This is a genomic window from Thalassotalea sp. PLHSN55 (assembly GCF_052030545.1).
Classification (GTDB): domain Bacteria; phylum Pseudomonadota; class Gammaproteobacteria; order Enterobacterales; family Alteromonadaceae; genus CANMXU01.
Genome location: NZ_JBPDIH010000003.1, coordinates 1 through 115,343, shown reverse-complemented (window position 1 = coordinate 115,343; position 115,343 = coordinate 1). Strand labels below are relative to the sequence as shown.

89 protein-coding genes (1 of these 89 running past the window's edge) are annotated in these 115,343 nt (G+C 38.9%); 56 read left to right on the top strand and 33 right to left on the bottom strand.

Annotated features, from left to right (window positions below; genetic code table 11):
• From ACRRSQ_RS06390 to ACRRSQ_RS06360, 7 genes are all read left to right on the top strand, one after another.
• On the top strand, nucleotides 1-386 hold the final stretch of the coding sequence (locus tag ACRRSQ_RS06390; protein ID WP_440874879.1) for a hypothetical protein. It extends 694 nt beyond the left edge of the window; only the last 386 of its 1,080 coding nucleotides appear in the window; the start codon falls outside the window, past its left edge; it ends in the stop codon at nucleotides 384-386.
• A 277-nt stretch (nucleotides 387-663) separates the two neighbouring features.
• The gene (locus ACRRSQ_RS06385; RefSeq protein ID WP_440874878.1) at nucleotides 664-5,160 is read left to right on the top strand and encodes an amino acid adenylation domain-containing protein; all 4,497 of its coding nucleotides are present in this window, start codon (nucleotides 664-666) and stop codon (nucleotides 5,158-5,160) included.
• A 339-nt stretch (nucleotides 5,161-5,499) separates the two neighbouring features.
• Nucleotides 5,500-6,933: an oligosaccharide flippase family protein gene (locus tag ACRRSQ_RS06380; protein WP_440874877.1), complete on the top strand. Its 1,434-nt coding sequence runs from the start codon at nucleotides 5,500-5,502 to the stop codon at nucleotides 6,931-6,933.
• Nucleotides 6,934-6,948: 15 nt separating this feature from the next.
• On the top strand, nucleotides 6,949-7,581 hold the full coding sequence (locus tag ACRRSQ_RS06375; protein ID WP_440874876.1) for a sulfotransferase family 2 domain-containing protein: 633 nt from the start codon (nucleotides 6,949-6,951) through the stop codon (nucleotides 7,579-7,581).
• An 11-nt stretch (nucleotides 7,582-7,592) separates the two neighbouring features.
• Nucleotides 7,593-8,762 (top strand): glycosyltransferase family 4 protein, encoded by a 1,170-nt coding sequence (locus ACRRSQ_RS06370; protein WP_440874875.1) that lies wholly within the window; start codon nucleotides 7,593-7,595, stop codon nucleotides 8,760-8,762.
• Between the two features lie 10 nt (nucleotides 8,763-8,772).
• Nucleotides 8,773-9,549 carry a Stf0 family sulfotransferase gene (locus ACRRSQ_RS06365; protein ID WP_440874874.1) on the top strand — a complete coding sequence of 259 codons (777 nt, stop codon included), beginning with the start codon at nucleotides 8,773-8,775 and terminating at the stop codon, nucleotides 9,547-9,549.
• A 79-nt stretch (nucleotides 9,550-9,628) separates the two neighbouring features.
• Nucleotides 9,629-11,311: a GMC oxidoreductase gene (locus ACRRSQ_RS06360; protein ID WP_440874873.1), complete on the top strand. Its 1,683-nt coding sequence runs from the start codon at nucleotides 9,629-9,631 to the stop codon at nucleotides 11,309-11,311.
• Between the two features lie 107 nt (nucleotides 11,312-11,418).
• Here ACRRSQ_RS06360 and ACRRSQ_RS06355 read toward each other — a convergent pair whose 3' ends face one another.
• The 3 genes from ACRRSQ_RS06355 to ACRRSQ_RS06345 all read right to left on the bottom strand — a co-directional run bounded on the left by ACRRSQ_RS06355 (nucleotide 11,419) and on the right by ACRRSQ_RS06345 (nucleotide 14,734).
• Nucleotides 11,419-12,519 carry a Gfo/Idh/MocA family protein gene (locus ACRRSQ_RS06355; protein ID WP_440874872.1) on the bottom strand — a complete coding sequence of 367 codons (1,101 nt, stop codon included), beginning with the start codon at nucleotides 12,517-12,519 and terminating at the stop codon, nucleotides 11,419-11,421.
• 95 nt (nucleotides 12,520-12,614) lie between these two features.
• Nucleotides 12,615-13,553, bottom strand: a complete 939-nt coding sequence (locus ACRRSQ_RS06350) for a glycosyltransferase (RefSeq protein WP_440874871.1) — start codon at nucleotides 13,551-13,553, stop codon at nucleotides 12,615-12,617.
• Between the two features lie 65 nt (nucleotides 13,554-13,618).
• Complete coding sequence (locus tag ACRRSQ_RS06345) at nucleotides 13,619-14,734, bottom strand: hypothetical protein (protein WP_440874870.1); 1,116 nt, start codon at nucleotides 14,732-14,734, stop codon at nucleotides 13,619-13,621.
• Between the two features lie 195 nt (nucleotides 14,735-14,929).
• On the opposite strand from ACRRSQ_RS06345, the gene ACRRSQ_RS06340 reads away from it, so the two are divergent.
• Entirely contained in the window at nucleotides 14,930-15,850 is a 921-nt protein-coding gene (locus ACRRSQ_RS06340) for an endonuclease/exonuclease/phosphatase family protein (RefSeq protein WP_440874869.1), read from the top strand.
• Between the two features lie 23 nt (nucleotides 15,851-15,873).
• Here ACRRSQ_RS06340 and ACRRSQ_RS06335 read toward each other — a convergent pair whose 3' ends face one another.
• The 5 genes from ACRRSQ_RS06335 to xrt form a co-directional block, all read right to left on the bottom strand.
• A complete protein-coding gene (locus tag ACRRSQ_RS06335; RefSeq protein ID WP_440874868.1) occupies nucleotides 15,874-17,007 on the bottom strand; it encodes an acyltransferase family protein in 1,134 nt (377 codons plus the stop codon).
• A 49-nt stretch (nucleotides 17,008-17,056) separates the two neighbouring features.
• A complete protein-coding gene (locus ACRRSQ_RS06330) occupies nucleotides 17,057-18,358 on the bottom strand; it encodes an O-antigen ligase family protein (protein ID WP_440874867.1) in 1,302 nt (433 codons plus the stop codon).
• A gap of 5 nt (nucleotides 18,359-18,363) precedes the next feature.
• Nucleotides 18,364-19,500, bottom strand: coding sequence for a GNAT family N-acetyltransferase (locus tag ACRRSQ_RS06325; RefSeq protein WP_440874866.1), 1,137 nt, complete (start codon nucleotides 19,498-19,500; stop codon nucleotides 18,364-18,366).
• 16 nt (nucleotides 19,501-19,516) lie between these two features.
• A complete protein-coding gene (locus tag ACRRSQ_RS06320) occupies nucleotides 19,517-20,539 on the bottom strand; it encodes a right-handed parallel beta-helix repeat-containing protein (RefSeq protein ID WP_440874865.1) in 1,023 nt (340 codons plus the stop codon).
• Between the two features lie 227 nt (nucleotides 20,540-20,766).
• Nucleotides 20,767-22,209 (bottom strand): exosortase, encoded by a 1,443-nt coding sequence (xrt, locus tag ACRRSQ_RS06315; protein ID WP_440874864.1) that lies wholly within the window; start codon nucleotides 22,207-22,209, stop codon nucleotides 20,767-20,769.
• Nucleotides 22,210-22,637: 428 nt separating this feature from the next.
• On the opposite strand from xrt, the gene prsT (ACRRSQ_RS06310) reads away from it, so the two are divergent.
• The 3 genes from prsT (ACRRSQ_RS06310) (at nucleotide 22,638) to ACRRSQ_RS06300 (ending at nucleotide 29,219) form a co-directional block, all read left to right on the top strand.
• On the top strand, nucleotides 22,638-25,391 hold the full coding sequence (prsT, locus tag ACRRSQ_RS06310) for an XrtA/PEP-CTERM system TPR-repeat protein PrsT (protein WP_440874863.1): 2,754 nt from the start codon (nucleotides 22,638-22,640) through the stop codon (nucleotides 25,389-25,391).
• A 115-nt stretch (nucleotides 25,392-25,506) separates the two neighbouring features.
• Nucleotides 25,507-28,263, top strand: coding sequence for an XrtA/PEP-CTERM system TPR-repeat protein PrsT (gene prsT, locus ACRRSQ_RS06305; protein WP_440874862.1), 2,757 nt, complete (start codon nucleotides 25,507-25,509; stop codon nucleotides 28,261-28,263).
• Between the two features lie 143 nt (nucleotides 28,264-28,406).
• Nucleotides 28,407-29,219, top strand: coding sequence for a PEP-CTERM sorting domain-containing protein (locus ACRRSQ_RS06300; protein ID WP_440874861.1), 813 nt, complete (start codon nucleotides 28,407-28,409; stop codon nucleotides 29,217-29,219).
• A gap of 390 nt (nucleotides 29,220-29,609) precedes the next feature.
• Here the strand turns inward: ACRRSQ_RS06300 and ACRRSQ_RS06295 are convergent, their stop codons facing one another.
• Together ACRRSQ_RS06295 and ACRRSQ_RS06290 are read right to left on the bottom strand one after the other, a co-directional pair.
• On the bottom strand, nucleotides 29,610-30,500 hold the full coding sequence (locus tag ACRRSQ_RS06295; protein ID WP_440874860.1) for a ThiF family adenylyltransferase: 891 nt from the start codon (nucleotides 30,498-30,500) through the stop codon (nucleotides 29,610-29,612).
• A gap of 81 nt (nucleotides 30,501-30,581) precedes the next feature.
• Complete coding sequence (locus ACRRSQ_RS06290) at nucleotides 30,582-31,382, bottom strand: PEP-CTERM/exosortase system-associated acyltransferase (protein ID WP_440874859.1); 801 nt, start codon at nucleotides 31,380-31,382, stop codon at nucleotides 30,582-30,584.
• Nucleotides 31,383-31,745: 363 nt separating this feature from the next.
• Here ACRRSQ_RS06290 and lexA point away from each other — a divergent pair, with 363 nt between their 5' ends.
• The 5 genes from lexA to ACRRSQ_RS06265 all read left to right on the top strand — a co-directional run bounded on the left by lexA (nucleotide 31,746) and on the right by ACRRSQ_RS06265 (nucleotide 37,566).
• Nucleotides 31,746-32,369, top strand: a complete 624-nt coding sequence (gene lexA, locus ACRRSQ_RS06285; RefSeq protein WP_440874858.1) for a transcriptional repressor LexA — start codon at nucleotides 31,746-31,748, stop codon at nucleotides 32,367-32,369.
• Between the two features lie 553 nt (nucleotides 32,370-32,922).
• Nucleotides 32,923-34,461 carry a cytochrome c oxidase subunit II gene (coxB, locus tag ACRRSQ_RS06280; protein ID WP_440875307.1) on the top strand — a complete coding sequence of 513 codons (1,539 nt, stop codon included), beginning with the start codon at nucleotides 32,923-32,925 and terminating at the stop codon, nucleotides 34,459-34,461.
• A 12-nt stretch (nucleotides 34,462-34,473) separates the two neighbouring features.
• Entirely contained in the window at nucleotides 34,474-36,081 is a 1,608-nt protein-coding gene (gene ctaD / locus ACRRSQ_RS06275; RefSeq protein WP_440874857.1) for a cytochrome c oxidase subunit I, read from the top strand.
• 40 nt (nucleotides 36,082-36,121) lie between these two features.
• The gene (locus tag ACRRSQ_RS06270; RefSeq protein ID WP_440875306.1) at nucleotides 36,122-36,661 is read left to right on the top strand and encodes a cytochrome c oxidase assembly protein; all 540 of its coding nucleotides are present in this window, start codon (nucleotides 36,122-36,124) and stop codon (nucleotides 36,659-36,661) included.
• 23 nt (nucleotides 36,662-36,684) lie between these two features.
• Nucleotides 36,685-37,566 carry a cytochrome c oxidase subunit 3 gene (locus ACRRSQ_RS06265; protein ID WP_440874856.1) on the top strand — a complete coding sequence of 294 codons (882 nt, stop codon included), beginning with the start codon at nucleotides 36,685-36,687 and terminating at the stop codon, nucleotides 37,564-37,566.
• Nucleotides 37,567-37,758: 192 nt separating this feature from the next.
• Here the strand turns inward: ACRRSQ_RS06265 and ACRRSQ_RS06260 are convergent, their stop codons facing one another.
• On the bottom strand, nucleotides 37,759-37,968 hold the full coding sequence (locus tag ACRRSQ_RS06260) for a DUF2909 domain-containing protein (RefSeq protein ID WP_440874855.1): 210 nt from the start codon (nucleotides 37,966-37,968) through the stop codon (nucleotides 37,759-37,761).
• Between the two features lie 48 nt (nucleotides 37,969-38,016).
• Between ACRRSQ_RS06260 and ACRRSQ_RS06255 the strand changes: the two genes are divergently transcribed.
• The 5 genes from ACRRSQ_RS06255 to ACRRSQ_RS06235 are packed head-to-tail and all read left to right on the top strand — an operon-like array spanning nucleotide 38,017 to nucleotide 42,070.
• Nucleotides 38,017-38,853 carry an SURF1 family protein gene (locus ACRRSQ_RS06255; protein WP_440874854.1) on the top strand — a complete coding sequence of 279 codons (837 nt, stop codon included), beginning with the start codon at nucleotides 38,017-38,019 and terminating at the stop codon, nucleotides 38,851-38,853.
• 19 nt (nucleotides 38,854-38,872) lie between these two features.
• Entirely contained in the window at nucleotides 38,873-39,442 is a 570-nt protein-coding gene (locus tag ACRRSQ_RS06250; protein ID WP_440874853.1) for a hypothetical protein, read from the top strand.
• Between the two features lie 10 nt (nucleotides 39,443-39,452).
• Nucleotides 39,453-40,463 carry a COX15/CtaA family protein gene (locus tag ACRRSQ_RS06245; protein ID WP_440874852.1) on the top strand — a complete coding sequence of 337 codons (1,011 nt, stop codon included), beginning with the start codon at nucleotides 39,453-39,455 and terminating at the stop codon, nucleotides 40,461-40,463.
• Nucleotides 40,464-40,472: 9 nt separating this feature from the next.
• The gene (gene cyoE / locus ACRRSQ_RS06240; RefSeq protein WP_440874851.1) at nucleotides 40,473-41,387 is read left to right on the top strand and encodes a heme o synthase; all 915 of its coding nucleotides are present in this window, start codon (nucleotides 40,473-40,475) and stop codon (nucleotides 41,385-41,387) included.
• Nucleotides 41,388-41,434: 47 nt separating this feature from the next.
• A complete protein-coding gene (locus ACRRSQ_RS06235) occupies nucleotides 41,435-42,070 on the top strand; it encodes an SCO family protein (RefSeq protein WP_440874850.1) in 636 nt (211 codons plus the stop codon).
• 78 nt (nucleotides 42,071-42,148) lie between these two features.
• On the opposite strand, the gene ACRRSQ_RS06230 is transcribed toward ACRRSQ_RS06235, so the two are convergent.
• The 3 genes from ACRRSQ_RS06230 to ACRRSQ_RS06220 all read right to left on the bottom strand — a co-directional run bounded on the left by ACRRSQ_RS06230 (nucleotide 42,149) and on the right by ACRRSQ_RS06220 (nucleotide 47,361).
• Entirely contained in the window at nucleotides 42,149-43,198 is a 1,050-nt protein-coding gene (locus ACRRSQ_RS06230; RefSeq protein ID WP_440874849.1) for a polysaccharide deacetylase family protein, read from the bottom strand.
• Between the two features lie 235 nt (nucleotides 43,199-43,433).
• Nucleotides 43,434-45,593, bottom strand: coding sequence for a CBM96 family carbohydrate-binding protein (locus tag ACRRSQ_RS06225; protein ID WP_440874848.1), 2,160 nt, complete (start codon nucleotides 45,591-45,593; stop codon nucleotides 43,434-43,436).
• A 436-nt stretch (nucleotides 45,594-46,029) separates the two neighbouring features.
• Complete coding sequence (locus tag ACRRSQ_RS06220) at nucleotides 46,030-47,361, bottom strand: MATE family efflux transporter (RefSeq protein WP_440874847.1); 1,332 nt, start codon at nucleotides 47,359-47,361, stop codon at nucleotides 46,030-46,032.
• Between the two features lie 200 nt (nucleotides 47,362-47,561).
• On the opposite strand from ACRRSQ_RS06220, the gene ACRRSQ_RS06215 reads away from it, so the two are divergent.
• Nucleotides 47,562-47,984 carry a GNAT family N-acetyltransferase gene (locus ACRRSQ_RS06215; protein ID WP_440874846.1) on the top strand — a complete coding sequence of 141 codons (423 nt, stop codon included), beginning with the start codon at nucleotides 47,562-47,564 and terminating at the stop codon, nucleotides 47,982-47,984.
• Nucleotides 47,985-48,389: 405 nt separating this feature from the next.
• Here the strand turns inward: ACRRSQ_RS06215 and nfuA are convergent, their stop codons facing one another.
• On the bottom strand, nucleotides 48,390-48,968 hold the full coding sequence (gene nfuA, locus ACRRSQ_RS06210) for a Fe-S biogenesis protein NfuA (protein WP_440875305.1): 579 nt from the start codon (nucleotides 48,966-48,968) through the stop codon (nucleotides 48,390-48,392).
• Between the two features lie 266 nt (nucleotides 48,969-49,234).
• Here nfuA and ACRRSQ_RS06205 point away from each other — a divergent pair, with 266 nt between their 5' ends.
• Nucleotides 49,235-51,793: a M14 family zinc carboxypeptidase gene (locus ACRRSQ_RS06205; protein WP_440874845.1), complete on the top strand. Its 2,559-nt coding sequence runs from the start codon at nucleotides 49,235-49,237 to the stop codon at nucleotides 51,791-51,793.
• A gap of 15 nt (nucleotides 51,794-51,808) precedes the next feature.
• On the opposite strand, the gene ACRRSQ_RS06200 is transcribed toward ACRRSQ_RS06205, so the two are convergent.
• Nucleotides 51,809-52,582 carry a ComF family protein gene (locus ACRRSQ_RS06200; RefSeq protein ID WP_440874844.1) on the bottom strand — a complete coding sequence of 258 codons (774 nt, stop codon included), beginning with the start codon at nucleotides 52,580-52,582 and terminating at the stop codon, nucleotides 51,809-51,811.
• 54 nt (nucleotides 52,583-52,636) lie between these two features.
• On the opposite strand from ACRRSQ_RS06200, the gene bioH reads away from it, so the two are divergent.
• From bioH to ACRRSQ_RS06185, 3 genes are all read left to right on the top strand, one after another.
• On the top strand, nucleotides 52,637-53,425 hold the full coding sequence (gene bioH, locus ACRRSQ_RS06195; RefSeq protein WP_440874843.1) for a pimeloyl-ACP methyl ester esterase BioH: 789 nt from the start codon (nucleotides 52,637-52,639) through the stop codon (nucleotides 53,423-53,425).
• 142 nt (nucleotides 53,426-53,567) lie between these two features.
• The gene (locus ACRRSQ_RS06190; protein WP_440874842.1) at nucleotides 53,568-53,861 is read left to right on the top strand and encodes a hypothetical protein; all 294 of its coding nucleotides are present in this window, start codon (nucleotides 53,568-53,570) and stop codon (nucleotides 53,859-53,861) included.
• An 8-nt stretch (nucleotides 53,862-53,869) separates the two neighbouring features.
• Nucleotides 53,870-54,808 carry a putative metalloprotease CJM1_0395 family protein gene (locus ACRRSQ_RS06185; RefSeq protein WP_440874841.1) on the top strand — a complete coding sequence of 313 codons (939 nt, stop codon included), beginning with the start codon at nucleotides 53,870-53,872 and terminating at the stop codon, nucleotides 54,806-54,808.
• Nucleotides 54,809-54,962: 154 nt separating this feature from the next.
• Here ACRRSQ_RS06185 and pyrE read toward each other — a convergent pair whose 3' ends face one another.
• Nucleotides 54,963-55,604, bottom strand: coding sequence for an orotate phosphoribosyltransferase (pyrE, locus tag ACRRSQ_RS06180; RefSeq protein WP_440874840.1), 642 nt, complete (start codon nucleotides 55,602-55,604; stop codon nucleotides 54,963-54,965).
• A 24-nt stretch (nucleotides 55,605-55,628) separates the two neighbouring features.
• Nucleotides 55,629-56,342, bottom strand: coding sequence for a ribonuclease PH (gene rph / locus ACRRSQ_RS06175; protein ID WP_440874839.1), 714 nt, complete (start codon nucleotides 56,340-56,342; stop codon nucleotides 55,629-55,631).
• Between the two features lie 151 nt (nucleotides 56,343-56,493).
• Between rph and ACRRSQ_RS06170 the strand changes: the two genes are divergently transcribed.
• From ACRRSQ_RS06170 to ACRRSQ_RS06135, 8 genes are all read left to right on the top strand, one after another.
• The gene (locus tag ACRRSQ_RS06170; protein WP_440874838.1) at nucleotides 56,494-57,006 is read left to right on the top strand and encodes a thioredoxin family protein; all 513 of its coding nucleotides are present in this window, start codon (nucleotides 56,494-56,496) and stop codon (nucleotides 57,004-57,006) included.
• Nucleotides 57,007-57,011: 5 nt separating this feature from the next.
• Nucleotides 57,012-57,719 carry a gluconate 2-dehydrogenase subunit 3 family protein gene (locus tag ACRRSQ_RS06165; RefSeq protein WP_440874837.1) on the top strand — a complete coding sequence of 236 codons (708 nt, stop codon included), beginning with the start codon at nucleotides 57,012-57,014 and terminating at the stop codon, nucleotides 57,717-57,719.
• Nucleotides 57,716-59,410, top strand: coding sequence for a GMC family oxidoreductase (locus ACRRSQ_RS06160; RefSeq protein WP_440874836.1), 1,695 nt, complete (start codon nucleotides 57,716-57,718; stop codon nucleotides 59,408-59,410). Before ACRRSQ_RS06165 ends, ACRRSQ_RS06160 begins: the two co-directional genes overlap by 4 nt.
• 127 nt (nucleotides 59,411-59,537) lie before the next feature.
• On the top strand, nucleotides 59,538-60,494 hold the full coding sequence (locus tag ACRRSQ_RS06155; protein ID WP_440874835.1) for a DM13 domain-containing protein: 957 nt from the start codon (nucleotides 59,538-59,540) through the stop codon (nucleotides 60,492-60,494).
• A 109-nt stretch (nucleotides 60,495-60,603) separates the two neighbouring features.
• Nucleotides 60,604-61,467: a YicC/YloC family endoribonuclease gene (locus ACRRSQ_RS06150; RefSeq protein ID WP_440874834.1), complete on the top strand. Its 864-nt coding sequence runs from the start codon at nucleotides 60,604-60,606 to the stop codon at nucleotides 61,465-61,467.
• Between the two features lie 193 nt (nucleotides 61,468-61,660).
• Nucleotides 61,661-62,872 (top strand): tyrosine-type recombinase/integrase, encoded by a 1,212-nt coding sequence (locus ACRRSQ_RS06145; RefSeq protein WP_440874833.1) that lies wholly within the window; start codon nucleotides 61,661-61,663, stop codon nucleotides 62,870-62,872.
• A 61-nt stretch (nucleotides 62,873-62,933) separates the two neighbouring features.
• Nucleotides 62,934-64,913, top strand: a complete 1,980-nt coding sequence (locus tag ACRRSQ_RS06140; RefSeq protein ID WP_440874832.1) for a glutathione synthase — start codon at nucleotides 62,934-62,936, stop codon at nucleotides 64,911-64,913.
• Between the two features lie 6 nt (nucleotides 64,914-64,919).
• Entirely contained in the window at nucleotides 64,920-66,779 is a 1,860-nt protein-coding gene (locus ACRRSQ_RS06135; RefSeq protein ID WP_440874831.1) for a DEAD/DEAH box helicase family protein, read from the top strand.
• A 61-nt stretch (nucleotides 66,780-66,840) separates the two neighbouring features.
• On the opposite strand, the gene ACRRSQ_RS06130 is transcribed toward ACRRSQ_RS06135, so the two are convergent.
• Genes ACRRSQ_RS06130 through pglZ form a run of 3 tightly spaced genes read right to left on the bottom strand, consistent with a single transcriptional unit; the run spans nucleotide 66,841 to nucleotide 69,317 of the window.
• The gene (locus ACRRSQ_RS06130) at nucleotides 66,841-66,996 is read right to left on the bottom strand and encodes a hypothetical protein (RefSeq protein ID WP_440874830.1); all 156 of its coding nucleotides are present in this window, start codon (nucleotides 66,994-66,996) and stop codon (nucleotides 66,841-66,843) included.
• A gap of 14 nt (nucleotides 66,997-67,010) precedes the next feature.
• Nucleotides 67,011-67,733: a zeta toxin family protein gene (locus ACRRSQ_RS06125; protein ID WP_440874829.1), complete on the bottom strand. Its 723-nt coding sequence runs from the start codon at nucleotides 67,731-67,733 to the stop codon at nucleotides 67,011-67,013.
• Between the two features lie 9 nt (nucleotides 67,734-67,742).
• Nucleotides 67,743-69,317, bottom strand: coding sequence for a BREX-1 system phosphatase PglZ type B (gene pglZ, locus ACRRSQ_RS06120; RefSeq protein ID WP_440875304.1), 1,575 nt, complete (start codon nucleotides 69,315-69,317; stop codon nucleotides 67,743-67,745).
• Nucleotides 69,318-69,590: 273 nt separating this feature from the next.
• Between pglZ and ACRRSQ_RS06115 the strand changes: the two genes are divergently transcribed.
• Complete coding sequence (locus ACRRSQ_RS06115; RefSeq protein WP_440874828.1) at nucleotides 69,591-69,962, top strand: hypothetical protein; 372 nt, start codon at nucleotides 69,591-69,593, stop codon at nucleotides 69,960-69,962.
• Between the two features lie 227 nt (nucleotides 69,963-70,189).
• Complete coding sequence (locus tag ACRRSQ_RS06110; protein ID WP_440874827.1) at nucleotides 70,190-70,471, top strand: hypothetical protein; 282 nt, start codon at nucleotides 70,190-70,192, stop codon at nucleotides 70,469-70,471.
• Between the two features lie 84 nt (nucleotides 70,472-70,555).
• Here ACRRSQ_RS06110 and ACRRSQ_RS06105 read toward each other — a convergent pair whose 3' ends face one another.
• The 5 genes from ACRRSQ_RS06105 to ACRRSQ_RS06085 form a co-directional block, all read right to left on the bottom strand.
• Nucleotides 70,556-73,453 carry a type III restriction-modification system endonuclease gene (locus ACRRSQ_RS06105; protein WP_440874826.1) on the bottom strand — a complete coding sequence of 966 codons (2,898 nt, stop codon included), beginning with the start codon at nucleotides 73,451-73,453 and terminating at the stop codon, nucleotides 70,556-70,558.
• Entirely contained in the window at nucleotides 73,454-75,391 is a 1,938-nt protein-coding gene (locus ACRRSQ_RS06100) for a site-specific DNA-methyltransferase (protein WP_440874825.1), read from the bottom strand. It abuts the gene before it with no gap.
• Nucleotides 75,392-75,471: 80 nt separating this feature from the next.
• Nucleotides 75,472-75,756: a hypothetical protein gene (locus tag ACRRSQ_RS06095; RefSeq protein WP_440874824.1), complete on the bottom strand. Its 285-nt coding sequence runs from the start codon at nucleotides 75,754-75,756 to the stop codon at nucleotides 75,472-75,474.
• A 218-nt stretch (nucleotides 75,757-75,974) separates the two neighbouring features.
• Entirely contained in the window at nucleotides 75,975-76,790 is an 816-nt protein-coding gene (locus tag ACRRSQ_RS06090) for a hypothetical protein (RefSeq protein WP_440874823.1), read from the bottom strand.
• A gap of 440 nt (nucleotides 76,791-77,230) precedes the next feature.
• Nucleotides 77,231-77,908, bottom strand: a complete 678-nt coding sequence (locus tag ACRRSQ_RS06085; protein WP_440874822.1) for a hypothetical protein — start codon at nucleotides 77,906-77,908, stop codon at nucleotides 77,231-77,233.
• 304 nt (nucleotides 77,909-78,212) lie between these two features.
• Between ACRRSQ_RS06085 and ACRRSQ_RS06080 the strand changes: the two genes are divergently transcribed.
• The gene (locus ACRRSQ_RS06080) at nucleotides 78,213-79,559 is read left to right on the top strand and encodes a hypothetical protein (RefSeq protein ID WP_440874821.1); all 1,347 of its coding nucleotides are present in this window, start codon (nucleotides 78,213-78,215) and stop codon (nucleotides 79,557-79,559) included.
• Between the two features lie 40 nt (nucleotides 79,560-79,599).
• Here the strand turns inward: ACRRSQ_RS06080 and ACRRSQ_RS06075 are convergent, their stop codons facing one another.
• Complete coding sequence (locus ACRRSQ_RS06075) at nucleotides 79,600-79,704, bottom strand: PEP-CTERM sorting domain-containing protein (protein WP_440874820.1); 105 nt, start codon at nucleotides 79,702-79,704, stop codon at nucleotides 79,600-79,602.
• 1,461 nt (nucleotides 79,705-81,165) lie between these two features.
• Here ACRRSQ_RS06075 and ACRRSQ_RS06070 point away from each other — a divergent pair.
• Both ACRRSQ_RS06070 and ACRRSQ_RS06065 read left to right on the top strand, forming a co-directional pair.
• Nucleotides 81,166-83,871: a VPS10 domain-containing protein gene (locus ACRRSQ_RS06070; protein WP_440874819.1), complete on the top strand. Its 2,706-nt coding sequence runs from the start codon at nucleotides 81,166-81,168 to the stop codon at nucleotides 83,869-83,871.
• A 242-nt stretch (nucleotides 83,872-84,113) separates the two neighbouring features.
• Nucleotides 84,114-85,517 (top strand): alpha/beta hydrolase family protein, encoded by a 1,404-nt coding sequence (locus ACRRSQ_RS06065; protein ID WP_440874818.1) that lies wholly within the window; start codon nucleotides 84,114-84,116, stop codon nucleotides 85,515-85,517.
• A gap of 68 nt (nucleotides 85,518-85,585) precedes the next feature.
• Here the strand turns inward: ACRRSQ_RS06065 and ACRRSQ_RS06060 are convergent, their stop codons facing one another.
• The 4 genes from ACRRSQ_RS06060 to ACRRSQ_RS06045 all read right to left on the bottom strand — a co-directional run bounded on the left by ACRRSQ_RS06060 (nucleotide 85,586) and on the right by ACRRSQ_RS06045 (nucleotide 91,317).
• Complete coding sequence (locus ACRRSQ_RS06060; RefSeq protein ID WP_440874817.1) at nucleotides 85,586-87,136, bottom strand: DUF3369 domain-containing protein; 1,551 nt, start codon at nucleotides 87,134-87,136, stop codon at nucleotides 85,586-85,588.
• On the bottom strand, nucleotides 87,123-89,102 hold the full coding sequence (locus ACRRSQ_RS06055) for an MHYT domain-containing protein (RefSeq protein ID WP_440874816.1): 1,980 nt from the start codon (nucleotides 89,100-89,102) through the stop codon (nucleotides 87,123-87,125). The genes ACRRSQ_RS06060 and ACRRSQ_RS06055 overlap by 14 nt, the downstream gene beginning before the upstream one ends.
• A gap of 161 nt (nucleotides 89,103-89,263) precedes the next feature.
• Nucleotides 89,264-89,905 (bottom strand): response regulator, encoded by a 642-nt coding sequence (locus ACRRSQ_RS06050; protein WP_440874815.1) that lies wholly within the window; start codon nucleotides 89,903-89,905, stop codon nucleotides 89,264-89,266.
• Between the two features lie 29 nt (nucleotides 89,906-89,934).
• On the bottom strand, nucleotides 89,935-91,317 hold the full coding sequence (locus ACRRSQ_RS06045) for a cache domain-containing protein (protein WP_440874814.1): 1,383 nt from the start codon (nucleotides 91,315-91,317) through the stop codon (nucleotides 89,935-89,937).
• 201 nt (nucleotides 91,318-91,518) lie between these two features.
• Here ACRRSQ_RS06045 and ACRRSQ_RS06040 point away from each other — a divergent pair, with 201 nt between their 5' ends.
• From ACRRSQ_RS06040 to ACRRSQ_RS06030, 3 genes are all read left to right on the top strand, one after another.
• Nucleotides 91,519-92,592, top strand: coding sequence for a TRAP transporter substrate-binding protein (locus ACRRSQ_RS06040; RefSeq protein ID WP_440874813.1), 1,074 nt, complete (start codon nucleotides 91,519-91,521; stop codon nucleotides 92,590-92,592).
• Nucleotides 92,593-92,668: 76 nt separating this feature from the next.
• Nucleotides 92,669-93,187: a TRAP transporter small permease subunit gene (locus tag ACRRSQ_RS06035; RefSeq protein WP_440874812.1), complete on the top strand. Its 519-nt coding sequence runs from the start codon at nucleotides 92,669-92,671 to the stop codon at nucleotides 93,185-93,187.
• 2 nt (nucleotides 93,188-93,189) lie between these two features.
• Complete coding sequence (locus tag ACRRSQ_RS06030) at nucleotides 93,190-94,470, top strand: TRAP transporter large permease (protein ID WP_440874811.1); 1,281 nt, start codon at nucleotides 93,190-93,192, stop codon at nucleotides 94,468-94,470.
• Between the two features lie 204 nt (nucleotides 94,471-94,674).
• Here ACRRSQ_RS06030 and ACRRSQ_RS06025 read toward each other — a convergent pair whose 3' ends face one another.
• Nucleotides 94,675-95,160 (bottom strand): L,D-transpeptidase family protein, encoded by a 486-nt coding sequence (locus ACRRSQ_RS06025; protein ID WP_440875303.1) that lies wholly within the window; start codon nucleotides 95,158-95,160, stop codon nucleotides 94,675-94,677.
• Nucleotides 95,161-95,501: 341 nt separating this feature from the next.
• On the opposite strand from ACRRSQ_RS06025, the gene ACRRSQ_RS06020 reads away from it, so the two are divergent.
• The 4 genes from ACRRSQ_RS06020 (at nucleotide 95,502) to ACRRSQ_RS06005 (ending at nucleotide 99,596) form a co-directional block, all read left to right on the top strand.
• A complete protein-coding gene (locus ACRRSQ_RS06020; RefSeq protein ID WP_440874810.1) occupies nucleotides 95,502-96,614 on the top strand; it encodes an MltA domain-containing protein in 1,113 nt (370 codons plus the stop codon).
• 402 nt (nucleotides 96,615-97,016) lie between these two features.
• Nucleotides 97,017-98,174 (top strand): porin, encoded by a 1,158-nt coding sequence (locus ACRRSQ_RS06015; RefSeq protein WP_440875302.1) that lies wholly within the window; start codon nucleotides 97,017-97,019, stop codon nucleotides 98,172-98,174.
• A gap of 103 nt (nucleotides 98,175-98,277) precedes the next feature.
• Nucleotides 98,278-98,811 carry an FMN-binding protein gene (locus ACRRSQ_RS06010; protein ID WP_440874809.1) on the top strand — a complete coding sequence of 178 codons (534 nt, stop codon included), beginning with the start codon at nucleotides 98,278-98,280 and terminating at the stop codon, nucleotides 98,809-98,811.
• 11 nt (nucleotides 98,812-98,822) lie between these two features.
• Nucleotides 98,823-99,596, top strand: coding sequence for a PepSY domain-containing protein (locus tag ACRRSQ_RS06005; RefSeq protein WP_440875301.1), 774 nt, complete (start codon nucleotides 98,823-98,825; stop codon nucleotides 99,594-99,596).
• An 18-nt stretch (nucleotides 99,597-99,614) separates the two neighbouring features.
• On the opposite strand, the gene ACRRSQ_RS06000 is transcribed toward ACRRSQ_RS06005, so the two are convergent.
• Nucleotides 99,615-100,589, bottom strand: coding sequence for a sensor domain-containing diguanylate cyclase (locus tag ACRRSQ_RS06000; RefSeq protein WP_440874808.1), 975 nt, complete (start codon nucleotides 100,587-100,589; stop codon nucleotides 99,615-99,617).
• 288 nt (nucleotides 100,590-100,877) lie between these two features.
• On the opposite strand from ACRRSQ_RS06000, the gene rplK reads away from it, so the two are divergent.
• The 10 genes from rplK to ACRRSQ_RS05950 all read left to right on the top strand — a co-directional run.
• Entirely contained in the window at nucleotides 100,878-101,306 is a 429-nt protein-coding gene (gene rplK, locus ACRRSQ_RS05995) for a 50S ribosomal protein L11 (RefSeq protein WP_440874807.1), read from the top strand.
• Nucleotides 101,307-101,309: 3 nt separating this feature from the next.
• The gene (gene rplA, locus ACRRSQ_RS05990; protein ID WP_440874806.1) at nucleotides 101,310-102,005 is read left to right on the top strand and encodes a 50S ribosomal protein L1; all 696 of its coding nucleotides are present in this window, start codon (nucleotides 101,310-101,312) and stop codon (nucleotides 102,003-102,005) included.
• A 292-nt stretch (nucleotides 102,006-102,297) separates the two neighbouring features.
• Nucleotides 102,298-102,792, top strand: a complete 495-nt coding sequence (rplJ, locus tag ACRRSQ_RS05985; RefSeq protein ID WP_440874805.1) for a 50S ribosomal protein L10 — start codon at nucleotides 102,298-102,300, stop codon at nucleotides 102,790-102,792.
• A 113-nt stretch (nucleotides 102,793-102,905) separates the two neighbouring features.
• A complete protein-coding gene (gene rplL, locus ACRRSQ_RS05980) occupies nucleotides 102,906-103,274 on the top strand; it encodes a 50S ribosomal protein L7/L12 (RefSeq protein ID WP_440874804.1) in 369 nt (122 codons plus the stop codon).
• A gap of 232 nt (nucleotides 103,275-103,506) precedes the next feature.
• On the top strand, nucleotides 103,507-107,535 hold the full coding sequence (rpoB, locus tag ACRRSQ_RS05975) for a DNA-directed RNA polymerase subunit beta (RefSeq protein WP_440874803.1): 4,029 nt from the start codon (nucleotides 103,507-103,509) through the stop codon (nucleotides 107,533-107,535).
• Nucleotides 107,536-107,622: 87 nt separating this feature from the next.
• Complete coding sequence (rpoC, locus tag ACRRSQ_RS05970) at nucleotides 107,623-111,837, top strand: DNA-directed RNA polymerase subunit beta' (RefSeq protein ID WP_440874802.1); 4,215 nt, start codon at nucleotides 107,623-107,625, stop codon at nucleotides 111,835-111,837.
• A gap of 186 nt (nucleotides 111,838-112,023) precedes the next feature.
• Complete coding sequence (gene rpsL, locus ACRRSQ_RS05965; protein ID WP_440874801.1) at nucleotides 112,024-112,398, top strand: 30S ribosomal protein S12; 375 nt, start codon at nucleotides 112,024-112,026, stop codon at nucleotides 112,396-112,398.
• A gap of 74 nt (nucleotides 112,399-112,472) precedes the next feature.
• Nucleotides 112,473-112,946, top strand: a complete 474-nt coding sequence (gene rpsG / locus ACRRSQ_RS05960; protein ID WP_184426790.1) for a 30S ribosomal protein S7 — start codon at nucleotides 112,473-112,475, stop codon at nucleotides 112,944-112,946.
• Between the two features lie 104 nt (nucleotides 112,947-113,050).
• Complete coding sequence (gene fusA, locus ACRRSQ_RS05955; RefSeq protein WP_440874800.1) at nucleotides 113,051-115,147, top strand: elongation factor G; 2,097 nt, start codon at nucleotides 113,051-113,053, stop codon at nucleotides 115,145-115,147.
• Between the two features lie 68 nt (nucleotides 115,148-115,215).
• On the top strand, nucleotides 115,216-115,343 hold a 128-nt coding region (locus ACRRSQ_RS05950; protein WP_440875300.1), incomplete at its 3' end, for a GTP-binding protein.

The window sequence follows — 115,343 nt, the reverse complement described above, 5'->3', positions numbered from 1 at the left end:
CTAAAGAGCATTATCCCGACATTGTCATCACTGACACTGGCGTTACGCAAAAGCAGCACTATATTGATTACGTTAAGCAATTTTCAGTATGTATCGCAACTACTGGTTTATCGCTCTCAATTGGTTGGAAATTTGGTGAATATATTGCCCTTTCTCGTGCAGTGGTCAGTGAAAAGTTGCACGCTCAAACATTTGGGGCACTTGAAGCTGATGTTAATTACCTAGAGTTTGATTCTGTCGAGCAATGCATCGCACAAGTAAAAAAACTGCAAGATGACACCGTTCGTACTGCAATGCAGCAAAGTAATGAGCAATATTACCAAGCATTTTTGGCGCCAGAGAAACTGGTGTTACATTCAATAAATACCGCATTAACCTCGCGCTAACTAATCCTCACTAGTCCTCACTAATTCATGCTTAATAACTAAAGAATGGGTATTCAATATACCCATTCTTACTTCTACTATCTCTATGAAATTGTCGATTTAATCGCTATTTGTATGCCTAATATCCGTTTTGATTTTTATTCTACGTAGTTAACGATTGTTCCTGTTAAGTTTTTCAAGTATCTTAATTTGTAACTGATTTGTACAAGTCGTTATGAAGGTAAAATGTAGATTACCTAGACGCTAAATTAACAAAATATTCACTACAAGGGCTTTCATGGAAAATAGAAATTCTAAAGGTATTGTACTGCTAGGTCATCCGCGCTCTGGTACCACATTGACTAGGCGATTGTTAAACGGCCATTCAAGAATCGCTAGCCCACCTGAAACTCATTTGCTTAGTGCTTGCGGACGGTTTTTAGAGTCAGAGAAAACCCATGCTGGGCTAGATATTGGCGCGCTTTCAGGGCTTAATTTTGCGGGTATTAATGATGAAGCGGTACTCACCAAACTTCGCGAGTTTGCTTTTTCGTTTTTAGATGATTTTGCCGCTAGAGAGGGGAAACAACGTTGGGCGGAAAAAACCGCATTTGACGCTTTTCATATTCACAATATTGAACACTTTATTGGTGAACATGCCTTATTTGTTGGCATTGTTAGACATCCACTTGATGTGGCAATGAGTTGCATTAAATTTTGTGACTCTATGGGTTTTTACCCCAAGGATATGCATAAATACATAGTGCAATATCCACACCCTATCGAGGCATTTGCCCATTCTTGGTTGGAGGTCACCAAAGATCTCATTTCACTCAATGAAAGGCACCCCAAGCACTGCAAGATTTACCGTTATGAAGATATTGTCGCCAGTACTGAGTCTACGTTAACTGAGCTGCTAAATTTTGTTGGTGAAGAGTTTGAACCCAAAATGCTTGAGCAAGGTTTGTCGTCAGAGCAGAGCGTCGGCTTTGGCGATCATAAAAGTTACCAAGCAAAACAAGTGCACAACGACAGTGTCGGTAAATGGAATAGCATTCCTCAATATCAAATACAAAAACTCGCGCCTGTGCTTAACCCGATGCTTGAACGTTTAGGTTACCCCGTTATTGAAGTACAGCAGGCAATAACCGTTGCGCAGGCGAGAGAACAATACTCGTCAAGTATGAAAATTGTCGCGCAACTTGGCAATAAGTCAGCTCAACCAGTAGCAGAACAAACCGTCGGCGCTAGCCAGCTTGAAGGCAAGCAAGTTGACGAGCCTAAACAGGCTTTGGCGCCGCGTATGTCAATCTATGGTTATGCTACCACTAAACGGAGCACGACATTTTCTGTACAAGAATATGCATTAGAGCCAAACATTGCCAAACAGCTATTTGCACAGGAACACAGTCCAACAGATTGTGTTAATAGTGTTTTATTGTCGTTACTTAAACGCATTGGTGAAGATAATCATCTTGAAATTGGCACCTGCACTATTGAGCAAACTAATCGAATAATCACACCAATTACCATGCCTGCAACTGATGCAACATTTACTGATCTGTTGCAGCTTTGCCATCGTGCTCGCGGTGACAATAGTCAGCAATGTCGCGGTATAACCAATACCGGTTTTGATGTTGTATCGGAAACATTTACAGAGAACGCGGTTTTTAACCAAGCACTGAGCGAGCTTTCTACTGAGCAAGTGGCACAAGAGAGAGATAAACCTAGTGCAGCGTTAGTGCTGTTGGTATTGGTTGATAAAGACACAAACACTATTAAGCTCGCTTTTCATTTTAATGATGCGGTTTGGTTAACCGAGCAGCATAAAAATCGCACCGTAGCGCACTTTAAAATTATTCTTAATGCTCTGCTTAAAGATAATAGCCAATCTATTGAGAGATACTCATTACTGACTACAGATGAGCAAAGTTTATTAATTAATGCACAAACATTTGACCAGTTTCCAAAGTCTGTTATTGAGCAGTTTATTCATCAGGTACGTGATCGTTCAAGCCAAACAGCGTTAGTTTGTGGTGAGCAAGTGCTTACCTATCAGGAATTAGGCCGACGAGTTTTACTGCTATCTTCATTGCTAAAATCACATGGCGTTGAACAAGGGCAGTTGGTTGCCGTTTGCTTAGATCGTTCATCAAATTTAGTGGTTGCGTTATTGGCGGTTATGCACGCTGGCGCAACCTATGTGCCGCTAGATCCTGACCATCCTCAGTCGAGGATCTCGCAAATTCTTGAAGATGCACAGCCGTCATTTATTCTGTCTGAACAACACTTATTAAGTAAACTTGGAGATGAATCTGTTAGTAAAACACATACGCTAACGGATGCCTTATGGGAAAGTCACACTGATGATGAGCTTGAATTTGAGCAGTTGGCCGAACTGGCGTATATCATCTTTACCTCAGGCTCAACCGGCCGACCAAAAGGGGTTGAAGTATATCAACATGGCTTAAGTACGTTTCTTGCTGCTATGGCTGAACGACCAGGCATGAATAAAGAAGATCGTTTGTTATCTGTAACCACAGTGTCATTCGATATTGCAGCACTTGAAATTTTTCTACCGTTGACTTTAGGGGCAACCTTATATCTTGCTAAACGCGAAGATACGATGAACGGGGTCGTGTTACAGCAATTAATGGCTGATCATCAAATAACTTTCTTTCAAGCGACACCGGCAACTTACCATATTTTATTGGCTAACGACTGGCCGGGCAGCGCTGACATTAAGTTGCTCTGTGGCGGTGAAGCTATGCCGCCTGAGTTAGCTGAGCAATTATTGAGTCGATGCCACTCATTGTGGAATATGTACGGGCCAACAGAAACCACTATTTGGTCGACAGTGAAACAGGTTGAGCAAGCGCAGGCGCTTATGCCAATTGGTACGCCAATTCGCGGTACACGCACCTATGTACTAAACGATAAGTTTGCTCAAGTGCCTTTAGGTGTCGCTGGCGAGCTTTTTATTGCAGGGGAAGGTGTCGCAAAAGGCTATCACCATAGAGACGAGCAAACCAAAGAACGCTTTTTGACGGATGCCTATGCAAATAACGACTTGGCTAAAATGTACCGCACTGGCGATTTAGTTAAAATGCTTGATGATGGTGATTTAGTGTATTTAGGTCGACTAGATAACCAAGTTAAAATTAGAGGTTATCGTATCGAGCTAGGTGATATTGAAGCGGCGATTAAAGCACGAGACGATATTAAACAATGTGTGGTTGGTGTTTATGATCTTAACCCTAGATCAAAAAGCTTAGTCGCCTATCTTATCGCTGAAGATGGCAACAAAATCGATATTGTCGGCTTGAAGGAATATTTAAAGCCGCTGCTGCCGGAATATATGATCCCAAGTTTTGTGGTGCATTTGGATAAATTTCCACTTACGCCAAATAACAAGGTTGATCGCAAAGCGCTACCAGATCCTCGTCAGCACGCTAACCAAGTTAGTGTTGAAGTATCGGCGAATGCCTCTGCAACTGCGGGTAGTCAGCCTGTCAATCAAGTTGCTGGTAATGAAGACGCTAGCCAAGTGATTATACGCGGTTGGCAGCGAATTTTAGGCATACATGATATCCGCCAAGAAGACAGCTTTGTTGGTTTAGGTGGTGATTCATTGTCATTTGTGCAAATCACAATTGAATTAGAGAAGGTTATTGGTCAATTACCTGATGGTTGGGAAAACAAGTCAATACAGGAACTCTCAGGCATAAAAGAAGGTGTTAATGCTGAGCTTAAAGCTAATACCAGTTCCAACGATATTGCCAGCTCTAAGGAACTTGCAAGATCAAATCAAGAAAGCGGCAGTGAACAACAAAGTAAATTAGCGTCAATTGCTGCGCACATCGATACTACGATTTTTGTTCGAGCGTTTGCGATGCTCTCGGTGGTCTTTATTCATACTTTTCCAAATTGGGGAATAAAGGGTAATACCTCGGTGCTATTTATGGTTGCCGGTTTGTTGTTTGCTAAATTCCAATTACAGCAAGTTTTTTCAACCGGCAAGGTGAAACCCGTGCTGATGTCGGCGTGGCGAATTGTCTTACCTTCAACGCTGATAATGGGCGCGTGGTTATGGGTTAACGATATTGCTATGCTCGATACCTTGCTGCTCTATACCAACCTCACCGGTACTCATATCACTAACTTCGGATATTACTGGTATATTCAAGTATTAGTGCAGTTATTGCTTATTTTAGTGATACTGTTCTCAATTGAACCTGTACTGAATTTTGCCAAATCTGAGCCCTTTAAATTTGGCTTAGTTATGCTAGCGGTAAGTTTAGTGGCATTTTTAGTGTTACTGGGTCTACTACCGAGTGACTTTAATGTGCATCGACTACCTGCACTACCTATGTGGTATTTTGCTATTGGATGGTGTATTTATTTTGCAGATACCAGCTTCAAACGTGTGGTGATTGGCCATATTTTAGCCTTTTTTGCGGTGGTGTATTTCTTTTTACTCTACCGAGCAGAACTGAGTTTAGCGCAGCCGCTATTGATCATGGTTTTTGGTTTGTTACTTATCACTCAAGCCAAAATTGTCGTATTAAAACCGATTAATACTTTATGTTACATGTTAGCGTCGTCGTCACTTTTTGTATATTTGGTGCATATGCCAATTATTCAAAACCTACCTAAATTCATTTCGATACATGGCACGGTTGATAAGTTTATTGCTGTTGGCGCATCTTTAGTTGTCGGCTATTTATGCTGGCGAGCATGGGAATTTTTGCTGCAATGCTTTAGCAAGAAAAATAAATTTACCGAAAAAGAGTGATGCCTTGAATATTCAAGCAAGCTAAATAAGTAAAATCGCTAAGTTAAAAGAAATAGTGTTATTAGTTTTATTAACTTAGTGATAGGGTAGGTACCGCAAAGAAAATGATACTAAATTGTTATTAGAGCGCGCTGACCTTTGGTGTATGTTTTTGCAGCGAATTGTTTACCATTCATACCACAAAGATCAACACGCTCTAGTTCAGATGCTGGTAACTAACTACCCCATTAAAATAAAAAATAATGATTACTTTTGATAAAAATAATACCGCCAAATCACGTTTACAATTGAGTCGATTTAATAAAGTCGCTTACCTAAGCCAAGCCAAAGAAAGGCACTATGTCATCAGTTGCTAACAAAGCTCGCTCAGGCATAAAGTGGGGCGCATTTGGAAAAATAACCAATCAGTTTTTTTCTTGGATAGCAACGATTTGGGTGATCAGGTTATTAACACCTGATGACTTTGCGTTAATTGCACTTAATGATTTAGCCATAGGGGTATTGCTCATCGTTGGGCAATTTGGCTTAGGTGGAACGTTAATTCGCACACCAGAGCTGTCGCGCCAATCGATCAACCAAACCTTTTCAGTGTTGATGCTTGCCAATATTGTGCTGTTTGTGGTTTTTCAATTTAGCGCGCCGTTTTTTGCGCAATTGTTTGAACAACCTAAGTTAACTTTATTGATCCAAGTGAGTGCTTTGTCATTTTTATTTGGCCCATTTATTACGGTGCATAAGGCGTTGATCAACCGCAATATGCAGTACAAACAACTTAACCTTGTTGATATCGGTATTAGCTTTGGCCAAATTTTAACGAACTTAACCTTAGCATTGCTCGGCTATGGCTTTTGGGCACTGGCGGTAGGCTTATTGGTTGCGCAGTTTTTACGTGTTGTTTGTTATCGCATGGTTAGCCAAACATCATTATCTTTAACCGCTTCTTTTAATGGTTTTATACCGCTGGTTAAAGACGGTAGTTTAAACTTTTTCCATTCAACCGGGTGGGAGATTAATCAGCGTCTTGATACGTTACTTATCAATACCTTTAGTGGCAGTAATGCCTTAGGTATTTATCGCGTGGTATTGTCGTTGGCTGAAAAACCGGTGACTATGGTTGGGCAATTAATCCAGCAGGTGGGCTTATCTTCTTTTGCTAAAGTATCACACGATAAGGCGTTAGTGAGTCACTATGTGGTTAAATCGTCAGCGGTATTGGCGATGGCTATCTTTCCTGTTTTTTTTGGCATAGCTGCAGTTGCCCCTAATTTAGTGCCATTATTGCTTGGCGATAAATGGTTAACGGCGATTGTTCCTTTGCAGATCATATGTATGGTGCAAATGATTAATGCACTTAGGGTGATACCTGGTTCGGCACTTTATGCTTCAGGTTTTGCCAAACGAAAACTATTGCATGTCAGTGTCGCCTTTTTTTGTGCACTTATTGGTTGGGGCGTAGGTCTACAGTATTCGTTAAATGTTGGCTGTTTGCTTTTTGCAGCCATGTATGTGGTTTGGTTTATTTGGCATATATTTGATAGTTGTCGCTGTTTACCTATTGCCGCACTGGATTATTGGAAAAGTTTATTGATCCCACTTTTCCTGTCAGCGGTCATGTTTATCTCAGTAACAAGTGTCGGCGAAGTGCTTAGCACAAATATTATTGTTGAATTAGTGATCCAAGTGCTATTGGGTGGCGTGATTTATGGCGGACTTTTGTTGCTGCTATTTAAAGAATATGGTTTGGGTTTATTAAGCTTATTAAAGAAAAGCTAATATGGAAAATTGGTTATGATAGATTTAGAAAACAAAATATTGTTTGTGCACATTCCTAAGTGTGCCGGCACTTTTATTGAACACAATTTAACGCCAGATATCGATTGGCATCAACTGGGTGAAAAGCACTATTCAATGCAAAAATGCATTGAGGTTTATGGCGAAAGCGACGTGAGTAGCTGTTTTAGATTTTCAGTGATCCGCAACCCATTTTCACGTTTATTGTCTTTTTTCTTATACCATAAGCGCCATGGTAGTGAATTATTTGCCGTGAATGCATTTGAAAAACGTACCCGTGCCTTTAAAAGCGATTATTATCAAAATTTTTCGGACTTTGTTTTTAACTTAAAGCACTATTTTCATAAATTAGAAGCTTGGGCGCAAAACGATATTCTACCGTGTCATGACTTTCTGACTAGCCATCAAGGCATAGGAGTCGACATGGTCTTAAAGCAAGAAAACTTGGCGCAAGAGTTGGTTGCTTTAACCGAAAAAACCGGCATTAATTTTCATAATGAAAAAATAAACAGCTCACCCAATAAATACAGCAATAGCGACTATTATGGTGAAGCCGAAATTGCCTTTGTTTTGGCCTTTTACAAAGCTGACTTTCATCATTATTACCCAAACTTTCAATTAGATAATTAGAGCTAACCGTTGTGAATATTTGCTTAATTAGTACAGGTTTTCCACCGGAGGATGGTGGCGGCATTGGTACCTATATCTATAACCTGTCGGTAGGTTTAGTTAAATTAGGTCACAGCGTGCATGTGATTTACCCATCAAGCGCTAGTGAATATTGCTGTGATATTGTCGAAGGAGTTAATGTTCATCGCTTAGGTAAAAAATCATTACCCAAAATCGAACGTTTTTTTCCAGGTGTCCGTTGGAGCTTTCAGGTTTATCGCCTGATTAAAAAACTGCACCAAAGAAACCCGTTTGATGTGGTTGAATTTCCAAATTGGGAAGCACCGGGTGTCGTTTCGCAATTAATGCTTAACATTCCAGTGGTTGTGCGTGTACACACGCCATTTTTTGAAACACTTGGCTTAGACAGTGATAGCGTCGCGTTTGGCGATAAAGTGGTTTGCTATTTAGAGCATTTATCCTGCAAAAAAGCCAAGCAATTAGTCTCGTCGACCAAGTGCCATGCAAAAACCATCACCGATGAATATAAAATGTCGGTCGATAATGTGCATATTTTGCCATTAGGTGTGATTGATAAAAACGTACAGGCGCAGATAAAACCTCGCCTTGGCGAACAATGTAAAATTTTATATGTGAGCCGCCTTGAAAATCGCAAAGGCACATTAGCTTTTTTGCAATCATTGCCGTTAATTTATCAACAGTACCCGAATATTCAGGTTGATATTATTGGCTCAGACCGCCCGCATGCGCCGGGAGACATTAAATTTGAACATTATTTTAACGAGCATTTTGGTGAGCTAAATGACATTGTCACTTTCCATGGTTTTGTTAGCGATGAAGATATCATTGCTTTTTACCGCAGTGCCGACATATTTGTTGTACCGTCGGTTTATGAATCGTTTGGTTTAATTTATGTTGAAGCTATGATGTATGGACTGCCTTCTATTGCAACTTGTGGTGGTGGTATTCCAGAAGTGGTTACTGATAATTATGATGGGCTGTTAACGGATATTAATCAGCCACAGCAGATTGCTGACCATGTATTAAAACTAGCTAATGATGCGAATTTGATGATGACGATGGCCGAGCAAGCAAGGCAGTCTTTTGAAACTAAATTTGAATACTTGATAATGGCAAAAAACACCTCAGCGCTTTATCAGCAAGTCACTGATAACAAATAATACTTAGCTAATGGCAGATGATAAAAATAACATGAAAAAATACCTTATCGTAACAACACAAAGAACCGGCTCAACTTGGCTGATTGATATGCTAAATGGTCACAAGAATATTGCGTCGTATGCAGAGTTATTTCGTTTAACGCCTGAAGAAGAATTTCCAACCTTCGGCCGTAAAAATATTCGTTTATTTGAACACTGGAAACGTCATGCATCTTGTAATGTTTTGACCCGTTGGTTAAATAAAGAAAAACTCTATCGCCAGTATTTCAGTGAAGTTGAGCAAGCAAACGCTGACGACCCATTAGCGCAAACGTTTGGCTGTAAAGTGATGTACAGTCAATTCCAAGCCAACAATGGTTTATTGGAGTTTGCTTTAGCGAATGTTGATGAAATAGTGCACCTAAAGCGACGTGATCACCTTAATGTTGCCGTTTCGAAAGCGTATATGGAACAGTCAAAAATTGTTCATTCAGAACAAGACGTTAAGCTGCCACCAATTACGCTTGATGTGAATGAAATGGTGCAGTATTTAAAGAAATTAAAACGTGATGAACAGTATTTTGAAGAGCAGCTTGCCAAGCAAAATTCAGCCAAAGTATTGACCTGCTATTACGAAGATATTGTGGCTGATACCGATGGCCAAATGCAGCTTATCCATCAGCATATTGGCGTTGAGCATATATCACCAGAAAGTAGCTTCAAGAAGGTGAATAAAGCTGAGTTAAAAGACTTAGTGGTTAATTATGATGAGCTAATACAAGCACTGGAAAAACATAAGCTAGTTTAGTCGCTTAACGCTCGCTTGTATGTGATGAGTATTTTTTCTATATTTGATCTGTTTTTAAACAGCCAAGGTTATTTGTTAGATGGATTTAGTTGATTTAAAGGACGCAGCAGCGCACTCAGAAATTACTACCGATATTTGTATTGTTGGTAGCGGACCTGCGGGCATAACCCTTGCCAAAGAGCTTCTAGACTCAGGTATGGAAGTTTGCATTGTCGAGTCGGGTGGTCTTACCGACGAAGATGAAACCCAAGCACTATATGAAGTTGACAATGCTGGCGACCCAAGAAAAGAACCTCAAAAGCTTGTTCGTCAACGGGTTTTTGGTGGTAGTTCAACTACTTGGAGTGGACGGTGTACTGCCTTTGATCCAATAGATTTTGAAAAAAGATCTTGGGTTGAAGATTCGGGCTGGCCTTTTGATCTAACGACACTTAATCCTTATTTGGACCGAGCTACAAAGCATTTAGGTTTAGGGCCAAATGTTTATGATGAAAACTTATTTGACATGCTTGGCATGGCACGGCCTAAGCCGAGCATTGACCAAACGTTACTCAAACCTACCTTTTGGCAGTTTAGTCGCAGCAAACAGTCAACTAACCCAATTGTCTTTGGTAAAGATTTACTGAACAGTCAAGCCGATAACCTGACAATATATCTTCATGCTAATTTAACGCATATCAATACTGATCAAGCTGGCGAAGTTGTTGAGTCAGTCGACTTTCAATCGCTTGACGGCAATACTTTACGTATTGTCGCCAAAAACGTTGTGCTTTGCTGTGGTGGCGTAGAAAACGCAAGATTGCTGCTCGCCTCGAATAAAATTATTCCAGAGGGTGTCGGTAACAAACACGACATGGTCGGGCGCAACTTAATTGATCACCTCGGTGGTGTGATCGGCAGTTTTGATCCACAAGCATCAGCAGATATTCAAGCGAGGTTCGGCCGTTATTGGTTAGACAGCGACAGTGGCAGGCAAAGCTACTTGCATGGTCTAGCACTCAGTGAAAAAGTTCAAGCAAAAGAAGAGTTACTTAATGCCGCGGCATTTATTGAAGAATATGAAGCGCCAGATGACCCGTGGCATGCCTTAAAAAGAGTCTCGAAAAAAGTTGCCAAACGCGGTGGCGGTAAATACCACTGTGATGAGGGGGACAACATGTTTTGGCGAGATGAATCTGCTGTGGCAGCGAGTTCATATCAAATTAACTTTCGTAACGACGTCATAACGCTACTTAAAAATTCCCCTTCGCTGCTCAAAAATATCTACCGTAAGCAGGTGAATAAACGTCCACCTATTATTAAAAATGCACGTGTTGATTTATATACCTTAATTGAGCAGATGCCAAACAATGAAAGTCGTTTGACCTTGTCGAGTCAAAAAGACGCGCTTGGTATGCCATTGTCAAAAATTAACTGGCAGATAGACGAAAAAGAGCGTGCTGCGGCAAGACGATTAGGCGAGTTAATTACCCTTGAGTTTAAACACCTTGGTTTAACGCCACCTAAACTTGCTCAGTGGTTGTATGATGAAAATGACTGGAAGCCTAACTTGATTGACCGCGCGCATCCTACTGGGGCGACTAAAATGTCAGAAGATCCCGAGCAGGGCGTTGTTGATATTAATTGTGCGGTGCATAACGTGGCAGGTTTGTATATCGCGGGGAGCTCGGTATTTCCGACGGCGGGACATGGCAATCCAACGTTAATGATCTTGGCTTTGACCATTCGATTGGCGGACTTTTTAAAAGCCGAAAATAGATAGTTAGAGTATGTTGTTGGCGAAGATGTGATTATATCGCTGCTTTTTATCTAGAGGCAGCGATATGACATTGCTTACATCAGCCATTTCTTATAGTAACCGCGTTCAAGCTACCGAATCAGCTTACTTTTCCAAAACTTATAACTTAATAGCTTCAATATTTTTTGTTTCTTTTCATTAAGTGGCAAGTCGACATTGGCGCCCGATCTGGCATCAGATATATTCATTGCTTGGTCAATTTCAATATCATTAACAAAGTCATTTGCCGTATAAGGCAATATGCCTTGATGGCCATTATTGAGCACTGCGTTTAATAATACCGCGATGGCTGTTTGCTCATCTGACAAATTATGTTGCTGATAAGGGTTTTGCCAGACATATTCTTTGCCATTTGGAATTGATAAGCTCAGCTGTCTAGTCGTGCCATCGTCATTTTTTTCTTCCACAATATCGGCAGTTACTGCCTCTGATTGACCATCGAGAATAAGCTTAATGGTATCGTCGACCATAGTAGCCTTTTCACCGTATATTTTAAAACTTACCGGCGGGCAAATATCGCAGCCCCAATAGCCTGGGCTATAAACGTGAAATAATCGTGAGCCGTTAGAAAACTCAATATCGGCCATTTGCCATGATGGGTTTTGATCCATAGCCGGTGCTGGCAGATCAAAGTTAACGGTTTGACTTCTTAGGCCGACCGCTTTCCCTTCAATATATTGGCGAGCACGCGCAATGCCATGATATTTATAGGCGCAAAAATCGTTAAAAACTGCATACACTTTGCCAAAAATATTGTCGTTATAGAGTTGCTGCTTAAGTAGCTCTTTCGGGAAATAAGGAAACTGCTCCATTACATAAAGCTTCACGCCTAATTCATTGGCTTTGCTAATCAGTGCTAACGATTCACTTTTTGACCAAGCTAGCGGTGTTTCAATGATGATCGGCTTGTTGTATTTAAGTAGCTGATGAGCAACCTTTGCATTGTCACCCATAGCAACGGCAATTAAGAAGTAATCAGGGGTTGTTGAGGTGGCTAATTGGTCAATATTGTCAAAATAAGTAAGGCCTGTTTCTTGTGAAAACGCCTTGCCTTTCTCTTTTGAGCGGCTAGTAAAACCTGAAACTTCAATGCCGAGGGCGTTAAATACAGGTAAGTACATCGACTTGATGCGGGCTCCGCTTCCAACTAAACCAATTTTAGCGCTGTTCAACAGTCTCTCTCCATAATCTTGTTTTTAATGGCAAAAAGCATAGCGGCAAAAATAGCGCTATGCAATAACCTCAATGTTCGCTCGATATTTTTTAGCTATTTACCATGAATGGTGTTGTATTCTTCGTGCTTAATGCCAAAAAATCCGGCGATAGTGCCGCCAAACGAGCAAAAGCGAAACATGCCGTCAACAAAAGTGGTTTTGTTTAAGGTAACGATACCTTTTAAGCAATAAAGTATGCCTCTTGCAAAGCGCACGCCTGCCATAAATAAACAGCGCATTAAGGCTGTTGATTTTGACTCTTCAAATAAATGGCTGCGGGTATAACCGATGCCAGAGCGAAATCCTCGACGTAAAAACCACTTAATCGTTGCGCGCGATTTTGGAAATTCTTCGATTACAGGCGCATCAGTATAAAAGGCTTTAAAGCCTGCTTGGGTGCATTTTAGCGCAAAATGATAGTCACTAGCACCGGTCATGGCAAAGCGCATATCAAATGCTGGGCTGATTTGTTCAAGCACATGGCGGCTGATCAGCAAGTTATTGGTGTAGTAGGTGGTAATTTGGTCACCTTCAACCAGTGGGTTTTTACCGTAAATTAAATCTACCGCCCATTCAGGCGTGCCTTCTTCGCCAACTGAAATAACATGGCTGGTCATAATATCTGCTTGGTAATGCTGCTTTTTGTCGATAAGGTTTTGTGCCCAATGCTCATCACTTGGCCATTCATCGTCGTCAATAAAAATAAGGTTTTGAGACTCAGTCGCAAGAAAATGAGTTACGCAGCGATTACGAGCAGCCACGATACCTTTAACGGGTTCTGTTTGGTAAGTCACCGGAATTGCTGAATGAGTGTTTATTTCACTGACAACTTTTTCTGTTGCTGGGTCGCAGGCATTGTCGACCACTAGAATATCGAGTTGCGTACTGTCGCTAGCAACTTGTTTGGATAAAGCTAATAACAAACGTTTTAACCAAGTGGGGCGATTGCAGGTGATCACCGCAATGGTTGTTAAGGTACTACCTTTATCCATAAAGAAATTCTCGTTTTTTATTTGCTAAGTATTGAAGGTTAAATGAACTGCATTTTACGTTAATGTTACAATTCTTCTAGGCTTATGTTATCAATTAATACTGAGCCTTCATAGTAATTAATATGTGGTTCGCCAAGCATAAAGTAGTCGGCATAAGCGCTATTTATTGGCCAAGACGGGAAGCTTTTACCTGCAAATGTAAGTGCTCGATTATCGACACAGTTTTTTTCTTGTTCCTCGGCGGATTGGTTGTAGTGAAAGACGCAATATTTACGAAAATCGATTTTGCTTGAATAGGTGGTTTTACCGCCATAGCGGAAGTTACCAGAAATGGAAAACTGATAAAATAAATTAGTGCGAGTAAATTCTACGTCATACCATTCGTTTGGCAGGTAATAGTCCATCGGAATGTCAGATTGATACTTCCATTTATTGTCTTGATAGCTGATAAATTTTTTGCCAAAACGCTCATGTGTTTCTGTCAGGCCATTTAAGGCAATAACATTTACGGTATTGATGTGCTCTTTTCGGTTCCAACTGTCGATAACAAATTTTCGATGATGGTGAATCCACACATTATTGTGTGGTTTAGGCTCGGTATCTAAAATCGCCAACCAGTAAAAACCGTTATGGCCTACGCTAGATGCGTCAACCCAAGGCTCAGCCGTTTCGTTGCCAATATCATAACCATTAAGCTTAGTATCGTCGCCATATTGCGCATGGCCGATACGAAGTTTGATGCGATAATTTTTGGGTAAAGGGTGCTTTGAACGCAGCACCACGCCGTCGGTATGATCAGGCGTCGCTATTTTTAGTACTTTATTACTCGTGTTACTTGGGTCAGGCACTATATCTAAATAGTCTAATAAAATTGGCTGTTCGGTGCGGGTGTATAATTCGGCGACTAACCAGTCTCCTTTGCCAATGTCGATTGTATTGCGATAAGCGTTTGGCGGAAAAATGTTTTTTTGTTGAAAATATTCGCCGGCATCAGAAAAAGGCCCTTGGTAAGGTGCATTATCTCGACGCCACTTTGGAATTTCTCCAAAAGGGTGTGACTCAAAAGTTTGTTGATAGGCTTTGGCTAAAACAGGCTTGATGGTGTTAACTTCGTTTTCGGGCTCAGCGCATGAACAACAAAGTATGATAAGCATAATGCTAATAAGCGGTTTATATGTCATTATTTGTTCCAAAATATGTCAATTAATCAAATGACACCATTGAGTAGTGAGTACATTAGCTTTGTACAATATTTATTCATTAATCTACACGATAAAAAAAACAATTACATGAAACTTTTTACAAAAACAGACCAGATTGGAAAAATATATAGTTATGGCGTGCTAGCCTCATTTTATGCGGCGGTTTTTGTCTGCATGTTAGCCCAGATTATGCCGTGGTCTAAAGTATGGTCACTGATTGAATATCCTATTTTGTTCATGCCAAGATGGCTGATTTTTGCGCCATTGCTGTTACTTGTTTTTAGCCCGAAAAGTTCATTTTCGTTAGTGCTAAAACAAAAATATGCCGTGACGTTAAGTCTGCTCTTAGCTTTTTTTATCTACTTAGGCTTTTCGCTACCTGTGGGAAAAATATTTAATGACCAGAACAGTAACCTTAGAGTTATGTCGTTAAACTTAGGTGGCAAAATTCGTAATGAACCGAAATTAAATACACTACTTAAATACGGGAAAGCGGACATAATCGCGTTACAAGAAACCCCCGAAAAAGTGGCGAAAAAAATAATCCCTAGTGGTTGGTCGCTCCATTGTAGCGGACAAATGTGTTTAGCCAGTGCTTACCCGATTAGTTTTATTGATAACAAAGAGCGCAAGTTTCTTGGTGGCTGGGGAAGTTTTGGCGTGTTATATCAAGTGAATATTAATGGTCAGGTGGTGCGTGTGATCAATACTCATTTAGAAACACCACGCAAAGGTTTTGAAGACTTTCAGTTATCTAAACTTAATTTTAGCGCGGTATTTAATAACTCGCAGCAGCGCTTTCTTGAAGCGAATTTAGTGGCTGATTGGGCGTTGAACCAAGGAGTTAGTTTAATCTTGGGCGATTTTAATATGCCAGCCGACAGTTCAATTTATCGCGCAGCATTTGCCTCGTTTGATAATGCGTTTGACTCAACTGGCACGGGGCTCGGTTACACTAAATTTACCCGTTATCATGGCGTAAGAATTGACCATTTACTGGTCGACCCAAATACCATTAGCGTGAACAATTCATGGGTTAGTGACGATGTAGGCAGTGATCACCGCGCAGTATTTGCTGACCTTTTGGTACGTTAACTCGCGGTGAACTAATGTGCTGTTTAACAATCGGTTTGTTTTTTTGAACGGAAATTGCGCCAGCAATGATTAATTTTTTCGAGAATAACATCTCGGTTTTCTCGAATGGGTCGCTCTAAAAACAGCATGCTAAAGGTTGAAATAACAATCGATGCCAAAACTAAACAAAGTATGCGATAGGTTAAGTTGTCAGTGAAGATTTGATATTCCAGCATAAAGTTAATCACCACGACATGATAAACAAAAATGCCGAAGGTGATATCATACTTTTTCAAGAAGTTTTCTATGCGATTAAACCAAGATATATTGCTTTTTGGTAAAAAGGCGAGGTTGGTGATCATTAATGCAAAAATAACCAGAAGTATCGGGTTGACGTCGTTTCGCCCCCAGCGCACGCCTAATTCTCGCAAACATAAATACCCACCAATATGAATGGCTAACCACAGCAAAAACGTAGCGTTAGACTTACCTTTAATTAACTGAAAGTTACGTTGGAAAAAGTAACCTAAGAAGAAGATAAATGCCCATGGCACGAGCGTTAGGAATAGTACCTTAGTGACAACGCTTTCGTGAAAGTTATGAAAATAATTAAAGGCGATGTTTAATAGGGCAAAAAATATCAGCGCTAAATAAATCCAGTTAGGGCTGTATTTTTTAGAAAAATGTTGGTCGATTTTGACAAAAAATGGCAATACTAAATAGAATTGGAAGATCACCGGAATGGCCCACAGGCTGCCATTAAGTACACCAATGCCAAACTCATCAAGAAAGCTTGGATGATAGACTTGTAAAACGGTTAACTGGCCAACAAACCAAAATATAAATTCGCCCCAATTTAAGGTCATCGGGTTTAAATAACCAACCGCAAAAAGGGCAATAACACTCAGTAAAACTGACGCCCACAGCGGCGGAAATACTCGTAATATACGTTTAGCTAAATAATCGACATTAAATGCTGCGCCATTGTGACTTAAACTAACTAAGAAGCCGCTAATAAAAAATAAGGTCGGTACACCCGGGAATAACCAAGAGAAAAAGCCAGTTGCTTGCGTAAACTCCACATCGTTCGCGATAAACCGTGAGTGCGAAAACAATATGGAAAAAGCCGCTAAATATCGGATCCAAATAAAATGGTTGTCTCTTGGAATATTCTTCATTATCCGTTCACTGTTACTTTTAGTCTGCTTGTTGCGGTCTTGTTCATGTTTATACCGTTAACTTCAAGATGATATAAACAAAGATAAGCAATGCCGAAGAAATTAATAAAATATTGCGGATAGTTTTCTTATAATTAAGCGCGTACTCTTCACCGAGCAATACCGTAAGTCGCTGATATGAAGCGATTAATAAACCTGAGATCATAAAGTAAACGATAAAACGGTGACGAGTTAAGAAAAATGCTGTCATTGAAAAACCACACAGTGAGAAAAAGAAAGTTGACGATAAGGCAAGTTCAGCTTTTACTTCTTCTGTTATATCTTCAGGTAATTTATCTTTTACGTACATCACCGCCTGAAAGCCCATAAACAGGGTTAAAAACAGTACTGTGGTCCAAATAAAGTAGCCGCTTAACCCAAGCTCAGCCGCCATTTGAATGTAAGTATTGTGGGCAACACGGCCATGGTGTTCTGTAAAATTATTACTACCAACACCAAATATAGGGTTCGCTTTAAGCATTTCTAAACCGTCCCACCATGCCCATAAACGGCCCATCGCTGAGGCTTCTTGGCTACTAACTGCGCGGAACGTTGAAACAACAAATATAACAATAGGCGCAAAAATCAATCCATAAATAATGGCTTTAACACCGCCATAGCGAATTAAAAAGTACAAGCCAGTAAGGCCAATCACTGCCAACATAGTACCGCGAGAGTTGGTCATGTATATGCCGTATAAAATAGCCGATAAACAGCCTAAAGCGAGTGTTTTACCAAAGGCATTTGAGTGTTTAATAAAATACAGCGCAAAGGGAATATTCATCATGAAAAATACCCCTAAATCGTTTGGATCTCTAAAAATACCCAAATAGCGAATGCGGCCGTCTTCAACATAGTCGGTACCTGACCAGCCAAAACCGTCAAATGAATTTTGTTGCACGTAACCGTTATGGACAAAGATACAGGCACTAATGAGTGCCAACCACATAAAGCTCTTCTGCCGCGCCGGCGAGGTGAATACAGTGGCAAAGATAAACAGGGGAATAAGGCATGAAGTTAAGTATCGGTTAGCCTGCTCAACCCCTTCGCCTAACCAGCCGTTAAGTAAGCCAGACAGTGCGGTTAGAGGGTAAATCATCAGCAATAAGGCATATTGCGGCGTAAACTTTATCGGTCGATGAGCCAGTAAAATAACAATTAAAATAAGTACACTTAATACAGCGATAAACGGCACACCATAAATGGCGATAAATATTTCTTGCGGGCGAATGAAGATAAAAAAGGTAAATAATAACGTGAGTACAAATGCAAACGCAGGGTATTTTTCCAGAGGTTGAGGCAATCCGTTCATAGTGTTCATGGCTTATTTTTGTGTGAATTTTTTAATAGTTTACGCATTTGGGTTTTAATTGATGCGCATGCCAGCATGAGTTTGTTTAAGTTACTAAAGGGTAACATTTTTATTGATAGCACTTCTAACCCTAGTTGCGAAATATTTTTCTTATAGTCGTTTTGGCTGGCACTTTTCAATAAATTGTACTGCGTAATTTGTGCTGTTTGACAATATTGAACCAGCAACAGGTGATTTAATAAACCAGGTGATAAATTGGGCTGAAAGTACTCATTTATGCCTGATTGATAAAAATAAAGCTTGTTGCGGTATTTTAAAGAATAATTAACGGCAATTGTTTGATTGTCGACGCTAACAGCACTTATCACAGCGTGTAACTGACTTTCGTTATCGTTAAAGCTTTGTTCAATGATTTTTTTATGAAAAGCATAAAAATCTGGGTTGGCAAATACCCCTAACTTTTGCTTGCCTTGCCAACGTTGTTGGTGAAGTTGCACTAAATCGTCAAATAATGCCAACGCCTGTGCTAAGTTTGTCGCAATAATAAAGTTAGCATTTTCTTGTCGGTAAAACCGGTTAATAATGCGTTTTTTCTTATGCAATAGCTTGGCAGTAAACTCGTCATTTTGGGTTGTTGTTAGGTAAAATTGCCAACCAGCATTAGCTTCTTGCGCTGATAACATTTGGTTTTTCATCAAGGCGCATACCGAATAAATGAGCGATTGCTTGCTAATATCAACAAAATTAAAACCGCTAAGGTCAGTAAATGCTATGAGTTGCTTTGCGATTAGCTTGCTCACGTCGCTTTTGTATTGTGTAAGGCAGACAATATCGAGCAGCTCAGAGGCGACTTCTGCCTCTTCATCTTCGTTGGTGCCAATAAAGGCCAATTCTTTTTTGGCAAAAACATGCTTATTTCGACAATAAAAAGGTGCAATAGCAATGCACTCTTGTTGATGATAAACCGTGATAACACGTAATTCTTCAACTATGTCTTGGTATGTATCTAGCCATAAGGTTAGCCATTGCCAGCTGATGAAACATTGGCTGGTATCACTTGCTTGTTGGCGCTCTAATAACAGCCAACTAGCTTTTAGCGTTAATAGTTCCGCCTTGGTTGTGATAACTTTTACCGTGTACATGCTTGGTTTTTATACCTTAAAGTATTAAATTTTTATAAGGGTTTGAAGCGATTATCTTACGCTCTAACACTTGTTGCTTTAGTGATGGGATCAATTTATTTTGCTTATCTAAGACAAAAGCAAAAGGAAATTGCTGATCGCTAATGCTCGATTCAAATGTTTGTTGCCACTTCGACAATGAATAATGTTGCTTGTTATTAACTACGGCAAAATTTCGCTGAAAACTATATAGGTTATTTTTGCTCGAAAAATTAGGCGCTGTCGATGTAGCAGTAGTAACGAGATCAAATATGCCACGATACTTACCTTTGGTGACAATAATGTTGTTTTCAAAATGATTGCCACCAGATGATTTTTTGATATTGACCGCCCAACGTGAACGCTCAGGCATTATCACTAAGTTATTGATAATTTGGCTATCGCCTGAGCCAATTGCGCCATCTTGTTTGAATAACGAAATCGCAGCAGCTTTATTGTTAAGCATAATATTGTTTGCAAGCTTAACACCAAGCACACCATCTAAATTAATTGCGCTACCACCAGATGAGCCGTTTTCACTCAGATAATTATTCTCGATAATGACGTTAGAGACTATGCCATCGCCGATAACATCGGTTGCTCCGCCCATGCTTTTATCGGCGTTAATGTGAATACCGCAGCCATTAAAGCCGCGGATCATATTGTTGGCTAAATAAACCCTATCACCGCTGTTGGAGTGGTAAATACCGTGCTGCTGTGCTGGGCCGATAATAATATTATGTTGTGCTGAAAAATGATTGGCGTGATTGGTGAAAATGCCCCAAACACCAGATTGTGTTATCTCGTTGTGGTTTAGTTTGACATTATGGCTATTGTTAACGCGAATGCCTGCTCTTGTTGCATTTATTACAGCAAAACCTGACACAAAAATATAGGAAGAATGTTTTATTTCCAGCATATCTCGGTGATTAGTAGCTATGCCAATAACGGCTTTTTCACCACTAGGGTCGCCAATAAATTCAATTGCTTTCTCAGCCGTGCCATGGAGTTTTTTTATCACAAACGATGGATAATTTCCTGGCTTAAAATAAATCTTATCGCCAGCGACCAGCTTATTTAAAAGCGACTGACTTAACAGACAACTACGTTCTTTGCTGCACAAACAACTACTTTTTGTACAAGGCATGCCTTGCTCTGATAACCAATAGCTTTTTGCAAATACGACTTTTGTACTTGCTAGGCATATCAAAAGTATTAGAAAGTGGAGCTTATTCATAAACACGTAAATTAGTGCATCACTGATTGAGACAATGCCTCAACTTCGGTCTGACAATCGGTTTGACATTGAGCAACCAGCCAGTGAAGTTCAGTAGCGCTATTGCCGGTAAGTGCACCTTTAATGCGAGCTAGCTTTAATGCTCTGGTATTGGTAAATGTTTGACCTATATATTGATATTGCACAGCAACTAAGGCATGTTTATTGTTTTGTTTTAACAGCAATAATTGCCAGTTGTTATTGTTTTCGCTGAGAGTTTCACTGCGAACTTCTTGCCAGCTTTCTGGGTAAAGCTTGTTGTCGTAATAGCTAGGCTTATTATCTAAATCGTTATTGTCAAAATAATAAACATGTTTGCTAAATTCAGTTTGCCCTATGGTTAACGACGTTACTTGGCGCTCTGAGTAAAAAGTAATAAATGGCAGTAAGTTAGATTGTTTATTAAACTTGGCAACGTTTTGCGTGGTCATGTGAACCTGATTGCTACCGGAGTTAAGTAAGCTATTACTCGTGGCAGAAAATAACACGATGGCCAAGGCAATAGTCACGGTTGATTTGTTCACTTTAGCGGCGTTGGCATCCGCTTTATCTTTGCTGTTTTCTAATGCTTCTTCATGATTGGCGAGCTTGTTACCAATAAAAAACAGTAAAAACATGAATGGCAAAAATAAATACCAACCAAAGGTATTATGGTCCCCCATTAAGGGACTTTGCATATCCGTATACTGACCGATCATGATCAAAGCAGTGATGCGGATCCAGTTAGTTAATAAGCCGCCTATTATTGCTATGGAAAAAAACAGCAACGCTTTTTTGGTATCTTTAATATAAAGGAATATAAATAAGGTGCTAATGGCTATCGCGACTATGATGTATCTCAAGCCACTGCAACCGCCCGCGATTTCAAAAACCCCAGCAGGAATCGTAATAAAGGAGTCTTCAACAAAGGTTGGGATGCCAGTGAATGTCATCATATAGGTTACTGCATTCACTGAAATCTGCTGCAGTATCGGTACTAATATTCCCCACGATGGGATAATAAACACTAAAAAAGCACAAGGGAAAATGATGTACCAATTAAAGCGGTACAACACCAGTATGCAGCTTGTAATGACGGCAAGTAATGAAAACCAATAACCAATGCTGATTTGTGCGTGGCTACTAACAAATAATAAGTAGCTGCTTAGTGCTAACAGCACAATTGGAAGTAGCGCAACACTTTGGCGAAATTGCAATTTATTGGCCTGAGCCAGTAGGTAATACAAATATAAAGAAATGAATGGAATTAAAAATGCGTGTGAATAGGTACCGTCATCAAAACCATGACGCCAAAGCGTTGTTAATACGGGAATATTTAGCAATGAAACCACGGTGAAAAGCAACAAAATACCCAAAAATGGTGCAAGTACCGAAAGTTGTGAAAGTTGGTGATCGTTAGTCTTTGTCATGTCCATTATTTTTCTTATCAGAATGCGGTAGGTGAGCGATTAGCGCAATGACTTATGTCCGTACAGTTAATGAGAACAGTTGTTATTTCTATGGGTTTTACTTTAACAATACTGTTACTAACTTGCTATTTTTTTATTTGATACCTACAGCGCGCAAAGTTTACTGAGTGTTAACAAGATACTTTTTAGCTTCAGCTGCTAGCGATTACAAATAATAAGGTGTTGATAATGCTCGGCAATATTTGAGTTTGTTTTTTTCCAAGCTAAAGCGCGTAAAAAATAGTGTTAATAATAAGTTAAGCGGTTAGAATATTTTGGTTTGTTAGAAAGTGTAACCTTAGCTTTGCCTGGCCGTATTCATAAATATAGATAAAAATCACACTGAGGCGGGTGTTAAAGTTATTACAATAAAAATTAATCTAGGGAGTTGAACAATGGTTTTTTTTCGAGGAGTAGCATATACGGTTTTAGTATTGTCTCTGTTTTCTTGTGGTAAGAATGACTCGGCTGAAGAACGAATTATACAGGGAACAGCTAACATAGAAGCCAAGCAATATGATGCAGCTATTATCGAATTAAAAAATGCCATCCGATTAGATACCCAAAATGGCCAAGCGCGCTTTTTGTTAGGAAAACTGTATTTATCATTAGGTAATGCAGATAGTGCTGCTAAAGAGCTAGAACGCGCTCTAAAGTTAAAATATAAAATTGCAGAAACGGTACCTTTATTAGCACGGGCTTATATGCTGATAGAATCTGATGCAGAGATCCTAACACTTGAAAAACATGCGACAGATATCGCGATTTCTGAACGTGTTGTTTATTTGGCCTATCAAACCATTGCCGCAATTCGCTCTGAGAAAATGGATATCGCTGAAACCGCGGTGCAAACAACTAACTCACTCGATAAAGAAAATCCATACACTTTATTAGCCAATGCTTATTTTGAGTTTGCCAGTCAAAATGTTGACCAAGCCAATATATTGGTGGATAAAGCATTAGCACTTGCCCCTGAAAACGCCGATTTAGTTATGCTACAAGGTCAACTCGCTGTTGCAGAAGGTAATTATCAAAAGGCGGTTGAAAGCTTCAAAGCCTACTTAGTGTTACAGCCTGAATCTGATCGTGTGCAATTTTTAATTGCCGACGCGCTGATTAAAACCGGACAATATGACGAAGCTGAAAAAATTGCGGATCGCATCATCGGTTATATTGCCAATCAACCATTTGCCAATTACATCAAAGCGATGGCGTTATTTAATAAAAAAGATTATGAAAAGACCAGTGAACACGCAGAAATTGCGATAAACGGCGGCTTTAATACCTTAGATTTAAAATTGGTTGCTGGTGCCAGTGCATTTTATAACAGCAACTTTGAAACCTCACATATGCACTTAAGCTCGGTAGCGAAATATTTATCGCCAGAGCACCCGGCATACCGCATGTTAGCGGTTAGTCAATTAAGACTGGGTTTGATTGATGAAATTGGTGAAACCTTGAGCCAGTTCAAAGCTGAAACAGCAGAAGACTCGCAATTTTTATCTTCACTAAGCTTTGAGTTAGTTGAAGTAGGGGCGATTAATGAAGCAAAAGCTTTAGTAAAAAATTCACAAGTAGAAGGCACAGAAGATCCAGCGCAGCAGGCGCGCGATGGCGTTTTAAAAATATTAATGAATGACCCTACTTCGGGCATTGAGCATTTAGAAAAAGCCATGCAACTGAATCCTGATTCACACGAAACTGAATTGGTATTAGGTTTTGCGGCACTACAAGCTGGTGAGCTTGATAAAGCGCAAGAGATCGCACAAAAGTGGTTATTAAATTATCCTGAAAAAGTAGAAGGCTACAACTTACAAGCGTCAATTTATTTGAAAAAAGAGCAACTAGAGAAAGCGCAAAAAATGTTGGAAAAAGGCTTAGTTAATGTCCCTGACAATATTTATGCGTTAACTGAATTAACCGCGGTAAATGCGCGTCAAGGCAACTTAGAGCAAGCGAAAACACTCAGTAAAACAGCGCTTTCTTATCACCCTGATAACCTGAAAGTGCTTAATCAATACTATGTGTTAAATAAAGAAAGCGATGGGTTTAGTACGTTACAAGCTGCCTTTGAACGACACAAAGACGATATTAACTATGGCATTTTAGTAGCGCGTGCGTTAACTGAGCAAAAAGAATATAGCCAAGCGCGAGATATATTAAATAGTTTTGAACTTGATGCTAAAACGCCTAAACAATACTGGCAACTGGTATTAACGGTTGACGCTAATTTAAAAGAAAAAGACGCGCTATTAAAAAGTTTAGAAAAATGGCGAAAAACTAGCCCTTATCACCTAGAGCCGGTAATTTTGTTAGCCAAGTATTGGCAGGCAGAAGACAATACTGATAGAGCAATGACTGTGGTGAAAAATGCCATCACCCAACAAGGCGACAATCAAACCTTGTCTTTATTAAAAATGCAGTTGCTGCTAAATAGCCAACGCATGAATGAAGCCAAATCGCTCTATAGGAAAATGGATCACTCAACGATTGGCAAAGATGTAAAAACAGCCATTGAAAGTCGTTTTGACTTATTTGATAAAAACTACACCGATGCTATTCCTAAATTGCGTTATTTATACGGCAAATTACAAAGTAGCTCTAATGTTGTGTATTTAGCCGCGGCACTGAGCGGCGCGGATAAAAAGCCAGAAGCGCAAACCTTGCTGGAAGAGTACATAGCTAACAATCCAAAAGACGACAAAGTACGCAACATGTTAGCCAACCTTTATTTATCGAATGAAGAAAGTAAAGCGGTTAAACATTATGAAGAGCTGTTACAAAGCAGACCAAACGATGTGGTGACACTTAACAATTTAGCTTGGTTATATATGGATAGCGGCAATATTGAGCAGGCATTAAAGTATTCCGCCAAAGCAGAAGAATTGGCTCCTGAATATGCCAACGTTGTTGATACTCGAGGCATGGTATTGCTTAAAGCTGGTGAGAATATTAAGGCGTGGAAAACGCTTTTAAAAGCTTACAAATTATCAAGTGGGGAAGACGTGAGTATTACGCTCAACTACGCACAAGCGTTGATCGTCAATGATCAAAAGCAAGATGCTTTGGATGTACTTAAAAAAGCAAAAAGTGATGATAAAGAAATTATTAAACGAAAAGAGCAGCTTATTGAGTTGGCTAGTAACTAATACTAACAACTATTAGTGCATATAATAATGACAGTACAACATATTTAACACTCACTTTAGTTGCTCAAATAGTTAATTAAAGCGAGTGTTTTGTTATAACAAGGACAAAACTCTCATGGCGTATAAAAATAAAGTAGCTATTTCACTATTGGCATTAACGATAGGTTTGTATGGTTGTAGCGACACAAAAAGTCCAGAAGAATACATTAGCTCTGCAAAAGCATCTATTACTGCGGGTGACGCTAATGCCGCGATTATCAATCTTAAAAACTTATTAAGAGCAGATGCTAGTCATGGTGAAGGACGGTTTTTATTAGGCCAGGCCTACAACAGTCTAGGTATGTGGTTGGCGGCAGAAAAAGAATTAGAACGTGCCCTACAGCATAACTTTTCAGCCGACAGTGTCTTACCTGAGTTAGCAAAAGTTTATTATAACCTTGCCGATACTGACGGCATTTTAACACTTTTACCTGCAGCTAATGAGCTAACACCAGAAGCTATGTTGAAGGTAAATGCCTTTTTAGCGATGAGCTATGTAAAAAGCTCTGATTATGAAGAAGGTAAAGTCGCTTTATATGAGGTGATTCAATCACCGATTGATTCTAGGCTTAAAGTGTTGTGTCAGGCTTGGTTACATGGTTTAAACAAAGAATTTGACCAAGCGCTTGCTGTTACCGCAGAGCTCATTGAATCAGAACCTGGCTTTGCTGAGGCCATCGAGTATCAAGCTTACCTTTATTATCGTATGCAAGAGATGGAGAAAGCGTCTGAGTTATTTGCTCAATACGTGAAAATTCATCCAAAAGCTAACGAAGTGCGTATTATGTATGCGCTATCGTTAGCTTACGCAACAAAGTTTGCTGAGGCTGAAAAGCAAGCAGATAAGCTATTAACGATCAGTCCAAATAGCAGCGTACTTAATCAAATTAAAGCGCAAGGTCGATTTGCTGATGGCGATTTTACTGTCGCTAAACAACATGCTGAAGTCGCGTTGCGTGCTGATAGTAGCTTGTTATTGGCGCGAATCGCTGCAGGAATGAGTGCGTATCAATTAGACCAGCCAGAAGTGGCTTATTCTCATTTAGAGCAAATAAAAGATTATTTAACTTATCAGCACCCGGCTAAACGCGTGCTTAGTCAATTAAAGTTACAACTTGGTTATGAAAGTGAGGCATATGACGAGTTAGCAAGTGCGTCTAGTGACGAGCTAGATGCGCAAATATTAGCTGCGTCTGCTCAAGAAATGTTTCGATTAGGTAAGGCAACAGAAGCAGATTTCTTGCTTGCTAAAGCGCGAGATATGGAGCCTGAAAATGCTGATATTAACTATCAACAAGGGCTTTACAAATACTTTGATCAAGACGGATCTTCTATATCTTTATTCGAACAAGCCTATGATAAAAACCCGGAATTGGATGCAGCGTTAACCTTAATCGTTAAAAAGCACCTATTTGATAAAGACTTTACTAAAGCATTTGAAGCTGCCAATAAGGTTAAAACGTCTAATCCCGAACTTCATCATATTCTTAATGGCTTAATTTTTGATAAACAAGACAAACTAAGTGAAGCGAAAGCAGAGTTTGTTAAAGTGACTAAAATTAATAGTAACAATGTTAATGCTATTTATATGCTTGGTGCGCTTAATGAAAAAGAAGGCAATTTTGACCAAGCAATAGAATATTATCAGCAAGTTATTTCGACCAGCATGGAAGCGACTTACGCCGTTGCTGCTTTACTTAATTTTTCAAACGAAGCGCAATATCAGGAAAGAATAGAAGGTTTTCTAAAAGCTGAATTTGACAAGAACAATGCAAATAGTGTGTCTGCTTTAGCTTTGTCTGGCTATTACGCGCTAACCAACGACTTAACAACCGCCATGGAAGTAGTTGAATCAAGCCTTGCTAAAGATGACAAAAACATTCAGTTATTAATGTTTAAAGGCAAAATTCAAGCGAATACCAAAGATTACCAAGGTGCTATCGCCAGCTTTGATAAAGCCATTAAAGAAAACCGGTTTAACCCTAAACCGCAAATAGCAAAAGCTAATGTCTTGAAGCTTGAAGGTAAGTATCGAGAAGCGATTGTTGAAATGGAAAAAGCCATAGACTTAATGCCAACTTCAACAGGGTTAGCAGTAAATCTAGCGAAAATTCATCTTGATAATAACGATATTTATGCCGCTAAACGTGTATTAACTAATTTGAAAAATCTAGATAAAGAACATATTGGCATGACGCATTTAGATGGCCAAATTGCTTATCTCGAAAAACGTTATGCTTTAGCTGAACAATTATTAGGTCAAGTATATCAACAGCGTCAGGTAGAAACCGTATTGCTTGAATATGTAGCAGCCCTGCAAAAGACTAATAAGAGTGCATTAGCACTTCAGCAGATTAATGCTTTTACGAAAGGCGCAGAGCCTTCGCTGAATCTGCTATTAAAGCAAGCTGAACTGTTAGAAAGCACCGAGCCTAAAAAAGCAATGAGTATTTATCAGCACGTTGCAAGTAAAACGAATAACCACTTTGCCATGCTTAACAATATTGCCATGTTGTCACTAAAGTTAGGTAAGCCAACACAAGCACTCGACAATGCAAAAGCTGCATTTGAACAGGCACCAGATAATGTCGCAATAATGAATACTTATGGCTTAACTTTACTTGCTAACAAACAATACCAACAAAGTTTAACGTTTTTGACGCAAGCCAAAGAAGCACAACCAAGTAATCACAATTATTTAGTTCATTACTTACAGGCGTTAATGGCGAATAATAACCATGCTGAAGTTAAGTCATTATTAGGCGATGTTGACTCGAGTCAGTTGAGCCTTGACGCTAAGCAAAGATTTGAACAAATAAAGCGCACTTTATAGCTTGTTATTAAGTGTCAGTAATTTTTACAAAGCTGAAACAATTAAAAATCACCGCTGTGTTAATTTGTTGTTTTTAAAGGTTTTTTTAAAGTTGGCATCTCCGTTGCTTATATACAAACATAACTCAAACGGAGATTAACAAAATGAACAAACTATTAACAGCCGCAGCAATGGCTTTAACATTTGCAGGGACAGCAGCAGCAGATCCAATTTACATTGATGTTGGTACTGACTTTGGTGGTAACGCACAAGTTGCAGACGGTCCTACAACTACTGGTTGGAAAGACAGCTTAACTTTACGTTATGAATCAGAGTCTTTAATTACTGATAACGATTTTAACGGTCTTGATGTTGGCGATACTATCGTTTCAAAAGGTGGCTTAGAAGTAGGTACTTTCTTATCAAACCGTGCAACTGCATTAGTTGATTCACAATTAGGTCCATTTGGCCCAAGTGACAACGGTTACGGTGTTGACTGGTTAATCAGCTTCACGTTTGATGATTTAATGGGTACATTCAACGGTACTGATTTTAACTACACTTCAGGTACTATTGACTGGTTACTATTTACTTCAGCAGATGGTTTTGCTACTGGTACTAACTTATTTTCTACTGAAATTAAGAGCCACGTAAGTACTCCAGGTAACCAAGTTTTCTCTGGTGACGTAACTAACGTAAACCCAGCAGCTGATATCTTTAACATTGCAGTTGGTGGTGGTTCACAAACATTCAGTGAATATGCAGCAAGCCATACTGCGCCAGTACGTTTCCGTATTGACCAAAACACTGACCCTATCAACCCACAGTTTGTTGAAACTACAGCTGAAGGTCACATTTTAAGTATTGGTGGAACGCATGATGCTTCTTTAGAATTCTCTGTTCCAGAGCCTGCTACTTTAGCAATGTTAGGTTTAGGTTTACTAGGTTTTGGCGCAGCACGTCGCAAAGCTAAGTAATACTTAACTCTCATTTAAAGAACCGCCGATTGGCGGTTTTTTTATGCCTTAAAAAGCTGCAAGTTAGAAGCTAAAAGCTAAAAGCTAAAAGTTGGAAGAGATGAGCTACAAGAGATAAATGGTAAGTTGAAAGCTACAAGTGGGAAGCCGAAGCTGCAAGTGGGAAGCCGAAGCTGCAAGTGGGAAGCCGAAGCTGCAAGTGGGAAGCCGAAGCTGCAAGTGGGAAGTTAAAAGCTGCAAGTGGGAAGTTAAAAGCTACAAGTGGAAGCGAAAGCTACAAGTAGGAAGCTAAAAGTAGAAAGTTAAAAGCTGCAAGGCTTTAATCTTGGATGTAAAAAAGCTCTGCATTGACAGAGCTTTGAAGTTTTAATAGATGTTGATTGAAATGGCTTAAGTATTGTCTTTAATGATTTGTTTGAATCGCCAAAACATATACAGTTGAACAGGGTTTTTATTACCCCAAGGGCGCCAAGTCTTAATTAACTTGTTTCGATAAGCATCAAAATGCAGCCCATGTGGTGCATAAATCACATCACCACGCTTTAAAATAAGCTTAAGTACATTGGTACATAAGGTACCTGCGGCTAACGAAATGCCCATACAGGTTGAAGGTACTTTCTTTTTAAAGAAGTTTATTGAGGTGCTATCAACAATATAGTGACGTTGCTGAATGGAAGGTGAGACACCAACAACAAAACGAATAATATTGTCATTAAAAATGTTCGCTTTTTCTTCTTCTGATGCGTTTGCTGGCGTATCTACAATGGCAAAATATTCGTCAAATGTCATCTTGCCGGGCATGAATACTAGAAATGCAGTTCCCATTCCCATTGGCGCGGCAGTAATTGTTGGAATGCCTTTTTCGTAACAACGTCGAAAAACTTTACGGCGCATTTCTAACGCAAAAATGTCTAAACTATCAACATAAATATCAACGTCTGTTAAAAACTCTTCTAAGTTTTCATCGGTAATGCCTTGATCAAAGTTCTTAATATCAGCTTCCGGGTTGATACCTCGAATGGTTTCTTCCATGACTTCCGCTTTAGGGCGACCAAGTGTATTCATATTAGCACCCGCTTGGCGGTTGAAGTTTGCTACATCATAATCATCAAGATCGGAAATATTAAATTTCCCGATACCAAGGCGTGATAGAACAATCGCATGATCGCCGCCTACGCCTCCAAGCCCACCAATTGCAACACGGGTATTACGCAGTATTTGTTGCTCGTCTCTCGTTACCCAACCGATATTACGAGAGAAAGCTTCTTCGTAGTTAAACATAGCAATCCTTTAGAAAAATAGCTTAAGAGTAAACTATTTTATCGTTGTTATTTAAAAAATAGATATTGCCAAAACATGCGACTAAGGTGTAATTAACTTAATATCTGGCAAGTTGAATTCTGCATTATTTGAAAATTTTCTTAATGAAATTTGAGAAGCGAGGTCATCATATAAAATCGCATAAAGCTTCTTTATTTCATCATTTAGTTCAGTGTCGAATTTCTCTCGAGCGAGAAAAAACATCGCGCGCTGGCCGTGATAATTCATTTCGTCACCAATTTGCTCAAAGGGCAAGCCAAAACGAATTAGACGTCGATTTAATCTCGGCTCCATCATTACAACAAGACCGACATGATTAAAAATTGTAGCCATAGCTAAGCCACTTAAATATAGACCCATCGCAATATTAGGGAAGTTACGTCTTTCCTCGGGACTATACATGTTGTCCATATTAACGTCGTTTAATACGAAAGGAACTTGCTTTTCCTTTTCACGACGCCTAAACGAAGCAAGTACGGCTAATCGTGAAATTTCACCGAAGCCACCACGTGGTAAAGTTGTTGTGTCTAATACTTCTGTTTTTGCACTACTTAAACAATGCTCTTCAAAAGGCAACTTTTTTTCGGGATCTTCAGCTGGTGGGATAACTAATCTAATACACCCTGCAAATACCCCAGTTCTTCGGTGTTCTAATAAACAGTGATAGGCATATTTATCACATTCATCAGATTCCATATGCAATGGGTTTGGTTCTTCCCAGCCAAGCTCTTCACTATATACACCATAACGAATTTTATATGCTTCTTGCTGGAGTTCCTTGGTGCTTGCAAATTTTATTTTGAAATACTGATTGAAGTTTTCAGCAATAGAATAAGAACTCATGTTTCCCTCAATATCAATTGGTAAAAATAACAGCCAATATGTACGAATATGTAACTTTAGGTCATCTCTTACTAATAATATACTAGTAACTCAATATTTTCCTTTATATTTAAATACTTTTTTGATGTTACTAATGAGAAAAAATACGAAAGCTCTCTATAGCTTACTGTTTGAAACTAAAGAGGTTAGTTAGTTTGGTGTCGTTACAAAATAAAAGTCATGTCTTTCATTTATAAAAGGTGTATTAGTTAAAAACAGCGCCAATAGTTGTGTAAAATTTCGTTTTACACAATGTTAAGCTTGCCTTTATTAAAAGGCTGTATACAATAACAGGTATACTGTTCATATTTACAGGCAAATATAATGACTGAGCTTAAACCATTAACCCCCCGTCAACAGCAGATTTTTGATCTAATAAAAGAAAAAATATCAGCTACAGGTATGCCGCCAACTCGTGCAGAAATAGCTGATTTTTTTGGTTTTAAGTCAGCTAATGCTGCGGAAGAACACTTAAAAGCGTTAGCCAAAAAAGGTTATATTGAAATGTTGCCTGGCACGTCACGTGGGATTCGCCTAGCTGAAGAATTCATTGAAGAAGAGGGGTTGCCACTTATCGGCAGAGTCGCTGCTGGTGAACCAATATTGGCGCAAGAGCATGTTGAAGAAAATTATAAAATTGATGGTAACTTATTTCGTCCTTCAGCAGACTATTTACTTCGGGTAAATGGTGAAAGTATGAAGGATATCGGTATTTTGGATGGTGACCTGTTAGCGGTTCATCAAACCAGTGATGTGCAAAACGGGCAAGTTATTGTGGCAAGAGTTGAAGATGACGTTACCGTGAAGCGATTCAAGCGTGAAGGTAATGTTGTTTATTTACACGCCGAAAATGAAGATTTCTCTCCAATTGTTGTTGATCTAGCGAGCCAAAGTTTCAATGTTGAAGGGATCGCCGTTGGGGTTATTCGCTCTGCCGATTGGATGTAAACATATCTAAATTTTATTATTTCAGCTTTAACTAAGATATTTTTCCTCAACTTAAATGATAAGCCTAGAAAAACAGAGTCTTAAATACGACATAATTTATGTCGTATTTTTTGTTTTTGTCTCCGCCAATACTCTCGTTATTTTCAATAAATTGTTGTTTATTTAATCAGCTCAACACTAGAGCCCTCTTCGCCTGAAGCAAATTTTTTGTGATTTTTATCACGAATATATATGTCCGTTTTTATTCGTTCCTAGAGTAGATACTCTATTGATATCACAGGTTTTTTTGTTGATCTATGTCATAAAAAAACTAGACCTTGAATAAAATTTAAGTAATTCTAGTACAGCAAATAGACAAAATGATAATAAGAAAATAGAAGAAAGCGTGGTGTAAATGCGTGGTTTCTACCTTACGTTGGAAATAATAATAAGAAAACCAAACAGAACCAATATAAGTAATTAAGTTGTTTGCTTCAAAACGTTCTGTTTTGCTTTTACAAGCAGAAGGAGATGTTGAGTGAAGAGATGTAACCAGGTTTGGTTGCTACTAGGAATGTTATTTTCTAGTTCAGCTTGGGCCGACATGCAGTTAAATTTAACAAAGGGCGCAACAGATATTAGCAGGGAGGTTTATGACCTGCATATGATGGTGATGTACATTTGTACTGCTATTGGTCTTGTTGTATTTGGCGCAATGTTTTGGTCGATGATTTTTCATCGAAAATCTAAAGGGGTAAAACCAGCCACTTTTCATGAAAGTACTAAGGTCGAGATCCTCTGGACCGCAATTCCGATTGTCATCTTAATTGCCATGGCAGTGCCTGCCACGAGTACATTAATTGAGATGGAAAATAATGACGATTCAGATGTTACTATTCAAATTACTGGCTCGCAGTGGAAATGGCACTATAAGTACTTTGACCAAGATATAGAATTCTATTCAGTGCTTTCAACCCCTAGAGAGCAATACGAAAATCAAGTAAGTGATAACGCTGAAAAGGGCGAGCACTACTTACTTGAAGTTGATAAACCTCTTGTTATTCCTGTTAATAAAAAAGTTCGATTCTTAATTACCTCAGACGATGTTATTCACTCTTGGTGGGTGCCAGCTTTTGCGGTTAAGCAAGATGCTAATCCAGGCTTTATTAATGAGGCTTGGACCAAAGTTGATGAACCCGGTATTTATCGCGGCCAATGTGCAGAGCTTTGTGGTAAAGATCATGGCTTTATGCCGGTAGTTGTCGACGTGCGATCTGAAGCCGATTATGAAAAATGGCTAGTTGAGCAACGCGACATAGCTGCACAGGCTTTAGCAGCTGAGCAGCAATCGTTAAATGCATCCTTGTCTATGGATGAATTAATGAGCTTAGGTGAAACCACTTATATGGCACATTGTGCTGCATGTCATCAGCCCACTGGTTTAGGTGTTCCTCCAGCATTTCCTGCACTAAAAGGCAGCGCAATTGCCACCGGCGATATCCAAGCTCATATTGATATTGTCGTCAACGGCCGTGCTGGCACTGGAATGCAAGGCTATGGTAAACAACTTAGCTTAAAAGAACTTGCTGCCGTTGTTACTTACGAGCGAAATGCTTGGGGCAACGATACCGGAGATATGGTGCAAGCTGCTGATGTTAAGGGACTTCCTGCTGATGATTCTTCAACTCCTGCGGGCAAAGTTGAACAAATAAAATCAGCGGCAATGGATGTTGTTGATGATGTCGCCACACAAGTAGCGGAAAGCGCACCGGCGGTTGAAGATCTAACAAAAACTTACACCCTTGATGAAATGATGGCTATGGGCGAGCAAGTTTACACCGCCAGCTGTAGCGCTTGTCACCAAGCAAGTGGCGCGGGCATTCCTCCTGCATTTCCATCACTTATCGGTAGTGCAATCGTTACCGGTGATATTAATGCCCACCTTGATATGGTGATTAATGGCAGTGCGAAAAATCCTGCTATGGCTGCATTTGGTGGTCAATTAACTAAAACTCAAATTGCAGCAGTTGTGACTTACGAGCGTAATGCTTGGGGTAATAACACCGGTGATTTAATACAAGCTGCCGACGTTGATGCGGCAAGTGCGAAATAGGGAGTAACTATAATGACAACAGACGTTCTTAACGATACGACTAATGATCATGATTCGCATGACGAGCATCACGATGATCATAAAATGACCGGTTTAAAACGCTGGCTATATACCACCAACCATAAAGACATTGGTACTTTGTATCTGTGGTTTTCTTTCATCATGTTATTAACGGGTGGCGCCTTAGCTATGGTGATCCGCGCTGAATTATTTCAGCCGGGTTTGCAAATAGTTGAACCAGACTTTTTTAACCAGTTAACCACAGTCCACGGCTTGATTATGGTATTTGGCGCGATAATGCCGGCATTTACTGGCTTAGCAAACTGGATGTTACCTATGATGATAGGGGCGCCAGATATGGCGTTACCTCGATTAAATAACTGGAGCTTTTGGATATTACCATTCGCTTTTTCTATTTTAATCGGCTCTTTCTTTATGGAGTCAGGCGCGCCTAATTTTGGCTGGACTTTCTACGCGCCGCTATCAACCACTTATTCAAATGGTAGTACGGCATTTTTTGTATTTGCTGTGCATATTATGGGTATTTCATCGATTATGGGCGCGATTAATATCGTGGTTACCATCATGAATATGCGTGCACCAGGCATGACCTACATGAAAATGCCATTGTTTGTTTGGACATTTTTCATTACTGCCTACTTGTTAATAGCGGTGATGCCCGTCTTGGCAGGGGTAGTCACTATGTTATTAACCGATACCTATTTTGGTACCAGCTTTTTTAACGCTGCTGGCGGTGGTGATCCTGTCTTGTTCCAACATATTTTTTGGTTCTTTGGCCACCCTGAAGTTTACATCATGATTTTGCCTGCCTTTGGTATCGTCTCAACTACGATTCCGGCATTTTCACGTAAAAAACTGTTTGGCTATAGCTCAATGGTTTACGCAACTTCGTCTATTGCCTTGTTGTCGTTTATTGTTTGGGCGCATCACATGTTTACCACCGGCATGCCGTTATTTGGTGAGTTATTCTTTATGTACTGCACCATGTTGATAGCGGTACCAACAGGTGTAAAAGTCTTTAACTGGGTTGCCACTATGTGGCGTGGCGCGATGACCTTTGAAACGCCGATGTTATTTTCAATTGCTTTTGTGATTTTATTTACCATTGGCGGTTTCTCTGGCTTGATGCTCGCGATGACGCCGGTAGATTTTCAATATCATGATACTTACTTTGTGGTTGCTCACTTTCATTACGTACTTGTTACTGGCTCATTGTTTTCTATCTATGCAGCGAGTTATTACTGGTTACCTAAATGGACAGGGCATATGTACAGCGAAACCTTAAGTCGCTGGCATTTTTGGTGTTCATTAATTTCGGTGAACTTACTGTTTTTCCCAATGCACTTCTTAGGACTAGCAGGTATGCCACGTCGTATTCCTGATTATGCGTTGCAATTTGCCGACTTTAATAAGTGGGTCAGTATTGGTGGTTTTGCCTTTGGTTTATCTCAGCTTATTTTCTTGGCTGTGGTGATCAAATGTATTCGTGGTGGTGAAAAAGCACCAGCAAAACCTTGGGATGGTGCTGAAGGGCTAGAGTGGACGGTTGCGAGTCCTGCGCCTTATCACACCTTTAGTACACCACCAAAAATTGATTAGGTAGAGCATCTTTATGAATAAAGACACCGAACAACCAGCCATGAACAATGCGCAGGCAGAAAATAAAAAAGTGATCAAAAAATTGGTCGTTATTGTGTTTGCTATGTTTGGTTTTGGCTTTGCGTTAGTGCCTTTATACGATGTTTTTTGTGATATCACCGGATTGAACGGGAAAACCAATACCACAGCGGCGCAAATATCTGCTGATGGTATTGATACTTCTCGTACCGTCACTGTGCAGTTTATTACTCGAACGGCTAAAGGTATTCCTTGGCAGTTTGAGCCAATAATAAATGAAATGAAAGTTCATCCGGGTGAAACAAAGTTTGTTAAGTTTTACGCTAAAAATAAAGCCACTTATGACATTGTCGGGCAAGCCGTGCCGTCGGTGTCTCCGGGAATTGCTGCTAATTACTTTCAAAAAATTGAATGTTTTTGTTTTACTCAGCAACCATTAAAAGCCAGTGAAGACGTAGAAATGGGCTTGCAGTTTTATGTAGATATTGAGCTGCCGCCCGAGGTAAGTACTCTGACTTTGTCGTATACCTTGTACGATATTACCGAACAAGTGGCTAGTTAGCGCCTAGAGAAAAGGGAACAACAATGACAACAAAAAAGTATGAAACGTATTATGTACCCGCACAAAGCCATTGGCCAATTGTTGGCGCAATAGCCTTATTTTTAATTGCTATTGGTGCGGGCAGCTATGTCTCTAATTTAAATAGCGAAGAAGGTGGTGGTGGTTATATTTTATTAGCTGGCATCGCGTTAGTGATTTACATGATGTATGGCTGGTTTAGCAATGTGATAAACGAGTCGATGTCGGGAAAATATTCACACCAATTAGATAACTCGTTTCGACAAGGTATGAGTTGGTTTATCTTTTCAGAAGTGATGTTTTTCGCGGCATTTTTTGGCGCATTATTTTACGCAAGAACATTTGCAGTACCTTGGTTAGACGGTGCCGGTAATAATGCTATGACAGGCGAAGTGCTTTGGCCTGAATTTACTGCGCAGTGGCCGCTGCTAAAAACACCTGACGGCACCACTACAACCGCTATGGGGTGGTACGGTTTACCCCTGATAAACACTATTTTGTTATTAACCTCTTCAATTACCGCTCACTTTGCACATATCGCTTTAGAGAAAAATAAACGGCCTCAGCTTAAACTTTGGCTGGGTATTACCGTGTTATTAGGTTTAGTGTTTTTGTACTTTCAAGTGCAAGAGTATGCACACGGATATTCTGAAGAAATGCAGCTGTATTTAACCAGTGGGATTTATGGCAATACCTTTTATTTGCTGACCGGTTTTCATGGCATGCACGTAACGCTTGGTACCATCATGTTAATTGTGATGTTTTTCCGCGTATTAAAAGGGCACTTTACTCCAGATAATCATTTTGCCTTCCAAGCTGCGAGTTGGTATTGGCATTTTGTTGATGTGGTGTGGGTTATATTGTTTGTCTTCGTCTACATATTGTAGGTGACTGGCTAATTCATTTAATTTCTGCGGCGAAGGTACTCATTGACTATCGTCAACTCCGTGCCTTCTTCTTGAACTAAAACGAATTTACTGCGTCACTTGGCTAGAAGCTAGAAGCTAGAAGCTAGAAGCTAGAAGTTTTAAGCTAACAAATTGAAACTTTTAGCTTGGAACTTGACGCTAACGAAGTGATTAATAAGGGCGAGGGTTTGGGGTAATTAAGCCGGTCATTAAGCCAATAAGTAATAACAATACAATGGCGACTGAAAACATTAATCGGCGGTCAATAAATTTAGACATAGACACTTGGTTATCGCCTTTTTTATTCATGATAACCATAGCTTTGAATAAGTTATAAACCATAAATGCTAGTAGGCAGATGATGACGGCTTTAAATATCATTTGTTGCTCCTGTACTTTGTTGTAATTGTTGTAAGGGAACTTTTATCCGTGCCAATAGTTAAGTCATCAGCACAACCATTGTGGCAAAGTCGAATAAATCTAGCAAATATTCGTTTGCCATGGCTCATTGTAACTTTAGTAGTTTTTGCTGGGCTGATAAAACTCGGTATGTGGCAATCAGCTAGGGCGGTTGAAAAAGAGCAACGACTAGCACGTATTACGCAATTTAGTGGTCAGCAAGCTTTGCCGCTACTGGATATGTTAGCAATGCAGAACTATCAGCCAGAGCAGGAATTAACAGAAAAGTTTGTCGAACAGTTTAATGACTTTCCTGTGTCACTTGCAGGTAACTTTGATCCAAACGTGCTGTTCCTATTAGACAATCAGGTTAACAATGGTGAGCTCGGTTACCGCGTATTGCAACTGGTCACGGTTGAGCAATATGCCGTCATCGTTAATTTAGGTTGGGTAAAGGGCTCGATTGATCGACAAAAATTACCCGATGTAGTGCCAATTACTGGGCAGCATCAATTAAGTGGTCATGTGCGCTATATTGAATCAGGCATTATGTTAATGGCGCAAGATTTTACTAAGCAAGTGTGGCCAATGCGTATTCAGCAAATAGAGCTAGATAAAATGGCATTATTGGTTGAAAAATCACTGTTGCCCTTTGTGATATACCTTGATGACAACACCAATGTAGGATATTTGAAAGAATGGCAACCGATTGTTATGCCACCAGAAAAACACAGAGGTTATGCATTTCAATGGTTTAGTTTAGCCACTGCGTGGTTGTTGTTAATGCTCTGGGCCAGCGGTGTGGTTAACTTTCGTGGCAATAAACTTGAAAAACTAATGAATAATTCTACCGAAAAAATACAATAAAAAATGTTGAGGTCGTAGTATGAATACGCTTGATAAAGCCAAACAAAAAAAATCTCGTCGTACATTAATTTTAGTCTTGCTCACCTTTGGCTTGCCAATTATTTTGGCAAAATTAGCGCTTGAGCAAAACTGGTTAGATTATGGTGTGACTAACCAAGGCACGTTAATGAATGAAGAGATAACATTAACCGAGCTCGGTTTAGAAGCTGTGCCTTTTCCTCAGCAATGGCTTATTTTGTATGCATTGCCTTCTTCATGCCAACTTCATTGTCAGCAAACATTAGAAAGTGTTCACAACTCTTATGTGGCATTAGGTCGAGAAATGCCACGAGTAACACCGGTTGCGCTAGTACAAAATCAACTCTCGGTTGAACAAAACCAACGAATTGAGCAAAGCCAATGGCAACTGCTATCGATGCCAAGTGTGGCGAAACAAAAAATTAATCAAGGCTCAGTTTTTGTGGTTGACCCTTTAGGCAATATTATTTTGCAGCATGTGCCGCCAACACAAGAAAACGACTTACCCGCATTCGGTAAGCAAATTTTGGCTGATATGAAAAAGCTGCTTAAATATTCAAGAGTAGGTTAGAGGGGCGCTGATGATGGAAAGTAGTAAAGTCATTCATGTGCGCCGCCTTGTACTGGTGAGCATCTTGCTCGCTACTTTAGTGGTTGGCCTTGGCGCTTATACTCGGCTCACCCATGCAGGATTAGGGTGCCCTGATTGGCCAGGTTGTTATGGCATGTTAGATGTGCCACAAACGCAAGAGCAAATAGCCAAAGCTGAGCAGAATTTTCCTGGCCAAGTTGTCGAGCCAGAAAAAGCGTGGAATGAAATGATTCACCGCTACTTTGCCGGCTCGCTAGGCTTACTGATTTTAGCTATTGCGATAATTTCAATAAGGCTTCGAAGTCAGGGAATACCAATTTTTCTGCCCTTGGCGATTCTTGCTTTGGTGACTTTTCAAGCGGCACTTGGTATGTGGACCGTCACCTTAAAATTAATGCCTGTTGTGGTGATGGGGCATTTATTAGGTGGTTTCTCCACCTTATGTTTATTATTTTTATTGTATCTACGGCTTAAGCCTTATCGTTTGCCAACGTCAGACTGGCAAGTGAAGAAATACAGCAAGTTTGCGGTTATTGGCATTGTTATTTTGTTTGCACAAACTGCCTTAGGGGGCTGGACTTCATCAAACTATGCGGCGTTAACTTGCACCGAACTTCCGATTTGTCAGGCAGGTTGGCAAGAGCAACTGAGCTTTGACAACAGCTTTGACCTTATTCCTCCCGAACGAGACAGTTATGAGTTTGGTCATTTAAATCACAATGAGCGCTTAACCATTCATGTTATGCATCGCTTAGGAGCAATTGTCACCGCGTTATATTTAGGTTGGTTGGCGTTGGTGATATTTACCCGCTCTCAAACTCGATTTTTTCGCACCAGCGCAGGTGTTTTAGGGGCGTTGTTAGTTGTGCAGGTGTCTTTGGGCATTTCAAATATTTGGTTTTCACTGCCACTTAGTATTGCGGTTAGTCACAACCTAGTTGCCGCTTGTTTAATGATGGCATTAATTGCTTTAACGTATAGTTTAAAGCGTAAAATTTAAGGAGCAAAGATGAAACAATTATCCGTGTTAACGCAGAGCCCTTCATCATCGCTGTTTGTAAATTGGCGTGCTTATTATGAAATTACAAAACCAAAAGTTGTTGCTTTGTTAGTACTTACTGCCTTGGTAGGTATGAGTTTATCTGTGCCAGGGGCTATTCCTTGGCAGCTGTTAATACCGGCCATGTTAGGTATCGCATTGCTGTCGGCTGCGGCCGCTGCGGTCAACCATATTGTTGATGAGAAAATTGACGCCATTATGGGGCGCACGCATAATCGGCCTCTGCCGAACGGAAAACTTACTGCGCAAAAAGCGATTATATTTGCGTTTGTATTAGCAATTAGTGGTTTTGTTATCTTGTATGCGTTGGTTAACCCATTAACGGCTTGGTTAACCTTTGCTGGTTTAGTGGGTTATAGCGTGGTGTATACCATGTATTTGAAACGAGCAACGCCGCAAAATATCACTATTGGTGGCTTAGCTGGCGCCATTCCTCCTTTATTAGGTTGGACGGCGATGACTAATGAAATTCATGCCAATGCGTTATTGTTAGTTTTACTTATTTTTACTTGGACACCTCCGCACTTTTGGGCCTTAGCGATCCATCGAAAAAATGACTACGCCAAAGTAAATATTCCGATGTTGCCGGTAACGCACGGTATCGAATTTACCAAAACACAAATTCTACTTTATACGGTGTTATTATTTATTGTCGGCTTATTACCTTACCTAGTAGGCATGAGTAACTGGTTGTACTTAATTGGCGCGGTCATTTTAAATGTGATTTTTTTCTGCTATGCGTGGAAATTAAAATTTAATGCCGATGAGAATACCGCAATGGATACCTTTAAATTTTCAATTGTGCACTTGATGGCGCTGTTCATAGTATTGTTGGCTGATCATTATTTATTGCCGATGAGCTAAAACAGTTAAGCCTTAAAAAAGAAACAGTAAAAGGAAATCAAAACGTAATGAATAAATGGCTGTATATTATTGTTGGTGTTGTCTCGTTATCCATAGGTTGGCTAGTGTTCTATAAATACACGCAAATAGCAGCACCTGAACACGCTTTGTATTACCAACAGCCACGTGACATAAAGTCATTTACCTTAACAGACCATCAAGGTGACGTATTCAATAATAGCCGTTTACAAGGGAAGTGGTCTTGGGTGTTTTTTGGTTATACCTCATGTCCCGATGTCTGCCCAACCACCTTGCAAGAGCTTAATTTTATTTACGATGAGCTACAAGCTATTGATCCTAACAATCAGGTACTCTTGGTTTCTGTTGATCCAAAACGGGACAGCCAAGATAAGTTAAATCAGTATATTGGCTATTTTAATTCGGCTTTTGTTGCACTGCGCGGTGAGCACAGTACCTTGTTTCCTTTTGCGCGAAACTTAGGATTGATGTATGCGATTGTTGATGAAGAAACAGCACAAACGAGCAGCTATCTAGTTGATCACAGCGCGTCTATTGTATTGATTAACCCTGAAGGGGAAATTGCCGCGATATTTAAACCTAAATTTATTGTTGGTCAGCCACCAGCCATCAATGGCAACGATCTGGTCAGTGATTTTGAAAAAATAGTCAAACTTAATGGCTAAGACTTGTCGCTTTTAACTTACCGCTTTGAGCTTTTAACTTGTTTTTCAGCTTTTAGCTAAAACCTTTCAGCTAATCACTTATAGCGGATACCAACTGCCATCTTCTTTTAAAACAAACCAAGGTTTTGAATACCAATAGTAACGACCCGGTTTATTAATGCTAGGTGCGGTGCAATTTGATCTAACACGGCCTGTAGGTAAGGGCTTAGAAAAGGTCATGCTAAAGCTTTCATCACCTTGCCATTTAATTTTTTGACGTCCTAACCCAGATATATAACAATTTAGTTGCGATTTATAGAAATCGTCAACAACAAGGTCAATGGTAACGCTAGTTGCTTCTTTGTGGTTAAACAATGTTTTTGCTGCGTACTCATCTAACGAAATATCAAAAGGCAGCGCGTTTAACTTATCACGCAAGCTTGAAATTTTATCGTATGGCATAGACGCAGGAAAACGAGGAATACTGGTTAAATCGGTGTTCAAGCCAACGGCACCCGATTGTTGTGAGAAAGCGATAAAGTCATTATCACGCACCCATTGCTGGATCTCAGGGGTATATTCTCCATAAGGATAAGCAAAGTAGCGCCAACTTTGTCCGGTTTTTTCTTCGATCATTTTTTCTGCGGCGTTTAACAGTTCACCTTGTTTTTCTAACCACTGCTGCTGAGGCATATTGTCTGGAATTCTAGCCAGTGAGTCGTGTTCAAAGCCGTGATTGGCAATAATCACACCTTCATCTGCCATGGTTTTTAATTGTTGCCAAGTAAGGTTGCTGCTTGAATTTCGCTCGATAACGCCCGGGTTAACAAATATGGTAAATGGATAATTAAATTTATCGAGCAAAGGTTTAGCATTGGTTAAAATATCGATGTAAGCATCGTCGAAGGTTATAACAACGGTTTTATCTGTCAGTGGCGTTTGTTGTTTAACTTTATCAATGACAGACGATAAAGGCACAACAGTAAATTGATTATCTTTTAGAAATTGCAGGTGCGCTTCAAATTGCGTTGGGGTGATACTGGTGCTCTTGGGCGTTGTATCACTGACATGATGGTATTGTAAAATAACCGCAGCACTGGCGCTAAAATGAGCAAATAAAATAACAATAGCGAGCAAGCACTTGTTCATGAAATAACCCTCGTAATTTTTGAACAGTAAAAATAACGCGAATTAAGACATAATTATAGTGTTATCTTGTTTTTAAGTGGTCCTTTTTGCTACAAATCAATGTTCAGAAAACAATCCAAGAGAAGTTAGCTTTAAAATAACTGAAGTTGCGGACAGAAAAAGAGCCGCAAAGTCGACCTTTACAGCTCTTTTGAGTGAATGAAAATGTACTTTTAGCAATGAGTTATTGAGCTAATTAGTTGATAACTAACATCGGAGCAAAACTTGTTTCTCTTGATGCGAGTTTGAGTAAGGTACTACTGGTTGCACTTAGCACTAAGCTGATCTCGTTCGTTGTTCGTTGCTTAACAAAGTCAGTAATATCAACTTCAAGCCAGCCTTGGCTCAGGTTATTGATTGAGGAAATTTGTTGGTTAATGCCTGGTTGATTTTGCCAGTTAAGGCTACTCTCTTGCCATGAGCCTGCTTGCGCTGCTGAAATAAGCAAAGTGGTATCAGGCGAGTTGATTTCTGATTGCAAGTAAACTTTTAATGTTGCTTTGTTCACGTTGGCGATTTCATCATCAAGAATAAAGTCAACATAGGCTAAGTTATCTTCACCTGCTTTTTCTTTTAAACGTAAGTTGGTGATCAGGCCTTTATTTTCCGTTGGTTTATTTTCAACTACCGAAGCGTCTTGGCTGGGTATATAAGTTAATTCTAGGGCGGTGCTAAATTGCCAAACATTACCGATGACTTCACCTTGGGCGCTGATATTGTCAACTCGCCAAACATAATGGCGATTATTTTCTAACGTATCGACGGTGCATTCTGGTGTGGTTGTGGTGCACACTAACTGTAGGTTATTTTCACTGTCACCTAAATACACTTGGTATGACTGCGACTGTAAACCGTGTTGCCAAGAAAGCGTTTGTTGGGTGCTAACACCTTGGGCGCCATCTAATGGTTGCGGCGTATGGGCTGGAGTCGCGTCTAATTGTTCCAGCAATACTTGATACAGGCTTTTGCCTTGGTAAGGGCCATTGGCGCTGGTAAAAGTTGACTCTAATTGCCACCAGTCGGCGTTGTGAACGGGCCAAACAAAGGTAAATCCGTAGATATCTTGTTGCTGACCAATTTCAACAAAAAGATCTGCTTGTTCATCGGAAGGTAGTTGTGAAAACTCTTCAGCGGGACTATTAAAGTCTAAATATAAAATAAGATCTTTAATAGACTCATTTAAGGCTAGGGCTTTATGCGCAGCAATTTTAGGGAGGAACGTAGTTGGATCAACACCAAAGGCACCTGTGGTAACAATATCATAGCTGTTAGGGTTGCCGCCGATATAGTTGGTGGCGACTTCTATGCCCATGCTGTCTAAACGGATCAGTAACTGATTAATTTCTTCATCGTCATAGTTACTGCTAAACGCGCCCCAATTATCGATACTCATTTTACGAATAGGTTTATCTAAAGGTAAATGGTATAAGTTATCAACAACGGCCCAAAAGGTATTGTCGGGGTATTCAGTGCTCCAGGCATTGCTTTTTTTATAATAATCTAAGCTGACTCTGGGGGTAAAAATACAATCGCAAAGCTCAGTTACGGTATTTAGAAATTCACCTATGCTCATTTCTGGCTCACCTTCATCAACCGGCACTGAACCTGTTAAGTCAAATGGCCCTGAAATAAACCTTTCTAATTCAGTTGGTTGTGTTTCGGCAATAATTTTGAAAACATCTTGCGCGGTTTTTCCTTCCATACCCCAAAAATTCCCCAGCAATTTGTCATAACCGGGATTTTGCAATGGCCTTAAGCGAATAAAGTTACCTTTAGGGGCATGAGATTCCGGCGCGCTTAACGAGATATCTAGGGCTGCTAGTTTAAATTGCTCATCGTTATTGGCATTGTGTAATTTAACTTGCAGCAATTCATTGGCTAACAGTTTGGCATGGATTTCACCTGAGCTAACTTCGGTGATGGCCTGCCAACCTTGATCGGCAATGTTAAAGTCAACTTGCGTGGCATTGTTGAGGTTTTCAAGATAAATAGCGTTAACGTAAACATCTTGATCAAAACTAATGTTTAAGACTTCTTCACCATTAATATCGCCTTTGTTATTGCCATCAATGCTAATACCGCTGACTTTATTAAGCATCAGGCTTTTAGCATTTTCAGAATCCGTAAATAAATTAATGGTAACGTCTTGTTGCTCGACATTAATAAGGTAGCTGCTTAATAACGGGTCCGTGATTTTTTTGTAGCTACCCGTATTAGCAATTTGCCATTGCGGATCGGCTCCTGAGTTTGTTGGGTCGCCACTTTTACCTAAAGCAAAGTGAATGGGGGCTGCTTGCACAACAAAAGAGAATGTTGTGATAGCCGCCAAAGCGAGTTTTTTAGCGTTTAAATACATGTATTACCTATTAGGGTTAGTATCTTTTTCGAAATATTTAAGGCGATCGGCAAAAATAATTGTCAATCAAGGCACTAAAATAACAGTCAAAATAGCCTGTGAAATTAAGTGCTTTATAAATGATTTCTAAGAGATAGATGTGTATTGAAAACGGTGTAGGCTGTAGATGATAAAAGTGAAAAACCATGCAGAACAGTGCTTTGCAAGGTGATTTGTATAGCAGGTAATGTATACGTAAGTTGTTTTATATCCATAGATTGCACCATCAAATGTTAAATCATTTATAAGCGCTTATTTCGGTGAGTTGAAATAAGCGCTTACGTGCAACGACAAACTTAATTGCCCGTTGCAAGATGCCAAGGTTAGTAATTAACCTCTTCGTGAAGAGACTCTAGTAAATAGGCAGGCGAGTCAATTATATCTACAGACTAGTTTGTTACAGCTTTGTAATGCGTTGACGATGATAAAGGTAATGCCCGGTTAAGCTTAAGCCGCGCATAAGCATGAAAATAGTAAAGGCAAACCACAAACCGTTGTTGCCAGAATCAAAGGTTAATGCTATGACGATAAAAAATATTAGCCCTGAAAAAAGCATGCTATCGCGCATCGCTTTTGCTTGGGTTAAACCAATATAAACGCCATCTAATAAAAACGATAACCAGGCAATTAGGCAGATGGCGATCATCCACGGCATGAAATACCAAGCGGTGTTTAATACCTCAGGTAAGTCAGTTAATACCTTTATCCACGCATCGCCAAAAAAATACAAACACAGCGCAAAACTTATACCCACTAAGGCACTCCAAACACCAGAAACGATAACAACATGATGGATGTTGTTACTTGATGAGCCAGCGCCTGCATTCGCGCGTTTATTTTCACCAAAAGCTTGGCCGACTAAAGACTCTGCCGCGTAAGCAAAACCGTCAAGTGCGTAGGCTGAAAAGATAAACAAATTAAGTAAAATAGCATTAGCTGCTAAATACACATCGCCAAGCTGCGCGCCTCTGACCGTCATGTAAGCAAGGCAAACTTGTAAAACTAACGAGCGAATAAAAATGTTTTGATTAAGCACTAGTAACTTTTTAAAGGTTTGTTTGCACCATGTACTTTGTTGACTAATGAGCTGTAGTAACTCTTTTCTAAGCACCCAAATCAGCAATGTTAAACCGCAATAATCGGCAATAACAGACGCGCTTGCCGCGCCTTGCACGCCCCAATCAAGACCAATTACAAACCACAGATCTAAAACAATATTGATGCTGTTAATGACAAATAATTGCACCACTACCCATTTAACGCGCTGGCTGGCAATGAAGTAGCCTAAAAACACTAAATTCAGTAACGCCGCTGGGCTTGAATAAATGCGAATGGCAAAATATTGTTGTCCGTAAAATTGCACTTGTTCACTGCCACCCACGAGATAAAAGGCGAGGGTTTGTATCGGCCATTGAAATAGCAAAAGCAATACAGCTAAGGTGCCTGCCAGCGCTAAAGAGTGTTTAAGATAGTGCCAAGCTTGCTCGCTGTTTTGCTCTCCTAAGGCTTGCGATATCACCCCCGTGGTTGCCATGCGCAAGGTACCGGCGAGCCAGAAAATCATCGCGATGATCATTGAACCCACAGCAATGCCACCTAAATAATAAGCATGTTCTAAATGGCCAATCACGGCAGTATCAACCAAGCCTAATAAAGGCGTGGTGATATTTGAAAATATCATTGGCAGCGCAAGCGACAATAAAGTTTTTTGTGTTTTTTTCCAGTGCAAAGCAATACCTAAATGTGAAAACTAATAATTAGCCAGGCTATTCTAACGCAATGCTCACCATTAACTGCAGATAAATTATTGAATATGGGCGCTTATCTAAGCGTTTTTATTGTAACTAAGACTGAACTTGTCTTGTGAGCGACCACGAGTTGTTTTATGCTGATAACAGGTTATTTTATTTCATCTGTAAAGGTATTCAAATGCAAGTTCAATTGGCTAACAAGCGCACTTCATTACGCGGTATTGCCGAGGTTTTACAACAACTGCGTCCGCAATTTTCACTTAGTCACATTGAAAAACAAATTAAAAAGCAAATGCAAAATGATTATCAAATCGCCTACATCGAAAAAGAAGGCCAGATACTCTGTGTTGCAGGCTTTGTTGTTGGTGAAAAGCTCGCATGGGGCAAACATGTTTATGTTGACGATTTTGTCTCAAATGAAGAGCATCGCTCATACGGCGCGGGTCGCACTATGATGAAGTGGCTAAGAGCTTACGCGCAAGAACAAGGTTGCCAACAAATGCATTTAGACTCAGGTGTACAGCGTTATATGGCGCATAAATTTTATTTGCGTGAAGGTTTTATTATTGCTAGCCATCACTTTTCAATTAGTCCGCTGTAAAAGCTACAAGCGGGAAGTTACAAGCTAGAAGCTAGAAGCTAAAAGTGGGAAGTTACAAGCTAGAAGTTACAAGCTACAAGCGATAAGCTAGAAGTTAAACTCTTAAAGCTTGCAGCGAGCCTCTTGTAACTAGTATCTTGAATCTGTCTCGGGTCATTTGTGGCGATTAAAAATATGATAAAGCCGATTGGCAAACAAACCGATATAACTCCAAGCCGCCACTAAAGAGCCCACACTTAGAAAAACTATACCCAGCACTTGCCATAGGTGGTGCTGGTAATATCCTAAAAAGATAAATAAAATACCAATAACAAAAAGGCCAATTCCCTGTATAAACCGCTTCATGCTAAGTTTAGGGTCTTGGCCTAGTTTTTCTAATATATGGTTCACTGACAGTTGAAACTATTAGTAGTAAGAGTGCTCACCACGTTCGTGTTCAGTCATATCTTTAACACCTTTAATTTCACCGCCCATAATTTCAAGCAGCTGCTTTTCAATGCCTTCTTTTACGGTTAAATCTATTTGGCTACAGCCGTTACAGCCACCACCAAATTGCAATACTGCGTAACCGTCTTCGGTAATTTCCATTAAGGTACATTCACCGCCATGGCCAGCCAGTTGTGGATTCACTTCTGCTTGAATGAAATAATGAACACGTTCAAATAAAGGCGCGTCTTCGGCAACTTTACGTAGTTTGGCGTTAGGTGCTTTTAAGGTAAGTTGAGAACCCATTTGGTCGGTAACAAAGTCAACTTCCGCTTCTTCTAAAAACGGCTTGCTAGCTTCGTCAACGTAGGCAAGAAAACCATTATATTCGAGTTTCATGTCTTCTGGTTCTACTGCATCTTGTGGACAATAAGATACGCCACACTCGGCATTTGCAGTGCCAGGGTTAACAACAAATATGCGAATACTTGTGCCTTCTGCTTGTTGGGAAAGCAGCTTTACAAAATGGGCTTGTGCCGACTCGGAAATATTGATCATAGTGTCTGTATACTCTTCAATGCAGTTGTTAATTGTAGGTTGACCACCTAATACCCGACTAATTGAGTCAAGTATGGCTATTTTACGCTGCAAAATGCCAAGACGCCAGTATTAGATTGATATAACTGTACTTAAATTAATATGCTAAAGTAGCTAAGTTGTTCAGTGTCATCATTAATTATGATTTTTCAGCTGATTTATTTAATCGAATTTTTAGAAAGCTTGCCTAATAAGCACATCGGTTTTCTAAGTTTAAGGAAAAAAGCATGACGTATAGTCGTTTTATTTTGGGCTGTTTATTAGTGCTAATGGCTGCAACTGTTGCGGTTGCTGCGCCAGTACATAGTTACTTGCCTGAAGGGGAGCTATATAACTCACAAGTGGTTGCGCCAGAAAAAGTACTCGGTTTTGAAATTGGAGACCGGCATGTTCGCCATGACCAACTAGTGTCGTATTTTCAGCAATTAGCGAGCAGCTCTTCACGCGTTAAACTTACTCAAATTGGCCGAACCAATGAATTGCGTAGCCAACTATTAGTGACAATTTCTGCTGAGCAAAACTTAGCGAACTTGGATGAATTGTTAGCAAAACGTTCATTTTTAAATACTAATAAGGCAAAAAAATCAGCCGACGAGCCGCTCGTTATTTGGTTAGGTTACAGTGTACATGGTGATGAAATTAGTGGTGCTAATGCCGCTATGGTGGTTGCTTATTATTTAGGGGCAAGCAACAGCGAGTCGATTAAGCAATTATTAGATAATACCATTCTTGTACTTGAACCTAGCATGAACCCAGACGGTATGGACCGGTTTGTTAATTGGGTCAATACTCATCGCAACAGTACTATTAATACCAATCCTGATCATATCGAACATCACCAACCCTGGCGCACGGGTCGCACCAATCATTTTGGTTTTGACTTAAATCGTGACTGGCTATTACTTACGCAACAAGAAACGATTAATCGCCTACCTTATTTCTATCAGTATCAACCGAATATTCTAGGTGACTTTCATGAAATGGGATCGCATAGCAGTTACTTTTTCCAACCGGGTATTCCGACACGAAACAACCCACTAACGCCAAAAGCGAATATTGAGTTAACCACAGCGCTTGCTAAGTATCATGCGACAGCACTTGACCAACAACAGCAATTGTATTTTAGTCAAGAAAGCTTTGATGATTTTTATTATGGCAAAGGGTCAACCTACCCAGATATTAGTGGCGGCATTGGCATTTTATTTGAACAAGCTAGTAGCCGAGGCATGGTGCAAAAAACGGCGAATGGTGATTTAACTTTTGCTCAAGGTATTCAAAACCACGTTACCACGTCTTTATCTACCATTCATGGTGCATGGCAAAACCGTGACTCACTAAAAAATTATCGAAATGACTTTTATCAAAGTGTTGAAGGTTTAGTCGATGATGAAAATTATCATGGCTATTTAATTCAGGCCAACCAAGACAGTTACCGCGTTAATGAACTATTAGCCAAATTGACTCAGCATAAAATTGATGTTTTTGCTTTAGCATCGGATTATCGCGCTGATGGTGTTTTATATCCAAAAGGCCGCAGTTTTTATGTGCCGTTAAATCAGCCGCAATATCGTATTATTAAAACCTTGTTTGCCCAGCCAACACAGTTTAACGACAACAGCTTTTATGATGTTTCCGGCTGGACAATGTCGCTAGCCTTGGACTTAAACGTTAAAGAAATAAAGCGCAGTCGTAGTTTAAAACTGGCACAACAAACATGGCAAGCTAGCGCAGCGAAAACCGAACAACTTGCCAGCGATGCATACGCTTATGCATTTGAATGGCACCATTATTTAGCGCCTAAATTATTGCAACAACTGTTAAGCCAAGGGGTGAAAGCGAAAGTCACCACCAAAGCGTTTTCAGCCAAGGTTGTACAAGGCAGCCAGAAATTTGGAACAGGCAGTATCGTTATTCCTTCAGGTATTGAACAGCCAGCTAATTGGCAAAGTATATTAACCAGTGCTGCGCAAAATATTGGCATTGAATTATTTGCTATTTCCTCTGGCTTATCGGTTGAAGGGGTGGATTTGGGCAGTGGTTCAATTAAGCCATTAAAACCGATTGAAGTATTGCTTGTTGGCGGCAAAGGCATTTCACAATATGAAACGGCAGAAGTCCTTTTTTACCTTGATAAACAATTAGGCATTCCCGTTACTGTAGTTGAAAAACAACGTTTAAATAAAATTGAGTTAAGCCGTTATAGTCATATGATCATGGTTGATGGTAGTTACGCTGATTTCTCTGATGCAATGACTGCCAAAATAGAGCTGTGGATAAAACATGGCGGTACTTTAGTTGCGCAAAAACGTGCAGCAAAATGGTCAAGTGAAAAGGGCTTATTAAATGCGAATTTTGTTAGCAAGAAGCAAATTAACCAAATGTTTGATACCTCAGACTTGCCGTATCAAGACAAAGCGAACCTTGCCAGTCGTAAACGTATCAGCGGCGCCATTTATCAAACCCAATTAGATACCAGCCACCCACTGGCTTACGGTTTCACAGATCAGAATTTACCTATGTTTAGAAACAGTAATTTAATTATGGACTTGCCATCGACGCCGTTTATTACCGTTGCTCAATACAGTAAATCACCGTTGCTTAGTGGTTATACCGATAAAAACTTAGTCAATCGTATTGCTAATAACGCCGCTGTTATTGCGCATAATGTTGGCAAAGGTCGAGTGATCGCAACCACAGAGAATCTCACCTTTAGGGGTTACTGGCAAGGTACGGCAAAGCTACTCGCGAATAGCTTGTTTTTCTCGCATGTTTTTAGTGCTTATTAGTGCTTGAATGTGTACTTAACTATTATCGATAAGCGAAATACATAAGGTCACTAAGGTGACCTTTTTTACACCGTGTTTTTTTAGCAGTCGTGATAATTCATTAGCGGTTGCGCCAGTGGTGACTACGTCGTCGACTAACAGTATATGCTCAGGTAATTTTTTACGCTTGCTAGTGAGCGTAAAGGCATTTTTGAGATTTTTGCGACGTTCAACCCCCGATTTGCCGACTTGGCTGTTCGTCGCTTTTTCTCGAACAATGAAATTAGGTAGATAAGATATCTGGCTGAGTTTGGCAAAATGCTCAGCTAATAAATGCGCATGGTTATAGCCGCGAGTTTGCCAGCGGTTAATATGCATCGGCACAGCGATAACTGCATCGGGCCGTTCAAGTGCATATTGGCTGTGTAAAGCGAGCCAATGCTTGCTAAGTAGTTGTGCTAGCATGGTGGTTAATTCAAACCGACCTTGATATTTACATTGGCTGATCCATTTTGAAAACGGCCACTGATACGAAGATAATGAAATTAGTTGGTCAAATTGATAAGGGGTAAGTGCTTTATCAATCGCGGGCCAATTTAATAAATCACCTTGAATGACTTGTTGATTAAAATAGGGCAGGTCTTGTTCGCAATACTGACAAAGCATACTGATTGATGAACAAGACTGGCGACACAATTCGCAGCTTGAAAGCGCTATTTTAAATTGTTTTGCGCCATCACTTATAAGGTTTGTTTTTGCGCGCTTAAAAAAAGAAAACAAAGGGAAATTAATGATCTTGCCAAATTCCATTCTCAGCAACCTTTGGGTAAAATACCCGTCCAATTTATTGAATCCAGATTAATAATGGCAGAAACACTGAATATTGCGAGTTACGGGCAAGGGATCCCATTAGTTTTTATACACGGTTGGGGTTTAAACTCTGGCATTTGGCAAGAATTAATCGAGCCTTTGTCACAGAACTTTCAAGTGATCACTGTTGATTTGCCAGGCTTTGGTAATAACGTAGAACATGAACTAAGCAACTACAGTTTAGATAATGTCGTTAATGCTATCGCAGAATCGGTTGCCAAGCCTGCAGTGTATATTGGTTGGTCGTTAGGTGGATTAGTTGCGACACGTTTAGCTAGCCTTTATCCTAAAAAAGCATTGGCGTTAATTACCATCGCGAGTTCTCCTTGTTTTCTTGAAAAAGACAATTGGCCGGGCATTAAAGCGAATATATTGGCAGGTTTTCATCGTATGCTGTCAGAAGATACTCAAAAAACGATTGATAACTTCCTGAAAATTCAAGCTATGGGTAGTGAACATATTCGCCAAGACATCAAGCGAATTCGCGCGTTGATTATGACCTTGCCTCTGCCAAACAAAACAACCTTAGATGATTCTTTGGCACTGCTAGAAACTGTTGACTTAAGAGCTGAGCTTGAACCATTGTCGTTACCTATGTTGCGCCTATATGGCAAACTTGACAGCTTAGTACCCAAAATTGTTACCCAGTTAGTGAGTGAGCTGCAACCGAGCAGTCAACAGCATATTTTTGAGAAAGCCTCGCATGCGCCATTTATTTCTCATCAACAAGAATTTCTTGAGGTATTAAGTACTTGGCTTGCAAAACAACATTTTGATGGTTAACGGCTTTATTCACCTAGCAAGGTAAAACCGACAAACATTTACTTTTACGCTGTTTTGTTTAATAATTAGACAATATGTGTGTACAGTTTTTTGATGAAAATAGCTAGTTTTCACTGCACTCACTTTCGTTAAGGTGGTCGTTATGGATATTCAATCAGCATTTTCTTCTGGCGTACAAGGTTTTCAAAAAGCGACAGAAGATGCCAATCAAGCGGCAGCGGGCATTGCCCGAGAAACATCGGGTGCCGACAACATTACCCAAACACAAGCCGTACCTCAAACGGCTGAAAATCAAGCCTTACCTGCAGAACAGTTACCGTCGTTAAATCAAGAAATTGTTAATTTAAAAGTTGCACAGCACCAAGCTGAAGCGTCGGCCCAAGTGATAAAGTCAGCAGATGAGAGCTTAGGTACTTTAATTGACGTAACGGCATAAGTTTTTCCATGAACATCACTTCGCAAACAGCAGCCTTACCTTTAGCTACGGTGGTAAACCCACCGACTGATAGCTTGCGTCGTGAAAATGTCTCGCGTGAATTAATTACTCAACCAACTGCGGCTAGTCAATCTGCCGCAGAAAAAGGTGTTGCCTCAGATAAAGAGCGCGCAAAAACACCTGCACAACAAAATGAGCAAGTTGATTTTACTAGCCTAAGAAAACAAGCTGAACAAGACGCTGCAACCATAGGTGATTCCACCGGCGATGCACAGCAAGAGTCGTCTGAGCAAAAATCATCACAGCAAGATGAACAGCATCAGCAACAAACCAACCAGCAAGAGCACGATCATCCAGAGCATGAACATCAAGAGCAAGCCGAGCAGCAACTTATTAAAGAGCTGGTTGCGCGCGACGCAGAAGTTAAACGTCATGAAAATGCGCACGCATCTGTTGGCGGTTTGGCAACAGGGGCACCAAGTTATCAATATCAAACAGGTCCTGATGGTAAGCGTTACGCAGTAGGTGGTGAAGTTTCTGTAGATTTAACAGCAGTTAGTGGTGACCCAACAGCAACGATCGCAAAAATGCAGCGCGTACAAGCCGCTGCTTTAGCGCCGGTAAACCCTTCAATTCAAGATACTAAAGTTGCGGCAACAGCTGCAAAAATTATACTGCAAGCGCAAAGCGAGCTATTAACGGCAGAAGCCGAGCAAAAGCAAGGGCTAAGTAGTAGTGAAGCGAAACAGTCTTTAGCAGACGACGAGACAGAAAGTTCAAACGAGTTTGATACTTTTATAAATCAAACTTTAGCTGCGCAAGCGTCTATCTCAACCGAACGTTCGGCAGACGTTATTGCCAGGGCAGGTCGAATTGAACATTTTTATGATGAAATTAATCAAGCTTATGAAAAGTCAGGCAAGAGTCATTTTCAAATAACGGCTTAAAGGTAAGTTATAAGCTGCAAGTTAGAAGTGGAAAGAGAAAAGCCATAAGCGGCAAGAAATAAGTATTAACGAGTCAATTATTTTCATAAAAAAACGCCAACAGATGTTGGCGTTTTTTTATTCTATCGCACTGATAATGCTTACAGCTTTTAGCTTAAATCCCGTAGTCTTGACGGTATTTTTTAATCATCACTAAGCTTTCTTCTTGGTCACCTTGCTCTTCAAGGTAAGTGATAACATCGCCTAAAGTGACAATAGAAATAACTTGGGTACCAAAATCACGTTCAACTTCTTGAATGGCTGACAATTCACCTTGGCCTTTTTCTTGGCGATCTAAAGCAATCAAAACGCCAGATAGTTCTGCGCCATGGTTTTGAATAATTTCCATTGATTCACGAATTGCTGTGCCCGCGGTGATCACGTCATCAACTAACATGATTTTTCCCTCAAGCGCTGAACCAACTAAGCTGCCGCCTTCGCCGTGAGTTTTTGCTTCTTTACGGTTAAAGCAATAAGGCATATCCATATTGTGATGATCAGCTAAAGCAACCGCTGTGGTAGTTGCAATTGGAATACCTTTGTATGCTGGGCCAAACAGTAGATCAAATTCAATATTTGAATCTGCTAATGCGGCAGCGTAATAACGACCCAAACGCGCTAAGTCGCCACCAGTATTAAATAAACCAGCGTTAAAAAAGTAAGGGCTAGTACGACCCGACTTTAAGGTAAATTCGCCAAAACGTAATACCTGTTTTTGAATGGCAAATTCAATAAATTCGCGTTGATAGTTTTTCATAATTTTGTTCCTAACCGTGGCTGTTTAAGCTAGTGCGGCTTTTTGTAAATCAAATAATTCGTTGATAGCATTTTTAGCTAAACCTAACATGGCTTGCATTTCATCAAAGCTAAACGGCTCTTCTTCGGCTGTGCCTTGTACTTCAATCAATTTACCTGTGTCGGTCATTACCACATTCATATCGGTATCAGCAGCTGAATCTTCTGGGTAATCTAAATCAGCAACGGGCTCGCCGTTGTATACACCTACAGAAATAGCGGCAATCATATGCTTTAATGGGTTGGTTTTAATAATGTCTTTAGCGCGCATGTAGTTTAATGCGTCTACTAAGGCAACACATGCACCGGTGATTGAAGCTGTACGTGTTCCACCATCGGCTTGAATTACGTCGCAATCAACACTAATGGTATTTTCGCCTAACGCTTTTAAATCAACTGCAGCGCGCAATGAGCGAGCAATAAGACGTGAAATTTCAAGTGTACGGCCACTTTGTTTACCGCTTGCAGCTTCTCTGCGCATACGAGTATGAGTAGAGCGCGGCAACATACCGTATTCAGCAGTTACCCAACCTTTACCTTGGCCTTTCAAAAAGCGTGGTACACCTTCTTCAACAGAGGCAGTACAAATTACTTTGGTATCACCAAATTCAATTAAGACGGAACCTTCAGCATGAGCTGTAAATTGACGAGTAATAGTTACAGGACGAATTTGACCTGTTGTTCTGCCGCTTGGACGCATATTGAGTACCTTCTAAAAATTAATTGCTGCGCATTATAATAGTTAACGATGAACTTTGACATAATGACCAGTAAACTATTTTGAAATATAGTGTCATTAGTTCAGGTCTGTTAATAGTAAGTTTGTTTATCTAAGTTTTTGGGGAGTTTTAATGAAGTTTGTTAGTGCATTTATATTTGCGTTAGTGGTGATATTTAGTGTGTCTTTGTCTGCAAAAGAAAACGCAGAGTTACCTGCTTACAGTAAAGTGTATGACGACCAACGTGACCCATTTGTTGATGCCGCTGATGCAATTAAGTTAGCGCAACAAACTAACCGTAATATCCTAATAGAAATTGGCGGTAACTGGTGTACGTGGTGCCATAAAATGGATGCATTTTTATTGGCAAACCCCAAAATTTATAATGACCTACACAGTAAGTACGTATTACTAAAAGTGAATGTAAGTGACAGCAATGAAAATGCTGAATTTATGGCTGGTCTTCCTCCTGTTTTGGGCTATCCTCATATGTATATTTCGACTGCAAAGGGCAAGATGTTATTGTCTAAAGATACCGCTGAATTATTAGATGGCAGTGAATATTCCACTGAACACTGGCAAGCGTTTATTGATAAATGGCAAGTGAATAATCAAGTACAAAATGCATCTTCAACCGGCGAGTAATTGTTATGTCATTCTTTCAAAAAAACTTCCAAACCCCTTTGTGGTTTAAACAAAAACAAGCGGCTATGCAAAGTCGTCGTCAGTTTTTAAAGTCAGCCGCAGGCGCTACCGCCATTGCAACAATGTCGTTACCTGCATTGAGTCAAGACTATGCCGATAAAATGCGTGATGCGAAACAAACACCCGAATGGCAAACCCTAATTGCGGTGCAAAATCACTTGTTACCAAGTTCAGCTTCAGGACCAGGCGCAGAAGAAATTCAAGCCTTTGTTTATTTATATAATATCGTGCATTTGCAACCTACGGAACAAGACGAAATTGAATTTATCTTTAACGGTGTCGGCTGGTTAAACGGTTATAGCCAACAGCAACATAGTAAAAATTTTATCGCCTTAACCACAGATGAAAAAGAACAGATACTGCGTGGCATTAGCCGTTCACGCGCGGGTGAAAATTGGCTAAACACCTTACTCGGTTATATTTTTGAAGCCATGCTTTCACCGCCGGCTTATGGCGGAAACCCTAATGGCATTGGTTGGCAATGGTTAGAGCACAAAGCAGGTTTTCCATTACCTAAAGCTGGCCAACGTTATTTTGAAATACCGGCTGGGCGCAGCAAAGGGTTGGCTAGTCAAACAACTGCCAGAGTAACTGCTGAAAATATTATTCCCGTTAAACACGTTTCTACACAGCAAAAGGTGAAAAAAGCATGAGTTATGACATTTGCATAGTCGGCAGCGGTGCTGGCGCGTCACCTGTTGCCTATACCTTAGCCAAAGCAGGTGCGAAAGTTTTAGTCTTAGAAAAAGGCCCTTGGCTAACAGAAAAAGAGTTTTTTAAAGATGAGTTAGCGATAAGTTTACGCGACTCCTACAACCCCAAACTGGCTGATGAACAGCATGTTATTGAAGAAGAATACATCGATGACGACGGCAAAACGTTCTGGGACAAAGAAGCAACAAGCGATTCTGGTTGGAGCTTTTGGAATGGTAGTGTTGTGGGTGGTTCGTCGAACTTTATGAGTGGTTATTTTCACCGACTAAAGCCGATTGATTTTAAATTGAAAACGCACTTTGGTGATATTGCCGGTGCAAATGTCGCCGATTGGCCAATTAGTTATGACGAGCTTGAACCTTATTATGCCAAGGTAGAACAAGAAGTTGGCGTTTCTGGTCGTGTAGTTGATCACCCACATCAAGAACCGCGTTCTACCGACTTTCCTTTTCCGCCTTTAGTTGACCATAGCGTATCGACATGGATAGACGCTGCCGCAGATAAAATTGGCTATCATGCCATGCCAGTGCCTCGCGCTATTTTATCTACTCCAGCAATGGGGCGCAGAAGTTGCGAATACTCTGGCTATTGCAGTAGTTATGGTTGCTCTTCGGGCGCGAAAGGTAGTGGTCGTGCGGCATTACTTAATCATGCGGTGGCGAGTGGAAATTGCACTATCGTTCCTCATGCTAAGGTTTATAAAATTGCCACCGATGACCAAGGTGAAATTTCAGGTGTGCTTTATTATGACAAAAAAGGTAATAAGCAGCGCGCTTTAGCAAAAATTTATGTTGTGGCTTGTCAAGCGGTAGAAACCTCACGTTTATTATTAGCCTCAACTGGTAAGAAATTCCCTAACGGATTGGCGAATAATCAAGGCCAAGTAGGTAAAAATTTGGTCTTTAGCGCAGGCGGAACGGGCAGTGGCGATTTTTTCTTTGATGATTTAACAGAAAAACAACAAGCCGAGCTTAAACAAGTGGGTCCGTTTATTAATCGCGCCCTGCAAGACTGGTATCAAATAAACGACAAAAGCTTTGGCAAACCGGCAAAAGGCGGCACCATTGACTTTCTTTTCCATCAAAATCCTATTGCCCGTGCGTACGGTTCGCAATGGGGAAGTGACGATAATTTAGTGTGGGGCGAGCAATTAAAACAAAATTTACACACTGAATTTACCAGTTATAAAACGCTGCGTTTTGAAGTGTTTAATGATTGGTTGCCGACAGATGACTGTTTTGTTGCCTTAGATGAAGACGTTACCGATAAATGGGGCGATCCTGTGGCTAAAGTGCGCATTGGTTATCATGATCACGACTTAAAAGTAGGTGAATACTTAACGCAAAAAGCTGAAACCTTGTTGCAAGCGATGGGCGCAAAAAATATTTCATCTTCGGTTAGCGGTTCGCCGCCGCCTAATTTAATGGCTGGCGGCTGTCGCTTTGGCAACGATCCTAAAACATCGGTCTTAGATAAAAACTGCCAAGCCCATGAAGTTGACAACCTTTATGTTACCGACGGCTCGTTTATGCCAACGGGCGGCAGTGTTCCGTATACCTTTACCATTTATGCCAATGCGTTTCGTGTTGCCGATAAAATTGTTCAGCAATGGCAAAAAATTACCGCATAAGTGCTATTTATCGCTAGAAAATGCGTGCCATAAAAATGTGATACTTTTGTGAATATCTCATTGCAACTTATTCGCTACACTGAAGTTATCAGAGTTTTTTGTACAATGAAAAGGTTGGTTTGAAACAATGAAATATGTTTTTTTACTTAGTTTAGTATTTGGACTTAGTGCATGCGGTGGCGGTTCAAGTGATGGTGAAGCTGCGAATAATTCCCCTGAAGCTGTTACTCCAGTGCCAGATAACTCGACACCAGATACATCCGCACCAGAAGTATTTACCGGGCAATTTATCGACGCTGCTGTGTCGGGGTTGCAATATCAAACCAATACCGCCAGTGGCACAACGAATTCGGCGGGTGAATTTACCTATCTAGCTAATGAGTCTATTACCTTTTCTATTGGCGGTATTAATTTTCCAACGGTTAATGCGCAAACACTGGTTACGCCGCTGACGTTATTTTCAACCGATGATATTAATGATACGCAAGTGGTGAACTCCCTTAGACTATTGCAAAGTCTCGATCAAGACGGCGATTTAAGTAATGGTATTCATATTCCCGATGCAATACATCAAGCAGCAGAAAATTTAACCCTTGATTTTTCAGCGGCTAATTTTGCCGAACAAGTGGAAAGTTTATTGGCCGATAATCTTGTCTTTAACATGTCGCTAATCACCGCAGATGATGCGATTTATCACTTCGAGCAAAGCCTTGCGCAGCTTAATCAAGACAATAATGGCAGCTGTGAAAAAACGCATGCTATGGTTGGCTGGAGTGGTTTCTTTTCTACCCAAAGTCATAATGTTGCAGGTAAAGCGACAGTGATTGATGACTGCACCATTGAAGTCAGTCAATTTTATTACGACGGAGGCGGACCTGAAGTATATTTCTACGCGGCAAAAAATAATGATTTTGCGAGCGACCAAGCCTTTGCGATTAGCAGCCGTATTACTGGCACTGTTTATGAAAACAATACCTTCCCGTTAAAATTACCCAACGGCAAAACGTTAGACGATTTAACCGGTTTAAGCGTGTGGTGTGTAGACTTTGCCGTAAGCTTTGGTGAAATGGAGTTTAGTCCTTAGTTTGCGCTCGAATAAAGTTATTACATATTCGCTACTGGCAAGTCTGGATAGATAGCTATGGCTCAGGCATAATTGGTTATTATTTGTTAAATATAACCAAGGTTTAGATATGATCCATAGCATGACAGCTTTTTCTCGCCATGAAGTGAAAGGCGACTGGGGTAACGCGGTATGGGAAATTCGCAGTGTTAACCAACGTTTTTTAGAAACTTATTTCAGATTACCTGAGCAGTTTAGAAGCATAGAGCCGATTTTACGTGAGCGTTTTCGCAAGCAATTAAATCGCGGCAAAGTTGAATGTAATTTACGCTTTAACGCAAATCCTGCCACAAAAGGTAATTTATCAATCAACAAAAACTTAGCAACTCAGCTTATCGAACATGCTGGTTGGATTAACGAACAAACCTTAAACTGCAAAGTGAACCCTGTTGAAATTATGCGCTGGCCGGGCGTAATGGAAGCAGAAGAAACCGACATGAACGTAGTGCAAGCAGAAATTTTGGCAGGCTTTGATCAAGCCTTAAAAGACTTCATCGCCGCACGTGCTAGCGAAGGCGAAAACATGAAGGTGCTTATCGAGCAGCGCCTAGACGCCATTATTGCAGAAGCCGACAAAGTTAAAACCCACATGCCAGAAATTATTGAATGGCAACGCAACCGCATTAAAGACAAATTCACCGATGCAAATATCGAACTAGACTCAACCCGCGTTGAACAAGAGCTCGTACTACTTGCGCAAAAAATGGATGTTGACGAAGAAATCGACCGACTATTTAGCCATGTGAAAGAAACCAAAAGTATTTTGAAAAAAGGTGGTGCACAAGGCCGCCGTTTAGACTTTATGATGCAAGAATTTAACCGCGAAGCGAATACTTTGGGCAGTAAATCAATCAATTCAGACATCACTAATTCAGCGGTTGAGTTGAAAGTATTGATTGAGCAAATGCGTGAGCAGATCCAAAATATTGAATAGTGTCTAGTGCTGTCTTTTGTTGATGTGAGTGCGCTGTTTTTAAAGGTTTTTTGTTTTTTGATGTCTGCGGTTGTATTGGGTTGTCTGGTGGGTTCTTAGTTTTATTGGTGGGTTAAGTGGTGAGTGTGCTATAGTTTTTATAAAGTAGGGTGGTGGGTATTTTATCCCTCCGTTATATAAGGGCTACAGCACAATGGGAAAGTTGACCGCTAAACAAGTTACTTCATACGCCAAAGGCGAACCTAAAAGGTACGCCGATGGTGATGGTTTATATTTTGTTGTTCCTAAATCAGGCAAACCATATTGGATGCTTCGATACACTGCCAATAATAAACGTAAAGAAATGAGCTTAGCTAAGCTAAGCGATATGTCGTTAGCCGAAGCTCGGTTAGAAGCTGCATTACAAATGAAGCAGCTTCGTGACGGCTTAGATCCCTTACTTGCCAAAAAACGTGCTGAACAAGCAACCATTCAAACAGTAGATGATCTTTTTGAAGATTGGCATCTTGGAAATATTAAACGCCTTAAGCACCCCAATATACCTGCCCGTGTATATAAAAAAGATATCTCGCCACATATAGGTAGCTTAAAAGCTTCTAGCGTAAATGCTAGAGACATAAGAGACTTATTAAAGTGCATTGCTGATAGTGGTCGCCCGGCTATTGCTAACGATGCACTTATGTATTGTAAGCAGCTATTTAACCACGGTATTAAACTCGACGTTATCGGTGCTAACCCTGCTAGCGCTTTTTCTGTTTCTGATGCTGGCGGTGTAGAAAAAAGTAAAGACAGAGCTCTAACCATTGAAGAATTAACCTTTACCTTCGCAAAGTTTCGAGAGTACAGCGACAGTTTTGCACGTGACAATTATTTAGCCTGTGCCCTGTTAGTTTGCTTAGGTGTCCGAAAAGCGGAATTAACCGAAGCTGCTTGGTCTGAGTTTGATCTTGATAAAGCGGTTTGGAGTTTACCAAAAGAACGAAGTAAATCGGGAGTGGGTATCGAAATCCCCCTAGCGCCCGTTGTTATAGAGTGGCTAAATGAGCTGTATATAAGAGCCTGTGGCTCTGAGTATGTGTTTCCGAATAGGAGAGCAAGCAAGCGACCATTTATGGGGCCTGATACGCTTAATAGAGCGATTATCAAACTCTTTGGTCATGAAGCTGGTAAGAAAAAACAACCACCCAATGTGATGGGTGATATGCCTCACTTCACTGTTCATGATTTACGTCGAACGTGCCGAACCTTATTAGCTGCACAAGGCACTCCCGGGCATGTTGCAGAGCGTTGCTTAAACCATAAACTCAAGGGAGTAGAGGGTATTTATGATCGGTATGATTATTTCGAGGAAAGAAAAGAAGCGTTAGTCCTCCTATCAAAAAAATTGGCTATCGTTATAAAATGACTTTTAGATAGTTAATATTTTGTTTTAATAAGATATATAGTTAATTATTTAAGGGAATAGAATGAACCAACCCGAAATTCACCGCCAACGCATAAAAGATATTTTTTTAGGCGACTCTCTTCACCAGCATCAAATTAACGCTGCTCAAAAAACTTACTCTGCTTTTGATAAAGATGTCAGAGCCGTTGTTACCGCCGCAGAAATGCAAGCAGGTAAATCTGGTATTGCTCTAGCCCTATGTTGCTTTCAAAGACTTAATTTGTCAGATATTGATATCTGTGATCGCAAACAACTTAAAGACACTCTCTATTTGGTAACAATGCCTGATACTGCTTTACGAGATCAAGCGGAAGATGACCTTAAACTAGCCAAGAATGTCGTTGTTAGTAATTTTGTAAACTTTGAAAAAGCGTTAGAGGCTGATTTCAAAGGGAATCCCCCTAAGCTAATTATTATCGATGAGTGTCACTATGGTTCAAATGTCACTGGTATTAGATATAGCAGTATTTTTGATTATTTAGAGCAAGAAAATGACACCTGCAAAGTTGTATTTATATCAGCCACTCCGTTTGGCGCATTATATGGTGCTGAAACTGAATATGAAGAAGCATTAGAAATAAGCTCTGAAGCTGAAGAGGATCATAATGAACAATTACTTCAAGAATCTAAGCAAGCGGCTAGTAATGCTCTAAAAGACTCAATTTTGCGTCGAGACTTTAGTACTCGCTTGGTATTCCATAAAACCAGCAATGAATATTACGGTGTGAGGGAAATGCTGAACAATGGCCGATTAATCAACTTAGATGATGATTGCCGGAATTTTCTAATTGATTCAGAACAACGCTTAAACTTCATGAACCAATTCAAGCAACACGAAGGCATGGGCTGGTCATTAGTTAGAGTTCCTGCTGGTAATGCCATGGACGCCAAACAGTTCTTCATTTCACAAGGCATTGAAGAGCATAATATATTTATATTAGGAAACTCTCTATCAGGAGTACCTGAAGATGAACTATCCACTATAGATAGATTCAAAAAAGATTTTGAAGATGCTCAATTGTTTGGGGATAAGTTAGTAGCCATCACCGTTGCTGGTTGTCGGGCTGGTATCAACTTCGGCGCTATGATGAAGAACAACTTAATTTCAACTTGGGACAGTACAGTAGCGAGTGTTGCAGCGGTTGTTCAGGCTAACGTTGGTCGAGCTTGTGGTTATCATGGTAATAATACATCTATGCATTATACCAACGGTAATGCGGCTGAAGCTTACGGTGCAATATTAGATTATCTAGAAAGAACATGCTCTGATCATGCTGCATCAGACTTTGATGGTTTAAAAGAGTTCTTTGAAGACATTTGCCAGGAGTATCATGTAAATGGTTTAGACGTAGGTCTAACTATCAAATACAAAAGACGCCGACCAATAGGCGACGTTGAAACTTACTCAACAGATGGTTTTGTAGCCGTACCAGCAAAACTTTTAGAAGATGATTTTGACTTCAATATATTTACCAAAGATAAGTATATGCTTTCTGCAATTAATATTTTAAGAGAAGAGTTCACCAAAAAAGGTGCTCCTTCTGTTAAAGGTAATCGAGCAATGCGAGGTAAAAAGAAAAACTGGATAAAAGCGCAATGGGTAAATGGTGATAGTTATGATAACCCTGAAAAAGCAGGTGTAGATGGCCCACAAAAAGATAGAACGATTATGCTCACAGATTTGTTGAATAACGATGAGTTTGTTGAGTTTAATCGAGTAGTAGCACCCGGCTCAGGAGAGCTAACAGAAAACAAACTCATTACTGCAACGGTATTCAGTATTTATAATATTTCTCGTCGTAAAGTGATCAAAACAATCATGACAGAGCATGATGTATGGGATATGTGTGATCATTTTAATATCCCTCACGACGATACAATGTTCGTGCTTTACAAACGTGGTGAATACCATATTGAAAGAAGTATTGCCAAAAAAGAACATAATAAGTTACCTGAAAAATCTGGCAGCTTAAGTGATGAATCACAATTTTCAGCGAAGTAATCTTTTATGACTAATTCTGCAAATTTGCACCGCAATGCGATTGAGAAGGTATTATCAGAAAATACCTTTGAGCATCAGCGTAATGCCGCACAAAAAGCTTTTAAAGATTTTGAAAATAATAGGGCAGTGGTCATTGCGGCTGAAATGCAATCAGGAAAATCAGGTATTGCTCTAGCTTTATCAGGCATGCAAAGGCAGAAACTTAGTGATGCCGACATATGCGATCGTAAGCAACTAAAAGATACATTGTACTTGGTTACAATGGCAGACCTATCGTTACTTGAACAAGCTAAACAAGACTTAGCTCCATGTAACAACGTAGTAGTCAGTAACTTTACTAACTATGAATCTACTCTTACTAGTCAATTTAAAAATCAACACCCTAAACTCATCATCATTGATGAATGTCATTATGGTACTGGTTCTGAAGCTGTAAGATATTCTAAGATTTTTGAGTATTTAGAAAAAGAAAATACTCAATGTAAAGTGGCTTTCATTTCAGCAACTCCTTTCAGTGCTTTATACTCCGCAGGGTCTGATTCGATATTGCGCCATAACTTTAAAACCAGCCTCGTTTTTCACAAAACCAGTGATGAATATCATGGCATTAGAGAAATGCATCGTAATAACCAATTAGTAAAGCTAGCAGAAGACCAACGAAACTTTTGTGACGACTCCCTTTTGAGAAAACGATTCATACGTCAATTTAAAGAACACAACTCAGCAGGATGGTCCTTAATAAGAGTGCCAAGTAGTCAGACGAAAATTGCTAAGGAAATACTTTTAAGTAATGGCATCTCTGAAGATCAAATAATGATAATAGGTCAAAAGCTGGTAGGCGTTGACCATGCTGAACTCGCAAGTATTGATGACTTTAAACGAGAATATCAAACCGCTGTGATGTTTGATGACAAATTAATTGCCATAACCGTTGCCGGATTTAGGGCTGGTATTAACTTTGGCCATGAAATGAAAAATACACTAATTAATACGTGGGATAGTACCATAGCCAATATTGCAGCAATTGTTCAAGCTAACATAGGTAGGGCTTGCGGTTACCATAGTAATACTACCGCTAAACACTACACCAACCTTGATGCCATCAAGGCATATAGTGACTTATTAAACCACCTGGAAGATAGCTCAGGTTCAAACGACTTTGATGGGCTTCATAAGTTATTTGAAGATATCTGCACAAGGTATGAGGTAAGAGGCTTTGACCGAGGAACGAACATTGCCCCTCAAGCTGAATATAAAGTTTCAAGGAAAAAAGACGATAGCCAAACATATTTCACCGATAGCTTTGTAGCAGTACCAGGAATGTTAGCTCGGCCTGAATTTGATTACAGGCAATATACGAATAACCCAACATTACTTAAAGCAATTAACCTAATTAGAACAGAACTACTCAAAGATGACGGGCCGCATCGAAAACAAGGTAGAGCCTTAAAAGGCGACCATCAAAATTGGATTAAGGCACAATGGGTTAACGGTGTAACTTTTGATGATCATACCCCAGGTTGTGCAAAGAATAGAGCAATTGAATTCACCTCCTTGATAAAGCAAAAACAACCTGTTGAATTTAATAAAATTGTCAACCCCGGTGGTGGTGAATCAACTGAAGACAAGAAAGTAATGGCGAGTATATTCAGTGTTTATAATCTCTCACGCCAAATGGATGCGTTCAAACGCTCTATGGATGAAGATGACATAAATGAAGTTTGTCAGATGCTAAATATTGAGGCAGATAACACGGTTATCTTGCTTTATTTACGTGGCGAATTCTCCAGCGAGTTAACTTCTATTAAGAAAGATGATTTATCACAAATCACTTCGACAAGAATTAGAGATAAATCAATATTCTAATCTGAGATCAAAAAAGCCGCTTTCTCAGCGGCTTCATATTTACAATAACTCTAGTAAAAAATTAACTGCAAACTTTAGATTCTTCGATCATAGCTCGTTGAACTGCAACGGTTTCTTTAATTACTTTGTCAAAAAATTTACGCTTATCTTTAGCTGAGCTGTTACGAACGAATTCAGAAAAAGGTGTAGACTTAACTTTTTCGCGTTGTTTAAACATGTCGTACTCCTTATTTAATTAGATTTAGTTATGCCGACGATGGCTTCAAGCGAGGCGCGATTATACTTTTTGCCAAGTAATGCGTCAATGTCACTTACATTAAAGTAAGGTTTTTCTCGGGTACCATCAAGGTTTTTTTCTATAAAAATAATATCTATTTGATCGGTAAATAATTTTTTTAACTTACTTACCACTCGCTGAGACTCTAAAAATTGATTTACAAAAACTACTTCCGGTACTCGCCTTCCTTCAACAATTTCACGAGCCTTAACTAAACACCATGCTTGTTCAGGATCTTGATAAACAAAGATTATTAAAACATATCTTCCCTTCTTTAAAGACCTTTCGATATTGGACTTGGCTTTTTCAAAACTAGAAAGAGTCGAATCAAGTAAAAAACTTACTTTTTTTCTCAGTGCCCTATCATGTATTGCCTCTACTAAAAGTGTAGCTGGCCTTTGAAAAAGAGGCGAATTTAAGCCTTGGTAATCCTCAAACTCCTTCCTGAGTTCATCATTTTCAATATGAACAACTTCAACACCGTGCTCTTGTCTAAATTGAGAGATCATACTTTTGGCTGTTTCAGTTTTACCAGCACCTGGCGAACCAGCCATAAACACAGAAACAGCACTTTCTTCTTCAGGTAAATGATCGACCATTCCTTTAGCTAAAGCTTTCTTCATTGTCTTTGCTTGAACGATTGCTTTTGCCGTTATTTCATCATCAGTTAAAGCCATTATACCAACCTAACTTTCGTTCCTAATATTAATCACAGGCGTCAAACATTCCTGTAAGCTCAAACCACCATGGTTGTAGTAATCTCCAGCAACATAACCTGATATACCTGGAGCCATCGCTACAGAGACATTTTCATTCCAATGCCACGGTACTTTTAACTCAGAAGTATCAACATTATCTTTTAATATTGCACAACGAGCTAAGCGCTTTTTCACCATGTTTTTTGAAATATTAGCTTCTGCTAATTTGTTTGGCACCCATAACCAACCATGATCGGTGACTATACGGATATTTTTCCAGCCTGCTTTTAATAATCCATCGACTCGCGCAACGACGTCTTCCAATACCGCATCAATATTCAGTGGCATCTTCATTTGTTGTTTATGCCCCATGTTGTCTAAATCACCTGTTTGTACCCAGGCGTTACCTGTAGGCTTACCTGTTTCTAGACCATCTAAATATTGCCAACCTTTAACATCTAATGATTTTTTCAAATGGTAAGAGCTAAACTCTGAACCAGAGGCCGCAAGCACTGGCGTAAAGTTATCATTTTCTTGTGCTCCAGAAAGTAAATCTACTACAGGAGTTACCGCAGCTTTTGCAGTTGCAGTTAATGAAGGTAATGCACACCAATTTGTTTTCAAAGAAGTGCTAACTGAAAGCTTATCTAACTTTTGTTGTAATGTTTTTGCCGTATCAAATCGTAAACCATCAACAAAGAAAACAACCTGACTGCCAACATCATATTTCGCGGTTGATTCATTAACTTCATCAGATTTCCCTGGCTTACCAGGATATCCTTCTGCTCTAACCAAGTTTTGAAAATTTAATGTGACTTGTTCTAACCAAGGGGTATAAATTACCGCTAAGATATCAGCGACAACTTGTTGTTGATTTATATCTTTGGCAACCGCCATAGCATTAATAGCAGCAGCATCAGCTTGCCAAAAACGTTCTTTATAAGTATTAGCCATCGCATCTACAGAAGGGCCTGTAAAAGCGATATCAGTGTGTTCAACCACTAAAGTTAATTGCTCTAGAATCGTTAACCAAGGAGATAACCCAAGGCTATACCATAACCATGACTTTCTTTCTGCTTGTTGCTCAAAAATCACTAATAACTGCTTTTTAATAACAGCTACATCTTGTTGATCAAAACTAATTAATTTATCAGCAATCTCATTTTCATCTTTTAAGTTTTCACATAAAAAATGGCTGGCATTAAAGGCTAATCCATCAGGTTGAACTGATTTCAGCTTTTCAACTAATAATGGTAAGTTATGCGCCGTATCTTCAAATCGCTGCCACACTGCCTGCCATTCACCTTCTGATTCACACAAGCTAAATAACACTGAGTTGACATCAGCCTTTTCAGGATCAAAGCCAAAGTTATCCGAACACGTTTGTTTGAAAATAGGCCACTTACTGTCTTCCCATAAAGCTTGTTTATCTTCAGGATTATTTAACCAACCTAGAATATCTTTTGCAGGGTCATCCATTACAATATTAATAAAATCTTGAGCTTCTAACTTTTTGCCTCTTAATGACTCATCAGGTGTTTCACATTTTAAAAAAGATTTTATGGGGTTTAATAATTCTGAATGAGGAAATTTGAATGCAGCAAATCATTTTTTTCAACTTTTTTCGGATTTTTAATTATAAGTAAAGTTCATTTTGATATATATAGACGATAAAAGGATTGTAGAATACTTTATCAAAACAGCCATTTTATTATTATAAATCCTTTCCTATATTATTGTATATTCCCTATATTATCATATAGTTAGCTTTCTTTTCTTTCTGTTTTTCATCTGTTAATGTTTCCTCGTCTTAATGACTTAAACAAGGAAAACATTATGAAAATAGTAAAAACTTTAGACAAAGCAATAACAAATCACTTTGAGTACAAAAATGACTTAACATTTTATATGCATCAAGATCGCTTTGAGCATTTTAACACTCACAAATCGAGAGATAACGAGCTAACTCTTGAGAACTTTTTATTGAATCAATCTGATAAATCTAAGCACCGTTATAGCTCAATTGAGCTTGAGCAAGATTGGCAATATGATGTAGAAAGAGAAGTTCTTATCTCTTCAAGCAGCAACCTAATTCGTTATGCGCTAGTACCTTTACTAATTAAAGAAAAGCAAACTAATAAAGAATTTAAAGTCGGACAAAACCATATAATCACACCTGATAATTTGGTTTATAAAATTTCAAGTTAAGTTAAATGCCAATACCTAGGTGCAACTAGATATTGGCGAACCTAAAACCGCTACAGATATATAGGATTAATAATATGCTAACAATATTTCGATTAATTACCTACCAATAATTTTAATTAATTCTGATGTTTATCAGATAATTATAATAAAAAACAAATATAAAATTCAGTGAGTGGCTGAAGGAATCCACTCATCCAAAAAATAAAAAAAGATAGGAAATTATTATTATGAAATTAAATAAAAGAGAAAAAGAAGCTTTCGTATTTTTAAAAAATTTAGCAGATTGCTACTTAAATGGTACTTCGCCAGATGTAAATGAAACCGATTTTAATAAATTGCAAGAAATAGGTATAACAATCAGAAGAATTAATCACCGTGAAGTTAAAACCATTTTTCGAGGTAAAAATCTTAAAATATCAAGGCTTATTACTAATGCCCCTTGGTATATAAGAGGCCGATATACGTATGAATACCTACCATTTCAAATCAAAGAATATAAAAAGAGCTAATTAATATTAATTAGCAAAAGATTTTTTTACGTTCCTTATCCATAAAGATAAAAATAGCCTCTAAAGAGAGGCATTTATTTTGTATTATAAATGTTTTTGAATTAAATCTTTTACTAAATCATTAGCAAACTGAGTTTCAAAATTAACCTGCACCTTTTCATTAATCTTGTTAAACAATGCTTGAGCATGTTTTATCTTGCGAGTTTCTTCTTCACGTAAGCTATCAGGTCTATCAACATTTTTTGTTTCAACAACAAAGTTTAAAATCTGATTAGTTTTAGTTTTTACAACATATGCAAAATCAGGCGAATAAGTAAAACCACCAGCTACAGGTATTTTTATTGAGTTCTTTGGTATTTTTGTAAACACTGTTACATGTTCTATTTCATCAATTATATTTTTTCTTTCTAAATCAGAATCATAAAAAACATCTTCAAACAAATATGATTTATGTGGTAACACCTCATCATCACTTTTCACACCTAAGTCACTTGAAAGCACATCTTTTAAAGGTTCACCTCTATCATTGGTAAATTTACTTGGGTGAACAGTGTTTGAAATAACTTTATAATCTAATTGAAATTTATTAAAAGCATTACTCAATAAAAATAAACTAAAACCAGATTTAATTTTACGAATGGTTTGAATATTTAAATATTCAGTTATATCTATATTATCTTTCATTTCCACAAAAGCTTTATGCAATGTAGATATTTTAATAAATGCGAGTTGTGATAAACGTTCTAAAAACTCTCGATAATCCATTGTGCTAAATTTAGCAAAGTCATCATCTTCTTTATAAACATCACGAGACATTGCTATCTCATTATGAATATAAACTTGTTCAATACGAGTTCTTACACCTGTTTTTTTAAAGCTACTAGCTTCTTTATTAAGGTACTGTTTAAAAAGATCTAAAAACTGATTTTCATCTTCTATTTTATATTCAAGTACGGCTTTATTATTAATAATTTCCCATAAACTTTTAAGCTCTTGGTATTTTCCTACTCGCATAGGAGTACGCTTTTTAGCCCCATCAGCTTTTTTAATCTTATTGGCTTTAACTCCAGTAGGAAATGCTTTGGGGTATTCAGCTTTTAACCGTTGATAACCATCACTACCAATAAAGTTTTCATTTTCATCAATAATATCCTTAGATACTAAGTCCATCATTAATTTTAGTGCTGATTTATCAGGGTATTCTGAGTGAATTTTATCTTTAATTTCTTGTGTTAATTTTGTTGGAATAGTTTCTTTAAACGAAGACTCATTAACCTCAGTGATTAATGTATTCACAAAATCCTTTTCGGTAAAATCAACATAATAGTTCAGACTAAATACTTTATCTTTTACACGAGCCATATATTCGTTTACAGGTAAACGAAGCCCACGCCCCACTTCTTGAAGTTTTGACGTTGTGCTACCACTAGAACGTAATTTACAAATTTGGAATACGTTAGGATTATCCCAACCTTCTCTCAGCGTCCATTTAGAAAAGATAAAACGTCTTGGATTATCTAATGATAATAATAATTCTTTATCATGAAGAATTTCATTTATTTCTTGTTCAATTTTATCATCTTTATCACTATTATCTTTAGAGAAATAACCACCGTGTACTAAAGATACATCTTTGATTGTTTTCTCAAGATACTCTCGATAAAACTCATTAGTTTCAGTTTTTAAACATTCTTCAGCTTCTGCAATAATCCATTCTTCAAACTTTTTCTTTAAACTTCCTGAAAGATCATTACCATCACGATAACCTTCAATATCATCAATAAAGAATAATGAAAGAGGCTTAATGCGTGGTTTTTGCGTCAATAATTCACGTTCAAGATTAAAGTGCTCTTTAATCGCTTTACGCATCATATTATCTTCAAGTGTTTCAGCGTAAGAATATGGGTTTAGTGATTCACCAACTTTTAGTTGTATACCATTACTTAAAGCTACAGATGTTTTACTAATACCATCTATAATGAGATCATGAATTTCGCTATGCGCTTTAACTAACGATTCACCTTTAATAAATGAAAACCTTTGCTTATTACCACTTTCATTTAATTCAAAAAACGCTTCTTTTTCTTTTATGCTCTTTAATTTTAAATTGGCACTATCATCACCAACAACATCTTCGATATACGCATTAATACCTTTTACAAGATCATCATTAAAGGCATCTACTGCGGTTAAACGATATACAAGATTCTTATACTCATTAAATGTTGCACCATATCGAATAATATATTGAGCATTGATTCTTTCGATATTTTCCCATGTCTTTTTAGCTGTTGGAAACTTATGAGGTTCATCAACAATAATAATGGGTTTAACAGCTTGTAACGCATCTACAGGGCAATCAAACTGATTATTAAATAAACCAGTATCATATTTATCTTTTTGTAATGAATCAGAGTTGATCATCCCTGAGTTAATAATTAATACATGGATATATTTTTGATTAACACTGTTCGCATTAACAAAGTCATGTATTGATTGCGGCATATAAGCTTTTTTATTCTTATTTGAGCCTTTTTTGCTTTCTACAACATACGTTTTAATTTCACGTTTAGTTTTTCTAAAATGATCTTTTAATGCATCACTTTTTAGAAAATTCACCGTACCAGCTTTAATCGATAATGTTGGCACTATGACTATAAATTTATTAACACCAAATGATTTATTTAAATCATACATGGTTTTGGTATAGGTAAATGTTTTACCTGTACCTGTTTCCATTGAAACATCAATAATATTGCTACAATCATAATATTCTTTACTGTGTTCAATATTATTATAATCTTGCACTGCTTTAATATTGGCGTAGTATTGTGGATCAGAAATATTCAATTCAGGGTTAGCTAATAATTGAGTCACTGGATCCAAAGATAGCTCAGGCTCTGCACCAAGAAATAAACTCATTACGGCACTAATTCCAGCTTCTTGATGAGGTAAGTCCTTTTCAAAAGTAAAACCAGACATTTAATACCTCACCACAATATCAATTTCTAATGATTTTTTATTTGCATAACTTTTCAGAGCTTCATTTAGCTCCATCTGTTTTGCACTCTCAAAATTATTACCATAAAAAACAACTTTATGCGGTGAAAATTCATTGTCTGAATCTAGCTTAGTTAATAACTCTTTTATTGCATCAGTAGAGAAATTAGGCGCAATGAAATACAAACGTCCATCACAATAGTGAGCTTGATAACCAGCTAAATTTATATTTTCTATGTTAGTTGTGAGTAAACTACCATCATATAATGACCAAGTAGTTAATAAGCTTTGATATTGTTCTTCTGTTAAAACTTCATCATCGAACATAGTTAAATTTGATAATGATAATTCTTTATCAGTGTTATCACGAAAATCTTTTATAGTTTCAAAAACCTTAAAGCCTAAATCACCATTGAACGCAGGGTTATTTCCTTTAATTTTTTCAGACGCTTTTAGTAAGCGAGCTTTTGTTATTTCAAATATTGTATTAAATCCCTCACCATGTGCAATGCTATCAGGGGAGGTTTTCTCATCAATTTGAATGGCAATAAACTTTCGTTTTTGTTTATGTTCTGAACAATACTCCATTACTGCGTGAGCTGTTGTGCCAGAACCAGAGAAAAAATCTAAAACTATATCATCATTAAACGTTGAAGCTTCTACGAATCTTTTAATTAAGCTCACAGGTTTAGGAAAGCTGAAGACCTTACTACCAAATAACTCTTGGACTTCAGCCGTACCTTTTCGACTCGACACATCTTTATCAATATGCAAAGACCTTATCATCTTTCCAGTAAGTCGAGTTTTTTGAACTACTCTGTATTCACCTTGATCGGTTCGATACCCTACTATTTCTTTATTCAAATTTTCTTTGGCTTTGGGTTTACCCCATCGCCAAACCCTTGATATTTTATCTTTCTTTGAAACAACAGGGTACACCTCAACCCAACCTTCAATTTTTTCTAAACCTATTTCATAAAAATCCTGCTCAGTCTTTTTTATAGGATTTAAATAAAATGGATAATGCAAATTAGGTCTGGTGGTTGGATTAAACGCAACATTACCGTTATATAATGGATACAGATTAAATTCACTAATTGAATCTTTATACTTAAAGGTTTTATCTTCATCTTCTAAATGCTGAGTCGTTGCAGTGAAAGAATCTTTTGCATAAAACAAAGCGTACTCGTGAGTTTTGGCTATATGTCCGTAATCAATTGCGCTAGGTGATGAATTAATAATAAATTGCCCTAAAAAATTTTGCTCTCCAAAGACTTCATCGCATAAAATTTTAAGTTGTGATAATTCATTATCATCAATTGATATGAAAACAACTCCTTCATCCGTTAATAGTTCTCTTGCAATATAGAGCCTAGGATACATAAATGTTAACCATGCACTATGGCTGTTGGAGCCTTTAGCAGTAAATTCTAATATACGTTCAGCTTCATCCAGGTCAATACTAGCCAGCTCACTAAGTTGTTCTTTGGTAAATTTTCGGTCATCGTTATACACAAACCCATCACCACCAGTATTATATGGTGGGTCGATATATATCATTTTCACCTTTTCAGAATAAGCATTTACCATATGCTTAAGCACTTCAAGGTTGTCACCTTTAATGAGTAAATTCTTACTATTTTGGTTTGTTTCTAGCTGATTATGTTTAACATCTTCATTAATCAATGTTTTCGGTGGTAAGTTTGTAAGTAAGCGAGCATACGATTTACCAAGCCAATCTAAATTGTATGATTCTTTTGATAAATCGATTTTATTTTGATTAACAACTTCAAGCATTTTTTCTTGAATAAAATTACCATCATTATCAAAACACTGAGGAAAATGTTTTTTCAACGTTGCTATTTGCTTGCTATTTACTGTTTCGATATTTGAATGAAGTGTTTCTTCTTGTATTGTCATGGGTATAGTACCTAGAAATAAGACCTGAAAATTTGAATACTTGTAATGATATTTTTTATAAAGATTTATAAATTAATTTTTTATTTATCATTTTCTATAATTTTTACAGAGGCTTCGTTTAAGCCAATTCTGGTAAGTTCAGCAATTGCACCATCTAAACTTTTAAAAATTCTTGGTTCATATGGCTGCCTTGAACTGCTCAAAACGATTGATTTATCTTCCCATTCAGCCGCATTGCCTTTAAAGGTCACAATATAACTTCCTTTAGTACCAACAACTTCAGCACCATCAATCATATTGCTTTCAACTCTGGTTTTAGCCATAGAGCTTAAAATACAATTACCACCATCAATTCCTGACATCATAATGAATCTCTTTATGAATACTTAATATTGATACAATATCAAATATCGTTTCAATATCAAACAATGTTTTATTTAATTTTTATATAGATAGAACTGAGGTTTCACTAAGGGTAGGAGGTTCGCTTGGTATGAACTATTTCGAGTTATTACGCAAAAAACAGAACCTTCAATCTGCTAAGATATTGATCGATTAGATAGTTAAAATTAACTATCTAACTTTATTCAGCTTTACTATTTTTCTTGATTTTTATAATTTTAAATGTTTTTTCTTTCGTTTCTTTTGTTCTACCCTCTTCAAACTCCTTAATCATCCCCTTCTCTTTCAGTTCATTGAAACCTATAAGTAAATCTTGTCTTATTTGTCTATTAGTTCTCGATTCATCATAGTGAACCTTAAATTTATCAAACAATATATTGATTGAATGTGATCGAATGTACCCATAAGATTTAATCTGTAAATAAATAGCCATTGAAGGCCTTTTCTTAAGCTTTTTAAATTCGACTAAATCTATTTTTTGAGTATCAAAATCGTTTACTAACTCATCTACCTCTTTTGAAAAAAGTACTGTATATACAAACTCTGATATTTTTCTAATCTCTAATATAAAAGATGTGTCAACTAAAGGTAATTTGTCTTTTTCTTCATTTCCAGCATATTTGGTTACAGATATTTCACAATATTTAAATTGCTTAATCCTGTTGTACAATGCCTTTCTATTTTCTGGTCTAATTTGTTTACCTATCGCATCTAACATTAAATTAAAATCAATCGTTACTAATGTAGAGCCTTGTAGTTGCTTTTCTCTTAACAAGTAATGGTATATTGGATAATCGTATTTAATATCTAACTTGTACCCCGTATAGGTATGCGCTTCGTTTTTAGTTCTTACTTCTGTATATTTTGTTTTTTGTTGTCTAAGTTTTAAGTTATTTTTCCCCATAACACTAAATATTTTTGATTGAGTTAATGAACTAGGCATAACAGCTTCATGTCCATTGAGGTACAAACCTTTTGTTTTTATTTTTTGTTTCATTTGTTTCTCCATATATACCTTTAATAAGCTCACAGATTTTTATTAAATCAATAGTTAATACGAAAAAAGTTTTAAATTTAATCAATGGAGGTGTAAATGACTGACCTATTTAATGGCTTTAAAAGTGTAAATGACTGACTTTTGGGGTGTGGTTGACTTACTTTAATGTGCAACTGACTTACCAAGCTAGTTTCTACGCCTTATTTTTAGGACGGTTCAGAGTCACTTAAAGATTTTTTAATAGTACTTTTAAAAGAGAGCCTAATTATTTACTTCGTAAACACTTCTAGCTCTCAAAGTAATATTGTAAATTATTTTTTATAGTGAGTTCTTGAACATAGAGTTAAATAATTCAGTTAATCACAATCAGCGGCATGAATAAGTAGCTGAACTCAATTTTCTATAAGCTTCGCTTGTCTGTAGTGGAATTTCTTCGAAATTTAAATTTTGATTTTTATCCTTTTAGACTGTTTTTTCAGCTCTGGATGTAAGTCTATATTTTTTCCTGTGCGGTTATATTCAATATAATTTAAGAGTGATAAATTTTTATTACTATTTTTTTGTATAGATAAAATCGTATTAATTATTGGATCTAGCTTTTTGTAGTTAAAACTTAAAACTGAAGCGATTGACATAATAAAGTGATATTCTTTTTTTTCAGATAGGGGGATTAAATATGAGTTATCACAGAGATAGTCTATTGCACCTTTTTTATCAATTTTAAGCTTATTGAGTACACATTCATCGAATTTAAAATGTACATGTGATTTATCTTTAAAAGCTCCTAATAATAGCCAGAGGAACATTTCTTTTAATGACATTATTGATTTAAGTTCATTTGTATATTCTACGAACAATAAATCATCTTGCTCTTCATGATCCATTTCAAGATGTTCACTGAGTTTTAAGATTAAAGCGTAAAGCTTTTCTAACCCCATTGTTTTATAATTATATTTTCTTAATATAGGGTAACAATTCAGGAGCATTTCAATTTGCTCTACTACCCAATCACTTCGTGTTTCAAGCAATTTCATACCTAATTTTTTATTAATTTTATTTCTTATAGCCTGTTCAATTAATTCAGCGTTATTTAGTTCAATATCATTTGATTTTTTCATGATAATTTAATTAGTTAGATATAATCATAAATACCACTCAGATATTTTTTTTCAACAAGGAAGGGGAATTAATTTGATTAATTAATCTTTTGAGGCACTTTTATGCTTCTTCTATTTCGATAATAAAAAGAAATAATTCAATAAATAATATGTTTTAAAAGTTGCACCTAAGAACTCTATTTTAAAATTAAAAAATTATGAGAAAGTGAATAGTAGTTAAAAAACAAACCATTTTGTTAACTAACCACTTTTGCTTCGCATAAAGATGTTTAATTTTACTAAATGGCTCTACGAGGTCGAATACATGGAGAATAGTACATTACTATACAAACAGATAAGAGTTGCCAAATTCAACGTAAATCAAGCTTTAGCTTTGGTTAAGCATGATATTCTTTTACAGAGTGATGAACAGCTAAAACAAAACAGAATAACTTCAAAATCACACCTAAATATTTATAAATTTAAAGATAAAATAATCAGTTCAAAATCAGATAGAGAAAAAGCATTATTATATGTTGAATCATTATTTATGAACGATAACGCTAATTTTGAAAATATTAAATTTAGCAAAGTTAAAAGCAAATTTAAAAAATGGATTAAAGCTAAAAAAACAACAAAAGAAGAAGTTGAATTATTTAATAAACTATTAAGAATTGCTGATGAATTTTCAGATAGAAAAATCAAGCCAGAATCATTGATAAATAAACTGTCTGGTATAAGTGAGCAAGTAACAAGATTTAATGATAAAAAAAGAGCATTAGAAACATTTGCTGATCTACATAATCAAAAAACTAGTTTAAATATTGATTCATCATCTCAATTAAACACTCGCTTAATATCACTTCTATTTAAAATTCCTGAACATAATAAAATCAAATTGGATGCAGAAACACAAGAGAGTCTTTTATTAAGTTATTACAAAAAAAACTTTTCAAATTATGAAATTATCTTATCTTCAATACATAAAGATGAAGCTACTAGAGATCATGTTCATGTAGTAATAGATGGTTTAAATAAACAAAATAAACAAAATAAACAGTGTGATTTTGTTCAAAATCAATATGCATACATTAAGCTAAAATATGAGCTAACAGAATATCCTGAATTATATTCAGATTGCGAAAGTCACGAGGTAAAAGTGATTGGGGAGTTACTACAAGAAGATTTTTATAATTATGTAAATGATAAATTATTAAATAATAATATTATGTTTATTAAAAAAGAGTATGAAAGTATTCAGCATAAAGATTTAGAACGTGATGTTATAAAAAATGATACTGGAAGGCGCATAGCTGATCGTGAATACAATACAGCTAATTATTTAGCAAAACAAAAAGATAAAAATTATTTAGAAAATATTAATTTAAAAAATGAAAATAAAAAATTGAAGGAAGAAAATTTAAATTTACTTTCATCAATTGAAAATCTGGTAAAATCAACAATAGCTTTTGCAGCAGAATACGCAGATACAGCACTACAAAGAGCATTATTTAATTTTACAGATGGTTATAAAAAGTTATTAAAAATTAATGACTTTATAGCAGATAAAACTCGTGATGAAGCTATAAACCTGCAACAAAATGATGATAAAAAAGAAATGATTAAGCAAGAAACGTTACGAATTAAAAAGGATTTAAAGCCAAAAAATTAGTCTTTTTATATGGCTACAAATCCTTTTAATTTTATCAAATTTAATTTTTTTTATTAAATTTTCTACTAACTAAACCGAACATACCTAAGGCAAAAATTGCTAATGTTGACGGTTCTGGAACAGGTGCAGCATTAGCTCTTGCCACACCGATTAAAGGGTTTCCGAATGATGTCCATTCTTCTGTTTGAAAATCATTTGGTGAATTAGCGATTCTACTTGGATCAGTATATATTTTGACAATCCATTACCAGAAAGTGAAATAAAACGATTGATAGGTAACTGGTTGTTAATAAAAAGACCAGAAATCGGTCTTAATTCAACTTCAGTAATTTACTTGTATATAATAGTAATTGGTTACATAAATGGTTACATTATGGTTTAATTTTCATATTTAATTTAACAGCTTGTTGTTTTTTATGGGGTTTGAGTTGAGAATCAATATTCTAATCCAGAATATTGAGTGATTGGTTTTTACATATATATTCACAAAATCAGCCAAGCTTAGTGCCTCATTCAGATTTTATTCGCGAAATATTCAGTGGAATTAATAAAAACTTGCTTTGAGGTGGTGACTTTGGCGGTGACTACTCACCACTTGAAGCAACTTGTCTCCTCATTTTACTCACCATATTTTGGTTGAGAACTTGAGGAGAAAATTTGTGAGTAAAACCGATAAATCTAAACAGATTAAAGCCTTCGTTTATTCTGGTGAACTCACCTTTCAGAATGTCTATCGTAAACTCATGCATCTGAGATCTAGTAATTGCTCTTTGCTATTATAGTAATGTTCTCTTAATAGAAAGACTCAAATAATGCGTATCACTAACCCCAACGCTCTTAAGCAGGCACTAGCCAATAACCAACTAGAATCCAAGGTCCCTCCTAAGAAGGTCAAAGAACTTTTAGAAAAAGCTTTGACTGATTCGACTATTATAAATTCTCAAGTTCTAAATTTACTGCGTAGTAGCTAATTCACAATAGTTCACCACTACTATTGAACTATTGTTGAGTTACTACTGTAACAGTATATATTCACTAGTAGTGGTGAATTATTGGGTGTTATCAATATAATTTTTATGCTCGTTATAATAGTTATGACATAAAAACACATTTTCTTATACAGAAATGTAGTGTTCGCAAAAGCTGTAAGCGGATTTTATTTTAACGCTTTTTCATTCGTAGTATTAAGTCTTGATCTAACTCGTTAATACATTTGACCCATCAACTAAAACTATTATACAAAATCGACCACTGAGTGAACGGTTTAACTGTAAGTTGTTGTATCAAAAAATTGTTCGCCGGTTAATTTTAGGTATTTAAAGGTCTCTGCGCTTAAATGTTAATAAAAGCAAAGGTGTCTCGAAGCACTGTCAAAAACAAAAAAAGCGTTAAGTGCAATCTTTAGGCTTACTATTTTATTGATATAATTACCCTTAATCCATATTGATGATTGTTAACAATGATGTTAAGTTATTCACTGTCTGTTAACAGATAATTAAACATTCCAGCACCTTACTAAAGATTAACATAATCACTTATCGGATAAATAATGACGAAAAGATACCTTGGCCTCATAAGTTTCGTTTGCGCTAGTGCTCTAGGGCTAATGGCATGTCAATCGACAGAAACAAGCGCTGTTAAGATTGACCAACAACACATGCAAAAAGACTACTTTGAGCGATTACGTACTGAACGCGTTTCTTCAGACTCTTCCATCGAGTGGCAAAACATTGGCCCGGGTATGTCAGGCTATAATGAAAAACTTTGGACACATCCAACAGATCCTGACACTGTATTTTTAGGTCCTGATATGCATGTGTCATACGGTAGCTGGGACGCGGGTAAAACATGGCATAATATTCAAGACCAAGACGAAGTTGGTCAACTAATGAAGCGTATTTTAGATATTGATTTTTCTTTACAGAATGAAAACTTCGGTATGGCAATTGATTGGAATGGCTGGGTTTATCGAACTAATAATAAAGGCCGTTCTTGGGACAAATTAGCCGAGCTTGCTGGCAGTCATAAAGATATTGGTGTTGACCCATATGATCCTGTCGCCTTTACAAAAGGTTGGTATGACGAGCAAATAGGTAAACGACTCGCTGAAATTTCAGTAGATCCGAGTAATGACAATATTTGGTACATCGGTGCTGGTGATTTTTGGAATACCAAAGAGAATCATCGCAGCATTGAACGCCTACAGGGTAATAAATTACATTATGCCGATTATGGTTATTTATTAAAAAGTACTGACCAAGGTAAAACGTGGATAAAAATTACTCAAAATTTACCGGAAGACCTCGATACCGGTCGAATTTTAGTGCACCCGAAAAATTCGAACCAGATTGTTGCGGCGACGAACCGAGGGTTAATGCACAGTAGTGACGGTGGCTTGACATGGGCTTTTGGGGCTAACGGCTTACCGCATAATATTCCACGTGATTTAACGGCTCATTACGACAAACATAGCGGGCAATATACCTTATATTTAATCGAACAAACTAAATATCATCAAGAAGGTCAATCGGTCACCTCATCAGGTGGTGTATACACTAGTACTGACGGTGGTAAAAACTGGCAAGATATTACGGGTAATTTGTTTCTTGATTTAACCCAAATTGACTACCCTGAGGAAATAAACCGTTATTACCGTACTTTGGCTAATTGGTTTGCTATCAGCCCTAATGAAGCTAAAGAGCAATACCCTCAATTGCCAACATCAGTTTTATCTGTATATAACCGTATTGTTGTGAATCCTAAAAATTCACAGGAAATTTATATTTCATACAATAAAAAACATGACCGTTCTTTTGGACCAGGCGATGTTTGGCGCACACTTGATGGTGGTAAAACTTGGGTATGTATTGCACGACACGGTAAATATTGGTTAAGCGGTAAAAACAAAACTTACTGGGCACAACGTAATAACCCAACTCATCCGAATGTTGAGTTTGCTCATGTAAAGCCGGAAATGGACCACGCAGCAGAATATCAAGGCAACCGATTATTGGCGATTAATTCTGATGGCGAGGTTTTTATGAGTATTTCTCAGCAAACTCACCGTACATCAGACCAAGGTAAAACGTGGCAACAGATTGATGATAATAAGGTCGAATCAACTGATGATGTTTGGGTTGGTCGTGGTAATAGTAATTTACCAGGGCGCTTTATGTTATTAGAAACAGGTATTCCTGAACGGCGATTACTAGCCAGTGGCGAACATGGCGTATGGGAAACCGTTGCTAATGATGATTCAACGAATCCAATTGATGTGCCCTTAAAGCAAATAGAAGGGCAAACAAATATTACCGGTATGGTTTCTATTTCAACACTTGCTGTGCACCCGAAAGATCCTAATATTATTTATTTGTTGGCTTGGCGTCAAAAGCACTTAGGTCAGTTACGTAGGTCAATCGATGGTGGTAAAACGTGGGAAAATATTGCCAGTGTTGTTGAAAATGACATAAAAACTGATGGTGGTTATGCGAAAAAAAGCCAAGATAAAGTGATTAAAAAAGTTATACAGGGGCCAAAAGGCCTTTTGCCGGCACAAAATTCATTAATCATTGATCCTAAAAACCCTGACAATATGTACTTTGTGATGACCAAAGATGCATTTTCAGAAATTTATCGAGCGCCTCGCCGCAACCCAACCAAAGGTAATTATGGCGTGATGAAGTCAACCGACGGTGGCTATAACTGGCAAAACAGTAACAATGGTATTCACGACGGTGCAAGCTTGCGTACGATTGTGTTTGATCCTCAAAATTCCAATACTTTATATGCCGCCGCAACCGATGAAAAAGGTGGTGTCTATAAATCTGTTGACCAGGGGAAGAACTGGAAAAAGCTAGCCATTCCTGCGGTGATCAAAAGCGTTAACAACGTATTTGTTGATAGAAATAATCAACATATCTATATTAGCGCCGGTGGCTTCTATACCGGAGACTATAAGGAAGGTGGTGCATGGCGAAGTACAGATCAAGGTAAAACGTGGCAACAAATATTTAAAGCGCCAACGGTTTTACAAGTGGAATCATCACCGGTAAATCCTGATTTGTTATTATTGACCGTTGGTAACCAAATGCGTATGGATCGTCAATTCTTAAATCCGGGTATTTATTTATCACAAGATGGCGGTAAAAACTGGCGTAAGATTAATAAGCAATTAGGCAATTACGATAAAATTATTGATGCGAAACCAGATCCATACAATCCTAATGTTATATGGGCTGCTAGCTGGGGAAGCGGTTGGCATATTGCTTACATTGATAAAAATGATAAGTCAGCCTGGTTAAAACAACCTTAACTAGAGTACGTCTTGATATAAGCTAATCGTGAGCAATCTATTACTGGTTGCCGATTAGCTTAATGATGGCGAAATTTATACTTTGATAATTTAGGGGGAAAAGTTAACTATTTCGCTTCATCATTGGATATTTTTAAACTCAATGACTTCAAATTATCGCTGTATTTATCAAATTTTTAATCAGAGGCTTTAGGTAGACATTATTACTAAAGCTTCACTACTATCAGAAAAATGAGTGCTTTATGAACATAATAAAAAACCGGGTATACCACCGAACCGTATATCGCTTAATCATCACTTGCTTCCTATTTTTCAACACGTCTATGATGGCAAATGCTGCAGTTAACTTTAAAGAATTAAAAGGCGAACTGCCGATTAGAAAAACAGAATACATGATTCGCGTACCTGAAAATTGGAATGGAATTCTAATTAATAACTTTGATTACATAAAAGGCGCAGATACACAGAAAAGCATGTTCTTTCTTGAGCAAGGTTACGCACTTTCAGGGACAAAACGCCGAAAAGATCGTGGCAAAAATTATGACCCAGCCCATGAAATTCACGACTTTATCACAATTTTCGACATCTTTGACGAAGCATTCGGAAAACCTAAAACGACTATTCAAATGGGCTGTTCAGGCGGTGGCACGGTAACGTTAGCAATGGCTGAAATTCATCCTGATAGAATCGACGGCGCTATTGCAATGTGCGCTTCAACCAGCCCTTGGTTGGCCAATACACACTTAGATGGCATGTTTGTTTTACAAGCGCTGATTGCGCCAGAATTACCTATTGCAGGATTAGGGGATTACTCCCCGGCACAATTAAATGCCTTAGGTAAGAAGTGGATTAAAGCGGTTGATGACGCACAAAAAACAGCCGAAGGTCGCGCCCGTATAGCACTCGCAATTACCATTGGCCAATGGCCTGCATGGGGCGGTAAAGGTGAAGCGCCTGTTGAAAAACCAGATCCTACTGACATTAAAGCATTACAAGAAAGCATGTATCAAAGTATTGTTCGCCTTGTGCCAATGAAAGGTACTGGTGGAACAACTATGCTAGAGCGCGCTGGTCGCGGACAGTTGAAATGGAATACGGGTGTTGACTATCGAGATTATTATAATAACGGTGCCAAGCTCTACAAAAAAGCAGTTGAGTCTTTATATAAAGAATCGCCGATTAGCTTAGCAAACGATTTAGCAAAAATTAATGCTTTTGAACGTGTCAAAGCTGACCCTAAAGCGGTTAAGTGGTGGAGCGCACCAGGCCGTACCCATGTTGGGGAACCGAAAGTACCGCTATTTCGGATGAATACTGCGGGTGACGGTTTAGTTTATGCAAGCTTAATTCAAGGCTATGAAGAGTTAGTTGCTCAAAATGGTTATTCTTCATTTTTCCGCAGTGCTTATGTCAATACATGGGGACATTGCCGTTTCAGTCAAGCTGAGTTATTAACTAGCATTAACGTTGTTTTACAACGTATAGAATCAGGAAAGTGGCCAGATACTTCTCCAGCAGCATTAAATAAATTAGGCAAATTTTTATTGCCAGAAAGCAAAGTCAATTTTTTCCCTTATGTGGGTGTTCAAAAGTACAACCGTACATGGGTACCTAGCGTAGAAGATTTCCAAGCTCTACAAAAATAAGAGGTGTTATTTATGTGCTATAAAGCCCTGTAAGTTTCAGACAAAGTGTTGAAATATAGACGAAGGGCTTAATCAGGGTACTTATTTATAACAACTTGCATGGTGCCTAGGTTGCTTGTTACCCAATCAACTATGGTCGGGTCAAAGTGGCTGCCGCTGTCTTTTTTAAGCAGGGCGACGATTTCTTCAAGCGGCCAAGGTTCTTTGTATGAGCGGCGACTGCCTAATGCGTCGAATACATCTGCAACCGCAACAATGCGACCATAAATGTGAATTTCCTCACCAACAAGGCCGTCGGGGTAGCCGCTGCCATCCCATTTTTCATGGTGTTCACCTGCGATAACTGCTGCCGCTTTTAGTATTTCTCGGTTAGAGCGGTCAAGTAATTCTTTGCCCATTAACGCGTGACCTTTCATTATTTCAAATTCACTTTCACTGAGTTTACCGGGCTTGTGCAGTATGGCGTCGGTTATGCCTATTTTGCCGAAGTCGTGCAGCGGAGAAGCAACTTTAAGAATTTCTGCGTGTTTTTCGCTCATACCTAAGCCTTTGGCAATTAAATAGCTGTACTCAGCAACGCGGCGCACATGATTGCCTGTTTCTTTCGAGCGAGTTTCTATTGCTTCGCCAAGCATATAGACCATGTCGCGTTGTGTGCCTTCAATTTCATCTTTTAATAAGGTGTTTTCGTAAGCGATGGAGACATTTTGCAAAAATAGCTTAATTAGGTTGATGTCGTCTTCCGACATGTCGGCACTGGTTCTAATATAAATAACGTCTTCACGTTCGGGCGTTGGGTTAAAGTAACCGACATATTCATTGCCTTTTACCACAAGTGACTTAGTGTTTAACGCTTCTTTTAACACTGACATGACACCTTGCGGCAGCTTATCGTCGGCATTTTCACCAATCACTTCTTTAAATGTGCCGGTCGCGGCAATAACATCTAAACTATTTTTTGAGCTGTGCTGCTCAATGGCAACACCGTCACAATGCGCATATAGGCTGTTTTTATCTAAATTCAAAAGTGCGATAAGTTGTTCTAAAACCCCTTGAATAAAACCTTGTAGCATTTTCGGGCGAAATATTTCACCGGTTGACTCTATTACGCGAAGTAGCCCTTTACGATTGGCATTTAAGCTGTCGAGATCGCGATAGGAGCGCAAACTGGTTAAAATTGTGCTGTAGAGTTTTTGCGAGGTAAGTTCCGATTTCTCTTTATAATCGTTAATATCAAACTCTAAAATTACTTTACGCTCTGGCGCTTCTCCAGGTTGTCCTGTGCGCAGTACTAGGCGGATCATTTTGTTCTTCAGTTCGTCGCGTATATGGCGAATTAAATCTAGACCGGCATGTTCGGTTTCCATGACCACATCAACTAGGGCAAGCGCGATGTCGTCGTGTTCATCTAGAATTTTTTTTGCTTCGTTACCGGAATAAGCATGGATAAAATTGAGATTACGTTCGTCGAAGCTAAAATTTGACAGCGCAAGTTTGGTTACATCGTGAATGCTAGGCTCGTCATCAACGATCAATATTTTCCAATTGGGCTTGGTGATAATATGCTGTGGCTCGTCGTCTTCAGGAGCAAACATAAAGTCGTTATCAGTTTCTGTCATTCTTTTTGTCTCCATGCGCTATGGGCAATAGTATGTCGAAGCCTAAGCCCCCTTGCTCAGGACTTATTATCTCAACCTTTCCTTTAAGTGTAGATGTTATAAGGTTATACACAATATTAAGGCCAAGACCGGTGCCGCCTTTTCCTCGGCGAGTGGTAAAAAATGGGTCAAATATTTTGGCTTTAACCTCGTCAGTTACGCCTCGACCATTGTCGGTATAGGTTATTTTAATGTCATTTTCTAGAGCTTCGCAGGCAATGGTTATTACCCCTTCGGCTCCTTGTTCAAAGCCGTGTAGCAATGAGTTGTCGATAAAATTTGATATTATTTGATACAAAACACCTGGGGCGGTAATGAGGTTGATATCACCTGCAATATTATTGTCTACTTTTATCTTTGTGCGTTTTAATTTTGGCCGCATACTGATAATAATTTCATCTAGGTATTCTTTTAAATTTATTTCGCGGGTTGAATCGTCGGTTTGGTCAACGGCTACCTGTTTAAAGCTGGAAATTAGCTCCGAAGCGCGACGTAAATTTTGCGCCAAAATTTGACAGCCTTCTTCGGTATGAGTGAAAAAGCTTTCTAAGTCAGATTTCTTCATGGTGCTGTTTTGATATTTGTTAACTATGGTGTGAACTTGCTCTTCAATATTAGTGGCGCAAGTAACGCCAATGCCAATTGGCGTATTAATTTCGTGAGAAATGCCTGCTACCAAGCTGCCAAGTGACGCCATTTTCTGACTATGTACCAACTCGGATTGCGCTGCTTGCAGCGCTTTCATGCTGTGTTTTAATTGTTCGTTGGTTTTAGTAAGTTCTTTTGTGCGTGCTTCAACCCGATATTCTAATGATTCATTTAATTGTTTTAAGTCGATTTCTGCTTGTTTTTTCTCGGTAATGTCGTCGGTTATAATGAGTCGACGTACGCAGTCTGCTTGTACAAAACCAGTAATAGCCATTGATAGGGTGCGATTTTTTTGGTTAACGCTAAATTGAAATTCATTCACTGAAACCGTTTTGGTACGTTTTCCTGTTGATGTGATCCAAAGATAAAAACGCTCATATTCTTCAGCTAAAAAAGCACAATATAAGTCTTGAACTTCCAGGTTTGCTGCCATCTTTACATTGAATATCTTTTCTAGCTCGTCGTTAATTAAAGTGACCTTTTCATTTTCTAAAACAAGTAGCCCTTTACCAACAGACGATTGCGCTGAAAATACCGCATGATAGAAGGCGTTTTCTGACAGTTTTTTATCAAGAAACATAAAGAACTGCGTCATGGTTAGTATGAATAAACTCAGTAAGGTGACGACAATTAGTAAGGTATCGCGATCTAGGTTGATGCTACCTTGCGGCGAAGAAATACAATCCATCGAAAAGCTTGCTGCGGCCATGCCGACATAGTGCATACCAACAATAGCGCTGCCCATAATCAAGGCGGTAAGTATTTTAAAATTGTGGGTTAACTGGTTGTTGTCTATTTGATGAAATAATAAAAATAGTGCGATGCCTGACGCTGAAATGGCAATAAAAACCGATAACAGTACGATATCTGCTGCGTAGCTAATGTTTGGGCTCATGCCCATTGCAGCCATGCCAATATAATGCATGGCTGCTATACCTAAGCCCATTAAAATCGCAGCGATTGTTAAACTGCTATTGCTGCGTTTAAAGCGCACCATAAAAAGCGCAATAGCGGAAGAAAAAATAGCAGGAATAATCGATAAGGCGGTTAAGCTCAGGTCGTAATAAATGGGTATAGGTAAGGTGAAGGCAAGCATGCCAATAAAATGCATCGCCCATATGCCAATCGCCATGGCGAGTGCGCCGCCAATATTCCAATATAATGCTATTTTTTTACGTGAAACGGCAATACGCATGCACACGCCAACGACAATATATGAAACATATACGGCAACGAGAAAAGACAAAAAAACAATAACCGGATCAAACGATGAACTCATACGCTCAGTTTTTTAGTTAAGCCTGTCATTAAGCGTAATGTAACAACGGCAAAAAAACCAATATGAAAGTACAAATATTTATTTATAACATACTGGCGTATATCAATAATATTTCGATTCTCGTCTGTGTTTGAAAGTGCTTTTAATCATTAAAGCGACTGTTATTTATTTTCAATTAAACCGTGGTTTACTGCATACCGAACTAGCTCGGCAAGGCTGTCTATTTTAAGCTTGGCTTTGATATTGCGTCGATGCGCGTCAACGGTGCGAAAGCTAATATCGAGATCGCGGGCAATTTCTTTACTCGAGCTACCTCTTGCGATGTGTGAAAGTATTAGCTGTTCACGTGTGGTTAGTTTTTCTGGTGACTGGCTGATCGGGTTGGTAATTAATAATTTTGAAATTGAACTACTAAAATGGGTGTTGCCTTTGGCGACGGCTTTTATCGCAAAATACACTTCTTCTGAATTGGTGTCTTTTAAAATATAGCCCGACGCCCCAGCTTGAATTGCACTTGATACAAACTCTGGGTTTTCATGCATGCTAAAAATGAGCACTTTGGTCTCGGGTAGCTTTTCAATAATAACTTCAGTGGCGTCGATGCCGTTCATCGACGGCATGCTAATATCCATCAGTATTACGTCAGGTTTTACAGTCAATGCTTCAGTAATGGCTTCTTTGCCGTGACAAGGTGAACCAATAACTTCAATGTCGTCGTAATAAGATAAACAGGCGATTAAGCCTCTTTGCACCATGGGATGATCATCTACGAGCAGTACTTTTAATTTTTTTTGCTCACTCATTCGTAAATCCTAGTTGTTATTATTGTGTTTTAGGTCGCGTGGTTCTTTTCATTATAGTAGTTGGCAAACGTTGCCGTTGGAATTTTTGCCTCAATAATTGTGCCGCGGTTGTCGCTGTGAATATTAAGTATGCCCAAATGATATTCCACTCGCTCTGCTAAGTTTCGCAAACCTATGCCATTACAATCAATATTACTTTGGTCTATATCGAAGCCGCGACCATTGTCTTCAATTTGCAACGTTAGCCAAATGCTTTTTACATCTAGGTTAATGACAACTTTTTCAGCCTGTGCATGTTTTTCGATATTAATCAGTGCTTCTTGCACAACGCGATATAAGGTGGTGCTAATATCGTCGGGCAACAGCTTACGCACCGCTGGTAGATTTAATTCAACCTTAACGCCGGTGCGTTCTGAAAAGCTAGTTGAAATGGCTTCAATGGCGGAAGACAAACCAAGCTCGTCCAAAATTTGCGGATGCATATGATGTGAAATGCGGCGAATTTCATTAATAGCAACCGCAAGGCTTTCTTCTGCGACAACAAGCGGCTCAGGTTTTGGGTGCTGATCTTTTTTAAGCGCCCGCCCTGTGGCTTCTAGCGAGAATTTAATTGAAACTAGAATTTGCACTATGCCGTCGTGAAGCTCTCGAGCGATGTGGCGGTTCTCTTCTTCTTGAATGGTTATTATGCGTTGGCCGAGCTCACTTATTTTTTCATCAGCTTGCTTTTTGTTTTTAAAGTTAACAATAAAGCCAAAAATAAAAATCACTAACAACGAGGTGATCGCCACTGAGAAAATAATGCCTTTGGTATTATTTAAATGGTTATCGATTTCTTTTTGTACCTTGTTAAGCTGCAAATAAACATCGTCAAGATAAACGCCTGTGCCTAACATCCATCCCCATTTGTCGATAATGGTGGCGTAACCAAGTTTTTCTTCTTTAACATTTGATGAAGGTTTGTTCCACACGTAACGGTGAAAACCACCACCATTTTCAGCGGTTTTTAGTAACGATTGAATAATTTTGTCGCCGTTACCGTCTTCTAAATCCCACCAATTCTGACCTATTCTAAATGGCTCTTTGGGGTGAACAATGCCGTAACCACTTTGGTCATAAATAAAAAAATAGCCGTCGTTGCCGTTGTATAAAAGCCCTTGAAAAATATCTGACACAACGGAGATTTCATTTTCTTTATCCACTAATTTATGGAGTTTTTTTACCGACGAAAGGGCGAGGTCGGTATAGTTTTTTAACTCACTTTCTTTTTGGCTGATCAGAAAGCTTTCTAAGGTGGCTAAGTTTCTACTTGAGAGTTCTTTGTATTCATTGGTCATTAAAAAATAGGTGACAATCGCGGTAACAATTACCTGAATAAAAGCAATGAAAAAAAATCGGTACGGCATTCTCATACAACATACTCCTCAAAATAGAAGCTTTTGATAGTTTCAAATTTCCTTGAAAATTGCTAGCAGATTCATTTAACTAGGTATTAGTACCTACGAACTTTTTACCAATTATTAGGTGTTCGTACTAATATCAATTAGGTGGTTAATTTGAGAGAGTAAGTTGACCAAATTCAAAATAATTAAATAAACAACAAGGGTAGGGGTATGAAGATTACAAAAATAATAGCATTAACCGCGATTTTGTCGGTGAGTTTGCTAAATGTCGCAAATGCTGCGGAAAAACGTTACAACTGGCGATTAGCTGAAACTTGGGGGCCAAACTTCCCGATTTTTGGTGAAGCTTCAAAGCGTATGGCTAAGCTGGCAAAAGAAATGTCAGGCGGGCGTTTAAACATTCGCATCGACTCGGCTAACAAGCATAAATCAGCGTTAGGTATTTTTGATTTTGTTAAAAGCGGCCAATATCAAATGGGTCACTCTGCTTCGTATTATTGGAAAGGTAAAGACTTTAATACCATGTTCTTTACTACGTTGCCGTTTGGTATGACAGCGCCTGAACAATACGCATGGTTCTACTACGGTGGTGGTATGGAACTGATGGAATCGGTTTACGACAAGTACGGCATTATGTCGTTCCCAGGTGGTAATACTGGTAACCAAATGGGCGGCTGGTTTCGAAAAGAAATTAATACCGTTGATGACCTTAAAGGGTTAAAAATGCGTATTCCAGGTTTTGCTGGTGAAGTATTGGCGCGTTTAGGGGCAAAACCTACCAACATTCCTTCTGGCGAACTTTATACTGCATTAGAGCGTAATACGATTGATGCGTTAGAGTGGGTTGGTCCGTCGTTAGATTTACGTATGGGTTTCCACAAAATTGCCCCTTACTACTACACAGGTTGGCATGAGCCAGCAACTGAGTTGCAGTTTATGGTGAACAAAAAAGCGTACGATTCACTGCCTAAAGATCTACAAAAAATCTTAACGATTGCGATGCGAGTAGCGGCTTACGATATGTATGCACAATCAATGCATGAAAGCGGTAAAAACCTTGCTGCGATTCAAAAAGATTTCCCTAACGTGAAAATGCGTACGTTCTCGAAAGAGATCATGACCGCAATTCAAACAGCCAATGATCAGTTATTAGAAGAATTTGCTGCTAAAGATCCAAAAACTAAAGAAATCTTAGACTCAATTACTGCCTACCAAAAACAAGTACGTGCTTGGACCGAGTTTTCTGATAAAGCGTATTTAGATAACTTTAATACCAAAAAATAAGCTAAGGTAATGTGTTAGAGCATTAATTTAGATAATAAGCATGCCTTGCTGGCATGCTTTATTTTATGAGGCAGTGATGAATTTTTTGAAAAATTTGATGAAAAAGATCATAGATGCAGTTGGTTCTTTTTGTAGCCTACTAATGCTCTTGATGATTTTTAATGTATTTTATGACGTAGTAATGCGTTACTTTTTTAATGACGTAAGCATTGGTATGCAAGAGCTTGAGTGGCACTTGTATGCAGCCATGTTTATGTTTGGTATTGGCTATACCTTCAAAGAAAATGGCCATGTTCGGGTCGATATTATTTACGATCGTTTAAGTGAAAAAGCACAAGCCATTATTAATATTTTAGGCACACTTATTTTTACCATACCGTTTGCTTGCCTTATTTTATATTTCAGTTGGGATTACACCATTGAAGCGTACAACATGGGTGAAGGTAGCCCAGATCCGGGTGGATTACCGCATCGTTGGATCATACGTTCAGTCATTCCTGCTTCATCCATTTATTTATTGCTATGTATTGCTTACGTACTGTTAGAACAATTTAGTCAATTAAGTAAACATTCATCTTCTGAGCAAGGCGCATAATTATGGTTGGTTTAGCATTATTTTTTATCGCCTTGGTTTGCCTCTTTATCGGCTATCCGGTGGCGTTTACTTTCGCAGGTGTCTCATTAATTGTTGGTGTATTTACTTTAGGCGCTGATCTATTTGCGTTTATGCCTTATCGCATTATGAGCATTATGGAAAACACCACCTTAATGGCAATTCCTATGTTTGTCTTTATGGGCATCGTTTTGCAAAAAACCGGCTTGGCAGAACGTTTACTTGAATCGTCAGCCAAGTTATTTGGTGGTATGCCAGGTGGTGTGGCTATTTCGACCATTATTGTTGGCGCGTTATTAGCGGCATCTACGGGTGTTGTTGGCGCAAGTGTTGTTGCTATGGGGGTAATTTCACTGCCGGTTATGTTGAAAAATAAATATCACGAACCAACGGCGGCTGGAGTTATTTGTGCATCAGGCACGCTTGGGCAGATCATTCCGCCATCGATAATTTTGATCATTCTTGGCGATGTTATGGGCTTACCGGTTGGCGACCTATTTAAAGCGGCGGTACTTCCTGGTGCGTTACTTGTGGTGAGTTATACCGTATATATTATTGTTTTGGGTAAATTTAAACCTGAATTTTGTCCGCCAATACAAGTTGATCAAAAACGCAGTGAATTATATGTACAAGCGGTAAAAGACATTATTCCGCCGTTGTTGTTAATTGTTGTGGTATTAGGTTCTATTTTTACCGGCGTTGCAACACCGACTGAATCGTCGGCAATTGGCGCAGTTGGCGCGGTTGTTTTATCGATGTTTTATGGCGGTTTTAGTTTTGGAAAGATTAATGATGTTTCTAAAGAAACCGTGAAAGTAACCTCGATGATCTTTGCGGTATTAATTGGCGCAACGGCATTTTCTATGGTGTTTAGCTACTCAGGTAGTGAATACCTTGTGGAAGAGTTTTTCCTCGATTTACCGGGGGAAAAGTGGACATTTATCATTCTTGCAATGTTGGCGATACTGATTTTAGGTTTCTTTATCGACTTTATTGAGATTGCCTTTTTAGTTGTGCCTATCTTAACGCCTGTGGCGATGGCGCTAGATGTCAACTTATTGTGGTTTGCCATTTTAATTTCAATGAATTTACAAACGTCGTTTTTAACGCCGCCGTTTGGTTTTAGTTTGTTTTATTTAAAAGGCGTTGCGCCGCCATCTTTAAAAACCACCACCATTTATAAAGGGGTCATTCCTTTTATCCTGATTCAAGTGGCGGTATTACTATTAGTGCTCGCGTTCCCAGACCAGCTAATTATTAGTTAGTGTTATCGGGAATTTTTCAAAGGCATATTTTTATATGCCTTTTTTTTCGCCTTAAATTTGACAAGAATTAACGATATTGGTTTGCGACAAAGGATCTGACAAAGGGGTCGGTGACACTATGTTTTAAGCTTCAATTAAGATGGAAAAATTACCGTTGATGGGTAAATATGTCACCGAGCCCTAATGTGTTTTTTCTTATTTATTTTACCAGCGTATTTCGATTGGTGTGCCTACGTCGACTAGCGCGATAAACTCATCCATTTCGTGATTTTTTAATGCGATACAACCATTGGTCCAATTTAGACGTTGGGCGATATTGGCGCGCCAACCGGCTCTATCTCGTTGGCCATGCACCATTATTTGCCCACCTGGCGAGCGGCCTTGGTTTTTCGCTTGGGTAATATCGGCTTGGTTAGGGTAACTAATATGCATAGCGCGATAAAAGGCTGAATCTTCTTTGATGTAGTCTAACGTGTATCTTCCTTCAGGTGTGCGTTGGTCGCCTTCATATTGCTTATGCCCTTTGGGTTTTCCGCCAAGCGCAATTCGGTAGCTTTTCACGATTTTGCCTTGTTTTAGTAAAAACATTTTGTTTTGCGACTTATCGACTTTAACTAAATCTACTTGAGCTAAATTCACATGAGCTTGGACGCTTTTATCAAGCTTGGCTTTAGCTGGTGTGGTTTGTATATTGGTTGTTTTTGCTGGTGTGATATTGGCAAAAGAAAATGGCGAAAAGGCGAGGGCAAATGTTGCCAAAATTATAATAATCAAAGTTAATAAAAGTTGTTGAAAATGGGTGAGCATTGCTTAGTCGTTATCCGTTGTATATCTTAAAATTTATAGGACTGTATTTAAAAATTTACCAGCTTCAAAATTTGTTTTCTGATCCTACTGGTTTAGCGACATTACCGTAATTATGAGAATAATCAAACGATTAAATTAATTGTTTGATTATTCTGCCTTCAACCGTAAATTTAGTTAAAATGTGCTGACTTATTTAAATTCATGTTCTTAGGAAGCTACGCTTTATGCGCAAATGGCCGGTTATTGTTTTATTTTTTATCTCTTTTCCAAGCATGGCGTTACAGTTTGTTGTTGAAGAAAATCCGAATATTGGTTTGCCAAAAGGCTTTAAAGGTAGTGAACTTTGTCAGGTCGCGGAAAATACCCGTACTTACCTAGTAAGTAATAAAGCTGATAAGTTTGCAGTGCATGCCGGCTCCAATATTCATAGCCACTTTAGTTTGCCAAGAATTATGAAAACGCTAGATTTTTTATGTCAAACCTATCGTGAAGATGTTCGCGCTAAACGAGCAAGTCGACTGCACGACGCTGATTTTCTACAGCAACATTTTGAGTTTATTCGTTGGTATCCAGATACTAAAACAGCTAACGACATTGCTGATAAAAGTACCAATGAAGTTAAAAGTCGTTTACTGAGAAATATTCCAAACGATAGTATTTTTCTCACCAAGTATTACACTAAAAAACTCAATGCGAGTGCGGTGAAAACTCAGCACTTTGATCAAGCCTTATATTCACTACCTTATGACGAGCAGCAATTACCACTGGCGCAAGCTGAACAAGTAAAAGAAACACTAACCCGTTATCAATACACCCGACAAGATGTTATCAATGGCGTGCTTTTAGAAAAAAATCTTGCCAAGCCTCTTGTTTGGTTAACAGAAGAAGCGCTGCACGACGTACTGTTGCAAGGCACTGGTGTGCTCAATGTGAATGGTGAAACACGTTATTTTAATGTCCATCGAAACAACGGCATTGCTTATAACTACAGTATAGGTAAGCGAGAACAAGCGCGTTATTGGTATTTTGCTGAAGTGCCAAGCATTATGGGCTACGGTGAAACTTTAGCCAGTAAAATTGCGATAAAACCACAAGTCACTTTTGCCGGCAATGTTGCTCAGTTAGGGTTAGGTAAACTGGTGATGGTAAGCTATCAAAACCAAGGTGAAAAAATAAGTCGCCTTGGTATTTTAGCGGATCAAGGTGGCGCCTTTGACAATAACCTGTTTCAGCTTGATTTGCTCGTCGATAGTTATTTTGGCTGGCAAGATTATCATCAAGCCAATAAGCATTTGCCTGATTACGCTGATGCGTGGTTTATGCTGATTAAAGAATAAAAAACAATAACGCTAGCAGTCTAATTTATAAGATGGCTAGCGACTTGATTCAAACTTTTGTTAATTTAATTCTTCCTAACTTTCTTAGTCTTTTTATTTTTCATTGCTAGGCATGCGTATAACGTTATCTGCATCATATGCCTCTCTCATTATCAAGTTTCATATTGTAATCCTCACCTAATTTTTTTGCGTTAGATCAATAAAGCATAAAAAATAATCTTAATGATATTGATTCTCATTTGGCTGTGTGATTTAATGTTGCCAAATTAACGGTGGTTACACCGAATCTAATAATAATATTTATATATATTCTAATAACTTTGGTTTGCTTACTTCTGTATTACTTTAGTTACATTTATTGAAGAATTAAGTGCCAAATATTCACGGACTTTAAAAAACATGATGAAGAAAACACTTATTGCCTCAGCATTGGTAGGTCTTTTTGCGGCCAACACCGCTATTGCAAATGAAGAAACAACTGAATTACGTAAAGTAATTGCTGAACAACAAAAAGTTTTGTCACAGCTTGAAAAGCGTTTAGACGAAACTGAACAAAAGCTTGAAGCGACTGCTGACAGTGTTGAAGCGACGACTTCTGGCGGTATGTTTGCTAATACCACAATTGGTGGTTACGGTGAGCTTCACTACAATAACTACGATAACAGTGATGCAAAAATTGATTTTCATCGTTTTGTTTTATTTGTAAATCATGAGTTTTCAGACAGCGTTCGTTTTTTCTCTGAGCTTGAATTAGAACACTCACTTGCTGGTGACGGTAAGCCAGGTGAAGTTGAGCTTGAGCAAGCTTACGTAGAAATTGATATTAACGATGCCTTAACTACAAAAGTAGGTTTGTTTTTAATCCCAGTAGGTATCATCAACGAGACGCATGAGCCACCAACGTTTTACGGTGTAGAGCGTAACCCGGTAGAGAAAAACATTATTCCTGCAACTTGGTGGGAAGCAGGTGCTGGTTTTAATTATCAAATCGCCGCTGGTTTAGCGTTAGATGCAGCGGTAACCAGTGGTTTAGAAGTAGATGAATCATTTAGTATTCGTGGCGGTCGTCAAAAAGTAGCAAGTGCAAAAGCGGAAGACTTAGCATATACCGGTCGTATTAAATACACCGCTATCCCTGGTTTAGAATTAGCTGCAACATTGCAATATCAAGAAGATGTTGCTCAAGGTGCTATGGTTGAAACTGCTTCAGCTACCTTGGTTGAAGCTCATGGTATTTACCAAGTTGAAGATTTCTCAGTACGCGCATTATATGCTCGCTGGGATATTGATAACCAAGACGCTATTGATTTAGGTCGTGATGAGCAAACGGGTTGGTACATTGAGCCATCTTACCGTGTAAATGAAAAAGTGGGCGTTTTTGCTCGTTATGCTGAATACGATAACAATGCTGGTAATAGCGATGATACAAATGTTGAATCATCAAGCTTCGGTTTAAATTACTACATTCACGAGAACGTAGTATTAAAAGCTGATTATGAAGACTTAGGCGGTGCTAAAGATTCAAAAGGCTTTAACTTAGGTTTTGGTTACCAGTTCTAATGAAACACTAAAAATTTAATTTTTAGTGACTGATAAAGTGAATGGGGTGTAAACTCCATTCACTTTTTTGTTTTATTATTATTTGCAGATAGAGAAGATATTGGTGAATCGCGTTTATAAAACACTAGTGATAATTATGGTGATGTTAACTTCAGTTGCAACAAGTCAAGCGAAGGGCATTTATCAAAAACCGGCAAGCTTTATTAGTGAGATATTTGCTGGCGAAACGCCTAAACCTAAAACCTTGTGGTTAGCGGCAGAAGATAAAAAAGCCATTGCAGCAATACTCAGTCACAAATATAATCGCTTACGCATTCGCTATTGGCAAAAAGCGTCGGAAACCGTGTGGATACTTGATGAAATAGGCAAAGAGAAACCTATTACTATTGGCGTTCATATTCAAGCCAATCAAATTGTTCAGTTAAAAGTATTGGCGTTTAGAGAAAGCCGTGGCGATGAAGTGCGTCATCAGTTTTATACTGACCAGTTTAAAGAAGCAAAGCTCACCGATGATATTATGCTAGATCAGCATATCGACGGAATTACTGGAGCAACTATGTCGGTTAGAGCAACCACTAAAGTGGCGCGCATGGCGCTTTGGCTAAACCAGAAAGTTAACACGGCAAGTAATAACTAAAGCATTTATCAATTACTGGGTTTTTAATGAGTAAAAAAGCTAAACCTTTTTACACTAAGCTGATTCGCCATTTACGTGAATGGCATCGTAAACTTGGCATTTTTGCCGCTTTTTTTCTGATATTTTTATCCATCTCAGGGATTGCGTTAAATCACACCAATGAGCTATCGCTCGCTCACCAACCCATTAACAGTAGTTGGTTGTTAGATCACTATGGTATTCAAGCTCCTAATGATGTGCGTTTTTATGACGACAATCAGCTAGTCATTACTAATAATTTGGTATGGCTAGAGGGCAAACTTTTATTTGAAAGTCACGACGCCATTGTCAGTATGGGAAAGTGGCAAGACAGTTATGTAATCGTGACTGAAAACGAATTGTATTTGTATGATCTGCAAGGCCAATTAATCGACCAATTAGACCAGGCGTCAGGTGTGCCTGCAGAAATTTCAGGGTTAAGCTTTACTGAGCAACACATCATCGTAAATACTGCACAAGGCTATTTTCAAACCGACAGTGACTTTTTTGATTGGCAAGCAATTTCAACTTTTGCGCCAATTCCTTGGATAATGCCAAATAACGCCAGTGCACAACAAAAACATACTGCGGTGACTATGTTTAAATCTCAGTTTTTAAACTTAGAACGTATAGTTTTAGATGCACACAGTGGGCGAATATTCGGTATGGCAGGTGTACTTTTTATGGACTTTGTTGCCGTGTTACTTATTCTATTATCACTCAGTGGCCTTTACATATGGGTACGCTATGCAAGAGCAAAACGTTAAGCTAAGCATTGCTACTATTTAGTGGTTGCATTTTTTCTTCTCGAACATCGCTTTGTCAGCAATGTCGATAATGTCCTCAATACTTGATAATAAGTCGACGTTCGCAAAACCACTCGATACGGTAAATTCCGGTAATTTTGATTGGGCTATTTGTCTCGTCAATGTTTGATTAAAGCGCTTTAGAATATTATCTTCATCGCCAGATTGCTTTAAACTGACTAAAGCAACAAACTCATCGCCCCCCATTCTGCTAATTACATCGGCATCGCGTGTGCTTACTTGCAGTGCCGAACTAACCTCCTTAAGAACTTCATCGCCGACTGCATGGCCATGATCATCATTGATGCCTTTAAAAAGGTCGATATCGAAATAGAATAAGCCCAGCTGAGATTTCAATCGTTGCGCAAGGTGAATACGCTGTTTCGCTAATATGGCAAAACCACGTCGATTACTTAGTCCTGTTAAGGGATCGGTAACCGCTAATTTCTGTGCTTGTTTGTACATCTCCATTAACGATAAGTCTGATTCTAAGATATCTTTTAATTGGTGAATTAAGTCAAAATAGGTTTGCTTATAATCCGTTTCTTTAAAGTCCATTACACAAAAAGTGCCAAAAGGCTGGCCGTCAGGCCAAAATACGGGCACGCCTAGATAAGATTTAAAACCATCATTGTGCACTTCAGGGTTTGTGTCCCAGCAGGGATCTAATGGCGCATTGGCTACATAAAGCTCTGTGCGTGTTTCAACTATACGGCGGCAGAAAATATTGGCTTCGGGCTCAATAACAATACCAGAGGGGTAGGGGTTTGTTTCTTGTTCACTGGAAATTGTGACTTGAAATCCACCTGGAGTATATTGCACCAAGAAACCTGCTGGTGCGTTAAATAGCTCGGCTAATAGGTTAACCGTATTTTGCCATTTTTTTAATGAAATAAGATCGTTAGGTGAATCTAATAACCATTGGCTGCGATCTATACTAATACTATTGTCCATAATGAACCCCTTAATTCATGCAATATGGAAAAATTCAGTAAGGTAGCCCTATTATAATTGGGGGCTTTATAAGCATAGAGAATAATTGCCTACATAGCATAATAATAAAATTAATCTTAGTTAAAATGTCAAAATTGGTTGAATATGCTTCGTTGATTAATATATAATCCGCTGCCGATTTTTTTTGGATAGGTGAAAAACCTGTCGGGGAATAAATCGTAATTGTAAAACGGGGAGCTGAGTTATTGAAAAACTTGGCGTTAGAACCCACCAAAAAGGTATTTTAAAATGGCTAAAAAAGTCCAAGCTCTAATCAAGCTACAAGTTGCTGCTGGTGCAGCAAACCCGTCACCGCCAGTTGGTCCAGCTCTTGGTCAACACGGTGTGAACATCATGGAATTCTGTAAAGCGTTTAACGCAAAAACAGACTCTTTAGACAAAGGCGCTCCAGTACCAGTAGTTATTACTGTATACAATGACCGTTCTTTCACATTCGAAACTAAGACTCCACCTGCATCATACTTACTTAAGAAAGCTGCTGGTATCAAGTCTGGTTCAGGTCGTCCTAACACTGAAAAAGTAGGTACTGTAACACGTGCTCAACTTGAAGAAATCGTTAAGATGAAAGAACCTGATTTAACTGCTGGTTCTATGGATGCAGCTGTTAATACTATCGCGGGCTCTGCTCGTTCAATGGGCTTAGTGGTAGAGGGATAAGAAATGGCTAAATTATCAAAACGCGCTCGTCTTGTTCGTGAAAAAGTAGACGTATTAAAAGAATATGATATCTCTGAAGCATTAGAACTTTTAAAAGAATTAGCAACTGCTAAATTCCGTGAAAGTGTAGACGTTGCTGTAAACTTAGGTATCGACGCTCGTAAATCAGATCAAAACGTACGTGGTGCAACTGTACTACCTAACGGTACTGGTCGTGACGTTCGTGTTGCAGTATTCACACAAGGCGCTAATGCTGAAAAAGCAAAAGAAGCCGGTGCTGATGTTGTAGGCATGGAAGACTTAGCAGAACAAGTTAAAGCCGGTAACATGGACTTTGACGTTGTAATCGCTTCTCCAGACGCTATGCGTGTTGTTGGTCAACTAGGTCAGATTTTAGGCCCACGTGGTTTAATGCCTAACCCTAAAGTTGGTACAGTTTCACCTGACGTTGCTGGCGCAGTTAAAAATGCTAAAGCTGGTCAAATTCGTTACCGTAACGACAAGAACGGCATCATCCATACTACTATCGGTAAGGCTGATTTCGAATCTGCACAACTTCAAGAAAACCTTGAAGCTTTATTAGAAGCGCTTAAGAAAGCTAAGCCTGCTAATGCTAAAGGTCAATTCATTAAGAAAATTTCAGTTTCAACTACTATGGGTGCTGGCGTTACAGTAAACCAAGGTAGCTTAACTTTATAATTTTCAGTAAAGCCTCAATAGAGACTTTACAAGGGCGAAATTGTGAACTATAATTTCGCCCCTTAAATTTTGGTAGGTGTTGTTTAATTATTGTTTGATAAATAAACAACCCCGTCAAAGACCGTAGGAGTATCAAGGTTAAGTTTTACTTAATGAGGTACTTAATTTTTCCTACGTAGATGGTGATTACCCAGTATTTCCTTAATTCTGGTCCTCGCCGTAACGGCCTGAAAAATAATGTTTTTCAGGGATAGTAATACCGGCTTTGCCGGTGAACCAGGAGTAAAAGCCAATGGCTATCAATCTTGATGACAAAAAAGCAATTGTTGCTGAAGTTCAAGAAGCTGCCAAAGGCGCTCAATCAGCTGTAATCGCAGATTCTCGCGGTGTTACAGTTGAAGCAATTACTGTTTTACGTAAAGAAGCTCGTGAAAACGGTGTTTGGATGAAGGTTGTCCGTAACACGTTAGCACGTCGCGCTTTACAAGGTACTGACTTTGAATGTGTTTCTGAAACACTAGTTGGTCCATCATTAATTGCATTTTCAAACGAGCATCCAGGTGCTGCTGCGCGTTTATTCACAGACTTCGCTAAATCTAACGAAGCCTTTGAACTAAAAGCTGCTGCATTTGAAGGTAACGCTGTAGACGTAAACATGTTAGCTAAGCTACCAACTTACGACGAAGCAATTGCACGTTTAATGAGCGCTATGAAAGAAGCATCTGCAGGCAAACTTGCCCGCACACTTGCTGCAGTTCGCGATCAGAAAGAGCAAGAAGCTGCTTAATTTTAACCTTAGTTTTCGCCTACACTATTTGGCAACTAAAGTTAAACGCACTTTTTGTATTTATAGTTATTTATAACGGCCAAAAGGCTGTTAATTAAAACAGGAAATTTATAATGTCTATTTCTAAAGACGATATCCTAAATGCTATTGCTGAAATGTCAGTAATGGACGTAGTAGAATTAGTAGAAGCAATGGAAGAGAAGTTCGGCGTATCTGCTGCAGCTGCTGTTGCTGTAGCTGGCGGTGACGCTGGTGGTGCTGCTGAAGAGCAAACTGAATTCGACGTAATCTTAACAGGTTTCGGTGAGAAGAAAGTTGCTGTAATCAAAGCAGTTCGCGGCGCAACTGGTCTTGGCTTAAAAGAAGCTAAAGAATTAGTTGAATCAGCTCCTAAAGCACTTAAAGAAGGTGTTGAAAAAGCTGAAGCTGAAGAACTTAAGAAAGCTCTTGAAGAAGCTGGTGCTTCTGTTGAGATCAAATAATCTGACTTCTGACAGATTATTTGCCTGAAAAGGCAATGGCTGGTGATTTAAACGTCACCGGCCTTTTTGCGCTAAAGAATATGGTTTTTTTAATATTCAAAAATATTTTGATGTTTTTTAAACCAAAACAGTGCATTATTTGATGTTTAGACGTAAATATCACTGCAATACACTGTCGAATACTTAAGTATTTTCGGCAGATTTGGCCATAACCAGCAAGCTGAGGAACCCCATGGCTTACTCATACTTTGAGAAGAAGCGAATTAGAAAGGACTTTGGTAAAAGCACACAAGTAATGGATTATCCATTCTTGTTGTCCATCCAACTCGAATCTTTCCGCAAGTTTATTGATATCGACCCAACAGGTGAAACAGGCCTAGAGGCTGCGTTCCGCTCTATTTTTCCAATTAAAGCCTATTCTGGTAGTTCAGAATTACAATACGTTAGTTATCGTTTAGGTGAGCCGCTATTTGATGTGAAAGAATGTCAAATTCGTGGTGTGACCTATTCAGCGCCATTACGCGTTAAATTGCGCTTAGTGGTTTATGATAAAGAAGCGCCAGCCGGTACAGTAAAAGATATCAAAGAACAAGAAGTGTACATGGGTGAAATTCCCTTGATGACTGAAAACGGTACGTTTGTCATCAACGGTACAGAACGTGTTATTGTATCTCAATTACACCGTTCACCGGGCGTGTTTTTTGATCACGATAAAGGTAAAACGCACTCTTCAGGTAAAGTGTTATATAACGCACGCGTAATACCATACCGTGGTTCATGGTTAGATTTTGAATTTGACCCGAAAGATAATCTGTTTGTACGTATTGACCGTCGTCGTAAATTACCTGCGTCGATCATTTTACGTGCACTAGAGTATTCTTCGGAAGAAATTTTAGATATTTTCTACGATACCACATCGTATGAAATTAAAGGCGACAAGTTAATCATGGAACTTGTGCCTGAGCGTTTGCGTGGCGAAACCGCAACGTTCGATATTAAAATGCCAAATGGTGACGTTTTAGTTGAGCAAGGTCGTCGTATCACAGCTCGTCACATTCGCGCACTAAGCAAAGAAAACGTTACTGAGCTAGAAGTTCCAGCAGAATACATTGTTGGTAAAGTACTTTCTAAAGCGTATGTTGACGAATCTACTGGTGAAGTCATTGCAGAAGCTAACGCTGAATTAACGTTAGAATTATTAGCTGCACTAAGCCAAGCAGGCCATAAAGTACTTTCTACTTTATACATGAACGAATTTGATGTTGGTTCATATATGTCTGATACCTTACGCATCGACAGCTCAACTAACCGCCTAGAAGCGCTTGTTGAAATCTACCGTATGATGCGCCCAGGTGAGCCACCAACAAAAGATGCCGCAGAAACCTTATTTGCGAATTTATTCTTTTCGTTAGAGCGTTATGACCTATCAACTGTTGGTCGCATGAAGTTCAACCGTCGTGTTGGCAACAGCGAAGATGCAGGTTCTGGTATTTTATCAAACGAAGATATTATCTCGGTAATGAAAACCTTGATTAGTATTCGTGATGGTAAAGGCGATGTTGATGATATCGATCACTTAGGTAACCGTCGTATTCGCTCTGTTGGTGAAATGGCAGAAAACCAATTCCGTGTTGGTTTAGTGCGTGTAGAGCGTGCTGTACGTGAACGTTTATCATTAGGTGATCTTGACGCAATTATGCCGCAAGATTTAATCAATGCTAAGCCGATTTCAGCAGCAGTTAAAGAATTCTTTGGTTCTTCGCAGTTATCGCAATTTATGGATCAGAACAACCCGTTGTCTGAAGTTACCCATAAACGTCGTATCTCTGCTTTAGGGCCGGGTGGTTTGACGCGTGAACGTGCTGGTTTTGAAGTACGTGACGTACATCCTACTCACTATGGTCGTGTATGTCCTATCGAAACGCCGGAAGGTCCAAACATCGGTTTGATCAACTCGCTTTCATGTTACGCACGTACTAACGATTTTGGTTTCTTAGAAACACCTTATCGTAAAATTGAAAACGGTTTTGTTACTGACGAAGTTGAATATTTATCAGCTATCGAAGAAGGTAACTTTGTGATCGCACAGGCGAACGCAAAATTAGACAAAGATAATAAGTTAACTGATGAACACGTTCCGTGTCGTCATAAAAACGAATTTACGCTAATGTCTGCTGATACTGTTCAATATATGGACGTATCACCACAACAAATTATTTCTGTTGCTGCATCACTTATTCCGTTCTTAGAACACGATGATGCTAACCGTGCCTTGATGGGATCGAACATGCAACGTCAAGCTGTACCTACACTGAAAGTGGACAAGCCACTTGTTGGTACCGGTATGGAAAAAATTGTTGCAGTAGACTCTGGTGTTACAGCCGTTGCTAAACGCGGTGGTGTGGTAAGTTACGTTGATGCTTCACGTATCGTTGTTAAAGTTAATGAAAATGAAATGCATGCTGGTGAAGCAGGTATTGATATTTACAACTTAACTAAATACACCCGCTCTAACCAAAATACGTGTATCAACCAACGTCCAGTGTGTCGTATGGGTGAGCCAGTAACACGCGGTGACGTATTAGCAGATGGTCCATCAACTGATATGGGTGAATTGGCGCTAGGTCAAAACATGCGTATCGCGTTCATGCCTTGGAATGGTTACAACTTTGAGGATTCAATGTTGTTATCTGAGCGTGTAGCGATGGAAGATCGTTTTACTACGATCCACATTCAAGAATTAAGCTGTATCGCTCGTGACACTAAATTAGGTAGTGAAGAAATTACTTCTGATATTCCTAATGTTGGTGAGTCTGCATTATCAAAACTTGATGAAGCTGGTGTTGTATACATTGGTGCAGAAGTTAACGGTGGCGATATCTTAGTAGGTAAAGTGACACCTAAAGGTGAAACACAACTTACGCCAGAAGAAAAACTACTACGTGCTATTTTCGGTGAAAAAGCAGCTGACGTTAAAGACAGCTCTTTACGTGTACCAAACTCTGTTTCAGGTACTATCATCGATGTACAAATCTTCACCCGTGACGGTGTAGAAAAAGATAAACGTGCTGTCGAAATTGAAGAATTACAACTTAAAGAAGTTAAGAAAGATTTAGGTGACGAATTCAGCATTTTAGAAGACGGTATCTATGCTCGCGCTAAGAAGTTATTGTTATCTGCTGGTTTGAACGAAGCTGACCTAAATGGTATGTCTCGTGCGAACTGGTTAATCCAAAACTTAAGCGATGAAGAACAACAATCTGAGCTAGAGCAAATTGCTGAGCAATACGACAACATTAAAGCAGACTTTGATAAGAAGTTTGAAATTAAGCGTCGTAAGATCACTCAAGGTGATGACTTAGCACCAGGCGTATTAAAAATTGTTAAGGTTTACTTAGCGGTTAAACGTCGCATTCAGCCAGGTGATAAAATGGCGGGTCGTCATGGTAACAAAGGTGTTATTTCAAACGTAGTACCTGTTGAAGATATGCCATACGATGAGCACGGTGTACCAGTTGATATCGTACTTAACCCGTTAGGTGTACCATCGCGTATGAACATCGGTCAGATCCTAGAAACTCATTTAGGTATGGCTGCTCGTGGTGTTGGTGAAAAAATCAACCGTATGCTTGAAGCGCAACAAGAAATTCACAAATTACGTAACTTCTTACAAGATGTTTATAACGTAGGTGAATCTCGTCAAGAAGTTGATATTGCAAGTTTCTCGGATGACGAAGTGATGCGTTTAGCAGGTAACTTACGTGCCGGTTTACCAATTGCAACACCAGCATTTGATGGTGCAGCAGAGAAAGAAATTAAAGAGCTATTCAAATTAGCGGATATGCCAGAAAGCGGTCAGTTTGTATTAACTGATGGTCGTACGGGTCGTCAATTTGAACGTCCAGTAACGGTAGGTTACATGTACATGTTGAAACTAAACCATTTAGTTGATGACAAAATGCATGCTCGTTCTACTGGTTCTTATAGCTTAGTTACTCAGCAACCACTAGGCGGTAAAGCGCAATTTGGTGGTCAGCGTTTCGGTGAGATGGAAGTATGGGCATTAGAAGCATACGGTGCTGCTTATACCCTACAAGAAATGCTTACTGTTAAGTCGGATGATGTTAACGGTCGTACTAAGATGTATAAAAACTTAGTTGACGGTGATCACCGCATGGAACCAGGTATTCCTGAGTCATTCAACGTATTGTTGAAAGAGATCCGCTCGTTAGGTATTAACATCGAGTTAGATCAGGAATAGTTCCTAAGCTGAATTGCTGATTAATTATCAGTACATAGAGAGCGGTTCGCTGCTCTCTCCGTATTTAACTCCGACAGGAGATAGAGTGTGAAAGATTTACTTAAGTTTCTTAAGCAACAAAATCAAACAGAAGAGTTCGATGGTATTCGCATCGGGCTAGCATCACCAGACATGATTCGTTCATGGTCTTTTGGTGAAGTAAAGAAACCTGAAACAATCAACTACCGTACGTTCAAACCAGAACGTGATGGTCTGTTTTGCGCGCGTATTTTTGGACCAGTAAAAGATTACGAATGTCTTTGTGGTAAATACAAGCGTTTAAAGCATCGTGGTGTTATTTGTGAAAAATGTGGCGTTGAAGTTACATTAACTAAAGTTCGTCGTGACCGTATGGGGCACATCGAATTAGCAAGCCCTGTGGCACATATTTGGTTCTTAAAATCATTACCATCGCGTATTGGTTTATTACTAGATATGACATTACGTGATATCGAACGTGTTTTATACTTCGAATCATACGTAGTAACAGAGCCTGGTTTAACCACATTAGAGAAAAGCCAAATTCTAACCGAAGAAGAATATCTTGACGCGTTAGAAGAGCATGGTGATGAATTTGATGCAAAAATGGGTGCAGAAGCAGTTCTAGCCTTATTGCAACAAATCGACCTTGATGGTGAAGTTGCTCAAATGCGTGAAGAATTACCAGAAATTGGTAGTGAAACTAAGCGTAAGAAAATTACTAAACGTTTAAAATTAATGGAAGCATTCGCCCAATCTGGTAACAAGCCAGAGTGGATGATCATGTCGGTTTTACCGATCCTTCCACCAGATTTACGTCCACTAGTGCCACTAGATGGCGGTCGCTTTGCGACATCTGACTTAAACGATTTATACCGTCGTGTTATTAACCGTAACAACCGTTTGAAACGTCTTCTAGACTTAGTAGCACCAGACATTATCGTACGTAACGAAAAACGTATGTTACAAGAGTCTGTTGATGCACTTCTTGATAACGGTCGTCGTGGTCGTGCTATTACAGGTTCTAACAAGCGCCCATTAAAATCACTTGCCGATATGATCAAAGGTAAGCAAGGTCGTTTCCGTCAGAACTTACTAGGTAAGCGTGTTGATTATTCAGGTCGTTCTGTAATCACTGTTGGTCCTACACTACGTTTACACCAGTGTGGTCTTCCAAAGAAAATGGCACTTGAGCTATTCAAACCATTTATCTACGGTAAATTAGAAGCGCGTGGTTTAGCGACTACAATTAAAGCGGCTAAAAAATTAGTAGAACGTGAAGGCGCAGAAGTATGGGATGTATTAGACGAAGTAATTCGTGAACATCCGGTAATGCTTAACCGTGCACCAACACTTCATAGATTGGGTATCCAAGCATTCGAACCTGTGCTAATTGAAGGTAAAGCAATTCACCTTCATCCATTAGTTTGTGCGGCATATAACGCCGATTTCGATGGTGACCAAATGGCGGTACACGTACCGTTGACACTAGAAGCACAGCTTGAAGCACGTACGTTAATGATGTCGACCAATAACGTATTATCACCTGCTAACGGTGAGCCAATCATCGTTCCTTCACAGGATGTTGTATTAGGTCTTTACTACTTAACGCGTGACCGTGTTAATGGTTTAGGCGAAGGCATGGTATTTGCTGACACAAAAGAAGCTGAAAAAGCATACCGTACAGGTGCTGCTGAACTTCATGCTCGTGTTAAAATTCGTATTACTGAACACGTTCGTAATCGCGAAGGTGAATTGGTTGCTAATACTACATTGCGTGATACAACTGTTGGTCGTGCAATCTTATGGCAAGTATGTCCTAAAGGACTACCGTATGAGCTTATCGATCAGCCATTAGGTAAAAAGCCAATTTCAAAACTGATTAACCATGCATATCGTAACCTTGGTTTAAAAGATACAGTTATCTTTGCTGACCACATTATGTATACAGGTTTCCATTACGCAATGGTCGCTGGTGCGTCAGTTGGTATCGACGATATGGTAATTCCAGATGCGAAATACACTATTATCGAAGGCGCTGAAGAAGAAGTTGCTGAAATTCAAGAGCAGTTCGAGCAAGGCCTTGTAACTGCTGGTGAGAAGTACAACAAAGTTATTGATATTTGGTCATCTGCGAATGAAAAAGTATCAAAAGCGATGATGGACAACTTATCAAAAGAAACCGTTATTAACCGTGACGGTGAGCCAGAAGAGCAAGACTCTTTCAACTCTATCTTCATGATGGCTGACTCGGGTGCTCGTGGTAGTGCCGCTCAGATCCGTCAGCTAGCGGGTATGCGTGGTCTGATGGCTAAACCAGATGGTTCAATCATCGAAACACCAATTACCGCTAACTTCCGTGAAGGTTTGAACGTACTTCAGTACTTCATCTCAACTCACGGTGCGCGTAAAGGTTTGGCCGATACGGCACTTAAAACAGCTAACTCGGGTTACTTAACTCGTCGTTTAGTTGATGTTGCACAAGATTTAGTGGTTACAGAACATGACTGTGGCACTGAAGACGGTTTATTAATGACGCCATTGATTGAAGGTGGTGATGTTGTTGAGCCATTACGCGAGCGTGTTCTAGGTCGTGTAGTTTGTGACGATGTATTAATTCCAGGTACCGAAGAAGTATTACTTCCTCGTAATACCTTAATTGATGAAGGTTTATGTGACGTTCTTGAAGAGCATTCAGTCGATAACGTAAAAGTTCGTTCAATTATTACTTGTGAAACTGACTTTGGTATTTGTGCACACTGTTACGGTCGTGACTTGGTTCGTGGTCATATGATCAACCAAGGTGAAGCGATTGGTGTTGTGGCAGCACAGTCAATCGGTGAACCAGGTACACAGCTTACCATGCGTACGTTCCACATTGGTGGTGCTGCATCTCGTGCATCAGCTGAGAACAGCGTACAAGTGAAAAACACGGGTACACTGAAACTTCAAAACGCTAAGTTTGTTGTTAACTCTGATGACCATATCGTCATTACCTCACGTTCATCTGAACTAACCGTTATTGATGAGCTAGGTCGTGAGAAAGAACGCTATAAAGTACCTTACGGTTCAATCTTAGCGAAGAAAGACGGTGAAGCGATTGCAGCCGGTGAAACAGTGGCAAACTGGGATCCGCATACGCATCCAATCATCACTGAGGTTGCGGGTAACATCAAATTCATCGACCTTATCGATGGTTTAACCATGACTCGTCAAACTGATGAGCTTACTGGTTTATCATCAATTGTTGTAACCGATGCGAACCAACGTAGTTCTGCGGGTAAAGAAATGCGCCCAATGGTTAAACTAGTTGACGCACAAGGTAATGACGTAATGATCGCTGGTACAGAAATTCCAGCACAATACTTCTTACCAGGTAACGCAATTGTTAACCTAGAAGATGGCGCCGAAGTAAACATTGGTGACGCATTAGCACGTATTCCACAAGAGTCTTCAAAAACTCGTGATATTACTGGTGGTCTACCACGCGTTGCTGACTTATTTGAAGCACGTAAACCAAAAGAGCCTGCTATCCTTGCTGAGAAAACCGGTATTATCGGTTTCGGTAAAGAAACTAAAGGTAAGCGACGTTTATTAATCACGCAGCCAAGTGGTGAAGTATACGAAGAGATGATCCCTAAATGGCGTCAACTTAACGTGTTCGAAGGTGAATCAGTACAAAAAGGTGAAGTTATTGCCGATGGTCCTGAGTCTCCACATGACATCTTGCGTCTTCGTGGTGTTGCACCAGTTGCTAACTACATCGTTAACGAAGTACAAGACGTATACCGCCTACAAGGTGTAAAAATTAACGATAAGCACATCGAAGTTATCGTTCGTCAGATGATCCGTAAGTGTGAAATTTTAGACGCAGGTGATTCTGAATTCTTGAAAGGTGAAATTGTTGAAGTTGCTCGTGTAAACATTGCTAACCGTGAACTTGAAGCTGAAGGTAAGAAACCAGCTGAAATTGAAATGTTAATGATGGGTATCACGAAAGCATCACTTGCTACTGAGTCATTTATCTCAGCGGCATCTTTCCAAGAAACAACACGTGTTCTAACTGAAGCTGCAGTTGCAGGTAAGAAAGACAGTTTACGTGGCTTGAAAGAAAACGTTATTGTGGGTCGCTTAATTCCGGCAGGTACCGGTTATGCGTATCACCAAGAACGTGCTCGTAAGAAAAATGCTGTTGAAGAAGAAACTACGGTTTCAGCAGTAGATGCCGAAAAAGCATTAACTGACGCATTAAATGCCGATTTAATGTCTGGTGCTGACGAGTAAGTAAAAAAGTTGAAGTGATTAAGCTGTCAGACTTGACAGCTTAATGCTTGACCAGTAGAATTCCGCGACCCTATATTCCGTGCACGTGTGTATTGAATATGAGGTTGCGGATTTTCACGTTTATAAGGGTGTAAATTTTCCCATTGATTGAAATTTACACAAGTTTAACTAATCAGGAGCTATTTAATGGCAACTATTAACCAATTGGTACGTAAACCACGTGTCAGACAGGTACAAAAAAGTAACGTTCCAGCGTTACAAGCCTGTCCTCAACGTCGTGGCGTATGTACCCGTGTGTACACAACTACACCAAAGAAACCAAACTCAGCACTACGTAAAGTTGCTCGTGTTCGTTTAACTAACGGCTACGAAGTTACTTCATACATCGGTGGTGAAGGTCACAACTTACAAGAGCATAGCGTTATTTTAATTCGCGGTGGTCGTGTAAAAGATTTACCAGGTGTGCGTTACCACACCGTTCGTGGCGCACTTGATTGTTCAGGTGTAAGCGACAGAAGACAAGGCCGTTCTAAGTACGGTGCAAAGCGCCCTAAATCTTAACGGTTTCCGTAAAGTAAGGCCAAATTAACAAATTTAACATTTTGGGTTATTCCTGAATATAACGGAGAATTAAGATGCCAAGAAGACGCGTCGTAGGGCAACGAAAAATATTGCCAGATCCTAAGTTCCATAACGAACTTTTAGCAAAATTCATCAACATCCTTATGGTTGATGGTAAGAAATCTACTGCCGAAAAAATTGTTTACGGTGCATTAGATATTTTAACTGAAAAGAACTCTGAGAAAACTCACCTTGAGTTATTCGAAGAAGCGTTAGATAACATCCGCCCACAAGTGGAAGTTAAATCTCGCCGTGTAGGTGGTTCTACTTACCAAGTTCCAGTTGAAGTACGTCCAGTGCGTCGTAATGCACTAGCCATGCGTTGGTTAGTTGAAGCAGCTCGTAAACGTGGTGAAAAATCAATGGCTCAGCGCCTAGCTAACGAAATGTTAGATGCGTCTGACAGCAAAGGTTCAGCGGTTAAGAAACGTGAAGACGTTCACCGTATGGCTGAAGCTAACAAAGCGTTTGCTCACTACCGTTGGTAGGAAAGTAAACGCAGTGGCGACTGTGCGTATTAAGCAATTAATGCAAGCAGTCGTTACCTGTTTTTATAATCTGAGAAATGAGTTCTCAGAAAGAGGATGTAATTGTGGCTCGTACAACCCCTATTGAGCGTTACCGAAATATTGGTATTTGTGCTCATGTCGATGCCGGTAAAACGACAACAACAGAAAGGGTACTTTTCTATACTGGTCTTTCCCATAAGATCGGCGAAGTTCATGATGGCGCCGCCACCATGGATTGGATGGAGCAAGAGCAGGAACGTGGTATTACTATCACATCAGCTGCAACCACTTGTTTCTGGAAAGGAATGGACGCGCAATTTGAAGACCATCGCATTAATATCATTGACACCCCAGGTCACGTAGACTTTACTATTGAAGTAGAGCGCTCTTTGCGTGTACTAGATGGTGCGGTATTAGTACTTTGTGCTTCTTCTGGTGTTCAACCTCAAACAGAAACCGTATGGCGTCAAATGGAAAAATATTCCGTTCCGCGTATTGTTTTTGTTAATAAAATGGACCGCACAGGTGCGGACTTTTTATCGGTTGTTGAGCAACTAGGTTCTCGATTAGAAGCTAATGCTGTACCAATTCATTTGGCAATTGGTGCTGAAGAAGATTTCTCAGGAGTTGTTGACCTCATTAAAATGAAGGCTATTAACTGGAACGAAAGTGACCAGGGCATGACCTTCACTTATGAAGAAATTCCTGCTGATATGCAAGACCTTGCTGAAGAATGGCATGAAAATCTTGTTTCTGAAGCCGCAGAAGCCTCTGAAGAATTAATGGATAAGTACCTTGAAGAAGGTCACTTAACCGAAGCAGAAATTAAATCTGCGCTACGTACTCGTACACTAAACAATGAAATTGTCCTTTGTTCATGTGGCTCAGCCTTTAAGAACAAAGGTGTACAAGCAGTACTTGATGCTGTTATCGAATATTTACCTTCGCCTACAGAAGTAGAAGCGATAAAAGGTATTAAAGATGACAAAGACGAAACTGAGGACAGTCGCGAAGCTGATGACAATGCACCTTTTGCTGCATTAGCATTTAAAATTGCCACTGACCCATTTGTTGGTACACTAACCTTCTTTAGAGTATATTCTGGTGTCGTAAAAACTGGCGACAGTGTTTATAACGCTATTAAACAGAAAAAAGAACGTTTTGGTCGTATCGTGCAAATGCATGCAAATGATCGTCAGGAAATAAAAGAAGTACGTGCAGGTGATATTGCCGCCGCTGTTGGCCTAAAAGAGGTCACAACCGGTGATACGCTATGTGATGCAAATCATGTGATCACACTTGAACGTATGGAGTTTCCTGAGCCAGTAATTTCTGTAGCAGTTGAGCCAAAAACTTTAGCGGCCCAAGAAAAAATGGGTGTTGCGCTTGGTAAGTTGGCAGCAGAAGACCCGTCATTTAGAGTAGAATCTGATGAAGAAACGGGGCAAACCATCATCTCAGGTATGGGGGAATTACACCTCGATATCTTAGTTGAACGAATGAAACGCGAATTTAGCGTAGAATGTAATGTTGGTAAGCCACAAGTTGCTTACCGCGAAACAATTCGTTCATCTGTTGAAGTTGAAGGTAAATTTGTTCGTCAATCAGGTGGTCGTGGTCAATATGGTCATGTTTGGTTGAAATTAGAGCCGCTTCCTGAAGGCAGTGGTTTTGAGTTTGTTAACGAAATTGTTGGCGGAAGTGTTCCAAAAGAATTCATCCCCGCAGTTGAAAAAGGTTGTCGTGAACAAATGGATAGCGGTGTATTAGCCGGATATCCTTTGTTAGATATTAAAGCTACGCTTTTTGACGGCTCTTTTCATGACGTTGACTCAAACGAAATGGCGTTTAAAGTCGCTGCTTCTATCGGTTTTAGAGAAGGAACGCTACAAGCGTCTCCGGTAATCTTAGAACCTATGATGAAAGTTGAAGTGATTACGCCAGAAGCAAACATGGGTGATGTCGTTGGTGACTTAAATCGTCGTCGCGGGATGATCGATGGCATGGACGAAGGTCCAGCTGGTTCAAAGGTAGTGAACGCGTTAGTGCCGCTGTCTGAAATGTTTGGTTACGCTACTGACTTACGTAGTGCAACACAAGGTCGTGCATCATACTCGATGGAGTTTCATAAATATAATGAAGCACCAAAAGATGTTGCTGACCAAATAACTGAATCTTAGTAAGGCTTTTTGAAAGTCTGGCTCGGTCTTTTGGCCGGGCTTTTATTAAACTTTAAGGTAATAGAAAAATGGCTAAAGAAAAATTTGAACGTTCGAAACCGCACGTTAACGTTGGTACTATTGGACACGTTGACCACGGTAAAACAACTTTAACAGCTGCTATCTCAGCAGTATTAACTAAAGTACACGGTGGTGA

Excerpts from the sequence above, each read along its gene's own strand:
- ACRRSQ_RS06385 (WP_440874878.1), top strand. The coding sequence starts at position 664 with ATGGAAAATAGAAATTCTAAAGGTATTGTACTGCTAGGTCATCCGCGC.
- ACRRSQ_RS06380 (WP_440874877.1), top strand. The coding sequence starts at position 5,500 with ATGTCATCAGTTGCTAACAAAGCTCGCTCAGGCATAAAGTGGGGCGCA.
- ACRRSQ_RS06375 (WP_440874876.1), top strand. The coding sequence starts at position 6,949 with ATGATAGATTTAGAAAACAAAATATTGTTTGTGCACATTCCTAAGTGT.
- ACRRSQ_RS06365 (WP_440874874.1), top strand. The coding sequence starts at position 8,773 with ATGGCAGATGATAAAAATAACATGAAAAAATACCTTATCGTAACAACA.
- ACRRSQ_RS06360 (WP_440874873.1), top strand. The coding sequence starts at position 9,629 with ATGGATTTAGTTGATTTAAAGGACGCAGCAGCGCACTCAGAAATTACT.
- ACRRSQ_RS06350 (WP_440874871.1), bottom strand. The coding sequence starts at position 13,553 with ATGGATAAAGGTAGTACCTTAACAACCATTGCGGTGATCACCTGCAAT.
- ACRRSQ_RS06345 (WP_440874870.1), bottom strand. The coding sequence starts at position 14,734 with ATGACATATAAACCGCTTATTAGCATTATGCTTATCATACTTTGTTGT.
- ACRRSQ_RS06340 (WP_440874869.1), top strand. The coding sequence starts at position 14,930 with ATGTTAGCCCAGATTATGCCGTGGTCTAAAGTATGGTCACTGATTGAA.
- ACRRSQ_RS06335 (WP_440874868.1), bottom strand. The coding sequence starts at position 17,007 with ATGAAGAATATTCCAAGAGACAACCATTTTATTTGGATCCGATATTTA.
- ACRRSQ_RS06330 (WP_440874867.1), bottom strand. The coding sequence starts at position 18,358 with ATGAACGGATTGCCTCAACCTCTGGAAAAATACCCTGCGTTTGCATTT.
- ACRRSQ_RS06325 (WP_440874866.1), bottom strand. The coding sequence starts at position 19,500 with ATGTACACGGTAAAAGTTATCACAACCAAGGCGGAACTATTAACGCTA.
- xrt (WP_440874864.1), bottom strand. The coding sequence starts at position 22,209 with ATGGACATGACAAAGACTAACGATCACCAACTTTCACAACTTTCGGTA.
- prsT (WP_440874863.1), top strand. The coding sequence starts at position 22,638 with ATGGTTTTTTTTCGAGGAGTAGCATATACGGTTTTAGTATTGTCTCTG.
- prsT (WP_440874862.1), top strand. The coding sequence starts at position 25,507 with ATGGCGTATAAAAATAAAGTAGCTATTTCACTATTGGCATTAACGATA.
- ACRRSQ_RS06300 (WP_440874861.1), top strand. The coding sequence starts at position 28,407 with ATGAACAAACTATTAACAGCCGCAGCAATGGCTTTAACATTTGCAGGG.
- ACRRSQ_RS06295 (WP_440874860.1), bottom strand. The coding sequence starts at position 30,500 with ATGTTTAACTACGAAGAAGCTTTCTCTCGTAATATCGGTTGGGTAACG.
- ACRRSQ_RS06290 (WP_440874859.1), bottom strand. The coding sequence starts at position 31,382 with ATGAGTTCTTATTCTATTGCTGAAAACTTCAATCAGTATTTCAAAATA.
- lexA (WP_440874858.1), top strand. The coding sequence starts at position 31,746 with ATGACTGAGCTTAAACCATTAACCCCCCGTCAACAGCAGATTTTTGAT.
- coxB (WP_440875307.1), top strand. The coding sequence starts at position 32,923 with ATGTTATTTTCTAGTTCAGCTTGGGCCGACATGCAGTTAAATTTAACA.
- ctaD (WP_440874857.1), top strand. The coding sequence starts at position 34,474 with ATGACAACAGACGTTCTTAACGATACGACTAATGATCATGATTCGCAT.
- ACRRSQ_RS06270 (WP_440875306.1), top strand. The coding sequence starts at position 36,122 with ATGAACAATGCGCAGGCAGAAAATAAAAAAGTGATCAAAAAATTGGTC.
- ACRRSQ_RS06265 (WP_440874856.1), top strand. The coding sequence starts at position 36,685 with ATGACAACAAAAAAGTATGAAACGTATTATGTACCCGCACAAAGCCAT.
- ACRRSQ_RS06260 (WP_440874855.1), bottom strand. The coding sequence starts at position 37,968 with ATGATATTTAAAGCCGTCATCATCTGCCTACTAGCATTTATGGTTTAT.
- ACRRSQ_RS06250 (WP_440874853.1), top strand. The coding sequence starts at position 38,873 with ATGAATACGCTTGATAAAGCCAAACAAAAAAAATCTCGTCGTACATTA.
- ACRRSQ_RS06245 (WP_440874852.1), top strand. The coding sequence starts at position 39,453 with ATGATGGAAAGTAGTAAAGTCATTCATGTGCGCCGCCTTGTACTGGTG.
- cyoE (WP_440874851.1), top strand. The coding sequence starts at position 40,473 with ATGAAACAATTATCCGTGTTAACGCAGAGCCCTTCATCATCGCTGTTT.
- ACRRSQ_RS06235 (WP_440874850.1), top strand. The coding sequence starts at position 41,435 with ATGAATAAATGGCTGTATATTATTGTTGGTGTTGTCTCGTTATCCATA.
- ACRRSQ_RS06230 (WP_440874849.1), bottom strand. The coding sequence starts at position 43,198 with ATGAACAAGTGCTTGCTCGCTATTGTTATTTTATTTGCTCATTTTAGC.
- ACRRSQ_RS06225 (WP_440874848.1), bottom strand. The coding sequence starts at position 45,593 with ATGTATTTAAACGCTAAAAAACTCGCTTTGGCGGCTATCACAACATTC.
- ACRRSQ_RS06215 (WP_440874846.1), top strand. The coding sequence starts at position 47,562 with ATGCAAGTTCAATTGGCTAACAAGCGCACTTCATTACGCGGTATTGCC.
- nfuA (WP_440875305.1), bottom strand. The coding sequence starts at position 48,968 with ATGATCAATATTTCCGAGTCGGCACAAGCCCATTTTGTAAAGCTGCTT.
- ACRRSQ_RS06205 (WP_440874845.1), top strand. The coding sequence starts at position 49,235 with ATGACGTATAGTCGTTTTATTTTGGGCTGTTTATTAGTGCTAATGGCT.
- ACRRSQ_RS06200 (WP_440874844.1), bottom strand. The coding sequence starts at position 52,582 with ATGGAATTTGGCAAGATCATTAATTTCCCTTTGTTTTCTTTTTTTAAG.
- bioH (WP_440874843.1), top strand. The coding sequence starts at position 52,637 with ATGGCAGAAACACTGAATATTGCGAGTTACGGGCAAGGGATCCCATTA.
- ACRRSQ_RS06190 (WP_440874842.1), top strand. The coding sequence starts at position 53,568 with ATGGATATTCAATCAGCATTTTCTTCTGGCGTACAAGGTTTTCAAAAA.
- ACRRSQ_RS06185 (WP_440874841.1), top strand. The coding sequence starts at position 53,870 with ATGAACATCACTTCGCAAACAGCAGCCTTACCTTTAGCTACGGTGGTA.
- pyrE (WP_440874840.1), bottom strand. The coding sequence starts at position 55,604 with ATGAAAAACTATCAACGCGAATTTATTGAATTTGCCATTCAAAAACAG.
- rph (WP_440874839.1), bottom strand. The coding sequence starts at position 56,342 with ATGCGTCCAAGCGGCAGAACAACAGGTCAAATTCGTCCTGTAACTATT.
- ACRRSQ_RS06170 (WP_440874838.1), top strand. The coding sequence starts at position 56,494 with ATGAAGTTTGTTAGTGCATTTATATTTGCGTTAGTGGTGATATTTAGT.
- ACRRSQ_RS06165 (WP_440874837.1), top strand. The coding sequence starts at position 57,012 with ATGTCATTCTTTCAAAAAAACTTCCAAACCCCTTTGTGGTTTAAACAA.
- ACRRSQ_RS06160 (WP_440874836.1), top strand. The coding sequence starts at position 57,716 with ATGAGTTATGACATTTGCATAGTCGGCAGCGGTGCTGGCGCGTCACCT.
- ACRRSQ_RS06155 (WP_440874835.1), top strand. The coding sequence starts at position 59,538 with ATGAAATATGTTTTTTTACTTAGTTTAGTATTTGGACTTAGTGCATGC.
- ACRRSQ_RS06150 (WP_440874834.1), top strand. The coding sequence starts at position 60,604 with ATGATCCATAGCATGACAGCTTTTTCTCGCCATGAAGTGAAAGGCGAC.
- ACRRSQ_RS06145 (WP_440874833.1), top strand. The coding sequence starts at position 61,661 with ATGGGAAAGTTGACCGCTAAACAAGTTACTTCATACGCCAAAGGCGAA.
- ACRRSQ_RS06140 (WP_440874832.1), top strand. The coding sequence starts at position 62,934 with ATGAACCAACCCGAAATTCACCGCCAACGCATAAAAGATATTTTTTTA.
- ACRRSQ_RS06135 (WP_440874831.1), top strand. The coding sequence starts at position 64,920 with ATGACTAATTCTGCAAATTTGCACCGCAATGCGATTGAGAAGGTATTA.
- ACRRSQ_RS06130 (WP_440874830.1), bottom strand. The coding sequence starts at position 66,996 with ATGTTTAAACAACGCGAAAAAGTTAAGTCTACACCTTTTTCTGAATTC.
- ACRRSQ_RS06125 (WP_440874829.1), bottom strand. The coding sequence starts at position 67,733 with ATGGCTTTAACTGATGATGAAATAACGGCAAAAGCAATCGTTCAAGCA.
- ACRRSQ_RS06115 (WP_440874828.1), top strand. The coding sequence starts at position 69,591 with ATGAAAATAGTAAAAACTTTAGACAAAGCAATAACAAATCACTTTGAG.
- ACRRSQ_RS06110 (WP_440874827.1), top strand. The coding sequence starts at position 70,190 with ATGAAATTAAATAAAAGAGAAAAAGAAGCTTTCGTATTTTTAAAAAAT.
- ACRRSQ_RS06105 (WP_440874826.1), bottom strand. The coding sequence starts at position 73,453 with ATGTCTGGTTTTACTTTTGAAAAGGACTTACCTCATCAAGAAGCTGGA.
- ACRRSQ_RS06100 (WP_440874825.1), bottom strand. The coding sequence starts at position 75,391 with ATGACAATACAAGAAGAAACACTTCATTCAAATATCGAAACAGTAAAT.
- ACRRSQ_RS06095 (WP_440874824.1), bottom strand. The coding sequence starts at position 75,756 with ATGATGTCAGGAATTGATGGTGGTAATTGTATTTTAAGCTCTATGGCT.
- ACRRSQ_RS06090 (WP_440874823.1), bottom strand. The coding sequence starts at position 76,790 with ATGAAACAAAAAATAAAAACAAAAGGTTTGTACCTCAATGGACATGAA.
- ACRRSQ_RS06085 (WP_440874822.1), bottom strand. The coding sequence starts at position 77,908 with ATGAAAAAATCAAATGATATTGAACTAAATAACGCTGAATTAATTGAA.
- ACRRSQ_RS06080 (WP_440874821.1), top strand. The coding sequence starts at position 78,213 with ATGGAGAATAGTACATTACTATACAAACAGATAAGAGTTGCCAAATTC.
- ACRRSQ_RS06070 (WP_440874819.1), top strand. The coding sequence starts at position 81,166 with ATGGCATGTCAATCGACAGAAACAAGCGCTGTTAAGATTGACCAACAA.
- ACRRSQ_RS06065 (WP_440874818.1), top strand. The coding sequence starts at position 84,114 with ATGAACATAATAAAAAACCGGGTATACCACCGAACCGTATATCGCTTA.
- ACRRSQ_RS06060 (WP_440874817.1), bottom strand. The coding sequence starts at position 87,136 with ATGACAGAAACTGATAACGACTTTATGTTTGCTCCTGAAGACGACGAG.
- ACRRSQ_RS06055 (WP_440874816.1), bottom strand. The coding sequence starts at position 89,102 with ATGAGTTCATCGTTTGATCCGGTTATTGTTTTTTTGTCTTTTCTCGTT.
- ACRRSQ_RS06050 (WP_440874815.1), bottom strand. The coding sequence starts at position 89,905 with ATGAGTGAGCAAAAAAAATTAAAAGTACTGCTCGTAGATGATCATCCC.
- ACRRSQ_RS06045 (WP_440874814.1), bottom strand. The coding sequence starts at position 91,317 with ATGAGAATGCCGTACCGATTTTTTTTCATTGCTTTTATTCAGGTAATT.
- ACRRSQ_RS06040 (WP_440874813.1), top strand. The coding sequence starts at position 91,519 with ATGAAGATTACAAAAATAATAGCATTAACCGCGATTTTGTCGGTGAGT.
- ACRRSQ_RS06035 (WP_440874812.1), top strand. The coding sequence starts at position 92,669 with ATGAATTTTTTGAAAAATTTGATGAAAAAGATCATAGATGCAGTTGGT.
- ACRRSQ_RS06030 (WP_440874811.1), top strand. The coding sequence starts at position 93,190 with ATGGTTGGTTTAGCATTATTTTTTATCGCCTTGGTTTGCCTCTTTATC.
- ACRRSQ_RS06020 (WP_440874810.1), top strand. The coding sequence starts at position 95,502 with ATGCGCAAATGGCCGGTTATTGTTTTATTTTTTATCTCTTTTCCAAGC.
- ACRRSQ_RS06015 (WP_440875302.1), top strand. The coding sequence starts at position 97,017 with ATGAAGAAAACACTTATTGCCTCAGCATTGGTAGGTCTTTTTGCGGCC.
- ACRRSQ_RS06000 (WP_440874808.1), bottom strand. The coding sequence starts at position 100,589 with ATGGACAATAGTATTAGTATAGATCGCAGCCAATGGTTATTAGATTCA.
- rplK (WP_440874807.1), top strand. The coding sequence starts at position 100,878 with ATGGCTAAAAAAGTCCAAGCTCTAATCAAGCTACAAGTTGCTGCTGGT.
- rplA (WP_440874806.1), top strand. The coding sequence starts at position 101,310 with ATGGCTAAATTATCAAAACGCGCTCGTCTTGTTCGTGAAAAAGTAGAC.
- rplJ (WP_440874805.1), top strand. The coding sequence starts at position 102,298 with ATGGCTATCAATCTTGATGACAAAAAAGCAATTGTTGCTGAAGTTCAA.
- rplL (WP_440874804.1), top strand. The coding sequence starts at position 102,906 with ATGTCTATTTCTAAAGACGATATCCTAAATGCTATTGCTGAAATGTCA.
- rpoB (WP_440874803.1), top strand. The coding sequence starts at position 103,507 with ATGGCTTACTCATACTTTGAGAAGAAGCGAATTAGAAAGGACTTTGGT.
- rpsL (WP_440874801.1), top strand. The coding sequence starts at position 112,024 with ATGGCAACTATTAACCAATTGGTACGTAAACCACGTGTCAGACAGGTA.
- rpsG (WP_184426790.1), top strand. The coding sequence starts at position 112,473 with ATGCCAAGAAGACGCGTCGTAGGGCAACGAAAAATATTGCCAGATCCT.